This window comes from Agrobacterium sp. ST15.16.055 (assembly GCF_027956555.1).
Taxonomy (GTDB): Bacteria; Pseudomonadota; Alphaproteobacteria; order Rhizobiales; family Rhizobiaceae; genus Agrobacterium; species Agrobacterium salinitolerans.
This window is the reverse complement of record NZ_JAQKGN010000012.1, coordinates 1-115,343: the sequence shown is the minus strand read 5'-3', so window position 1 is coordinate 115,343 and position 115,343 is coordinate 1. Positions and strand designations below refer to the sequence as shown.

Annotated in this window: 98 protein-coding genes and 1 riboswitch (1 of these 99 running past the window's edge); of the genes, 38 read left to right on the top strand and 60 right to left on the bottom strand. The window is 59.6% G+C overall.

Annotated features, from left to right (window positions below):
* Window positions 1-883 carry the end of a glucan ABC transporter ATP-binding protein/ permease gene (locus tag PL599_RS17095; RefSeq protein ID WP_077985439.1) on the top strand. It extends 884 nt beyond the left edge of the window, so the window shows 883 of its 1,767 coding nt (coding positions 885-1,767); the start codon falls outside the window, past its left edge; its stop codon occupies window positions 881-883.
* Between the two features lie 624 nt (window positions 884-1,507).
* Here PL599_RS17095 and PL599_RS17090 read toward each other — a convergent pair.
* Window positions 1,508-10,003, bottom strand: a complete 8,496-nt coding sequence (locus PL599_RS17090; RefSeq protein ID WP_269824804.1) for a GH36-type glycosyl hydrolase domain-containing protein — start codon at window positions 10,001-10,003, stop codon at window positions 1,508-1,510.
* 576 nt (window positions 10,004-10,579) lie between these two features.
* On the opposite strand from PL599_RS17090, the gene PL599_RS17085 reads away from it, so the two are divergent.
* Complete coding sequence (locus tag PL599_RS17085) at window positions 10,580-11,758, top strand: M20 aminoacylase family protein (RefSeq protein ID WP_162520502.1); 1,179 nt, start codon at window positions 10,580-10,582, stop codon at window positions 11,756-11,758.
* A gap of 71 nt (window positions 11,759-11,829) precedes the next feature.
* Here the strand turns inward: PL599_RS17085 and PL599_RS17080 are convergent, their stop codons facing one another.
* The gene (locus PL599_RS17080; RefSeq protein ID WP_003505150.1) at window positions 11,830-11,973 is read right to left on the bottom strand and encodes a hypothetical protein; all 144 of its coding nucleotides are present in this window, start codon (window positions 11,971-11,973) and stop codon (window positions 11,830-11,832) included.
* Between the two features lie 229 nt (window positions 11,974-12,202).
* Between PL599_RS17080 and PL599_RS17075 the strand changes: the two genes are divergently transcribed.
* The gene (locus PL599_RS17075; protein ID WP_269824803.1) at window positions 12,203-13,306 is read left to right on the top strand and encodes an NAD(P)/FAD-dependent oxidoreductase; all 1,104 of its coding nucleotides are present in this window, start codon (window positions 12,203-12,205) and stop codon (window positions 13,304-13,306) included.
* Between the two features lie 8 nt (window positions 13,307-13,314).
* On the opposite strand, the gene PL599_RS17070 is transcribed toward PL599_RS17075, so the two are convergent.
* The 4 genes from PL599_RS17070 to denD all read right to left on the bottom strand — a co-directional run bounded on the left by PL599_RS17070 (window position 13,315) and on the right by denD (window position 18,081).
* Window positions 13,315-14,289, bottom strand: a complete 975-nt coding sequence (locus PL599_RS17070) for a threonine ammonia-lyase (RefSeq protein WP_137412315.1) — start codon at window positions 14,287-14,289, stop codon at window positions 13,315-13,317.
* Between the two features lie 112 nt (window positions 14,290-14,401).
* Window positions 14,402-16,186 carry an IlvD/Edd family dehydratase gene (locus PL599_RS17065; RefSeq protein ID WP_269824802.1) on the bottom strand — a complete coding sequence of 595 codons (1,785 nt, stop codon included), beginning with the start codon at window positions 16,184-16,186 and terminating at the stop codon, window positions 14,402-14,404.
* A 9-nt stretch (window positions 16,187-16,195) separates the two neighbouring features.
* Window positions 16,196-17,098: an NAD(P)-dependent oxidoreductase gene (locus tag PL599_RS17060; RefSeq protein WP_077981318.1), complete on the bottom strand. Its 903-nt coding sequence runs from the start codon at window positions 17,096-17,098 to the stop codon at window positions 16,196-16,198.
* A complete protein-coding gene (gene denD, locus PL599_RS17055) occupies window positions 17,095-18,081 on the bottom strand; it encodes a D-erythronate dehydrogenase (protein ID WP_077981325.1) in 987 nt (328 codons plus the stop codon). Before denD ends, PL599_RS17060 begins: the two co-directional genes overlap by 4 nt.
* 215 nt (window positions 18,082-18,296) lie before the next feature.
* Between denD and PL599_RS17050 the strand changes: the two genes are divergently transcribed.
* The 6 genes from PL599_RS17050 to PL599_RS17025 all read left to right on the top strand — a co-directional run bounded on the left by PL599_RS17050 (window position 18,297) and on the right by PL599_RS17025 (window position 24,820).
* Complete coding sequence (locus PL599_RS17050) at window positions 18,297-19,742, top strand: FAD-binding oxidoreductase (protein ID WP_269824801.1); 1,446 nt, start codon at window positions 18,297-18,299, stop codon at window positions 19,740-19,742.
* A gap of 116 nt (window positions 19,743-19,858) precedes the next feature.
* Window positions 19,859-20,575, top strand: a complete 717-nt coding sequence (locus tag PL599_RS17045; RefSeq protein WP_077981316.1) for a FadR/GntR family transcriptional regulator — start codon at window positions 19,859-19,861, stop codon at window positions 20,573-20,575.
* A gap of 201 nt (window positions 20,576-20,776) precedes the next feature.
* Complete coding sequence (locus tag PL599_RS17040; RefSeq protein WP_137412318.1) at window positions 20,777-21,937, top strand: fumarylacetoacetate hydrolase family protein; 1,161 nt, start codon at window positions 20,777-20,779, stop codon at window positions 21,935-21,937.
* A 21-nt stretch (window positions 21,938-21,958) separates the two neighbouring features.
* Window positions 21,959-22,489, top strand: coding sequence for a TRAP transporter small permease (locus PL599_RS17035; RefSeq protein ID WP_077981314.1), 531 nt, complete (start codon window positions 21,959-21,961; stop codon window positions 22,487-22,489).
* A gap of 4 nt (window positions 22,490-22,493) precedes the next feature.
* Entirely contained in the window at window positions 22,494-23,771 is a 1,278-nt protein-coding gene (locus tag PL599_RS17030; protein WP_077981313.1) for a TRAP transporter large permease, read from the top strand.
* 41 nt (window positions 23,772-23,812) lie between these two features.
* Complete coding sequence (locus PL599_RS17025) at window positions 23,813-24,820, top strand: TRAP transporter substrate-binding protein (RefSeq protein ID WP_137412319.1); 1,008 nt, start codon at window positions 23,813-23,815, stop codon at window positions 24,818-24,820.
* 106 nt (window positions 24,821-24,926) lie between these two features.
* Here the strand turns inward: PL599_RS17025 and acs are convergent, their stop codons facing one another.
* Complete coding sequence (gene acs, locus PL599_RS17020; RefSeq protein ID WP_077981324.1) at window positions 24,927-26,879, bottom strand: acetate--CoA ligase; 1,953 nt, start codon at window positions 26,877-26,879, stop codon at window positions 24,927-24,929.
* Between the two features lie 230 nt (window positions 26,880-27,109).
* Here acs and PL599_RS17015 point away from each other — a divergent pair, with 230 nt between their 5' ends.
* Entirely contained in the window at window positions 27,110-27,811 is a 702-nt protein-coding gene (locus PL599_RS17015) for a DUF1013 domain-containing protein (protein WP_162520501.1), read from the top strand.
* A gap of 59 nt (window positions 27,812-27,870) precedes the next feature.
* On the opposite strand, the gene PL599_RS17010 is transcribed toward PL599_RS17015, so the two are convergent.
* The gene (locus PL599_RS17010; protein WP_269824800.1) at window positions 27,871-28,530 is read right to left on the bottom strand and encodes a YggS family pyridoxal phosphate-dependent enzyme; all 660 of its coding nucleotides are present in this window, start codon (window positions 28,528-28,530) and stop codon (window positions 27,871-27,873) included.
* Between the two features lie 193 nt (window positions 28,531-28,723).
* Here PL599_RS17010 and leuS point away from each other — a divergent pair, with 193 nt between their 5' ends.
* Genes leuS through holA form a run of 3 tightly spaced genes read left to right on the top strand, consistent with a single transcriptional unit; the run spans window position 28,724 to window position 32,941 of the window.
* Window positions 28,724-31,354, top strand: a complete 2,631-nt coding sequence (gene leuS / locus PL599_RS17005) for a leucine--tRNA ligase (protein ID WP_077981309.1) — start codon at window positions 28,724-28,726, stop codon at window positions 31,352-31,354.
* The gene (gene lptE, locus PL599_RS17000; protein WP_162520500.1) at window positions 31,347-31,892 is read left to right on the top strand and encodes an LPS assembly lipoprotein LptE; all 546 of its coding nucleotides are present in this window, start codon (window positions 31,347-31,349) and stop codon (window positions 31,890-31,892) included. Before leuS ends, lptE begins: the two co-directional genes overlap by 8 nt.
* 11 nt (window positions 31,893-31,903) lie before the next feature.
* Entirely contained in the window at window positions 31,904-32,941 is a 1,038-nt protein-coding gene (gene holA / locus PL599_RS16995) for a DNA polymerase III subunit delta (RefSeq protein ID WP_077981307.1), read from the top strand.
* Window positions 32,942-33,015: 74 nt separating this feature from the next.
* On the opposite strand, the gene fdxA is transcribed toward holA, so the two are convergent.
* From fdxA to PL599_RS16975, 4 genes are all read right to left on the bottom strand, one after another.
* On the bottom strand, window positions 33,016-33,354 hold the full coding sequence (gene fdxA / locus PL599_RS16990) for a ferredoxin FdxA (protein WP_035222116.1): 339 nt from the start codon (window positions 33,352-33,354) through the stop codon (window positions 33,016-33,018).
* A gap of 158 nt (window positions 33,355-33,512) precedes the next feature.
* Window positions 33,513-33,929: an RNA-binding S4 domain-containing protein gene (locus PL599_RS16985; protein WP_077981306.1), complete on the bottom strand. Its 417-nt coding sequence runs from the start codon at window positions 33,927-33,929 to the stop codon at window positions 33,513-33,515.
* A 4-nt stretch (window positions 33,930-33,933) separates the two neighbouring features.
* On the bottom strand, window positions 33,934-36,999 hold the full coding sequence (locus tag PL599_RS16980) for a helicase-related protein (RefSeq protein ID WP_077981305.1): 3,066 nt from the start codon (window positions 36,997-36,999) through the stop codon (window positions 33,934-33,936).
* Between the two features lie 456 nt (window positions 37,000-37,455).
* Window positions 37,456-38,730, bottom strand: a complete 1,275-nt coding sequence (locus tag PL599_RS16975) for a ubiquinone biosynthesis hydroxylase (RefSeq protein ID WP_416172504.1) — start codon at window positions 38,728-38,730, stop codon at window positions 37,456-37,458.
* 26 nt (window positions 38,731-38,756) lie between these two features.
* Here PL599_RS16975 and tesB point away from each other — a divergent pair, with 26 nt between their 5' ends.
* The 6 genes from tesB to PL599_RS16945 all read left to right on the top strand — a co-directional run bounded on the left by tesB (window position 38,757) and on the right by PL599_RS16945 (window position 46,204).
* Window positions 38,757-39,641 carry an acyl-CoA thioesterase II gene (gene tesB / locus PL599_RS16970; protein WP_269824799.1) on the top strand — a complete coding sequence of 295 codons (885 nt, stop codon included), beginning with the start codon at window positions 38,757-38,759 and terminating at the stop codon, window positions 39,639-39,641.
* 212 nt (window positions 39,642-39,853) lie between these two features.
* On the top strand, window positions 39,854-40,204 hold the full coding sequence (locus tag PL599_RS16965) for a P-II family nitrogen regulator (RefSeq protein ID WP_004444057.1): 351 nt from the start codon (window positions 39,854-39,856) through the stop codon (window positions 40,202-40,204).
* A gap of 29 nt (window positions 40,205-40,233) precedes the next feature.
* Entirely contained in the window at window positions 40,234-41,580 is a 1,347-nt protein-coding gene (locus tag PL599_RS16960) for an ammonium transporter (RefSeq protein WP_089153197.1), read from the top strand.
* 214 nt (window positions 41,581-41,794) lie between these two features.
* Window positions 41,795-44,461: an FtsK/SpoIIIE family DNA translocase gene (locus tag PL599_RS16955; RefSeq protein ID WP_269824798.1), complete on the top strand. Its 2,667-nt coding sequence runs from the start codon at window positions 41,795-41,797 to the stop codon at window positions 44,459-44,461.
* Between the two features lie 50 nt (window positions 44,462-44,511).
* Entirely contained in the window at window positions 44,512-45,237 is a 726-nt protein-coding gene (locus PL599_RS16950) for an outer membrane lipoprotein carrier protein LolA (protein ID WP_162520498.1), read from the top strand.
* Between the two features lie 163 nt (window positions 45,238-45,400).
* Window positions 45,401-46,204, top strand: a complete 804-nt coding sequence (locus tag PL599_RS16945; RefSeq protein WP_137412327.1) for an exodeoxyribonuclease III — start codon at window positions 45,401-45,403, stop codon at window positions 46,202-46,204.
* 15 nt (window positions 46,205-46,219) lie between these two features.
* On the opposite strand, the gene PL599_RS16940 is transcribed toward PL599_RS16945, so the two are convergent.
* Both PL599_RS16940 and PL599_RS16935 read right to left on the bottom strand, forming a co-directional pair.
* Window positions 46,220-46,675, bottom strand: a complete 456-nt coding sequence (locus tag PL599_RS16940) for a cyclic nucleotide-binding domain-containing protein (protein WP_006310945.1) — start codon at window positions 46,673-46,675, stop codon at window positions 46,220-46,222.
* 139 nt (window positions 46,676-46,814) lie between these two features.
* Window positions 46,815-47,498, bottom strand: a complete 684-nt coding sequence (locus tag PL599_RS16935) for a response regulator transcription factor (RefSeq protein ID WP_077981300.1) — start codon at window positions 47,496-47,498, stop codon at window positions 46,815-46,817.
* A 286-nt stretch (window positions 47,499-47,784) separates the two neighbouring features.
* Between PL599_RS16935 and PL599_RS16930 the strand changes: the two genes are divergently transcribed.
* Window positions 47,785-48,288, top strand: coding sequence for a L,D-transpeptidase family protein (locus PL599_RS16930; protein WP_269824797.1), 504 nt, complete (start codon window positions 47,785-47,787; stop codon window positions 48,286-48,288).
* A gap of 72 nt (window positions 48,289-48,360) precedes the next feature.
* Here PL599_RS16930 and PL599_RS16925 read toward each other — a convergent pair whose 3' ends face one another.
* A complete protein-coding gene (locus PL599_RS16925) occupies window positions 48,361-48,930 on the bottom strand; it encodes a CarD family transcriptional regulator (RefSeq protein WP_003505223.1) in 570 nt (189 codons plus the stop codon).
* Between the two features lie 541 nt (window positions 48,931-49,471).
* Here PL599_RS16925 and PL599_RS16920 point away from each other — a divergent pair.
* Complete coding sequence (locus PL599_RS16920; RefSeq protein WP_271359370.1) at window positions 49,472-54,232, top strand: NAD-glutamate dehydrogenase; 4,761 nt, start codon at window positions 49,472-49,474, stop codon at window positions 54,230-54,232.
* A gap of 106 nt (window positions 54,233-54,338) precedes the next feature.
* Window positions 54,339-55,715 carry an MFS transporter gene (locus PL599_RS16915; RefSeq protein ID WP_269824795.1) on the top strand — a complete coding sequence of 459 codons (1,377 nt, stop codon included), beginning with the start codon at window positions 54,339-54,341 and terminating at the stop codon, window positions 55,713-55,715.
* 56 nt (window positions 55,716-55,771) lie between these two features.
* Here PL599_RS16915 and phaR read toward each other — a convergent pair whose 3' ends face one another.
* On the bottom strand, window positions 55,772-56,347 hold the full coding sequence (gene phaR, locus PL599_RS16910) for a polyhydroxyalkanoate synthesis repressor PhaR (RefSeq protein WP_003520279.1): 576 nt from the start codon (window positions 56,345-56,347) through the stop codon (window positions 55,772-55,774).
* A gap of 243 nt (window positions 56,348-56,590) precedes the next feature.
* Between phaR and PL599_RS16905 the strand changes: the two genes are divergently transcribed.
* From PL599_RS16905 to bfr, 4 genes are all read left to right on the top strand, one after another.
* Window positions 56,591-57,772: an acetyl-CoA C-acetyltransferase gene (locus PL599_RS16905; RefSeq protein WP_137412333.1), complete on the top strand. Its 1,182-nt coding sequence runs from the start codon at window positions 56,591-56,593 to the stop codon at window positions 57,770-57,772.
* A gap of 172 nt (window positions 57,773-57,944) precedes the next feature.
* Window positions 57,945-58,670, top strand: a complete 726-nt coding sequence (gene phbB, locus PL599_RS16900; RefSeq protein ID WP_271359366.1) for an acetoacetyl-CoA reductase — start codon at window positions 57,945-57,947, stop codon at window positions 58,668-58,670.
* A gap of 266 nt (window positions 58,671-58,936) precedes the next feature.
* Window positions 58,937-59,248 (top strand): (2Fe-2S)-binding protein, encoded by a 312-nt coding sequence (locus tag PL599_RS16895; protein ID WP_077983626.1) that lies wholly within the window; start codon window positions 58,937-58,939, stop codon window positions 59,246-59,248.
* Window positions 59,214-59,699, top strand: a complete 486-nt coding sequence (gene bfr, locus PL599_RS16890) for a bacterioferritin (RefSeq protein WP_131829419.1) — start codon at window positions 59,214-59,216, stop codon at window positions 59,697-59,699. Before PL599_RS16895 ends, bfr begins: the two co-directional genes overlap by 35 nt.
* Window positions 59,700-59,741: 42 nt before the next feature.
* Here bfr and PL599_RS16885 read toward each other — a convergent pair whose 3' ends face one another.
* From PL599_RS16885 to rplU, 14 genes are all read right to left on the bottom strand, one after another.
* On the bottom strand, window positions 59,742-60,254 hold the full coding sequence (locus PL599_RS16885; RefSeq protein ID WP_142912916.1) for an RNA pyrophosphohydrolase: 513 nt from the start codon (window positions 60,252-60,254) through the stop codon (window positions 59,742-59,744).
* A gap of 46 nt (window positions 60,255-60,300) precedes the next feature.
* Window positions 60,301-61,500, bottom strand: coding sequence for a divergent polysaccharide deacetylase family protein (locus PL599_RS16880; protein ID WP_269824794.1), 1,200 nt, complete (start codon window positions 61,498-61,500; stop codon window positions 60,301-60,303).
* Between the two features lie 58 nt (window positions 61,501-61,558).
* Window positions 61,559-62,887 (bottom strand): S41 family peptidase, encoded by a 1,329-nt coding sequence (locus tag PL599_RS16875; protein WP_077983630.1) that lies wholly within the window; start codon window positions 62,885-62,887, stop codon window positions 61,559-61,561.
* Complete coding sequence (locus tag PL599_RS16870; RefSeq protein ID WP_269824793.1) at window positions 62,877-64,274, bottom strand: murein hydrolase activator EnvC family protein; 1,398 nt, start codon at window positions 64,272-64,274, stop codon at window positions 62,877-62,879. The genes PL599_RS16875 and PL599_RS16870 overlap by 11 nt, the downstream gene beginning before the upstream one ends.
* A 159-nt stretch (window positions 64,275-64,433) precedes the next feature.
* Window positions 64,434-64,916: a 23S rRNA (pseudouridine(1915)-N(3))-methyltransferase RlmH gene (gene rlmH, locus PL599_RS16865; RefSeq protein WP_077983632.1), complete on the bottom strand. Its 483-nt coding sequence runs from the start codon at window positions 64,914-64,916 to the stop codon at window positions 64,434-64,436.
* Window positions 64,917-65,075: 159 nt separating this feature from the next.
* Window positions 65,076-65,519, bottom strand: coding sequence for a ribosome silencing factor (rsfS, locus tag PL599_RS16860; protein ID WP_035236703.1), 444 nt, complete (start codon window positions 65,517-65,519; stop codon window positions 65,076-65,078).
* A 113-nt stretch (window positions 65,520-65,632) separates the two neighbouring features.
* Window positions 65,633-66,217: a nicotinate-nucleotide adenylyltransferase gene (locus PL599_RS16855; protein WP_416172503.1), complete on the bottom strand. Its 585-nt coding sequence runs from the start codon at window positions 66,215-66,217 to the stop codon at window positions 65,633-65,635.
* Window positions 66,218-66,259: 42 nt separating this feature from the next.
* On the bottom strand, window positions 66,260-67,546 hold the full coding sequence (locus PL599_RS16850) for a glutamate-5-semialdehyde dehydrogenase (RefSeq protein ID WP_269824791.1): 1,287 nt from the start codon (window positions 67,544-67,546) through the stop codon (window positions 66,260-66,262).
* Window positions 67,539-68,708 carry a glutamate 5-kinase gene (proB, locus tag PL599_RS16845; RefSeq protein WP_269824790.1) on the bottom strand — a complete coding sequence of 390 codons (1,170 nt, stop codon included), beginning with the start codon at window positions 68,706-68,708 and terminating at the stop codon, window positions 67,539-67,541. The genes PL599_RS16850 and proB overlap by 8 nt, the downstream gene beginning before the upstream one ends.
* Entirely contained in the window at window positions 68,705-69,775 is a 1,071-nt protein-coding gene (gene obgE, locus PL599_RS16840; protein WP_077983635.1) for a GTPase ObgE, read from the bottom strand. Before obgE ends, proB begins: the two co-directional genes overlap by 4 nt.
* Window positions 69,776-69,943: 168 nt before the next feature.
* Entirely contained in the window at window positions 69,944-70,537 is a 594-nt protein-coding gene (locus tag PL599_RS16835) for a GNAT family N-acetyltransferase (RefSeq protein ID WP_269824789.1), read from the bottom strand.
* Window positions 70,534-71,166: a GNAT family N-acetyltransferase gene (locus PL599_RS16830; protein WP_077983637.1), complete on the bottom strand. Its 633-nt coding sequence runs from the start codon at window positions 71,164-71,166 to the stop codon at window positions 70,534-70,536. The genes PL599_RS16835 and PL599_RS16830 overlap by 4 nt, the downstream gene beginning before the upstream one ends.
* 131 nt (window positions 71,167-71,297) lie before the next feature.
* On the bottom strand, window positions 71,298-71,567 hold the full coding sequence (gene rpmA / locus PL599_RS16825) for a 50S ribosomal protein L27 (protein WP_003492686.1): 270 nt from the start codon (window positions 71,565-71,567) through the stop codon (window positions 71,298-71,300).
* Window positions 71,568-71,607: 40 nt separating this feature from the next.
* Window positions 71,608-71,922, bottom strand: coding sequence for a 50S ribosomal protein L21 (gene rplU, locus PL599_RS16820; RefSeq protein WP_003492690.1), 315 nt, complete (start codon window positions 71,920-71,922; stop codon window positions 71,608-71,610).
* A gap of 329 nt (window positions 71,923-72,251) precedes the next feature.
* Between rplU and PL599_RS16815 the strand changes: the two genes are divergently transcribed.
* On the top strand, window positions 72,252-72,692 hold the full coding sequence (locus PL599_RS16815) for a metallopeptidase family protein (RefSeq protein WP_003492693.1): 441 nt from the start codon (window positions 72,252-72,254) through the stop codon (window positions 72,690-72,692).
* Between the two features lie 18 nt (window positions 72,693-72,710).
* Here the strand turns inward: PL599_RS16815 and PL599_RS16810 are convergent, their stop codons facing one another.
* The 3 genes from PL599_RS16810 to PL599_RS16800 are packed head-to-tail and all read right to left on the bottom strand — an operon-like array spanning window position 72,711 to window position 73,990.
* Window positions 72,711-72,917: a DUF1737 domain-containing protein gene (locus tag PL599_RS16810; RefSeq protein ID WP_063951515.1), complete on the bottom strand. Its 207-nt coding sequence runs from the start codon at window positions 72,915-72,917 to the stop codon at window positions 72,711-72,713.
* Window positions 72,914-73,825, bottom strand: a complete 912-nt coding sequence (locus tag PL599_RS16805; protein WP_170985693.1) for an HpcH/HpaI aldolase/citrate lyase family protein — start codon at window positions 73,823-73,825, stop codon at window positions 72,914-72,916. The genes PL599_RS16810 and PL599_RS16805 overlap by 4 nt, the downstream gene beginning before the upstream one ends.
* A gap of 12 nt (window positions 73,826-73,837) precedes the next feature.
* The gene (locus PL599_RS16800) at window positions 73,838-73,990 is read right to left on the bottom strand and encodes a hypothetical protein (protein ID WP_162520489.1); all 153 of its coding nucleotides are present in this window, start codon (window positions 73,988-73,990) and stop codon (window positions 73,838-73,840) included.
* On the opposite strand from PL599_RS16800, the gene PL599_RS16795 reads away from it, so the two are divergent.
* The 3 genes from PL599_RS16795 (at window position 73,935) to leuB (ending at window position 76,269) form a co-directional block, all read left to right on the top strand.
* On the top strand, window positions 73,935-74,165 hold the full coding sequence (locus PL599_RS16795) for a hypothetical protein (RefSeq protein ID WP_137412341.1): 231 nt from the start codon (window positions 73,935-73,937) through the stop codon (window positions 74,163-74,165). The two genes, PL599_RS16800 and PL599_RS16795, sit on opposite strands and share 56 nt — an antisense overlap.
* Window positions 74,166-74,329: 164 nt before the next feature.
* Window positions 74,330-74,935 carry a 3-isopropylmalate dehydratase small subunit gene (leuD, locus tag PL599_RS16790; RefSeq protein WP_077983639.1) on the top strand — a complete coding sequence of 202 codons (606 nt, stop codon included), beginning with the start codon at window positions 74,330-74,332 and terminating at the stop codon, window positions 74,933-74,935.
* Between the two features lie 221 nt (window positions 74,936-75,156).
* Window positions 75,157-76,269: a 3-isopropylmalate dehydrogenase gene (leuB, locus tag PL599_RS16785; protein ID WP_271359354.1), complete on the top strand. Its 1,113-nt coding sequence runs from the start codon at window positions 75,157-75,159 to the stop codon at window positions 76,267-76,269.
* Here the strand turns inward: leuB and PL599_RS16780 are convergent.
* The 3 genes from PL599_RS16780 to cobA all read right to left on the bottom strand — a co-directional run bounded on the left by PL599_RS16780 (window position 76,250) and on the right by cobA (window position 79,823).
* Window positions 76,250-77,500, bottom strand: a complete 1,251-nt coding sequence (locus tag PL599_RS16780; RefSeq protein ID WP_269824787.1) for a cytochrome-c peroxidase — start codon at window positions 77,498-77,500, stop codon at window positions 76,250-76,252. The genes leuB and PL599_RS16780 overlap by 20 nt on opposite strands.
* A gap of 221 nt (window positions 77,501-77,721) precedes the next feature.
* On the bottom strand, window positions 77,722-79,038 hold the full coding sequence (locus tag PL599_RS16775) for a cobyrinate a,c-diamide synthase (protein ID WP_269824786.1): 1,317 nt from the start codon (window positions 79,036-79,038) through the stop codon (window positions 77,722-77,724).
* The gene (cobA, locus tag PL599_RS16770) at window positions 79,035-79,823 is read right to left on the bottom strand and encodes a uroporphyrinogen-III C-methyltransferase (RefSeq protein ID WP_269824785.1); all 789 of its coding nucleotides are present in this window, start codon (window positions 79,821-79,823) and stop codon (window positions 79,035-79,037) included. Before cobA ends, PL599_RS16775 begins: the two co-directional genes overlap by 4 nt.
* Before the next feature lie 57 nt (window positions 79,824-79,880).
* On the opposite strand from cobA, the gene PL599_RS16765 reads away from it, so the two are divergent.
* On the top strand, window positions 79,881-81,011 hold the full coding sequence (locus PL599_RS16765; RefSeq protein WP_269824784.1) for a cobalt-precorrin-5B (C(1))-methyltransferase: 1,131 nt from the start codon (window positions 79,881-79,883) through the stop codon (window positions 81,009-81,011).
* Here the strand turns inward: PL599_RS16765 and cobM are convergent.
* The 3 genes from cobM to cbiE are packed head-to-tail and all read right to left on the bottom strand — an operon-like array spanning window position 80,966 to window position 83,426.
* On the bottom strand, window positions 80,966-81,739 hold the full coding sequence (gene cobM, locus PL599_RS16760; RefSeq protein WP_077983643.1) for a precorrin-4 C(11)-methyltransferase: 774 nt from the start codon (window positions 81,737-81,739) through the stop codon (window positions 80,966-80,968). The two genes, PL599_RS16765 and cobM, sit on opposite strands and share 46 nt — an antisense overlap.
* Window positions 81,739-82,155: a cobalamin biosynthesis protein gene (locus tag PL599_RS16755; protein ID WP_162520514.1), complete on the bottom strand. Its 417-nt coding sequence runs from the start codon at window positions 82,153-82,155 to the stop codon at window positions 81,739-81,741. The genes cobM and PL599_RS16755 overlap by 1 nt, the downstream gene beginning before the upstream one ends.
* Window positions 82,149-83,426 (bottom strand): precorrin-6y C5,15-methyltransferase (decarboxylating) subunit CbiE, encoded by a 1,278-nt coding sequence (gene cbiE / locus PL599_RS16750; RefSeq protein WP_269824783.1) that lies wholly within the window; start codon window positions 83,424-83,426, stop codon window positions 82,149-82,151. Before cbiE ends, PL599_RS16755 begins: the two co-directional genes overlap by 7 nt.
* Here cbiE and PL599_RS16745 point away from each other — a divergent pair.
* Complete coding sequence (locus PL599_RS16745; protein WP_137412346.1) at window positions 83,425-84,207, top strand: cobalt-precorrin-6A reductase; 783 nt, start codon at window positions 83,425-83,427, stop codon at window positions 84,205-84,207. The genes cbiE and PL599_RS16745 overlap by 2 nt on opposite strands.
* Here the strand turns inward: PL599_RS16745 and PL599_RS16740 are convergent.
* The 7 genes from PL599_RS16740 to PL599_RS16710 are packed head-to-tail and all read right to left on the bottom strand — an operon-like array spanning window position 84,174 to window position 92,492.
* On the bottom strand, window positions 84,174-84,935 hold the full coding sequence (locus tag PL599_RS16740; protein ID WP_142912904.1) for a precorrin-3B C(17)-methyltransferase: 762 nt from the start codon (window positions 84,933-84,935) through the stop codon (window positions 84,174-84,176). The two genes, PL599_RS16745 and PL599_RS16740, sit on opposite strands and share 34 nt — an antisense overlap.
* Window positions 84,932-85,699: a precorrin-2 C(20)-methyltransferase gene (locus PL599_RS16735; protein WP_142912903.1), complete on the bottom strand. Its 768-nt coding sequence runs from the start codon at window positions 85,697-85,699 to the stop codon at window positions 84,932-84,934. Before PL599_RS16735 ends, PL599_RS16740 begins: the two co-directional genes overlap by 4 nt.
* The gene (locus PL599_RS16730) at window positions 85,696-86,328 is read right to left on the bottom strand and encodes a precorrin-8X methylmutase (RefSeq protein WP_137412348.1); all 633 of its coding nucleotides are present in this window, start codon (window positions 86,326-86,328) and stop codon (window positions 85,696-85,698) included. Before PL599_RS16730 ends, PL599_RS16735 begins: the two co-directional genes overlap by 4 nt.
* Complete coding sequence (gene cobG, locus PL599_RS16725; RefSeq protein ID WP_269824820.1) at window positions 86,328-87,680, bottom strand: precorrin-3B synthase; 1,353 nt, start codon at window positions 87,678-87,680, stop codon at window positions 86,328-86,330. The genes PL599_RS16730 and cobG overlap by 1 nt, the downstream gene beginning before the upstream one ends.
* A complete protein-coding gene (cobN, locus tag PL599_RS16720) occupies window positions 87,680-91,030 on the bottom strand; it encodes a cobaltochelatase subunit CobN (RefSeq protein WP_271359353.1) in 3,351 nt (1,116 codons plus the stop codon). Before cobN ends, cobG begins: the two co-directional genes overlap by 1 nt.
* 2 nt (window positions 91,031-91,032) lie before the next feature.
* On the bottom strand, window positions 91,033-92,070 hold the full coding sequence (cobW, locus tag PL599_RS16715) for a cobalamin biosynthesis protein CobW (RefSeq protein ID WP_077983652.1): 1,038 nt from the start codon (window positions 92,068-92,070) through the stop codon (window positions 91,033-91,035).
* Entirely contained in the window at window positions 92,067-92,492 is a 426-nt protein-coding gene (locus tag PL599_RS16710; protein WP_269824781.1) for a DUF1636 family protein, read from the bottom strand. Before PL599_RS16710 ends, cobW begins: the two co-directional genes overlap by 4 nt.
* Window positions 92,493-92,612: 120 nt before the next feature.
* A riboswitch (cobalamin riboswitch) is annotated at window positions 92,613-92,827 on the bottom strand.
* Between the two features lie 133 nt (window positions 92,828-92,960).
* On the opposite strand from PL599_RS16710, the gene cobO reads away from it, so the two are divergent.
* Together cobO and PL599_RS16700 are read left to right on the top strand one after the other, a co-directional pair.
* Window positions 92,961-93,578, top strand: coding sequence for a cob(I)yrinic acid a,c-diamide adenosyltransferase (gene cobO, locus PL599_RS16705; RefSeq protein ID WP_137412352.1), 618 nt, complete (start codon window positions 92,961-92,963; stop codon window positions 93,576-93,578).
* A gap of 1 nt (window position 93,579) precedes the next feature.
* Window positions 93,580-95,037 carry a cobyric acid synthase gene (locus PL599_RS16700; RefSeq protein WP_271359351.1) on the top strand — a complete coding sequence of 486 codons (1,458 nt, stop codon included), beginning with the start codon at window positions 93,580-93,582 and terminating at the stop codon, window positions 95,035-95,037.
* On the opposite strand, the gene cbiB is transcribed toward PL599_RS16700, so the two are convergent.
* Window positions 95,024-95,989, bottom strand: a complete 966-nt coding sequence (cbiB, locus tag PL599_RS16695; protein WP_142912899.1) for an adenosylcobinamide-phosphate synthase CbiB — start codon at window positions 95,987-95,989, stop codon at window positions 95,024-95,026. The genes PL599_RS16700 and cbiB overlap by 14 nt on opposite strands.
* Here cbiB and cobD point away from each other — a divergent pair.
* On the top strand, window positions 95,988-97,034 hold the full coding sequence (cobD, locus tag PL599_RS16690) for a threonine-phosphate decarboxylase CobD (RefSeq protein WP_077983656.1): 1,047 nt from the start codon (window positions 95,988-95,990) through the stop codon (window positions 97,032-97,034). The genes cbiB and cobD overlap by 2 nt on opposite strands.
* Here the strand turns inward: cobD and PL599_RS16685 are convergent.
* From PL599_RS16685 to PL599_RS16645, 9 genes are all read right to left on the bottom strand, one after another.
* On the bottom strand, window positions 97,016-98,293 hold the full coding sequence (locus PL599_RS16685) for an L-fuconate dehydratase (RefSeq protein ID WP_137412356.1): 1,278 nt from the start codon (window positions 98,291-98,293) through the stop codon (window positions 97,016-97,018). The genes cobD and PL599_RS16685 overlap by 19 nt on opposite strands.
* A 36-nt stretch (window positions 98,294-98,329) precedes the next feature.
* On the bottom strand, window positions 98,330-98,659 hold the full coding sequence (locus PL599_RS16680; RefSeq protein ID WP_077983658.1) for an L-rhamnose mutarotase: 330 nt from the start codon (window positions 98,657-98,659) through the stop codon (window positions 98,330-98,332).
* An 11-nt stretch (window positions 98,660-98,670) separates the two neighbouring features.
* Window positions 98,671-99,804 (bottom strand): mannitol dehydrogenase family protein, encoded by a 1,134-nt coding sequence (locus PL599_RS16675; protein ID WP_269824779.1) that lies wholly within the window; start codon window positions 99,802-99,804, stop codon window positions 98,671-98,673.
* Window positions 99,801-100,811: a zinc-binding alcohol dehydrogenase family protein gene (locus PL599_RS16670; protein ID WP_142912897.1), complete on the bottom strand. Its 1,011-nt coding sequence runs from the start codon at window positions 100,809-100,811 to the stop codon at window positions 99,801-99,803. Before PL599_RS16670 ends, PL599_RS16675 begins: the two co-directional genes overlap by 4 nt.
* A 3-nt stretch (window positions 100,812-100,814) precedes the next feature.
* Window positions 100,815-101,636 carry an amidohydrolase family protein gene (locus tag PL599_RS16665; RefSeq protein WP_269824778.1) on the bottom strand — a complete coding sequence of 274 codons (822 nt, stop codon included), beginning with the start codon at window positions 101,634-101,636 and terminating at the stop codon, window positions 100,815-100,817.
* Between the two features lie 4 nt (window positions 101,637-101,640).
* A complete protein-coding gene (locus PL599_RS16660; RefSeq protein WP_269824777.1) occupies window positions 101,641-102,654 on the bottom strand; it encodes an aldo/keto reductase in 1,014 nt (337 codons plus the stop codon).
* 63 nt (window positions 102,655-102,717) lie between these two features.
* Entirely contained in the window at window positions 102,718-103,659 is a 942-nt protein-coding gene (locus PL599_RS16655) for an ABC transporter substrate-binding protein (protein WP_191217164.1), read from the bottom strand.
* A 75-nt stretch (window positions 103,660-103,734) separates the two neighbouring features.
* On the bottom strand, window positions 103,735-104,757 hold the full coding sequence (locus PL599_RS16650) for an ABC transporter permease (RefSeq protein WP_077983716.1): 1,023 nt from the start codon (window positions 104,755-104,757) through the stop codon (window positions 103,735-103,737).
* An 8-nt stretch (window positions 104,758-104,765) separates the two neighbouring features.
* Entirely contained in the window at window positions 104,766-106,331 is a 1,566-nt protein-coding gene (locus tag PL599_RS16645) for a sugar ABC transporter ATP-binding protein (protein WP_269824776.1), read from the bottom strand.
* A gap of 254 nt (window positions 106,332-106,585) precedes the next feature.
* Here PL599_RS16645 and PL599_RS16640 point away from each other — a divergent pair, with 254 nt between their 5' ends.
* Entirely contained in the window at window positions 106,586-107,278 is a 693-nt protein-coding gene (locus PL599_RS16640; protein ID WP_137412360.1) for a FadR/GntR family transcriptional regulator, read from the top strand.
* A gap of 42 nt (window positions 107,279-107,320) precedes the next feature.
* The gene (locus PL599_RS16635; protein WP_020809849.1) at window positions 107,321-108,853 is read left to right on the top strand and encodes a UxaA family hydrolase; all 1,533 of its coding nucleotides are present in this window, start codon (window positions 107,321-107,323) and stop codon (window positions 108,851-108,853) included.
* 87 nt (window positions 108,854-108,940) lie between these two features.
* Here PL599_RS16635 and purH read toward each other — a convergent pair whose 3' ends face one another.
* The 4 genes from purH to htpX form a co-directional block, all read right to left on the bottom strand.
* Entirely contained in the window at window positions 108,941-110,557 is a 1,617-nt protein-coding gene (gene purH, locus PL599_RS16630) for a bifunctional phosphoribosylaminoimidazolecarboxamide formyltransferase/IMP cyclohydrolase (protein WP_142912893.1), read from the bottom strand.
* A 153-nt stretch (window positions 110,558-110,710) separates the two neighbouring features.
* Entirely contained in the window at window positions 110,711-112,378 is a 1,668-nt protein-coding gene (locus PL599_RS16625; protein WP_269824819.1) for a heparinase II/III family protein, read from the bottom strand.
* 125 nt (window positions 112,379-112,503) lie between these two features.
* Window positions 112,504-113,889 (bottom strand): RsmB/NOP family class I SAM-dependent RNA methyltransferase, encoded by a 1,386-nt coding sequence (locus PL599_RS16620; protein WP_269824775.1) that lies wholly within the window; start codon window positions 113,887-113,889, stop codon window positions 112,504-112,506.
* Entirely contained in the window at window positions 113,886-114,851 is a 966-nt protein-coding gene (gene htpX / locus PL599_RS16615; protein WP_269824774.1) for a zinc metalloprotease HtpX, read from the bottom strand. The genes PL599_RS16620 and htpX overlap by 4 nt, the downstream gene beginning before the upstream one ends.
* A 118-nt stretch (window positions 114,852-114,969) precedes the next feature.
* On the opposite strand from htpX, the gene PL599_RS16610 reads away from it, so the two are divergent.
* Window positions 114,970-115,182 carry a DUF1674 domain-containing protein gene (locus tag PL599_RS16610; protein WP_269824818.1) on the top strand — a complete coding sequence of 71 codons (213 nt, stop codon included), beginning with the start codon at window positions 114,970-114,972 and terminating at the stop codon, window positions 115,180-115,182.
* Window positions 115,183-115,343 lie beyond the last annotated feature (161 nt).

Below are 115,343 nucleotides of genomic sequence, written 5' to 3'. Positions count from 1 at the left end.
CGTGACGCAGATTTTCGAAGCCCGCGCCAAGCTCGTGGATTTCTTCGTGCTGGAAGATTCCGTCAAGGAACGGGAAGAACCGGGCGATGCGCGCGAATTGTCGAATGTCTCCGGCACCGTGGAGTTCCGCAACATCAATTTCGGTTTCGCCAACACCAAGCAGGGCGTTCACGACGTTTCGTTCACGGCCAAGGCTGGCGAGACAGTCGCGATCGTCGGGCCGACGGGCGCTGGCAAGACCACGCTCATCAATCTCCTGCAGCGGGTCTACGACCCCGATTCCGGCCAGATACTCATCGATGGAACCGATATTTCGACGGTGACGAAAAATTCGCTCCGCAACTCCATCGCCACGGTGTTTCAGGATGCGGGCCTGCTGAACCGCTCCATTCGCGAAAACATCCGCCTCGGCCGTGAATCGGCCACCGATGCGGAAGTGGTGGAAGCAGCGGCGGCAGCAGCGGCGACGGATTTCATCGACAGCCGCATCAACGGCTATCTGACCCAGGTGGGTGAACGCGGCAACCGCCTGTCCGGCGGCGAGCGCCAGCGCATCGCCATTGCACGCGCCATCCTGAAAAACGCCCCCATTCTGGTTCTCGATGAGGCAACCAGTGCGCTGGACGTGGAAACCGAGGCCCGTGTGAAGGCCGCCGTGGATGCGCTGCGAAAGAATCGCACGACCTTTATCATCGCGCACCGCCTTTCCACGGTCCGCGATGCCGATCTCGTTCTTTTCCTCGATCAGGGCCGGATCATCGAGAAGGGCACCTTCGATGAACTGACCCAGCGCGGCGGTCGCTTCACCTCGCTACTGCGCACCAGCGGCCTGCTAACGGAAGACGAAAACCAGCAACCCCGGCCAAAGGCTATTGCCTCCTAAGGGTCTGGCTGACGGAATGAAGACAGGGCGGACAGCATGTTGTCCGCCCTTTTTCTTTGTGCGCTTCCCGGCGACCCCGCCAGATCACAGGTCGCCTATCAAAGAATTCCGGTCAAGGAACTTGCCAGCCAGAAATCAATCTGCGCGCATGGGAGGACAGTTCCCAGAAAGGCAACGATAGCTGCGAGTTTGATCAGGAAAACTCCAAGCACCACGCCAAGCGTCATTCCGACGCTCGTCTTCCGTGGGCAGCGCGCCAGCCAACACGACAACGTTAACGAAAGAATGGTGAGCAACGCCAACAGCCCAAGTTCTGTGAAAGATGCGCTGAATTCCTGGATAATTCCCCTCCGATCGACCGACTATTTGTGACTGCTGCTTTCTCGAAAGGATTGACGAGACAGTCCGTACCGGACGATCCGGCACCGCGCCATCGAAGCCTTCGCCAATATGAGCCTGTCTCGGCGCTGCAGCACCTTCCAGCCAGTGCTGCGAAGGAAGCCCGGTGCCATACCATGATCCGACCCATAGGCTGAGTCGGAGGTCAGGGTAGCCCCATAAAGATTCAGGCCCCCGCGTTACCACGCGAGCCTGAGTTTATAGGCGAACGGAGACCTGATCGTCTTAGTCGAAGGAAATCACCCGATCATCTGCCGACAGGACCTTGCCATCGACGGAAACGGAAACTGCCGCCGTATCTGCCTTGCGGCTGACGACGATGTCCTTTGCCTTCCCGTCGAGCGTGATCTTCACCGAGAAACCGCTCCAGTCGTCTGGCAGCGACGGCGAAATATGCAGCTCTCCGTTGGTGCGGGTGATGCCGAGAATACCCTCGACGGCCGCACGATAGAGCCAGCCGGCAGAACCCGTGTACCAGCTCCACCCGCCACGGCCGGCGTAGGCGCCTTCACCGTAGACATCCGCAGTCACCACATAGGGTTCGACCCGATAGGTTTCCGACGCCGCCGCATCGAGCGTATGATTGACGGGGTTGAGCAGCTGGAAGCAGTTCCATGCCTCCTGCGCACGACCTTGCTTGGCAAGCGCAAGAACCACCCAAGTCGCCGCATGGGTATATTGTCCGCCGTTTTCGCGCACACCCGGCGGATATCCCTTGATGTAGCCCGGATCATGCGGCGCACGCGAGAAGGGCGGCGTGAACAGCCGGATGATGCCGGTCTTTTCATCGACCAGATGCGACATAACCGCATCCATCGCCTGCTGCGACCGAGCCTCTTCGCCTTCGCCGGAGAGAACGCTCCAGCTCTGGCCGAGCGAATCGATCCGGCATTCCTCGCTTTCGGACGAGCCTAGCGGTGTGCCGTCATCGAAATAGCCGCGCCGGTAATAGCTGCCATCCCAACCCGCTGTTTCCAGCGCATTGCGCAGCCTTTCCCGATGCGACGACCATTTGGCGACGCGGTCAGTATCGCCGCGCTTCTCGGCGATCTCGACGAAGTCTCGCAATGCGCCTGACAGGAACCAGCCGAGCCAGACGCTCGTGCCCTTGCCGCCAACGCCGACACGGTTCATGCCGTCGTTCCAGTCTCCGCCGAGGATCAGCGGCAGGCCGTTCTCCCCGGTACGGTGAATGGCGAGATCAAGCGCTAGCGCCGCATGTTCGTAAAGCGTGACGGACCTGTCGCTCGTCTCCGGCTGGAAGAAAGCATCGTGCTGGCCGGGCATCAATGCCGGGCCCTTCAGGAAGGGAATGCTCTCATCGAGGATGGCGACATCGCCCGTGGCCGAGACATACTGGTTGATGGCATAAGCGAGCCAGACCACATCGTCCGAGATGGTCGTGCGGACACCGGCGCCCGTCAGCGGCAGCCACCAATGCTGCACGTCGCCTTCCGGGAACTGGCGGCCTGCCGCGCGCAGGATTTGCTTGCGGGCGAGATCCGGCTGGTAGAGCAGGAAGGCCAGCGTATCCTGCAACTGGTCACGGAAGCCGAAGGCGCCGCTCGACTGGTAAAAGGCGGTGCGCGCCAGAATGCGGCAGGCGAGCGCCTGATAAGGCAGCCAGTTATTGACCATGTGGTTGAAGCCGGCATCGGGCGTAGCGACCTGCAACTGGCCGGTAAAGCCCGTCCAGAATGCCTTGCTCGCATCCAATACCGTCTGGAAGTCCGCCTGGCGGGCATCCTTCACCAGTGCTTCGGCCTCTTCCGCATTGTCGGCATCGCCGAGAATGAAGGTCATGTGCCTTTCTTCGCCGGGCTTCAGGTGGATTTCCTGCATCAGTGCCGCGCAGGGATCGCCATCGACCTCGGTGGTGCCACTCAGCGCCGCACCGGACACGATGCCCTGCGGCGCCTGTGCCGAACCGAAACGACCGATGAATTCCCGGCGGCTGGTGGTAAAGCCGCTTGCCTCGCTATCGAGTGTCAGAAACGAAGTGCGGGCGCTATAGTCGATGCTGTAGGGGTTCGATGCAAAGATCGCGTTGCTGCTCGCATCATGCCTGCTCAGGATGAACGGCGCGGATTTCTGGCCGTTATTGCCAAGCACCCACTCCACATAGGCATAGACCTTCAGACGGCGGCTTTTCGAACCCTTGTTGCGCACAATGACCTGCGAGAACTTGACCGGTTTTTCACGGTCAACGGTCTGCGTCAGCTCGACTTCGAGCGTATCCGCCACGCCGGTCAGGATCGAATAACCGAGACCATGGCGAGTTTCGAACATGGCTTCAGGATCGCGCGACAAGGCGGCACAGGGCGTATAGAGCTTTCCCGTTTCCACATCGGCGACATAGAAGGCCTCGCCCGGCCGGTTGATAACAGGGTCATTGGTCCAGGGCGTCAACTGGTAGTCACGCGAATTGCGGCTCCAGCTGAAACCGGCGCCTTCGGCCGAAATATGGAAGCCGAAACTCTCGTTCGAGATAACGTTGATCCATGGATGCGGCGTGGACTGCCCGCCATTCAGACGCACCACATATTCCTGGCCGGTTTTGGCAAAGCCGCCGAAACCATTCCAGAAATCGAGATCGCCGGCGTCCTCGACCGGTTCCGCAACCGGGAAGGCCGAGACCGGCAGACGGGCCTGTGCCGCGTCACTCGTGCCATCCGGGCCGCGATGGGCCGCAAACAGCGAGACCGCGCGGTTGATCTGGTCAACGATCTTGCCGTTGCGAACATGCAGCACGACACGCGACGCGGCGAGAAGCGCATTCCATGTTTCCTCGTCCATCAGGTCGCGGCGTACCGAGAAGACATGTGGGCGTCCGCCATCGGCAGGATTGATACGACGCTGCGCCTCGGAGATATGATCGAGCGCATGCTGCATGTCCTGGGCATAGGACGCAGCGCGTTCGTTGACGATGACGAGATCGAAGATCACGCCGCGTGAACGCAGATATTCGTGGGCGCTCAGCGCCTCACGGGCGATATCCATGTCCATGTCGTCATTAATGCGCAGGCTGAAGATCGGGAAATCGCCCGAAATGGCAAGCGGCCACAGAGAGCGCTGCGAGGCGAGGCCTGTTTTCAGCGTTTCCGAATCCGCACGCAGATGCATGTCGGGATAGGTCAGATAACGGCCGAGATGCTGGAAGGCGGCCGCCTGCTGCGAGGTGACACCCACATGGCGCATCTGCACCTGCGTGCGTGTCCAGGCATGCACGAGTTCATGGGCGAAAGCGTCCGGATGACGATAGCGATCGATCGCCTTGTCGACTTCCTCGCGGCTTGGCGCGGCGATCGTCCAGAAGATCACGCTCACCTTCTTGCCGGCCGGCACGCGCACGGTGCGCCGAAGGGAGAGGATCGGATCGAGCGTGAAACCGTCGGTGCTGGAGAGCGTTGCACCGGCATCGAAAGCCGCAGCTTCGCGCAGCGAGCGTCCGCGACCGATGAACTTGGCGCGATCCGTTTCGAATTCCGTCGGGCGCGACGGGCCGGCATTGTCGGCGGCCAGATGCGCAATGACGGTGCCAGGCTCGTTCGGGCTGCGACGGTTGCGCCAGGCGCGGATGACGTCACCGCGGCGGCCGATCTCCGTCTGCACAAACATGCGCGAGAAGAGCGGATGGGCGTTGTCATCATCCTCAGACGCGATGACCGGCTCCATATAGGAGGTCACTTCAATGTAGCGATCCTCGGAACCGACGTTCAGCAGGGTAATGCGACGGCCTTCGGCATCATGCTCAGTGGCGACGATGCATTCGACAACACTCTGCAGATCGCCTGTTGTCTTGTGGAACTCGGCCTTGTCATCGGTAAAGATCGTCTTGGTCTTTTCACCCTCGATGACACGCGGCTCCGCCGTCGCACTCCACCATTGTCCATTGGTGGTATCGCGCAGGAAGATGAAGGTGCCCCATCGATCGTCTGTCGGATCGGCTTTCCAGCGGGAAATCGCCTGTCCGTTCCACTTCGAATAACCGGCACCCGTGGAGGTAAGCATGGTCGAATAATGGCCATTCGAGAGGAACACCACCTCGCGGTCGCGCACCGCCGGATCGGCAATGGAGCGCACTTCCGCACGCAACAGGTCGGCCTGTTCCTTGCCGGGGGTTTCCGGCTCGTATTTGGCGCTCATGACGGGCACTTCGCGCGGCGCCTTTTCCTGCAACAGCAGTTCGGCCGCCTCGATCACCGGATCGGAATGGAAGAGTTCGCGCAGCACGCCGTCGAAAGCGACGTTGGCGACGGCCGCAATCGACATGCCGTGGTGGTGAGCATAATAGTTATAGACCACCGCACAGACCTTGCCGTCCGGTACGCGCGTCGGCGTGAAATCCACCGCATCATGGAAACCATATTGTCCAAGCGCGCCCAGCTTGCGCAGCTTGTCAAGGTTTTCGAGTGCACCGTCGGGATCGTACTGGCTGGCGAGGATCGACGCATAAGGCGCGATCACCGCATTCTGGCCGAGACCACGCTTGAGGCCAAGGGTCGGTACACCGAAGTTGGTGTACTGATAGTTCATGTTGTGATCGCGGGCGTTGAACGCCGCTTCGGAAATGCCCCATGGCGTGCCGAGACGGCGGCCGTGGTTCATCTGTTCCTTGACGATCAGATTGTTGGTCTGGTTGAGAATGCCGCCCTGACGCTCCTGCATGACGAGCGGAGGCATCAGATATTCGAACATCGAACCCGACCACGACACCAACGCGCCCTGCGCACCGATTGGCACGACCTGACGGCCAAGACGATACCAGTGTTCGGTCGGCAGATCGCCCTTGGCAATGGCAAACAGGCTGGTCAGGCGGCATTCGGAAGCCAGAAGGTCGTAGCAGGCCTCGTCGAGCTCCTTGCTTTCGACGCGGTAACCGATCGACAGAAGACGGCGATCCTTGCGGTAAAGGAACGTGAAATCCATCGAGAAGGCGAGGTTGCGGCTGCGGTCGCGCAGCGATGCGAGACGTTGTCGCAGCGGCTCCATGTTGGTGAGGTCGATGGCGCTGTCTGAAATATGCGCCTCGCAGCAATCGACGAGCAATTGCGCCCAGCGCGTCACTTCCGCGCTCTGCGCGGATTTCACCTCGTGATCGACGTTGGTGGCGAGTTTCTGGATATCGCGCGCAAGAACCGCGAGATTGATGACACGGATCGAGGCGAATTCATGCTCGCGCTTGACGGACGCAAGGGCGTTCGAGAAGCCGATGATGCGCTCTTCAAGCCGGCGATGCAGCGGTCGCAGGTTCTTGCGATCGTCCGGCAATGCCTTCAGCGTTTCGCGCAGAATGCCGGCAAGATCACCAATACCGTCCAGATTACCCTGAAGATGCGCGGACGGCGCCTCCGCCCAATCGCGGCAGGCGGACGAAACCGCAATCAGATGGCCGGCGAGGTTGCCGCTATCCACTGCCGAAACATAACGCGGCCCAAGCGTCTGCAAGGTGTCGGTATGATACCAGTTGTAGAGATGACCGCGATACTTCTCCATCTTCTCGACGGTCTGGATCGTGTTCTCGATCCGCTCCAGCGTATCGGCAAAGCTGATCCAGCCGAACTGGCGCGCCGAAATGATGGAAAGCAGATAGACGCCGATATTGGTGGGAGAGGTACGCGAAGCGACAATCGGCTCCGGCGTTTCCTGGAAGTTGTCCGGCGGCAGGTGATTTTCCTGCGCTGTCACGAAGGTCTCGTAATAACGCCAGGTGCGACGCGCGATCTTGCGAAGTTCGAAGGAGACATGCTCCGAAACGAACAATCGGTCTTCGGTTTCAGCAGACTGGCTGACATACCAGGCGACGGCCGGGGACAGAACCCAAAGAAGCGTAAAAGGGATACCGATCAGGAAGGCGTTGTCGCCCGGCAGCGACGCAAACAACAGCCCCAGCATGGCCACGACAGGCGCATGCCACATCTGGCGGTAATAATCGACGATGCCGCCCTGTGCGCTCGACTGCATGCTGGCGGCGGTGCGCCATTCCAGCATCAGCTTGTGGCTGACGAGCAGGCGGTACAGCGAACGTGCAATCGCATCCGTCATCATGCAGGCGGCATCGGCGATGAAGACGATGCGCAGCGCAACCTGTGCGTTGGTGGCGCGGATTTCGGACCAGATGGTGTGGAAATGCGCCTGTGGCACGATATCGGTGGAGCGCGGCACGAGTCCCGACAGCAAGGAAAGCGTGGGCGCGACGAACAGCGAGAAGATCAGCAGAATCTGCCAGATCAGCGCACCGAGCGGATCCATGAAATACCAGCCGAGGATCGAGGCGAAGAACCAGGCGATCGGCGTCAGCGAGCGACGCAGATTGTCGACCATCTTCCAGCGGCCGATGGCGGTAACGCCACGGGCACGGTCAAGGATGAAGGGAAGCAGCTGCCAGTCGCCACGCGCCCAGCGATGCTGGCGCGAGACTTCAACCTCGTAGCGGGTCGGGAAATCCTCGACCAGCTCCACATCGGTCACCAGCGCGCAGCGCGCGAAGGAACCTTCGAGCAGATCGTGGCTGAGGATGGAATTCTCCTCGATCCGGCCCTTCAGCGCCGCTTCGAAGGCGTCCACATCGTAAAGACCCTTGCCGGTGAAAGTGCCTTCGGAAGTCAGGTCTTGATAGACGTCGGAAACGGTGAAGACATAAGGGTCGATACCGCGATTGATCGAGAAGACGCGCTGGAAGACGGAGGCGTCCTTGCCCGTCGTCAGCGAGGGCGTCACACGCGGCTGCAGCAGACCGTAGCCTTCGACAACTCGTCCGGATTCCGGATCGATCCTCGGGCGGTTGATCGGATGGTGCATCTTGCCGACGAGCTTGGTCACCGCATCGCGCATCAGGCGCGTGTCGGCATCCAGCGTCATGACATATTTGACATCGGTCGGCACGATGTTCGCACCGCCAAGGAAAGTCGTATCCTTGTCGCCGCGCAGCAGCATGTTCAGCTCATGCAGCTTGCCGCGCTTTCGCTCCCAGCCCATCCAGCAGCCTTCGGCCGGATTGTAGAGGCGGCGGCGGTGCAGCAGGTAGAAGCGCGTCTTGCCGTCAAAGGCATAACGGCTGTTCAGCGCCGCAAGCTCGCGCTTGGCATAATCGAGAATTTCGAGATCGTCGTCGGACTGTTCATATTGCGCATCACGCCAGTCGCCCACCAGCGAGAAGTAGATCTCGCCATGCGGATTGGCGAGATAATGCACCTCGATATTGCGCATCATCTCGTCGACGCTATCGCGGCTGGTCAGCATGCAGGGCACGGCAACCAATGTGCGGGCATCCTGCGGGATGCCATTCTTGAACTCGTATCCGACAAGCCGGAACGGTTTCACGAAGAAAGTGACGAGCGTGTTGAAGAGGCCGGTTGCGCCTTCGGATGCGGGCAATGCGAACATCAGCAGGAAGGCGGTCACAACATACCAGGGCATACCGGCCTGCGCCAGGAACCAGCCGACGGCGAGCATGGCGAGCGCGGTGATCAGCAGCACCGGCGCCGCAATCGCGAGCCAGTTGAACTTGCGCATGGCCCGGACAATATGCTGCGACACCAGGGGCCGGTACCCCAAAGCCTTTTCGAGTTCGAAGCGGCGCTGGCCCACAAGCACGGAGCCGACATTGACGCGATGGGTTTCATCCGCACCGGCCGGCGTCTCCGAACGCGCCATTTCGACAGCGGCGCGCGCAACCTCGACTTCGGTCTTGGGTGAGCGGCGCGCCAGAAGTTCGATTGTATTGCGGTAGGTGTTGCGTGAACCGAAATCCAGAACCTCGTAGTCGGTCTCTTCGCGCAGGACCTTGTCGATGTGGCTGACTTCCTCGAACCACACCGACCATTCGGTGTCGTCGATTTCACGCAGGCTCTTAACGATGTTGCCCATCGTCACATTGCCGGATGCTAAGCGATTATGTTCCGACATCATGATGTTTTCGGCGTCGGTACCGGCAGCATGAAGACGCTCTTCAAGCCAGGCAACGGCAAAACCTGAGGTCTGCGAGCCGTTCCTCAGACGATAAAGGAACTGCGTCGCGAAAGTCGGGTCGTCGACCAGCGAATCGACCTGCTTGAGAAGCGCTGCCGAGGCTTCCGCATCGTTGAGTCGAATGATTTCATCGACGACTTCATTCGCCTTCTGGCGCATGCGACGCGAACGTTCCACACGGATGGAGATGCGGCGAAGATTTTCGATGAGCACAAAACGGATGATCGACGGCAGAGCCCACAATTCGCCGATCTGCAGCGTCTTTGACGTCTGGTAGCCATCCACCAGCGCCGTCATGTTCTCGCGCGAAACCGTGCTGTGGGTATGGGCGACATAAAGCCAGCCGAGCGCCACAACCCGCGGGACAGTCACCCCGCCAACCGTCATCGTCGGCAGCTGGCGATAGAACTTGCGCGGAAAATCGCGACGGACTTCCTGGATCGCCTCTTCGATGACGTAATGGTTGTCGAGCAGCCATTCCGCCGCCGGCGTTATTGTCGCGCCATTTTCCGCATCGACGGCAGTCGTACGATAGACCCTGAGGATTTCCTTCTCGTTCTCGCGGTGACGCTCGAAGAAATCGAACTCCATGAAGCCGGGAAGGCTGTCGGCGCCATCGCGCGAAAGCGCGGCGCCCGCATCATGCAGTTCCTCGACCGTCATATAGGACGCGCGGATCGAATCGTTGTGATCGATCTGCTTCGTCTCTGAATCACGGGCGGCGGCGGTCGGGGTAATATGAAATGACATCGGGCTCGTATTCTGAACTTTATGGAAACTGGTTCAACTTGACCGGCAATTCGTCCGTGGCGGGAACACACACGAAAATCGGGCCACGCTATATTTATGACTTATCCTGAACCTTCGGTGAACCGGACCAGACGCTGTGCGGAACGGATCGTCAAGCGCATAACATCCGCAGGCACATCATGCTGCAGCGTCATTATTCCGGGATGTGTGCGAAGCTGGAGATCGACGCGGACGGGGCGCTTTCGATGAAGAGAAGAAAGCGGCGTCGTTCGGCCCGGCATTGCCGTTCCGACCGGATTTCGCACCCTCCCCGATGGCGAAAATTGTTCGCGCAACGTCCGATAATCCCCCGTTGACAACCTGAAAGGCAACACGAACCGAGAAGGTCCGCGCCACATCCGAAAGAAGCTAATGCCCCAGGACGTCAATAGTTCCATGCCACCTGTCGCGGCACGATGCAAGCGCTGAATTTCAGCGCGTTTCAGGGCAGGCCACGCCCCTTACGCATGGCTGCATATGCTGCTATGTCATTTGCAAAAGGCGCCGGAAAAACGGCCGAACCCGGGACTTTAAAAAATGACCAGACAGACCGCAAATCTCGTATCCTTTGCCAATCATATGGCGGATGTGGTGGCCATTCGCCGCCACCTGCACCGCAATCCCGAAATCGGCCTTTCGGAGTTCAAGACGTCGGATTTTATTGCCGAACAGTTGGCCGCGCTGGGCTATGAGGTTACGCGGGGGCTGGCCGGAACGGGTGTCGTTGCTACCCTGCGCAATGGCGACAGCACCCGCACGCTCGGCATCCGCGCCGATATCGACGCCCTGCCGATCCACGAGGAAACCGGGGTGGATTATGCGAGCGCCAATCAGGGCGTAATGCACGCCTGCGGCCATGACGGCCACACCGCCATGCTGCTCGGCGCGGCGAAGATCATTGCGGAGCGTAAAAATTTCAACGGAACCCTGCATCTGATTTTCCAGCCCGCGGAAGAGAATTTCGGCGGCGCCCGCATCATGATCGAGGACGGGCTGTTCGAACGTTTTCCCTGCGATGCGGTTTTTGCCCTGCATAACGATCCCGGTGTGCCCTTCGGGCAATTCGTGCTGCGTGACGGGCCGATCCTTGCCGCCGTCGACGAGTGCAAGATTACTGTCAACGGCTACGGCGGCCACGGCGCAGAACCCCAGGATGCAGCCGACCCCATCGTTGCCGGCGCAAGCATCATCATGGCGCTGCAAACCGTGGTGTCACGCAACATCCATCCACAATTATCGGCGGTCGTCACGGTTGGCGCGTTCCATGCCGGTGCTGCCAGCAATGTCATTCCCGAAACGGCGGAAATGCTGCTGACCATCCGCTCCTTCGATCCGGGCGTGCGCGACGAGCTGGAAAAACGCATCCGGGCGATAGCCGAAGGCCAGGCCGCCAGCTACGGCATGAGCGTCACCATCGACTATGAGCGCGGATATAACGCAACGATCAACCACAAGACGGAAACGGACTATGTCGCCGATCTCGCCCGGCGTTTTGCCGGGGCTGACAAGGTGGCGCAGATGCAGCGGCCGTCGATGGGTGCGGAAGACTTCGCCTATATGCTGGAGAAACGGCCCGGCTGTTATTTCTTCCTCGGCACCGCCCGCACCGATAACGACCCGCCGCTGCATCATCCGAAATTCGATTTCAACGACGATATCCTGCCGATCGGAACCGCATTCTGGGTCGATCTGGCGGAAGATTACCTGAAGGCGTGAATGGGCATGAAAAAGGCCGGTCGGAGGAGCGACCGGCCTTCTCAAATTACCTGATGAGAAAATCGGGAGGATCAGGGAACGAGACCGAAGATGACGGCGGCGACAAAAGCCACACAGACGCCGACAAGAGCCGCATGTACCGAATCTTTCCAGTTGCGCGGCGACTGGGGCTGCGAGACAAAGTCTTTTACTTTTCCTGCCTTGGAATAAGACATTGTATACTCCTTGCCTGCTCGGCCCTTCAAAGCGGGCATTGCTTATCTCGCTTGTAAAATAGCTTTATTCCCCACTGTTTCCGTAGAGATAAAATTCCATAAGATTGGCGCATCGGGAAAAATACCGATTGCGACTTGCCCACCGGCAAGCATCAATCTACCCATGGCGCAGGATCAGCGCGGCGGAGGGCATCTCCCCTCAAAACCACTGGCGGGCACGGAAAACACCATGACGGATATCGACGCCATCATCATCGGAGCCGGGGTGATAGGGCTGGCGACAGCGCGCGAACTGGCGATACGTGGCCTTTCCGCCATTATCCTCGAAAGCGGGAAGGAATTCGGCTCGGCCACCTCCTCCCGCAACAGCGAAGTCATTCACGCCGGGCTCTATTATCCAACCGGAAGCCTCAAGGCCCGACTTTGCGTGGAGGGCAAGGAGCGGCTTTACGCCTTCTGCCAAAGCCACGGCGTTTCACATCGCCGCTGTGGCAAGCTCATCGTCGCCACGCGCGATGAAGAGGTGGCCATGCTCGCCGCCCTGCGTGAAAAAGGCATAGCTAACGGCTGCGACGACCTTGAGCTAGTCGATGCGCGACAGGCGCTCCTGCTCGAACCCGCACTCGCCTGCGTCGCAGCCCTGATATCGCCCTCGACCGGTATCATCGACAGCCATGGTTATATGCTGGCGCTCCTTGGAGACGCGCAGGATCACGGCGCTGCCCTTGCCCTGAACGCACCCATCGAAAAGGCAGAAGTGATTCGCGATGGTTTCCGGATTCACGTCGGAGGCGCAGAGCCCACCAGCCTGACATGCCGGCTGCTCGTCAATTCTGCCGGCCTTGTCGCACCGATGGTGGCGAGGAAGATCGAAGGAGTGCCGGACGAAGTGATCCCGCAGGCGCGTTTCGCCAAGGGCAGCTATTTTTCGCTGGCTGGCAAGTCGCCCTTTTCACGGCTGATCTACCCCGCGCCGCACACCCATGGTCTCGGCGTGCATCTCACGCTCGATCTCGCTGGCCAGACCCGTTTCGGGCCGGATGTGGAGTGGGTGGACACAGTCGACTATGCCGTCGATCCCCGCCGCATGGAGGGTTTTGGAGACGCTATAAGGCGCTATTGGCCAGGTCTTCCCGATCACGCGCTGATCCCGGCCTATTCCGGTATCCGGCCAAAGATTTCCGGTCCGGACGAACCGGCCATGGACTTCCGCATAGATGGGGCGGAAACACACGGTCTTGCCGGCCTCGTCAATCTTTTCGGCATAGAAAGCCCCGGACTTACCGCCTCGCTGGCAATTGCCGGGGAGGTCGCAGCACGCTTCGAGGCCTGATCTCAACCTCACCCGAAACGGGACAGCGCGCCGGCCATGATCTGCGGATCGATATTGCCGCCGGAAGCAACTGCGATCACCGTTTCGCTTTCCAGTTCATCGCCATGAAATAGCGCCGCCGCCAGGGCCACCGCGCCGCCGGGTTCAACAACAATCTTCAGCCGGTTGAAAGCGAGAACCGTCGCACGCAGCGCCTCATCTTCGGTCACGACGACGCCTTTTCCGCAAAGCCCCGCCATGATCGGGAAGGTGATATTGCCGGGCTGCGGCGTGACAATCGCGTCGCAGATCGAACCCGAGGTCGTGGCGTTACGCTCGATCCTGCCCGAGGCAAGGGAGCGAGCCACATCGTCGAACCGTTCCGGTTCTGAAGTTCTGACCTTGTAGTTCGGCGCTTTCGCCGAAAGCGCAAGGGAGACGCCGGATGTGAGGCCACCACCACCGCAAGGCACCAGAACCTCCGCCGCATCGATGCCCAGTTCCGCGCCCTGTTCAGCAATCTCCAGTCCTACTGTTCCCTGCCCGGCAATGACCAGCGGTTCGTCATAGGGCCTTATAAGCGTCAGCCCACGCTCGTTCGAAAGGCGATCTCCAATGGCATCGCGATCTTCGTTCGCCCGGTCATAAAGCACGACCTCTGCGCCATAAGCGCGGGTATTTTCGATTTTGATCTTCGGCGCATCCGACGGCATGATGATAACGGCAGGAACATTGTGCAGCTTCGCGGCAAGCGCCACACCCTGCGCATGGTTGCCGGAGGAAAAGGCGATCACGCCCTTGGCGCGCACCTCCGCCGGAAGGCCGGAGACGGCCGACCAGCCGCCGCGAAACTTGAAAGAACCGGTTCGTTGCAGGCATTCAGCCTTCACGAACAGCTTTCGCCCGGCAATTTCGTCCAGAAAAGAGGATGAAAGAAGCGGTGTGCGAACCGCATGGTTGCCGATGCGCCCACGCGCGGCTTCTATCATCGAAATATCTGTCATGTCATGCCCCTGTGATGCGGATTTGCGGGTACATTAAGAGGTCGCACTCAATTGCGAAACCGCTTGGAAAAGAAAAATCCCCGGGCATGGCCGGGGATTTTGTCCTATGCGATCAATGATTGTGCCGGGGCATCTTCTCGGCAATCCGGCGGAAATCTGCGGCACCTTCCAGAACCGCGCCATCCGAAAGCTGGGTTACGGATTTACGATAGATGCGCTGCCACGGTGTCGCATCCGCGGGAACAGCGGGAATGCCGTCAGCCTTGCGCGCTTCCAGCTCCGCCTCCGCCACCAGCGCATTGCACTCGCCTTCATTGAAATCGATGCGGATCACATCGCCGGTGCGCAGCCATGCCAGTCCGCCGCCCGCCGCGCTTTCCGGCGAGGCGTTGAGGATGGACGGGCTGTCCGCCGTTCCCGACTGCCGGCCGTCGCCGATCGTCGGCAGGCTGGTGATACCCTTTTTCAACAACGCATCCGGCGGCTGCATGTTGACGACCTCAGCCGAACCCGGCCAGCCGAGCGGCCCCGCACCGCGAATGACGAGAATAGTGCGCTCATCGATATCAAGGGACGGATCGTTGATACGGGCGTGATAGTCTTCCGAACCGTCGAACACCACACATTTGCCCTCGAAAATTCCCTCGCGGCCCGGCTCGCTCAGATAGCGCTGGCGGAATTCCGCCGAGATAACGCTCGTCTTCATGATGGCGAAATCGAACAGATTGCCCTTGAGAACGAGGAAACCGGCCCTTTCCTTGAGCGGCTTATCGTAAGGCAGGATCACGTCACGGTCGGTGGATTCCCGGCCTTCAAGATTTTCCGCCATGGTTTTGCCGGTTACGGTCGGACAGCCTCCATCGAGCTTGCCTGCGTTGAGAAGCTCCCACATGATGGCGGGCGTGCCGCCGGCGCGGTGATATTTCTCTCCCAGCCATTTACCGGCCGGCTGGACATTGGCAAGGAGCGGAATGTCGTAGCCGTGAACCTGCCAGTCCTCCTCGCGAAGCTCCACGCCCGCATGTTTCGCCATGGCCGCCAGATGTGGCTGGGCATTGGTGGAGCCGCCAATCGCCGAATTGACGCGGATCGCGTTCAAAAACGCCTCGCGCGTCATGATGTCGGAGGGCTTGATGTTCTCGACAACCAGCTCGACGGCACGGCGGCCGGTGCGATAGGCCATCTGGCCGCGTTCACGGTAAGCGGCCGGGATCGCGCCGCAGCCGGTGAGCGACATGCCGAGCGCCTCCGCCATGGCATTCATGGTGGACGCGGTGCCCATGGTGTTGCAATGGCCGACCGAAGGCGCGGATTCGAGCGCCGCCTGCAAGAATTCCTCGCGGGTGATTTCGCCAGCACCGTATTTACGGCGCATGCGCCAGATGACGGTGCCAGAACCGACCAGATCGCCGTCATGATAACCGTCGAGCATCGGCCCGCCGGATAGAACGATGGCTGGAATATCCACCGTGCTTGCCGCCATCAGCGCCGAAGGCGTAGTCTTGTCGCAGCCCGTGGTCAAAACGACGCCGTCGAGCGGATAACCGTAAAGCACCTCCACGAGGCTCAGATAGGCAAGATTGCGGTCGAGCGCCGCTGTCGGGCGCTTGCAGTTTTCGAACATCGGATGGGTCGGAAACTCGATGGGAATGCCGCCCGCGTCACGAATACCGTCCCGCACCCGCTTGACCAGCTCCACGTGGACGCGGTTACAGGGCGTCAGGTCGCTGCCGCTCTGGGCGATGCCGATGACCGGCTTGCCGGAGCGCAGTTCTTCCGGCGTCACGCCGTAATTCATGAAACGCTCCAGATAGAGCGCCGTCATGTCGAGATGGTCGGGATTATCGAACCAGTCCTGCGACCGCAAACGGCGCATCGGTGTCTTGTCGTCGCTCATGAGATCGCTTCAGCCCTGTTCCCGATTGTTCAGTTTTTCGAGGTAAAGCAGGATGCCGCTATGATCGATATCGGCCCCGCCATCACCGACGAAATCATCGAATTCCCGCGTGACTTGCTGGGTGAGCGGCAGGGTGAGAGCGAGATCCTTGGCCGTCGCCAGCACGCCGTTCAGATCCTTGAGCTGGAACTTGGACGGACCGCCCGGCACAAAATTGCGCTTCACCATGCGGTCGCCATGCAGTTCCAGGATCCGGCTTTCGGCAAAACCGCCGCGAATGGCGTTACGGAACCCTTCACGCGATGCGCCGCCCGCTTCCACCAGCATCATCGCCTCGGCAACCGCGCCGATGGTGATGGCGACGATCTGCTGGTTGGCGAGCTTGCACAGTTGGCCGGCACCCGAGGGACCGACATAGGTGAGCCGGCCCATCGGCGCGAAAACATCGGCAAGACCCGAGATCAGCGTCTCGTCCCCACCGGCCATGATGGCGAGCGTACCGGCCGTCGCGCCCGGCACACCGCCGGAAACCGGCGCATCGACGTGATGGATGCCCAACGACTGAAGCCGGGAGGAATGTTCTCGCGCAATCGGCGGCGCAATCGAGCTGCTGTCGATCACGACAGCACCCTTTTTCAGCGCTTCGGCCATGCCGGCCTCGAAAAGCACCTCGCCCACGGCCTTGCCGTCGCTCAGCATGGTGATGACGATATCGGCGCCCCTGGCTGCCTCCGCCGGCGATGCAGCGACGACCGCGCCATCGGCAACAAGCGCCTCGGCCTTATCGGCGCTACGGTTCCAGACGGTGACCGAAAAGCCGGCGCCCAGCAGACGCCGGGCCATCGGCCCGCCCATCAGGCCCGTGCCGATAAAGGCGACAGACCGCTTCTTCTCCTCCCCGCCAGCACTCATTTCAGTGAACCTCCCAGTTCGTCCTCGATATGAACCTGAATGATTTCTTCGAACGAGCTTTCAGCCGTAAAGCCGAGTTCGCGGGCGCGCTTGGCTTCGAAACCGGGGGCCCAGCCTTCACACATGCGCATGATCATCTCATTCGGCTCGCGGCGGATGAGGGCAACGGCCTTTTCGCCGGCGACCTTGCGCAGCGCTTCGATCTGCTCGCCGACGGTGGCGCTGAGGCCTGGCATCGACAGGTTGCGACGCGGGCCGACCTTTTCCACGTCAATCGTTGCGCCATGGATGAGGAAGCCGACGGCGGAACGCGGCGAAGCGTGCCAGTGGCGAATGCTCTCAGGCACCGGCAGCACCGCTTCCTGGCCGACCAGCGGCTCGCGCAGAATATTGGAGAAGAAGCCGGAGGCGGCCGCATTCGGCTTGCCGGGGCGGATGCAGATGGTCGGCAGGCGAATGCCGATACCATCGAAGAAACCGCGACGGCTGTAATCGGAAAGCAGCAGCTCGCAGATCGCTTTCTGCGTGCCGTAGCTGGTCAATGGCGTGGAGTGGAACTCGTCCGGGATCGGATAGGGCAGCGGCGCGCCGAAGACGGCGATAGACGAGGTGAAAACCACGCGCGGCTTGTAACCATCCTTGCCGTTGGCGATGCGGATGGCGTCGAAGAGATAACGCGTGCCGTCGAGGTTGATGCGGTAGCCCTTGTCAAAATCGAGTTCAGCTTCGCCGGAGACGATGGCGGCAAGGTGGAAGATGACGTCCGGCCGGACTTCGACCAGCTTTTCAGCCTCACCCGGTGCGGAGAGGTCGGCCGCGCGTGCATCGACAGCACCAGAAAAGCCGGTAGGCGCTTCAGGCTGGAACACGTCGATAAGCGTGAATTTCTCGACCGGCTTGCCGCCCAGCGATCCATCCTTGACGAGACGCTGCGTCAGCTTGCGGCCAACCATGCCTGCGGCGCCGATGATTGCGATATGCATGTCTTCCTCCTCTTTGTCCCGACCATTCTCCCGAGACCGAAAAAACATCATCGGCCGACCGACCGATAAATTAGCTTGTAAGGTTGTCTGATAACCTTATATGATCGAGTTGAAAATAGTATTTTTTTACAAACTAGAAAAAGCAAGGGCGCCGGCAAAATCAAGGCACGTCCCTTGCCCGGGCACTTTAGGGCGGATTGGACGGAGAGGATGAAATGACGATCGTGAGCGAACACGATATCGAGGAACTGCGGTTCTCGCTGAAGAACAGGCTGGGCGAAGCTTTGCTGCTGACATCGCAAGAGGACATGCTGCGCTATTGCCGCGACTGGCATGGCGACGTCACCAGCTCGGCCGTGGCCGTTATCCGCCCCCGTTCGACGAAGGAAGTTTCCGACACGGTCAGCGCCTGCGCCGAACTCGGCCTCTCCATCATTCCCCAGGGCGGGAATACCGGTCTGGTGCTCGGCGGCATTCCCGATGCCCCCAAGCGTCAGGTCGTATTGAGCCTTGAGCGCATGAACGCCATCCGCACCATCGATAGCGACGATTTTTCCGCCGTCGTGGAAGCCGGCTGCATTCTCTCGGAATTCAAGGATGCGGTTGAGGACAAGGGTATGTTCTTCCCGCTTTCGCTCGGCGCACAGGGCAGCTGCCGCATCGGCGGCAACGTCTCCACCAATGCGGGCGGCATCAATGTCCTGCGCTACGGCATGACCCGCGAACTCGTGCTGGGTCTGGAAGTGGTCCTTCCAGATGGCACCATCTGGAACGGGCTTTCGACGCTGCGCAAGGATAATCGCGGCATCGATCTGAAGCAGCTCTTCATCGGCGCGGAAGGAACGCTCGGCATCGTCACAGCCGTTGCCGTCAAGCTTTACCCTAATCCTGAACATGTCGAGACGGCGCTGCTCGGCCTCGATTCGCTTGATGATGCCATCAAGCTTTACCGCCGCGCCCGCCGCGAATGCTGCGACCTGATGTCCGCCTTCGAATTCATGCCGCCTGTCGCCTTCACGCTGGCGATCGAAGCTATACCCGACCTGAAAATGCCGATTGCCGGCGATTACCCCGCTTACGTGCTGATGGAAATTTCAGGCTCCGGTCTGGTGGACACGGCCGACCTGATGGGCCGCTTCCTTGAGGGTGTGATGGAAGACGGCTTGGTGCTGGACGGCGTGATCGCTTCTTCACGGGCACAGGCGCAATCGCTGTGGCTGTTCCGCGAAGGCATGAACGAAGGGCAGGCGCTGCGCGGCGCACATATGCGCACCGACATTTCCGTGCCCTTGTCGAAACTCGCCGCTTTCGTGGCAGAAGCCGAGGCGGAACTGGCGGAAAAACTGCCGGAGTGCCTGGCGGTTTCCTACGGCCATGTCGGAGACGGCAACGTCCACCTCAACGTGCTTCCGCCGAACGGTTCGACGCCGGAAGAGCGCGAAGCATTTATCTACAAGTCCAAGACACTCGTTAACGAGGTCCTCGACCGCTACATCGGCAGCATCAGCGCCGAACACGGCATCGGCCGCCTGAAACGCTCTGATTTCGAAAGCCGGCTATCTGATGTACAGCGCCGGATGATCACGGGTCTGAAAAACGCCTTCGACCCTGATTTGCGGATGAATCCCGGTTGCCAGATAACCCTGCAACCGGATAGCTAATCGAGGACGGCGAAGGCGGCTGAAAGCGCCGCCTTTGAAAACCCCGCGGACGGCGAAGGAGGAAGTCGCCTACCGCGGGAAAACGAACCAATCGTTTCTGTGGAACGGGAGCAACCATGACGCTGGAGTTCAGTCAGATTCATCGCAACGACCATCTGCCCGGCCGGATCGCTGCGGAGATTGCGCGCGAAATCAATGATTCGAAGCTCGGACCGGGCGACAGGTTGCCAACCGAACATGTTTTGGCAAAAACCTTCGGGGTCAGCCGCTCGGTCATCCGCGAGGCGATCGCGCAATTGCGCAACGAAGGTTTTGTTGAAACCCGGCAGGGCGTTGGCGCATTCGTCACCGATCCCCGGCAAAGACTGTCCATCCGAATCGAGCGATCGCGGCTGAACGATCCGGAAAATTTCCGCGATCTTTTCCAGCTTCGCATGCCACTGGAAATAGAAGCAGCCGGGCTGGCCGCACTGCACCGCAGCCCGCAGCAGTTGACGCGGCTGGCGGCAGCTTTGGAAAAGATGAAAACCGCCGACGATTGGTCGACGGAAGGCGTCGCGGCCGATCTTGACTTCCACCGCATTCTGGCGGAAGCGACTGAGAACGAATATTTCCTGATGTTCCTCGGCTTCATCGCGGAACGCATCAGCTCCGCCATCAATATAGCTTTTTCGCGTGCAGTTTTTGGTGAAATTCTCGAGGTGACGATCGCCGAGCATGTGGCAATCTACGAGGCCGTCGAGAAGGCCGATGCCACAGCTGCCAAGAACGCCATGCGCAAGCACCTGATCGGTGCTGCAAGTCGGGTCAATCTCGAACTCGACATCTTCTGAGCCGCAAATGAGCAGGCCGGAAAAGCTATAGGACAGGTTTACGATTTTCCGGTAATTGAGGCACGGAACACGATAATTTTGTCGGCGTAGCCGCTAGACTCGCAGCAAAAGTCATACTAAGAAGAATGGGATTAGGTTGTCAGACATCCAGACAATAAGACCGCAGGAGGCGGCCTGTGGGGTGCTGAAGGGGAGAACTACATGACCGGAAAAAGGTCCATCGACGCTGCCGCAATTTTGCCTGAAGATTTCGAAAACGCGCTGCTCGTCGGCCGCGTCTGGTCGAAAAGCGAAGACGGCCCCTGCCCTGTCCTGCTGAAGGGCGGCGTGCTTTATGACCTCACTTCGATTTCCCCAACCATGTCCGAACTTCTGGAAAAGACGGATCTGGTGCAGAGGCTCGCCGACACCGGCTCTCTTGTCGCACTCGGCGCGCTGGAAGCGTTTCTGGACGGTTCCGCCGGCGAACTCCTTGCCCCCAACGATATTCAGGCTGTCAAGGCCGCCGGTGTCACTTTCGCCGACAGCATGCTGGAACGCGTGATCGAGGAGCAGGCCAAGGGCGATCCGCTGCGCGCGCAGGAAATTCGCGGACGGCTGGCGCCGGTTCTCGGCGACAATCTCAAGGGACTTGAGGCCGGCTCCGAAAAAGCTGCCGAAGTGAAGAAACTGCTCCAGGAAATGGGCCTCTGGTCACAATATCTGGAAGTGGGCATCGGCCCGGATGCGGAGATATTCTCCAAGGCGCAGGCCATGGCTTCTGTCGGCTGCGGAGCGCTGATCGGCGTTCACCCGAAGTCGCAGTGGAACAACCCGGAGCCGGAAGTGGTGCTCGCCATCACCTCAGACGGCCGCATCGTCGGCGCAACGCTCGGCAACGACGTCAACCTGCGCGACTTCGAAGGTCGTTCCGCCCTGCTGCTCAGCAAGGCGAAGGACAATAACGCATCCTGCGCGATCGGTCCCTTCATCCGCCTGTTCGACGGAAACTTCACCATTGAAGATGTGAAGAGGTCGCAAATCTCGCTTTTGGTCGAGGGCGAAGACGGTTTCACCATGACGGGCGTCAGCCCGATGGAGGCGATCAGCCGCACGCCGGAAAACCTTAGCTCCCAGCTCTTGAACCGTAACCACCAATATCCTGACGGCGCCGTCTTCTTCCTCGGCACGATGTTTGCGCCGGTCAAGGACCGCCATGGCCCAGGCCTCGGCTTCACCCATTCGAAGGGTGACCGTGTCGAAATCTCCACGCCCAAGCTCGGTAAGCTGATCAACTGGGTCACGACGACGGACGAATGCCCGGAATGGACGTTCGGCACCGCGGCCCTGATGCGCAACCTGGCGAAACGAGGGCTGCTCTAGATATTTCTTCGGGAGGGGAAAATGCAGAAGATCATCAATCTCTTTTACCGGATTCTCGAAATCATTCTCGTCCTGCTGCTTGCCGGCATGGCGATCATGGTCTTCGTCAACGTCGTCATGCGTTACACGATGAATTCGGGCATAAACGTCTCGGAAGAATTGTCACGCTTCTTTTTCGTGTGGCTCACCTTCACCGGCGCCGTCGTCGCCTTCAGGGAACATGGTCACATGGGTATCGAAACCATGGTGATGTTCCTGTCGCGCCGCGGCCGCATCCTCTGCATGATTTTATCAAACATTGTCATCCTCACCTGTTCCGCCATCTTCTTCTGGGGGACGTGGAAGCAGTCTGGCATCAATGCCAGCATGCATGCGCCAGTCACCAAGCTATCGATGATCTGGGTCTACGGCATCGGCATGTTCACCGGCGCCCTGATGTTCATCATTGCGCTGGAACGTCTGTACCGGCTCGTTACGGGCCGCGTGACGGAAGACGAAATCGCCCAGTTCGCGGGCGAAAACATGACGATCGAACAGCTTTCGGAGCGCTGATACCATGACACTCCTCGTTTTTGTCGGCTCTCTGCTCGGCGCTATGGCGATTGGCGTTCCCGTCGCTTTCTCGCTGATGTTTTGCGGCGTTGTGCTCATGTGGTATATGGGCATGTTCAATACCCAGATCATCGCTCAGAACATGATCGCCGGCGCGGATACATTCACGCTGCTCGCCATCCCTTTCTTCATTCTGGCCGGTGAACTGATGAACTCTGGCGGCCTCTCCCGCCGCATCATCGATTTTGCGATCGCCTGCGTCGGTCATATCAGGGGCGGTCTCGGGATCGTCGCCATCATGGCTGCCATCATCATGGCCAGCATCTCCGGCTCGGCCGCAGCCGATACCGCGGCGCTTGCCGCAATCCTCATCCCGATGATGGCGAAGGCCGGTTACAACGTGCCGCGCTCGGCAGGTCTCATTGCTTCCGGCGGTATCATCGCTCCGGTCATCCCCCCCTCCATGGCCTTCATTGTTTTCGGCGTTGCCGCCAACGTCTCGATCACCCAGCTCTTCATGGCGGGGATCGTACCGGGCCTGCTGATGGGCCTTTCATTGGTCGCAACCTGGTTGTTCGTCGTCCGCAAGGACAACATAACGCCGCTTCCGAAGACCACGGCCAAGCAACGCATGCGGGCAACAGCACGTGCCGGGTGGGCGCTCGGTATGCCGGTTATCATTCTCGGAGGGATCAAGGCCGGCATCATGACTCCGACAGAAGCCGCTGTCGTGGCCGCTGCCTACGCCCTGTTTGTCGGCATGGTGGTCTACCGCGAACTAAAGCCGAGTGAGCTTCCGCACGTGCTCCTGCGCGCAGCCAAGAGCACCTCGATCATCATGTTCCTGGTCTGCGCCGCACTCGTCTCCGCATGGCTTATCACGGCTGCAAACATTCCGAACGAGGTTGTCGGTTACATCGAACCGCTGATCGACCGTCCGATGTTCTTGATGTTTGCGATCATGGTCCTGATCCTGGTCGTCGGTACTGCGCTCGACCTGACACCCACCATCCTGATCCTGACGCCCGTTCTGATGCCGATCATCAAGCAGGCGGGCATCGACCCAGTCTATTTCGGCGTCCTCTTCATCATGAATACCTGTATCGGTCTCATCACGCCCCCTGTTGGCGTCGTGCTGAACGTTGTCAGCGGCGTCGGTAGGGTTCCGTTGGGCCGCGTCACGGCGGGCGTACTGCCTTTCCTGCTGACACAGGTCGCCGTGCTGTTCCTTCTGGTGATTTTCCCGGACATCGTCCTCGTACCACTGCAGTATCTCCGTTAACCCGCAACCCGCTTCTCGCAAACAATCCAAGGGAGGATATTATGAGAAAGCTTCTTCTGACCACCACGGCAATCGCTTTCGCAGTTGGCACTGCTGCCCCGGCAATGGCCGAATTCAACAGCCGCAACATCCGTGTTTCCAACGGCATCAACCAGGACCATCCGGTCGGCAACGGCATCAAGGCCATGCAGGCCTGCCTCGACGACAAGTCGGGCGGCAAGCTGAAGCTAACCGCATTCTGGGGCGGCGCGCTCGGCGGCGACCTCCAGGCGACCCAGGCCCTGCGCTCCGGCGTTCAGGAAGCGGTCGTAACGTCCTCGTCGCCGCTCGTCGGCCTGATCCCGTCGCTCGGCGTCTTCGACCTGCCGTTCCTGTTCTCCAACGCCAAGGAAGCCGATGCCGTCATGGACGGCGCCTTCGGCGACATGATGAACAAGAAGCTGGAAGAACAGGGCCTCGTAAACCTGGCCTACTGGGAAAACGGTTTCCGCAACCTGTCGAACTCCAAGCGTGCCGTGAACAAGTGGGAAGATTTCTCGGGCCTCAAGGTCCGCGTGATGCAGAACAACATCTTCCTCGACACCTTCCAGAACCTCGGCGCCAATGCAACGCCGATGGCCTTCGGCGAAGTCTTCTCGGCGCTGGAAACCAACGCGATCGACGCGCAGGAAAACCCCTATGTGACGATCGACACCTCCAAGTTCTACGAGGTGCAGAAATACGTCACCGAGACGAACCACGCCTATACGCCGTTCCTCTTCCTCTTCTCCAAGCCGATCTTCGACAGCTACACGCCCGAAGAACAGGCCGCCCTGCGTGAATGCGCGGTCGTCGGCCGCGACGAGGAGCGCAAGGTCATCCGCGAGCTGAACCAGAAGTCGCTGGAAAAGATCAAGGCGGCTGGCCTCGAAGTGAACACGCTGTCTCCTGAAGAACAGGCGCGCATTCGCGAAAAGTCGATGGTTGTCTACGAAAAGCACAAGGCTGAAATCGGCGCCGACATCGTCGACGCCGTTCTGGCGGACCTGAAGAAGATCCGCGGCCAGTAATCCTGACTGAATACAACTAAAAACACCCGGAGGTTCCGCCTCCGGGTGTTTTTGTTTGTGAAAATCGCCAATAGAAAAAAGGCTGCCGGAGCAGCCTTTCAACGGATCACGCCGTACGGTTCTGCCGGTTGGCGATGAGGTCGTCGACAACGGCCGGATCGGCGAGCGTCGACGTATCTCCCAGCGCACCAAAGTCATCCTCGGCGATCTTGCGCAGGATACGCCGCATGATCTTGCCGGAACGGGTTTTCGGCAGGCCCGGCGCGAACTGGATTTTATCCGGTGTCGCAACCGGGCCGATTTCGTTGCGGACGTGCTTCACCAGCTCCTCGCGCAATGAATAATCGCCGTTCTGGCCCGCCATCAGCGTGACATAACAATAAATGCCCTGCCCCTTGATGGGATGCGGATAACCGACAACGGCTGCCTCCGAAACAAGGTGATGCGACACCAGCGCCGATTCCACTTCAGCGGTGCCGAGACGGTGGCCCGACACGTTCAGAACGTCATCCACGCGGCCAGTGATCCAGTAATATCCATCCTCGTCACGACGGCAGCCGTCACCAGTGAAATATTTGCCCTTGTAGGTGGAGAAGTATGTATCGACGAAGCGCTGGTGATCGCCATAGACGGAGCGCGACTGGCCCGGCCAGCTGTCGATGATGCACAGATTGCCGTCCGCCGGTCCTTCCAGCACATTGCCTTCGGCATCGACCAGCTGCGGCTGCACGCCGAAGAACGGCCTTGTGGCCGAGCCGGGTTTCAGATCGGTCGCGCCCGGCAGCGGCGAAATGAGAATGCCGCCGGTTTCCGTCTGCCACCAGGTATCGACGATCGGGCTCTTGTCCTCGCCGACCACATGGTAATACCACTCCCAGGCTTCCGGATTGATCGGCTCGCCGACCGTGCCGAGAAGCCGCAGGCTGCTGCGCGAGGAGCGCTTCACGAACTGGTCGCCCGCCCCCATCAGCGATCTGAGCGCTGTCGGCGCCGTATAGAAGATATTGACCTTGTGCTTGTCGATGACTTCCCAGAAGCGGCCCTGATCCGGGAAGTTCGGAACGCCTTCGAACATCAGCGTCGTCGCGCAATTCGCAAGCGGCCCGTAGACGATATAGGAATGGCCGGTGACCCAGCCGACATCGGCCGTGCACCAGTACACCTCGCCGTCCTTGTAGTCGAAGACATATTCATGCGTCATCGACGTATAGACGAGATAGCCGCCCGTGGTGTGCAGCACGCCCTTCGGCTTGCCGGTGGAGCCAGACGTATAGAGGATGAACAGCGGATCTTCCGCGCGCATCTTCACCGGCGGGCAATCCGGTTTCACGGTAGCGATTTCCTGATGGTACCAGATGTCACGGCCCGGCGCCCAGCCGGTCTTGCCGCCGGTGCGGCGTACCACCAGAACCTTGTTAACGATGACATATTGCTTGGCGGCAATATCGATCGCCTTGTCGGTGTTTTCCTTGAGCGGGATCGGCTTGCCGCCGCGCACGCCTTCATCGCAAGTGATGACGAAGGTCGATTCGCAGTCGACGATACGGCCGGCCAGCGCTTCTGGCGAGAAGCCGCCAAAGACGACGGAGTGCACCGCACCGATGCGCGCGCAGGCGAGCATCGCATAGGCCGCTTCCGGAATCATCGGCATATAGATCGTGACGCGGTCACCCTTCTTGACGCCGTGCTTCTTCAGCACGTTGGCCAGACGGCAGACATAGTCGTAGAGCTGATTATAGGTGATCTTCTTGTCGATATAGGGGTTGTCGCCTTCCCAGATGATCGCCGTGCGCTCGCCATGCGTCTTCAGATGCCGGTCGATACAGTTATAGGAAACGTTGGTCAGGCCATCCTCGAACCACTTGATCGGCACGCGCCCCTTGAACGACGTGTTCTTGACCTTGGTATAAGGCTTGAACCAGTCGATCCGACGGCCGTGCTTGTCCCAGAACTTTTCAGGATCCTCGACGCTCTCCTGGTACCATTTCTGGTAACGCTCATTATCGATGAGCGTGCGGGCTTTCGCCGACTTGAGCACCGGGTAGATTTTGGCAGACATGAACTCCTCCTGGAACCGGGTATGGCTTCTGACGCGGCCCGAGACTCCCACCTCAGGCATGTGTTGAATTCATAGCAGGTCAATTGCGCACGGCAATTAGACAAAGGTCATTTGTTTCGCAAAGAATTGCAATTATGATGCAATCCGGTTATAGAGCGGCAATATCCCGGAAATCAGTGGTTGATACCACGCCCGCGACACCGGCGCGGACGGACAGAAGGACTGTATCTATGGCTCAACAATTGCTCATGCCAAAGGCAACGGCTGTATGGCTGGTTGACAACACCGCGCTGTCGTTCGATCAGATCGCCACGTTCTGCAAACTGCATCCGCTCGAAGTCAAGGCCATTGCCGACGGAGAAGCCGCGCAGGGCATCAAGGGTCTCGATCCGATCGCGACCGGACAGCTCTCCCGTGACGAAATCGCCCGCGCGGAAGGCAATCCGAACCACAAGCTCAAGCTTTCCGAGCCTAAGGTTCGCGTGCCGGAATCCAAGCGCCGCGGCCCACGCTACACCCCGGTTTCCAAGCGTCAGGATCGTCCGAACGCTATTCTCTGGCTCGTTCGCAACCACCCGGAACTGAAGGATGCGCAGATTTCGCGTCTCGTCGGCACCACAAAATCGACGATCGAACAGATTCGCGACCGCACCCACTGGAACTCGGCCAACCTGACGCCGATGGATCCTGTGACGCTCGGCCTCTGCAGCCAGATCGATCTCGACCTCGAGGTCGAACGCGCCTCGCGCGGCCGTCCGCTGCCGACTGCCGAAGAACTGGATAACACGCTGCAGCCGGCAACGGCGACGGAAGGTCTGGACTACAGCTTCCAGCGCGAGGAAGACGAGCAGATCGACGCCGATGCGGTCTTCAAGAAGCTCAGCTCGCTGAAATCCACGCAGAAGGACGAAGACGAGGACGATCACTACTGATCGGACGTCTTTTAGAGTTTAAAAACCCGGCCTCAGCGCCGGGTTTTTAATTTGCAGCCTTATCGCGCACCGAAGATCGCCGAACCCACACGAACACTCGTCGCGCCGAATTCCACGGCAGTTTCGAAATCGCCCGACATGCCCATGGAAAGCTTCTCAAGCCCACATTGTTTGGCAAGCTTCGCCAGAAGCGCAAAATGCGGGCCCGGATTTTCATCCGCCGGCGGAATGCACATCAGTCCTTCGACCTGCAATTTCAGCTCATCCCGACAAAAATCCACGAAAGCTACGGTCTCACGCGGGTCGATACCCGCCTTTTGCGGCTCAAGGCCAGTATTGACCTGCACATAAAAACGAAGGCTGCGACCCTGTTTACGGCATTCTTCGGCAAGCGCGCGGGCGATCTTCTCCCGGTCAACACTTTGCACCACATCAAACAGCGCCACGGCGTCCGCCGCCTTGTTGGACTGTAGCGGGCCAATCAGATGCAACTCGATATCAGGCGTCTTCTGCTTAAGCGCCGGCCACTTGCCCTGCGCTTCCTGCACGCGGTTCTCGCCGAACGCGCGCTCACCGGCATCGATGACCGGCTGGATCGCCTCCGCGTCGAAGGTCTTCGAGACCGCGACGAGGGCAACATCCGCCGCCTTGCGTCCGGATTTTTCCGCAACATCGGCAATGCGCTGCCTGACATCCTCGAGACGTGCTTCGATTTCCATCACAAGACCTTCATTTGAACCATTCGCAACGCTAACTAGCCACCGATTGCCTTGATGCCAAGCGCCTTTAGCACCATTTGAGGCACGCTGGCCAAGATTGAACGTCCGAACGTCCCGCCAAACTTGACGCCCCGGTCGTTTCATGGTGAAGGTCAGCGCACATTTTTCCCCTCGATACCCGGAATTTTAGACAATGGCCATCGAACGTTACAATCCTCGCGACGCCGAGCCGCGCTGGCAGCAAAAATGGAACGAGGACAAGGTTTTCGTCACCGACAACAGCGATCCGCGTGAGAAGTATTACGTTCTAGAGATGTTTCCCTATCCGTCGGGACGCATCCATATGGGCCATGTCCGCAACTACGCGATGGGCGACGTCGTCGCCCGTTACAAGCGCGCCCGCGGTTTCAACGTCCTGCATCCGATGGGTTGGGACGCCTTCGGCATGCCTGCCGAAAATGCGGCCATGCAGAACAAGGTTCATCCCAAGGACTGGACCTACCAGAACATCGCCACCATGCGCGGCCAGCTGAAATCCATGGGCCTGTCCTTGGACTGGACCCGTGAGTTCGCCACCTGCGATGTGGAATATTACCATCGCCAGCAGGCGCTGTTCGTCGACTTCATGGAAAAGGGCCTGGTTTACCGCAAGCAGTCGAAGGTCAACTGGGACCCGGTCGATCACACGGTTCTGGCCAATGAACAGGTCATCGATGGCCGCGGCTGGCGCTCCGGTGCGTTGGTCGAACAGCGCGAACTGACGCAATGGTTCTTCCGCATCACCGATTTTAGCCAGGACCTGCTGGACGAGCTGGATACGCTCGACCAATGGCCGGAAAAAGTGCGCCTGATGCAGAAGAACTGGATCGGCCGTTCCGAGGGCCTGTCGCTGCGCTGGCGGACGGTTGCCGACACGGCGCCGGAAGGTTTCTCCGACATTACCGTCTATACGACACGCCCCGACACACTGTTCGGCGCCTCCTTCCTGGCGATCGCCGCCGACCACCCGCTGGCCAGAGAACTGTCCGCGAACAATCCGGCGATTGCCGAGTTCTGCGACGAATGCCGCCGCCATGGCACCTCGCTCGCAGCGCTCGAGACGGCTGAAAAGAAGGGTATCGATACCGGCGTCAAGGTCGTGCACCCGCTGGACCCCAGCTGGGAACTGCCGGTCTATGTCGCCAACTTCGTGCTGATGGACTATGGCACCGGTGCGATCTTCGGTTGCCCATCCGGTGACCAGCGCGATCTGGATTTCGCCCGCAAATACGGCCTGCCGGTCGTGGCCGTCGTCGCCCCTGAAGGCCCCGATGCCGCAAACTTCACCATCGATGATACCGCCTTCACCGATGACGGCGTGATGATCAATTCGGGCTTCCTGAACGGCATGAAGACGGCTGACGCCTTCGAGGCCGTCGTGCAGAAGCTTTCCACGCAGACGCTCGGCAATACGCCGCAGGCAGAGCGCAAGGTCAATTTCCGCCTGCGCGACTGGGGCATTTCCCGCCAGCGTTATTGGGGTTGCCCGATCCCGGTCATCCATTGCGAAGTCTGCGGTGTGGTCCCGGTTCCGAAAAAGGACCTCCCGGTCAAACTGCCCGATGACGTGACGTTCGACGTGCCCGGCAACCCGCTGGACCGGCACCCCACCTGGCGCCATGTCTCCTGCCCGCAATGCGGTCATGACGCGCGCCGCGAAACCGACACGATGGATACATTCGTCGATTCCAGCTGGTATTACACGCGCTTCACCGCGCCGTGGGAAGACGCGCCGACCGACCCGAAGGTCGCCAATCACTGGCTGCCGGTAGATCAATATATCGGCGGCATCGAGCATGCGATCCTCCATCTGCTCTATTCGCGCTTCTTCACCCGCGCCATGCGCGAAACCGGCCATGTCGGCGTCAAGGAACCCTTCAAGGGCCTGTTCACGCAGGGCATGGTGGTGCACGAGACCTATAGCCGCGGCGAAGGCACGGCGCGCGAATGGGTGCCGCCTGCGGAACTGCGGATCGAGGAAAGCGACGGGGCTCGCCGCGCATTCCTGCTCTCGTCCGGCGAAGAGGTGAAGATCGGCTCCATCGAGAAGATGTCGAAGTCGAAGAAGAACGTGGTTGACCCGGATGACATCATCGCATCCTACGGCGCCGATACCGCACGCTTCTTCGTCCTGTCGGACTCTCCGCCCGATCGTGACGTCATCTGGTCCGAAGCCGGTGTGGAAGGCGCAAACCGGTTCGTCCAGCGCGTCTGGCGCATCATCGGCGAAGCGGCGGAAGAGCTGAGAACCGTCCAGCCGAAGCCTGCGACCGAAGGCGAAGGGCTGGCGGCCTCCAAGGCGGCCCACAAAACGCTGAAAGCTGTGCAGGAGGATCTGGACAAGCTCGCCTTCAACAAGGCCATTGCCCGCATCTATGAACTGGTCAATGCACTCGCCGGTCCCCTTGCGGATGTCGCTGCGGGCGGCAAGTCTAATGACGTCAAGGCGGCAGCGCGTGACGCCGTCGAAATCCTCATCCGCATCATCGCCCCGATGACGCCACATCTGGCGGAAGAATGCTGGTCCGCACTGGGTAACACGGGCCTCGTGGCCCAGACGCCGTGGCCTGCCTTCGTCGCTTCGCTGGTCGAGGAAAACGAAGTCGTCATGCCTGTGCAGGTCAACGGCAAGAAGCGTGGCGAATTGACAATCGCGCGCGATGCGGATCAAGATGCGGTCCGCACGGCCGCCCTTGCGCTGGATGCCGTCAAATCCATTCTTGCCGGTGGCGAGCCCAAGAAAGTCATCGTGGTTCCGCAGAGGATTGTAAACATTGTTGTCTGACGTTTTTTCAAGATGGAGCCGCGCCGCGGCAGCGATTTCCGTCGTGACGATGGCTGGTCTTCTGGCGGGCTGCCAGGTGCGCCCGCTTTATGGGGAAGCTTCCGGCACCAAGGAAAGGCTGGCGGCGGTCAGCGTCTCCGATATCGGCGGCAGGGCCGGGCAGGAAGTCCGCAATCAACTGATCTTTCTAATGGCTGGCGGCGCAGGCCAACCGGCCACGGCTCAATATAACGTCAAGGTTTCCGTAAGCTCGAGCGCTACCTCGACGGAAGTGCAGAATTATGACCTGACGACCCGCTCGAACAATAATTACGATGGTCCTTACCCTGGTCGTGTCGTGATGAGTGGTCAATATGTGCTGACGCGGGTTTCCGACGGTCAGATCCTGCGCTCCGCACGCCGCAGCGTAACGGCGCAGGTGGATTTGCCGCAGCAGGAATTCGCCAAGATCCGGGCAACTCGCGACGCCGAAAACCGTGCGGCCCGGGAACTTGCCGAAATCATCCGCACCGATATCGCCGCCACCCTCGGCCGCTGAGAGCGGCGGCCGTGACGGAGATAAAGTCCCATGAATTTGAGCGCTTCGCCGAAAACCCGGCGGAGCGCTTTCGTGTTTTCGTGCTTTACGGCCCGGATCGCGGTCTCGTGTCGGAACGCGCAGGCGTCATCGCCAAAAAGACCGGTATCGATCCCGATGACGCTTTCGCATCGCTGAAACTGACCGCATCCGATCTACAGGGCGACCCCGGCCGTCTACTCGACGAGGTGAATGCCATCGGCCTTTTCGGCGGCGAAAAACTCGTCTGGGTTAAAGGTGCTTCGTCCGAAAAGGCGCTGGTGGACGCCCTCCAGATTCTGGCGGAAACGCCACCGGAAGCGAGCTTCCTCATCATCGAAGCAGGCGACATCAAGAAGGGTACGGGACTGCGCAAGATCGCCGAACCAGCGCGCTCCATCGCAGCCATCCCCTGCTATGCCGACGATGCGCGCTCGTTGAACACATTGATCGATCAGGAACTCTCAGCCGATAATCTGCGTATTGCGCCGGCCGCACGGCAGAGGCTGATCGAATCCCTTGGCGGCGACCGTATCGCCTCGCGCAACGAAATCCGCAAACTGGCGCTCTATTGCCGTGGAGCCGACGTGGTCGAGGAGGACGATGTACTGGCGATCATCGGAGACGCCAGCACGGTTTCCGCCGACGATGCTGTCGACGCCATTCTGAAAGGCGACAGAAACGCCTTCTTCCACGCAACGCAGAAGATCGTCTCTTCGAAGACCCCGATCTTCCTCGTCCTCCAGGGATGCCTCAGGCAATTCCAGTTGCTCGACCAGATGAGGGCCGAAATGGATGAGAAAAAACTGCAGGCCGGTCAGGTCATGCAGACACTTGGGCGCCACATTCATTTCCGCAGAAAACCCATCATCGAAAGGGCGCTGCGAACATGGCAGCCAGCGGCGATCGCCCGCGAGATGAACCGTCTGCAGGCCGCTATCCTGCAAAGCCGTCAGCGGCAAAGCCTGGAAGAAAGCGTGGCCCTTCTGACATTGCTGTCGACCACGCTGCAATCCGGCCGCAGCGGATGACGCTCAGCAAAAAGCCCTCGCAGCAACAACTCGAGGGCTTTTTAAATCATGGTTTCGCTGTCAGGCCGTAAAAATCAGTCGCCCTGGCCGGGTTCGGCGGAGAAATAGAGATCGAGCTTACCTTCGACGCCGTCCATCTCCTTGGCTTCCGGCATCGGGTCACGCTTGATGGTGATATTAGGCCAGATCGCCGCATATTCGGCATTGAGCTTCAGCCATTTGTCGAGGCCCGGCTCCGTATCGGGCTTGATGGCTTCGGCGGGACATTCCGGTTCGCACACACCGCAATCGATGCATTCATCGGGATTGATCGCGAGGAAATTTTCACCCTCGTAAAAGCAGTCGACGGGGCAGACCTCAACGCAATCGGTATATTTGCAGCGGATGCAATTGTCGGTCACGACATATGTCATGATGAACTCCAGAATATGCAGGCCGGGTCTTTGGGCTTCGGAACACAAGCCGTCGCCCGGAATTCAGACAGGGCAATTTCGCAAGTGACGTAATGCCTTTGCTTACAGATAGCAAGGATAAACAATTCTGAAAAAGGGGTGTGACCCGGAGGTTTATTCTAATCTTTGCTTCCGTCGCTGTCAGACAGAAACCTGTCGAGCGCCCTGCGCTCTTTTTTAGTGGGACGCCCGCTGCCCGGCTGGCGCAACGCCTGCTCAAGAGGCGTCATACTGTCGGAAGGTTCCCGTGGCGGCGTCTCGTCCTCATAGAGAAGTCTGGCTTCCTCATAGGGTCCACGCCGTGTTCCGCCGGACTTGACGACGAGTACCTTGTCCATCCGCTCAAAGCCAATCTCCAGCCTGTCCCCCACCTTCAGCATGTGGCTGGGCTGGCGGATGGCAGCACCGTTGACCTTGACGTGGCCCGACTGAATGTAGCTCTGGGCCAGCGAACGGGATTTGGCCATGCGGGCAAAGAACAGCCACTTGTCCAGACGCTGACGCGTGCTTTCGAGTGGCTGTTCGCTGCTTCCCATGGGCTTACTTCTTCAGCTGCTCCTTGAGAGCAGCGAGCTTTGCGAAAGGCGAATCCGGATCGAGCGGCTTTTCCTTGCGCGGCGGCTTGGCTTCGAAGCGCTGCTGACCCTGCGGCTTACCACCACGGTCATTGCGTTCCGGCCGGTCCTTGCGCTCCCCGCGATCGTGACGATCGTTGTTGCGGTTGTTGCCACGGTCCGGACGGCCACCATCGCGCTTGCGCTCGCCGTCGCCGCTGCGATTGGCACTTGCACCGTCACGATTGTCGCGACGGCCTTCACCGCGACGCTCGCCCTGTTCGCGCGCTCCATCACCACGGCCCTGACCGCGATTGCCGGGACGACGGTTTTCGCCACGCTGATTTTCGTTGCGGCCACCCGGACGCCACAGAAGAACGGGCTTGGGCTCGGCGGCCTCAGCGCTTTCCGGCGCAGCCTCGGCTGCGACAACCTCTTCGCTGGCAGCCACCGGCGCCTCGACAGCTTCGCCTTCGACAGTAGCCGCCGTCTCGGACACCTGTTCTTCGGAAGCCGGCTCGTGTTCCTCGGTCTCGACGCTTTCCTCTTCAGCCGTCGCCGCTTCCGCGGCAGCCGGAGCAGAAGCACCGGCGTGGCTGGCGAGGAAGGCCTGTGCCTCTTCCGCCGTCACCTGATCGGCGCGGTAACCGAGGCCCTTGAGAATTTCTTCCATGTCATCAAGCGTCGCGCCGAGAATGGAAAGCATGGCGGTCGTCGTCGTGAAACGGCGACCGTCATAAGCGCCTTCCGGGCGCGGCTGCTGACCGGGTTTCCACTGCAGCAGCGGGCGGATGAGATCGGCCAGACGCTCGAGAATGTCGATACGCACGGCACGCTTTCCGAGGAAGCGGAAACCGGCGAGCTTGTAGAACATACGCTCGAAGCTGGCATCGGTGACGACCGAAGTACGGCCTGCGGCCAGCACCGGAATGAGATCGCCGTAACCCGGCTTTCCAAGGCCATCATTTTTCAAAGCCCAAAGCAGCGTCACAAGCTCCGCCGGAGCGGGCTTGAGAAGTGCGGGCAGGAAAACGTGATAGGCGCCGAAACGCACGCCATAACGGCGCATGGAGGCGCGCGCGTCCTGATCGAGGGACTTCACGTCCTCGGCGACGTCGCGGCGGAACAGCACGCCAAGATTTTCCACGAGCTGGAACGCCAGACCCTTTGCCAGGCCCTGAAGATCTTCTGCGCGGGAAATATCGTCCAGCGGCTTCAGCACGGTCGCAATCTGGTGATTGACGAAACGCTCGACGCGCGCCAGCGCGTGATCACGGGCATTGCCGTTCAGCTGTTCGTCGGCAAGCAGGATCACCCGCGGCTTCATGATGTTGTCGCCGGCCGAAAGCCGGGCAACCGGCTCGCCCAACCAGCGAACCAGACCATCGGAGCTCAAAGCGAGATCGCCGTTTCCACTGGCATGCAGACGCGCGGCGCGCGCCTCGTATTCGAGCGCGAGCGCTTTTTGCGCCGCAGCCTGCACGGCCTTCTGATCCGGCCCTTCCATTCCCGGCACCGGGGTGAACCGGAACCCGGCCAATTGGCCGACGTGATGTCCTTCTACGAAGACATCACCATTTACACTGATTTCAGCTTCAAGCATCGCATTCTCTCTCAGGCGCCTCATGAGCACAGATGTCCTGCGATCAACAAAGCGTTTCGTCAACCTTTCATGTAGCGCATCGGACAATCGATCCTCGATTTCCCGAGTCTTTTCTTGCCAGTGTGTCGGATCGGCAAGCCATCCTGGGCGGTTCGATACATAAGTCCATGTTCTGATCTGCGCAATCCTCGCAGACAAGGTATCGATCTCCCCATCCGTGCGATCGGCGCGACGCACCTGCTCGGCCATGAAATCCTCGTTCACCGCCCCGCGCTTGACGAGATCGAAATAGAGCGTGGAGATGAGGTCGGCATGCTGTGCGGGGGCGATGCGGCGATAATCGGGCAGCGCGCAGGCCTCCCAGAGTTTTTCCACCCGCACATCCGTCGTGGTCACGTCGATGATTTCAGGGTAACGCGACAGATATTCCAGCGCCTGCTGGTCGATGGCCGGCAGGGCGCGCGAAAGCCCCTGGATCGTCGGCGCGGCGTCAAGGCTCGCGCGCAGATTGGCGATGGAGGAAAAATCGAAATTTTTCGTCCGCCACTGCAGCACCTTCACCGCATCGAACTGATGGGTTTCGATCCGCTCGACCAATTCGTCATCGAACGGATCGACACGCCCCGTCACGCCAAACGTACCGTCGCGAAGATGGCGGCCAGCGCGGCCGGCGATCTGACCGATCTCGCCGGGATTGAGATTACGGAACTGATAACCGTCGAATTTGCGGTCCTGCGCAAAGGCGACATGGTCGACATCGAGGTTGAGTCCCATACCGATGGCGTCCGTAGCGACAAGATATTCGACGTCGCCCGACTGGTAGAGGCCTACCTGCGCATTGCGCGTGCGCGGCGAAAGCGCGCCCAGCACCACAGCCGCGCCGCCGCGCTGGCGGCGCACCAGTTCAGCGATGGCATAAACCTCATCGGCGGAAAAGGCGACGATCGCCGTGCGTTGCGGCAGGCGGGTGATCTTCTTCTGACCCGCATAAAAGAGTTGAGACAGGCGCGGCCGCTCGACCACGGTTATTCCCGGCAGCAGTTTTTCAAGGATAGGGCGCATCGTGCCCGCGCCGAGCAGCAGCGTTTCCTCCCGCCCGCGCAGATGCAGCACCCGGTCGGTGAAGATATGCCCGCGTTCGAGATCGCCCGCCAACTGCACCTCGTCTATCGCAACGAAGGCGGCCGTCGTCTCACGCGGCATGGCTTCCACCGTGCAGACGGAGTATTTGGCTTTGGGAGGCGCGATTTTTTCTTCGCCGGTAATCAGCGCCACATTCGGCGCACCCACTTTTTCAACTAGGCGGGTATAGACCTCCCGCGCCAGAAGACGCAGCGGCAGGCCAATGACACCGCTTCCATGCGCGACCATCCGCTCGATCGCGTAATGGGTCTTGCCGGTATTGGTGGGGCCGAGAACGGCCGTGACACCGCGGCCGCTCAGGATCATGGGGCGAAAATTCAACGTACTATCCGCGAATCGACTTCATCTGCTTGCTTTGCCGCCCGACATTGCTAATGGGCCGCAGGCCTCACACATGGCAACGCCCGCAGCCAAAGGCAATAGGCCTCACCCGCAAAGTGGCGCGGGGCGACCAGTCGACGGAATTTTCCTTTCAGATTCAGCCAGTTGAACAAACAAAAAGAATCCGGCAAAAATGAAATCGATTCGGCTGCGGAACAGTCTGCGAACGAATCGAATACGAATCGCTGACTCGATGGGATTCAGCTTTTGTTCTCCGCAATATCTGGTTGGTCAGAGCGCAGACCATACCAGATTGTGAATCCGGATAAGTCCTTGGCCGGATTCGGCTTTACGGCAAAGCCACCGGGCAGAAAATCCCGGAATCGGCTGTCAAGCGGCAATCCCGGAAAAACCGATCCGAAACATGCATGAGGGACTGGATCAGAGCGCCTCGCCGGCAAGCAGACGCGGCGCATTCGCATCCGTCGTGCCGGCCGCCTGACCGATGAAATAGGATTTGAGACCCGGCAAACGATCCACGACCCCGAGACCGAAATCGCGCATGATACGGATAGGGCCAATATCGTTGGAGAAAAGCCGGTTCAGCACATCCGTCGTCACGCCCATCCGCAACGTGTCGAAGCGCCGCCAGGACTGATAGCGCTCCAAAACGTTGAGTGAGCCGATATCGAGGCCGAGCCGGTCGGCCTCGACCACGGTTTCGGCGAGAGCCGCCACGTCCTTGAAGCCGAGATTGAGGCCCTGCCCGGAAATCGGGTGAATGCCGTGCGCCGCATCGCCCGCAAGCGCGAAACGCGGCGCAACGAAAGAACGCGCCAGCGTCAGCCCCAATGGGAAAGCGCGGCGGGGGCCGACCGGACGAAGAGGACCGAGCTTGTGACCGAACCGGCGTTCCAGCTCTTCCTCGAACACCAGGTCGTCGGAAGCCACCAGCCTGTCGGCATCGGCCGTGCGTTCGGTCCAGACGAGCGAAGAGCGGTTTCCCTTCAGCGGCAGGATGGCGAAGGGCCCCGATGGCAGGAAATGCTCCTCGGCGCAGCCCTCATGCGGCCGCTCATGCTCAACGGTCGTCACGATACCGGACTGATCGTAAGCCCAGTGCACGGTCTTGATTCCGGCCATGTCCCTGAGCGCGGAGCGAACGCCGTCACAGGCAATCAGCAATCGCGCTTCGAGCGTCGATCCGTCGGAGAGGCGAATGGCCGTCGATTGCGGACCCGCGGTAAAATCGGAAACACTGACACTGTGACGGATTTTTATGTCAAGACGCTCGCAAAGGCCTCGCAATGCGCCCACAAGAGCAACGTTCGGAACCATATGGGCAAACGGCCTGCCTTCTTCCACGGCGCCGTCGAAAGTCAGGAACACGGGACGCACCGGATCGGCGGTCTTCGAATCGGTGACGATCATCTTGTGTATTGGCTGGGCTTCCGGCTCGATCTCGTTCCATATGCCGAAAACATCGAGCATCCGGGTGGCCGCTGCTATGATGGCGGATGCACGAACGTCCTTTGCCCAGACATCCTCGGGAGCGGCCTCAACCACCTGCACATCGAGATGCCGGGCCGCCTGCTTGATTGCGACAGCAACGGAAAGACCGACATATCCGCCGCCTGCCACCACTACGTCCAGCATCGCGCTTCTCCTCAAATCTTGTGCACGCATCATCCGGGCACTATAGACCATGTGACGTATTCCTACAGCCGGAGCAGGCCGAAAAAATGTCGCATCCCTCGCAAACGTCAGATCCGATGGCCAATCTCATCGCCACACTCGATCTTGAGAAGCTGGAAGAGAACCTGTTCCGGGGCGAAAGCCCGCAGATCGGCTGGCAGCGGGTTTTCGGCGGCCAGGTCATCGCGCAGGCACTGATTGCCGCGCAAAGGACCGTGGATGACGACCGTTTCGTGCATTCGCTGCATGCCTATTTCATGCGTCCCGGCGATCCGCTGGTGCCTATCGTCTACCAAGTGGAACGCATCCGCGACGGCGCGAGCTTCTGCACACGCCGCGTGGTCGCCATTCAGCATGGCAAAGCCATTTTTTCCATGTCGGCCTCGTTTCAGATTTTCGAGGATGGTTTCGACCATCAGATCAAAATGCCTGACGTGACGCCGCCCGAAAAACTGATGAGCGAAGAGCAGATGCAGGCGGCCTTTCTTGCCAAGGCACCCGCTTCTATCCGCAAATACTGGAGCAACAAGCGGCCGATAGAGATACGGCCGGTTTCCCTGACCCACTATATTTCCAAGGAAAAACTCGAGCCGCAACAGGATATCTGGGTTCGCGCCGTCGGTGATGTGCCGGATGATCCGCGTCTGCAGTCGGCCATTCTCGCTTATCTCTCAGATATGACCCTACTCGACACCTCGCTCTACGCCCATGGAACAACGATCTTCGATCCCTCCATTCAGGTGGCTAGCATCGATCACGCCATGTGGTTCCATCGCCCCTGCCGTCTAGACGACTGGCTGCTTTACACACAGGATAGCCCCAGCGCTTCCGGCGCACGCGGTTTGACCCGTGGCAATATTTTCACCAGACAGGGTGAACTGGTCGCCTCGGTGGCGCAGGAGGGTTTGATCCGCAAAAGGGCAAATGATTAAATAATGTGCTTTTTTCTAAAATCGCACATTTAATAGACGCAAATTTTGGCGACAAATGCTCCTTTTTCAGACGTCTTTCATATAAGTTTTATATTTCAATAGGTTAGATACACACTCAAAACTGGCACGCCCTTTGAATGTATGTCCGCAGTCGCTGTTACTGATCTGCCAGCGGCAGGAGAGTCGGCTCCGTGCCGAGGACAAAACAAAGGATGGGAAACCAGATGAAAATTGTGATGGCCATTATCAAGCCGTTCAAGCTGGATGAAGTGCGCGAAGCGCTCACCGGCGTCGGCATCCAGGGCCTGACCGTGACCGAGGTAAAGGGTTACGGACGCCAGAAGGGGCATACCGAGATTTATCGCGGCACGGAATATGCGGTGAGCTTCCTTCCCAAGCTGAAGATCGAGATCGCAGTTCCATCCGACGTCGTCGACAAGGCCGTTGAGGCGATCGCATCTGCGGCAAAGACCGGGCAGATCGGTGACGGCAAGATCTTCGTTTACTCTATCGAACAGGCCGTGCGCATCCGTACCGGCGAAACCAACACAGAAGCGCTTTGAAGCACGGCTGACAGGGGAGTTTTCTAGCTATGCAACTCAACAAGTTTTCAACGCTCGGCAAGCTGGGCGCCGCAGCGGCGGCCCTGATGGCTCCGGCCATCGCCTTCGCCCAGGACGCCGCGCCGGCAGCAGCCGCAGCGCCCGTTCCGGAAAAAGCCGACACCGCATTCATGTATGTCGCGACGATCCTCGTGCTTTTCATGATCATTCCGGGTCTGGCCCTGTTTTACGGCGGTCTCGTCCGCACCAAGAACATGCTCTCCGTTCTCATGCAGTGCACGGTTGTCGGCGCAGTCATGATGCTCGTCTGGGTCATCTACGGTTACTCCTTCGCCTTTGGCGGCGGCACCGGCCCCTATTTCGGCGGCTTCGGCAAGCTGTTCCTGTCGGGCGTTTCGCTTGACAGCACGTCTGCGACCTTTTCCGAAGGCGTGGTGATCTACGAATACACCTTCATCGCCTTCCAGATGACCTTTGCGGCCATCACGCCGGCGCTGATCGTCGGCGCCTTTGCAGAGCGCGTGAAGTTCTCCGCCGTCATTCTGTTCACCATCCTGTGGGCCACCTTCGTTTATTTCCCGATCGCTCACATGGTCTGGGACGCAAACGGCCTGATCTTCGGCATGGGTGCTCTCGACTTCGCCGGCGGCACCGTCGTTCACATCAATGCCGGTATCGCAGGCCTGATCGGCGCGATCATGGTCGGCAAGCGCACCGGCTTCGGCAAGGACATGATGGCCCCTCACTCCATGACGCTCACTCTCGTCGGTGCAGCCATGCTGTGGTTCGGCTGGTTCGGCTTCAACGCCGGTTCCAACCTCGAAGCATCGGGCGGTGCGGTTCTCGCAACCATGAACACCTTCCTCGCAACTGCGGCCGCCATCGTTTCCTGGTCGCTGGTTGAAAGCTTCACCCGCGGCAAGGCCTCCATGCTTGGCGCCGCCTCGGGCATGATCGCCGGCCTCGTCGCCGTCACCCCCGCCGCCGGCTCCGTCGGCCCGATGGGCGCCATCGTTCTCGGCCTCATCGTCTCACCGATCTGCTACTTCTTCGTCTCCGTGGTGAAGAACAAGTTCGGTTATGACGACACTGCCGACGTCTTCGGCGTCCACGGCATTGGCGGCATCATCGGCGCTCTCGGCACCGGCATCTTCACCTCACCGCTGCTTGGCGGCACGGGCAAGGAAGATTTCTCCATCGCCTCGCAGGTCTGGACGCAGTTCGTCGCCGTCGCCATCACCATCGTCTGGTGCGCCATCGTCTCCGCGATCCTCTACAAAATCGTCGACGTGATCGTCGGTCTGCGGGTTCCGGTCGAAGCTGAACGCGAAGGTCTCGACCTCGCAACCCACGGCGAAGCCGCCTATCATTCCTGATATCCGGGAAAAGGGGTTCTCCATCCCCTCTCCCAAAAGAAGGCCCGCTCCGGCGGGCCTTTTTCTTTGCCATAAATCCGAAGCGCTTCAAAAAACCGCATGGTTAACACGACATTAACCAGCAAGCGGTTAGTTTTCCCTGTCAATCCGGGATCAGGTCTCTTGCCGGATCTTGCCGAAACCACAAAACAACGGGTTCAGGGACATGGGCAGAATGCATTCTCCGACATTCGATGGTCGTCACACGCGCTTCGTGTTGACGGCGTTTTTCGTACGTCAGATCATGGCTCTCGCCGGTTTCGCTCTGCTGGCCACGATTGCACTGGGCATCGCAGCGCTCGCGACATGGAATGTCGCGGATCCGAGCCTTTCCTATGCGACAGGAAACCAGCCCACCAATCTTCTGGGCTATGGCGGTGCGATTTTCGCCGATATCGTGATGCAGTTCCTCGGGCTTTCTGCAATCATCTCCCTCCTGCCCGTCATCGCCTGGGCGATCGCGCTGATCGCCGGCCACAAATTCCACCGCATACCCGCGCGCCTCGTAGCCTGGGTCGCAGGCACCATCGTCTGCGCCGCCTCGCTCGGCTGTTTTCCGGCCCCCGTGACATGGCCGCTGCCGAACGGCATCGGCGGCGTGATCGGAGACATGATCCTGCGTTTTCCCGCCCTTTTCATCGGTGCTTACCCCACCGGCACGATCGCCACGGTACTGGGTGTCATATTTGCGGCGCCTGCCGCATGGCTGATGCTTTTTGCCGCCGGTGTCGTTGGCGGTCTGGATGACGAGCTGGAACGCGAAGAAGCGGCTCCCGTCGCCACCAGCAAGGCCCGCGCAGCCCGTGAGGCCGAGGAGGATGATGAAGACGACGGCGAGGGGTTCTTTGCCAATATGCTCGCCTTCGGCGCGCTGGCGCATTACTGGTATATCACCCAGGCGCGCTTCCGCCGCCTGTTCGGTTTGAAGTCTAAATCCCTGCACGATGAATTCGAGCATCCTTATGACTTCAACGAATATGAATTCGGCACGCTGAACGAACCCTCACGCCTCAAGACCGCGATCAACCGCCTCGACCAGCGCGCGGAACCGTCTTTCGAAGAACGCGCCGCATCGCGTCGCCAGATGTCACCTCCCTCCATCGCGCTCGATCATGACGAGGACATGGATGACGAATCACGCTTCGACGCGGATGGACGCCGGCTGCCGGACGGCATTCTCTCCGACGACGAAACCGACCAGAAATTCACCGCCAGACAGGCGCCTGGTCGCGGGCAGACCAGAATAACCGCCCCTTCCGCACGCCCGAAACCCAGCGAACGCGTGGCGCGCGAAGCCCAAGCCTCCTTCATCGCCGCCGACGGCTTCCAGCTCCCCACCGTCCATCTTCTGGCAGAGCCTAAGAACGTCGTTCGCGACAATATGTTGAGCGAGGAAGTGCTGGAACAGAACGCCCGCCTTCTGGAAGGCGTTCTCGAGGATTTCGGCGTCAAGGGAGAAATCATTCATGTCCGCCCCGGTCCGGTCGTCACGCTCTACGAACTGGAACCGGCACCCGGCATCAAGTCCTCGCGCGTCATCGGCCTTGCCGATGACATCGCCCGCTCCATGAGCGCGATTGCCGCCCGTGTCGCCGTCGTTCCCGGCCGCAACGCCATCGGCATCGAACTGCCGAACCAGACACGCGAAACCGTCTTCCTGCGGGAACTGATCGGCAGCCGCGATTTCGAAAACAGCAAGGCCAAACTCGCCATGGCGCTCGGCAAGACCATCGGCGGTGAACCCGTCATCGCCGATCTTGCCAAGATGCCGCATCTGCTCGTCGCCGGCACCACCGGCTCGGGCAAGTCGGTCGCCATCAACACCATGATCCTGTCGCTGCTTTACCGCATGTCGCCGGAACAGTGCCGCCTGATCATGATCGACCCGAAAATGCTCGAACTGTCGATCTATGACGGCATTCCGCATCTGCTCTCTCCCGTCGTTACCGATCCGAAAAAGGCCGTCGTGGCGCTGAAATGGACAGTGCGCGAGATGGAAGAGCGCTACAAGAAGATGTCGAAGATCGGCGTGCGCAATATCGACGGCTTCAACAGCCGCGTGCAGCAGGCGCTCGACAAGGGCGAAATCCTCACTCGCACGGTGCAGACCGGCTTCGACCGCCAGACCGGCGAGGCGATATACGAGACGGAAGAATTCGATCTGAAGCCCCTGCCTTACATCGTCGTCATCATCGACGAAATGGCCGACCTTATGATGGTCGCCGGCAAGGACATCGAAGGCGCGGTGCAGCGCCTGGCGCAAATGGCGCGCGCCGCCGGCATCCATGTCATTATGGCAACCCAGCGCCCCTCCGTCGACGTCATCACCGGCACGATCAAGGCCAACTTCCCGACCCGAATCTCCTTCCAGGTCACGTCGAAGATCGACAGCCGCACAATCCTCGGAGAGCAGGGCGCCGAACAGCTGCTCGGCATGGGTGACATGCTCTATATGGCAGGCGGCGGGCGCATCCAGCGCGTACACGGTCCCTTCGTTTCCGACAACGAGGTGGAAGAGATCGTCGCCTATCTGAAGACGCAAGGCGCACCGGAATATCTGGAAGCGATTACCGAGGAAGATGACGAGGAAGGCAATGGCGGCGGCCCGGCCGGTGCCGGCAATTTCTCCGATTCCGAAGACCCATACGATCAGGCCGTGGCCGTCGTGCTTCGAGATGGCAAAGCCTCCACCTCCTACGTGCAGCGGCGCCTCGGCATCGGTTACAACCGCGCCGCCTCGCTGATTGAGCGCATGGAGCAGGAAGGCATCATCGGCCCCGCCAACCACGCCGGAAAACGCGAGATCCTCGTGCCGACGGAAGCAGACATCATCGAGCGGTAACGTCCGCAACCAAGCGGGGCGAAGAAGCGTTATTACACGCTTTCAACGTCATGAAGCCGCCGCCTTTTATGGGGACAATCGCTGCGATGAAGGAGAATAGAATGAACGACCTCACCACCGGCGAAACGGCCAACGCAGACACACCGCAAAACGGCGTGACGCGTCGTGGCGTCCTGACGGCATTTTCCATGGCCGCAATCATGGCCAGCCTGTCTCCGCTTGACGCTTTCGCCCAGGCGGCCGGCAATACCGCGACAGCGCAGAAAATCGCCAATCACTTCTCGTCGGTCAAAACCATGATGGGGGAATTCGTCCAGTTCGGCCCGCGCGGGGAACAGACCGGCGGAAAATTCTACATCGAACGCCCCGGCAAACTCCGCTTCAATTATGAAGACCCCTCGCCCATGCGTGTCATCTCCGACGGCAAGAATGTCGTCATCGGCAATATGAAGCTGAAGACGTGGGACCTTTATCCGCTTTCCAAAACGCCCCTCAGCCTGCTTCTTTCCGACAAGATCGATCTCAGTAACCAGAAGGTTCGGAACGTGAAGGAAGAATCCGACCTGACCACCATCGTACTGGGCGACAAGAGCGTCTTCGGTGATTCCACTATTACCCTGATGTTCGATCCGAAGACCTTCGATCTGAGGCAATGGACCACGACCGATGCCCAGAACAAGGACACGACCGTCATGATCTTCAACGTCCAGACCGGCGTGAACCTTGATGAGCGTGTCTTCAGCATCAATTACGAGGAAGTCCGCAGAGGCGGCTGACACATAAAAGCCGGTGGAAATTTTTCGAGAGGCGGCCCTGCGGTCGCCTTTTTCATTTTACCGCTAAAATACATTCCCGTTTTCGTCACGATGTTATAAGCCTGCGCCCCGGAAACTTGTCCCCGAACCGTGCGGTTTGCGGCAATAAAAGCGGAGCGGATGCATGTCGTTTTCGATAACCACCTGGAACATCAACTCGGTCAGGCTCAGAATGCCGATCGTTGAGCAGTTTCTGGTACGCTACAAACCGGACATTCTCTGCCTGCAGGAAACGAAATGCCCGAATGGCGAGTTTCCGATGAAGCCGCTGAAGGCGCTCGGTTATGAGCATGTCATCATCCATGGCCAGAAGGGCTATCACGGTGTCGCCATCGCCTCGAGGATCCCGCTGACCGAAGATCACCGACAGGACTATTGCGGTATCGGCGACGCACGCCACATTTCCGCAATTTTTGAGGTCGGATCGCGTCGCGTGCGGCTGCATAATTTCTACGTTCCTGCTGGCGGCGACGAGCCGGATCGGTCGATCAACCCGAAATTCGGCCACAAGCTCGATTTCATCGAGGAAATGAAGGCACTGCGCGCCGATGGCGTGCCCGGCACCTCCTCCATTCTCGTCGGCGACCTCAACATCGCGCCGCTCGAAAATGACGTCTGGTCGCACAAGCAGCTTTTGAAGATCGTCAGCCATACACCCGTCGAAACCGAAGGCATGCTGGATATCATGAGGAAGGGCAACTGGCTCGATCTGATGCGCCTGAATGTGCCGGAGACGGAAAAGATCTATACGTGGTGGAGCTACCGCGCCAAGGATTGGGAAGCTGCCGACCGCGGTCGCCGTCTCGACCATATCTGGTCCTCACAGGATCTCGGTTCCTCGCTTGAAAAAATCGAGATATTGCGTGAAGCCCGTGGCTGGAACCGACCATCGGACCACGTCCCCGTCACGGCCCATTTCCGCTTCTGAACGATAGAGTTTGCGTCACACGAAGCGGTTCTGCAAACGGGCCGCACCCGCCGCCAGCGCCGCGATATTGTCGCGAATGCGCGCCGACACGATATCGGCAACCTCCGGAAACTCCTCCACCAGCCGGTGAAAGAGGATGCGCGTTATCCGGATGACTTCGGAATCTTCCACTGCAATGGCGGTGAACTTCCTTTCACAGAGGGTAAAAAGCGCCAACTCCGAAAGCAACGCACCCTTGCCAGGCGTCGCCTGCAACAGGGGTTTGCCATCTCTTCCAGCCGTGAAAAGTTCGAAATGACCCGATGTCACGGCAAAGGCGCATTCTGCCGGCGAATGTTCCCGGAACAATGTCTGCCCTGCCGACACCCGGCGGCGTTCCGCACCGAAGGCGATGAGCCGCAACTGATCGTCACTGAACCCAGCAAATAACGGCACTTGCCCCAGCAGAATAATATCGTCCGTCAAGGCCATGTCGATCACTACTCCGGAAAGCTGCCTGCATCACTATAGCGGTTTTCCAATATCGGTCCTCAAAATACAAGACGTTGAAACGCCACGCATCTTTTCAGAAGGCGCGGCGTGAGTTTTGCAGCGATGACAGAGCCTCGTCTCAGGGAACGATCTTGTAACCACCGTTCTCGGTCACCAGGATTTCGGCGTTGGAGGGATCCCGTTCGATCTTCTGGCGCAGACGATAGACATGCGTTTCGAGCGTATGCGTCGTCACACCGGAATTGTAACCCCAGACCTCTTCCAGCAGCACATCGCGCGTTACCACCGTGCTGCCGGCGCGGTAGAGATAACGGATGATGGCCGCTTCCTTTTCCGTCAGACGAATTTTCTTGCCGTCTTCAGTCGTCAGCAGCTTCTGGCTAGGCTTGAACTGATAGGGACCGACGGTGAAAACCGCGTCCTCGCTCTGTTCATACTGGCGCAGTTGGGCCCGGATGCGCGCAAGCAGCACGGCGAAGCGGAACGGCTTCGTCACGTAATCATTGGCGCCTGCTTCCAGCCCGAGAATCGTATCGGAATCGGTGTCGTGCCCGGTGAGCATGATGATCGGTGCCTTGAAGCCGCCCTTGCGCAACAGCTTTACCGCCTCGCGGCCGTCCATGTCCGGAAGGCCGACATCCATGATCAAAAGATCGACCTGGGCGGTCTTGGCGGTCTGAATGGCCTGTGCGGCATTGGCGCCGTTGAGCAGCGAGAATTCCTCATAGGGAGACAATTGCTCGGTCAGCGTCTCCCGAAGATCGTCGTCGTCGTCCACCAGAAGGATAGTGCGAGCCGTCATTCGGATTCTCAGCCTTTCTTACTTTAGCGCATCGGCCCAAAAATCAGGCTCGATTTTCGAGAAGCACGATACGTAGTTTAAAAGAGTTAGAGCGTCGCTTACGCATCCCAAAAGAGGCCCGGCGCTCTAATTATCAGCCAATTCAGCGGTTTGCCGATGAAAGGTCAACCCATTGCCATGATATAACGAAGTGCTATGACTTCACGTTAAATAACCTGCAAAGCAAAATCTCGTGAAAAACATGAGCACACAGCCCGTAAGACAACGTAAACGCGCATCGACGCTCATGGTTCGGCCAGCTCCCTCGAAAATCAGTCGCGCCATAGTCCAACTCGGGCACCTCAACTTTCCCGCAGCGATCGGCCGCAACGGCCGCACCGCATTGAAACGCGAAGGAGATGGAAAGTCTCCCATCTCCACCATCGGCCTGATGCACGGGTTTTACCGCGGCGACCGCCTTACCGGCATCGTCACGGCATTGCCGATGCAGCGAACACGCAAGTCCATGCTGTGGTGCGACGAGCCCCGCAGCCCGAATTACAACCGGCTGGTTAACGCGCCCTTCGCCCCGAGCCATGAAGAGATGATGCGAAACGACAGCCTCTACGACGTCTGCCTGGTACTCGACTGGAACATCACCTCGAGAAGCCGCAACCGCGGCTCGGCGATCTTCATGCATCTTATCAGACCGGGATATGAGCCGACCGCAGGCTGTGTCGCCCTCCATACCCGTGATATGCGGCGCATCCTGCCGCATCTGCGCAAAGGCACGAAAATCCGCATCCTGTGAATTTCAGACCGCAACCGGGCAACAAAAAACCCGCCATCAAGGCGGGTTTTTTTAGAGGGAAAAAGCCGGTTATTAAGCGGCTTCGTCCTGAGAATCGTCCTCTTCGACGGTCTTGCCGCGCTTGGGGCCCTTGGCAAGGTTGACTTCCACCAGGCGAACAGCCTCGGTTTCAGACATCTTGTTGACGGCGGCGATTTCGCGCGCCATGCGGTCGAGAGCAGCTTCATAAAGCTGACGCTCGGAATAAGACTGCTCCGGCTGGTTTTCCGCACGATAGAGATCGCGCACGACTTCCGCAATCGCGATGAGATCGCCGGAATTGATCTTTGCATCATATTCCTGCGCGCGGCGCGACCACATGGTCCGCTTCACACGCGCCTTGCCCTGCACCACTTTCAGCGCCCGCTCGACAAAATCGCCTTCGGAAAGCTTGCGCATGCCGATGCTGACGGCTTTGGCGACAGGAACTTTAAGACGCATCTTGTCTTTTTCGAAATCAATGACAAAAAGCTCAAGCTTCATGCCGGCGACTTCTTGTTCCTCGATGGCAGAAATGGTACCGACACCATGAGCGGGATACACAATCGCTTCACCGGTCTTGAAACCGTGATGTGCTGGAGATTTCTTCTGCTGGGTCGTCATTCGTTCTAAAAACTCCCTGTTACATACCCGGGGATGCCGGGGTTGGGTCGGTCAGGCCCTGATGAGACGGGGGAACCGTCAGGTGACTCCGCACTGGTCCAGCCGTGCACGCAAAAACACACCTTCCCGTCTTGCGGGGTTCGATAACGTAAACGCTCGATATGTCACGGAAACCGCGTGCAAAAGAGGTGTTGCTTTCGTGGTGTTTTTGGGCACACAAATGCCACGCTGTGGATCAGTGTCGTTGGTGTACCACAAAAATAGGTGCAAATCAATAATTTGCTTCAACCGTGGCCGCAACATCACATGGCGGCCCGAGAACCGCCTAAAAATTAGCCGCAAAAATACTGTCGTCTGCTTCTAAACCGAGCCTTACGACAAAAGAAGCAAAAAAATTTCACTTACCGGGTGAAGAAACACGATAGCCTCTTAAACTCTTCGTAATTCCACGCCAATATCCGATTCGACTGAAAAGGCAAAATCCGCAAATTGGCGATGCTTTTTTATATTAAAGTGTGATTTTTGGAGGAATCCACGTCAAATGGGCTACAGAAACAATCCAAAACGCGAAAAACAGATCGAAAAAGCGCGCCAGCAGGCAATTGCCGAAAATGTCCAATTTCTTGATCCGGGTATTCTTTATGGAAGGGCAAGTACCGACGATATAGAATATTATTCCGCAGAGATGCTGGCTGCGAGCGCCGCTCACAGTTTCGAGGCGCTTTCACACTGGACCGGAGACGCTCCTCATATCAGCATTTCCCAGGTGGAGGGCGTTTCACCGCGGGATATTCCGGTAACGGTCCTGACCATTATCGGCCGCAATATGCCTTTCCTGTACGATTCTGTCATGGGCGAGGTCACCAGCACCTATCGCGGTCTTTACCTCGCGGTGCACCCGATCCTGGTGCCCGACGAAAGCGCGCAGGCGGGCTATCGTCTTGCGGAACCCGAGGATGATCCCGCTGAAAACGTCAGCCTCATCCAGCTGCATATCGCCCCACTCACACCGCAGGCCGCAGCGGCGCTGGAAGAACGGCTGCGTTTCGTGCTGACGCAAGTCCAGTTTGCCTATCGCGACTGGCGGCCGATGCTGGCGAAACTCGATGAGGCGCTGGATGAATTGTCCAAGCGCGGTTCGTCACGGCGCAAGACCGAGCGTGCGGAAGCCGTCGAGTTCCTCAACTGGCTTCGCAACGACAATTTCACCTTTCTCGGCATGCGTGACTACACTTATTCCGGCAAGGGAAAGAACGCGAAGATCGAGCGCGGTGACGGCATCGGTCTCGGCAGCCTCAGCGATCCGGATGTACGCGTGCTGCGCCTCGGCAAGAACGCCGTGACGACGACGCCAGAAATCCTCGCCTTCCTCGACGGCCCGGATTTCCTCATCGTCACCAAGGCCAACGTGAAGTCCATCGTGCATCGTCGCGCCTATATGGACTATATCGGCATCAAGCGCTTCGACGAGGACGGCAATGTCATCGGCGAACTGCGCATCGTCGGCCTCTTCACCGCCACCGCCTATACGCGCTCGGTCAAGCAGATACCGCTGCTGCGCGCCAAGGTCGCGGAAGTCGAGCGGCATTTCGGCTTCGACCCGAACAGCCACTCCGGCCGCATCCTGCAGAATACGCTCGAGGCCTATCCGCGTGACGATCTCTTCCAGATCGAGACCGATCTTCTGATCCGCTTCGTCGAGCAGATCATGGAACTGAGCGACCGGCCGCGCGTGCGCGTGCTTGCGCGTATCGACCGTTTCGACCGTTTCGTTTCCGCCATCATCTTCGTTCCGCGCGAGGAGTATAATTCCTATGTACGCGAGAAGATCGGGGACTATCTGAGCAGGGTCTATGACGGGCATATTTCCGCCTATTACCCCGCCTTCCCTGAAGGCGCCGTCGCCCGCGTCCACTTCATCGTCGGCCGCACGGAAGGCAAGACGCCGCGCATCGCCCAGGACAAGCTCGAAGACGCCGTCAGCGACATTGCAGCGCGCTGGATAGACCATTTCGTCGCCCTCTCCGAGCCGGGCGCACCGGTGCTGGAGGTCGATCAGGCCTATCAGGAAGCCTACACGCCGGAAGAAGCGATCGGTGACATGCCGGATATTCTGGGCGCCGCAAAGGGCGAACCGGTCCGCATCGAATTTTACCAGCAAGAAGGTCAATCGGCGGAAACGCTGTCGCTGAAGATTTTCCACCGCGACGGCCATCTGCCGCTTTCGCGCCGCGTGCCTTTGCTCGAAAATCTCGGTTTCAACGTCATCAGTGAGCGCACCTTCGATATCGGCGTTGTTTCGGACGGCAACAAGCGTGACATCGTGCTGCACGACATGGAACTGTCCGTCGCCAAGGGGACGACGCTCGATCTGGCGCATTATGGAGAGAAACTCGAAGAAGCGTTCCTAGCCGCCTTCTCCGGCAAGGTCGACAATGACAACTTCAACCGCCTGATCCTCGCCTGCGGCCTGACCGTGCGCGAAGTCTCCGTGCTGCGCGCCTATGCGCGTTATCTCCGCCAGACCGGCATCGTCTATTCACAGGAGCATATTTCCGAAACGCTCTATAAGTATCCGGCGATTTCCCGCAATATTTTCGCGCTGTTCAAGGCCGGCTTCGATCCGTCCGTCGACGAAAAGAAACGGCTGAAGAAACTCGCCGAAATACACAAGGCAATCGAAGCGGCGTTGAGCGGCGTTCCCAATCTCGATGAGGACCGCACGCTCAGGCGTTACGTCAACGCCATCGATGCGACGCTGCGCACCAATTACTTCCAGAAAAATGCCGATGGCACGCCGCGTGACCTGTTGGCATTCAAGTTCGATCCCAAGCATCTGGACGGCCTGCCCGACCCACGGCCTTTCCGCGAAATCTTCGTCTACGGAACAGAAGTCGAAGGCGTGCATCTGCGTTTCGGCAAGGTCGCGCGCGGCGGTCTGCGCTGGTCGGATCGCGGTCAGGATTACCGCACGGAAGTGCTCGGTCTCGTCAAGGCGCAACAGGTCAAGAATGCGGTGATCGTTCCGGTCGGCGCCAAGGGCGGCTTCTTCCCGAAGAACCTGCCGGCCGGCGGCTCCCGCGACGAAGTCTTCAATGCCGGCCGCGAGGCCTACAAGACCTATATCCGCACCCTGCTGTCCATCACCGACAATATCGTCGACGATGCTATCGTGCCGCCAGCCGACACGCTGCGCCTCGACGGTGACGACCCCTATTTCGTCGTCGCCGCCGACAAGGGAACGGCGACCTTCTCCGATACGGCGAACGGTCTTGCCCATGAGGCCGGTTTCTGGCTGGACGACGCCTTCGCATCGGGCGGTTCGGCCGGTTACGACCACAAGAAGATGGGTATTACCGCCCGGGGCGCCTGGGAAACGGTAAAGCGCCATTTCCGCGAAATGGATACCGACATCCAGACCACGCCCTTCACCGTGGCCGGCGTTGGCGACATGTCCGGCGACGTTTTCGGCAACGGCATGCTGCTGTCGGAAAAGATCAGGCTGATCGCGGCCTTCGATCACCGCGATATCTTCATCGATCCCGACCCGGATACCGACAGATCCTTTACTGAGCGCAAGCGGCTTTTCGAACTGCCGCGTTCCAGCTGGCAGGATTATGACCGTTCGGCCCTCTCGGTCGGCGCGATGATCATCTCGCGAGCCGAAAAATCGGTGACACTGACGCCGGAAGCCGTGGCCGCCATCGGCCTCGACAAATCAGTCGCCACACCCTTCGAGATCATGACCGCCATCCTGAAAGCGCCAACCGATCTTCTGTGGTTCGGCGGCATCGGCACCTACATCAAGGCGGCCGTGGAAACCAATGCCGAGGTGGGTGACAGGGCGAACGACCCCATCCGCGTCAACGCAACTGAGCTGCGCGCCAAGGTCATAGGAGAAGGCGCCAATCTCGGCATCACCCAGAAGGGGCGCATCGCCTATGCGCTTTCGGGCGGGCGATGCAATTCCGACGCGATCGACAATTCGGCCGGCGTGAACTCCTCAGACGTCGAGGTCAACATCAAGATCGCGCTTGCCTCCGCCGTTAACAGCGGTCGCCTGACGATGCCGAAACGCAACCAGCTTCTCGCCTCCATGACGCCGGAGGTGGCGCAGCTGGTGCTGCGCAACAACTACCTGCAATCGCTGGCGATTTCACTGACGGAGCGGCTGGGGCTCGCCAACCGCGAAGAACTCGGCCGCCTGATGAGCGCGCTGGAGGCGACCGGACAACTGAACCGCAAGGTCGAGACCCTGCCGGACAATGCCGAATTCAGCGAAAGATACGCCACCGGCAAACCGCTGACCCGGCCGGAAATTGGCGTGCTCCTCTCCTATGCCAAGCTCACTTTGTTCGATGCATTGGTGGCAAGCCCGCTTCCGGACGAACCCTATCTCCAGCATCTGCTGGTCGATTATTTCCCGGCCAAGATGCAGAAGAATTATGCGGACGACATCAAGGCGCATCGTCTGCATCGCGAAATCGTCGCGACCGCGCTCGCCAATGCCGTCGTCAATCGCGGCGGCCCGGGCTTTGTGCAGAAACTTGCCGATGCGAGCGGCCTTCTGGCGGCCGACGTCGTCAAGGCGGCGGTGATCGTCGAGGATGGTTTCGGTCTCAAACGCCTGTGGAGCGAAGTGGACGCGCTGGACGGCAAGGTCGGAGGGGAAGTCCAGAACGGGCTTTATGCCATGATCACGCGCATTTTCTCCGACGCGAGCAGGCTTTACCTGCAAACCGGGAGCGCAGGTGCGGCCGCGGGTGACATGGCGACCGAAATCGAGCGACTGAAAACCGCAATCAAGACGCTGTCGCCGGCAGCGGCGAAGTATCGCCGCGAACTTGGCGTGACGGAAATCGATGGCGTTCCTTCCGGTCTTCTGGAGGAACTCGATACGCTTTCCCTGCTCGTCTATGTGCCAGAGATCATGCGCATCGCCGAAAGCGCTGGCACAACGCTCGCCCGCGCTGCCGAAAGCTATGCCACCGTCTCCTCGACCTTCCGTGTCGCGCGCCTCTTGGATGCAAGTCAGCGCATCACCCCGGCGGATCATTATGAGAGCCTGGCTCTCCTGCGCAGCCAGGACCAGATTTCCTCGTCGCGACGCCGGATTGTTATCTCCGCACTAACAGAATATGCCAAGGAGAAGGATCCGGTCCAGGCCTGGTATGCGGCGGACCGCGTGCGGGTCAACCGCATCGTCTCCGAACTCGGCGCACTCAGCGACAGCGGTGATACCAACCTTGCCCGTCTGACGGTCGCGGCCGGGCTGCTTGGCGATATCGTTCAGGCACGCTGATCGGCAGCCTCAAAAAACGCCATCCGGGTCCTCCCGGATGGCGCCAGACAAGACGGATGCACCCGCATCGCGCATTTTATTTCCCGATTTTCCGATAGGACGATGAATGACTGTCCCTTCCCCAAATGCGGAAACAGTGGTTGCCAAACGCGGCATCTGGGGCTGGGTGATGTTCGACTGGGCGGCGCAGCCGTTTTTCACGGTCGTCACAACCTTCGTTTTCGGGCCTTATTTCGTCGCACGGCTTACCGATGATCCGATTTCGGCGCAGGCGACATGGAGCAACATGGCGACGGTGTCGTCGATCATCATCGCCCTCTTCTCCCCCATTCTCGGCTCCATCGCCGACCAGTCCGGCGCACGCAAGCCCTGGATCGCCTTTTTTGCCGTCATCAAGATTGTCAGTCTCTTTTTCCTCTGGTTTGCCGCGCCCGGTTCGCCGCTCATCCTTCCAATCGTCTGTATGATCCTCGCTTCCATCGCAGCGGAATTTTCCATCGTCTTCAACGATTCCATGATGCCGCGCCTGACCAACCCGCAAAATGTCGGGCGCATTTCCAATCTCGCCTGGGGACTTGGTTATCTCGGCGGTATGGTGGTGCTGATTGCCGTGGTGACGCTTCTCGCCGCCAATCCACAGACCGGCGTGACCATCGCCGGTATCAAGCCCCTTTTCGGCCTCGATCCTGCAACCGGCGAGGACGCCAGAATAACCGGCCCGCTCGCCGCACTCTGGTATCTCATTTTCATTCTACCGATGTTTCTTCTCACTCCCGATGCTGAAAAAGGTCTGCCCTTTGCCGCCGCAATCCGCTCGGGATTGGGGGAACTGAAGATCACGCTGCGCGAACTGCGATACCGCCCGATGCTGTTGCGGTTTTTGATTGCGCGCATGCTCTATCAGGATGGCGTCAATGGCGTTCTTATTCTGGGCGGGGCCTTCGCCGCCGGCATGTTCGGCTGGGCGACGATGGAAATCGGCCTCTTCGGCATCCTGCTCAATGTCGTCGCCATCGCCGGCTGCTTTGCCGCCGGACGTGTCGACCAGAAACTCGGGTCGCGCATCACCATCCTCATCAGCCTCGTGCTCCTGTTGCTGGCCACGCTCGGAATCGTCTCGACGGAAAAGGGCTCGACGCTGTTTGGCTGGATACAATTATCCACAGCGGACAATGGCGGCATCTTCGCGACAGGCGCGGAAAAGGCCTATCTGCTCTATGGCGTTTTGATCGGCCTCGCCTTCGGCCCCGTCCAGGCATCGTCCCGCTCTTATCTCGCCCGAAATATCATCGTGGCAGAAGCGGGCCGTTATTTCGGCATCTACGCGCTTTCCGGACGCGCCACCAGTTTCATGGCGACACTGTCATTTTCCATAGCAACCTACATAAGCGGCTCCGCCCATATCGGCATGGCCACGCTCATCGTATTTCTGGGGGCAGGTTTCCTGCTCCTGTTGCGCGTACCGGAAAGAACGGCAGGCTAAGAGCCAGAAGCAAAAGCCGATACGGTTTGCTCAAACCGGTCATCGGCCCGACAGGATCAAAGCTGATCGAGCTTTTGCTGCAATGCGCGCAACTGCGCCTTCAACTCATCGATTTCGGATGCATTCGGCTTGCGGGTTTCCTTGGGCGCCTGCGGCATTGCGAAAGGTGTGAAACCCTGCATCGCCTGCCGGAACAGTTCCGTATTGCGGCGGATCTGCTCTTCCATCATTTGCAGCGGCGCCTGAAAATTGCGGGCAAGCGAACCATCGCCGAAAGCCTTGGCCATATGCTCCTGCATCTGGCTCTGCTGATCGGAGAAGGTCTTCATAGAATGTTCGAGAAATGTCGGCACGACCATCTGCATCTGGTCGCCGTAATAAGAGATCAATTGCCGCAGAAACGCCGTCGGCAGCAAGGTATTGCCGGTTTTGGCTTCCTGTTCGACGATGATCTGCGTCAGCACCGCATGCGTGATGTCTTCGGACGACTTGGCATCCTGAACCTTGAAGTCCTCGCCGCGCTTGACCATCTGCGCCAGATCATCGAGCGTCACATAGGTGCTGGTGCCGGTATTGTAGAGCCGCCGGTTGGCGTATTTTTTAATGATTGTTTCGCCGTCGTGTTTCGCCATGCCCGCCTCCTCGCGATGATGGTATTTTCTTGTTTTTTGGTGTTATTGCTCTTCCCAGCGCAAAGTGTATGCGCAAAACGAGCCCTCTGACAAATGTTTTGTGCATCGCAACAGTTTGTTTTTTGCGCAGCAATTTTCCGCAAGATTTCGGCGTGATTTAGCAACATCTTTTAAAGCAACTTTCGCCATTTGACTTGTATTGAAAGCTTTGCCAGTCTCCGCCCGCAAGTGAGGAGAAAACTGATGACCCTGCCTTCAATCGTGATTGCCAGCGCCGCGCGCACAGCCGTCGGCTCCTTCAATGGCCACTTCGCCAATACGCCAGCCCATGAGCTCGGGGCGTCCGTCATCAGCGCCGTGCTGGAGCGCGCCGGTGTCGCGGCAAACGAAATCGATGAAGTCATTCTCGGTCAGGTCCTGACGGCGGGCGAGGGGCAGAACCCGGCGCGGCAGGCTGCCATGAAGGCCGGCATACCACAGGAAGCGACCGCCTTCGGCCTCAATCAGCTTTGCGGCTCCGGTCTGCGCGCCGTGGCCCTCGGCATGCAGCAGATCGTCACCGGCGACGCGAACATCGTCATTGCCGGCGGCCAGGAATCCATGTCCATGGCGCCCCATTGCGCGCACTTGCGCGGCGGCGTGAAGATGGGCGATTTCAAGATGATCGACACCATGCTGAAAGATGGCCTCACCGACGCCTTTTACGGTTATCACATGGGCATCACCGCCGAAAACATCGCCCGCCAATGGCAGCTTTCCCGTGATGAGCAGGACCAGTTCGCAGTCGCATCGCAAAACAAGGCCGAAGCCGCGCAAAGCGCCGGCCGTTTTGCAGAGGAGATCGTGGCTTTCACGGTGAAGGGCCGTAAAGCCGATATCGTCATCGATACGGATGAGCATATCCGCGCTGGAGCTTCGCTGGAAACCATGGCCAAGCTGCGCCCCGCCTTCGACAAGGAAGGTACGGTCACGGCCGGCAACGCCTCCGGTCTGAACGATGGCGCAGCCGCTACACTTCTGATGTCGGAACAGGAAGCGGCAAAGCGTGGCATCAAGCCGCTGGCGCGTATTGCCTCCTGGGCGACGGCCGGTGTCGATCCGCAGATCATGGGCACCGGCCCCATCCCTGCGTCGCGCAAAGCGCTGGCCAAGGCCGGTTGGTCGATCAACGATATCGGCCTTGTCGAAGCCAACGAGGCCTTTGCCGCCCAATCCTGCGCGGTCGTGCGCGAACTGGGCCTTAACCCTGACATCGTCAACGTCAATGGCGGAGCGATTGCCATCGGCCATCCGATCGGCGCTTCGGGCGCGCGCGTCCTGAACACCCTGATTTTCGAAATGCGCCGCCGCAACGTGTCGAAGGGTCTCGCAACGCTCTGCATCGGCGGCGGCATGGGTGTCGCCATGTGCATCGAGGCACTCTGAAAACCCTTGCACGGCCTGCCAAAAAGCAATTCCGGTTCAGCGCGCAATAGGGTAGAAGCGGCCTCCCATTGGCCGCATTTCTGTGGCCGGTGAGCACGACGAACAAGTTCTGCAAGATATGGAAGCATCCTCGCATATGCAGGCGCTTCAGTGACAGGTCATGGAGGCCGATATGAGCCGGGTTGCGTTGATTTCCGGCGGGACGAGCGGCATAGGCGCCGCAATTGCCCGTGCCCTGCAGGCGGCCGGCTACCGGGTGGCCGTCAATTACGCCTTCACGACGGACAGGGCGGAAGCATTCCAGAAAGAAACCGGCATCCCCGCTTTTCAATGGGACGTGCGCGACTATGACGCCTGCGTCAATGGCATAGCCAGGGTAGAAGAGACCTTCGGTCCCGTCGAGGTGCTCGTCAACAATGCCGGCATCACCCGCGATGCGATGTTCCATAAAATGTCGCCGCAGCAGTGGCGAGAGGTGATCGACACCAACCTCACCGGCGTCTTCAACATGACGCACCCCGTCTGGCCGGGCATGCGCGACCGCGGCTTCGGCCGCATCGTCAACATCTCCTCCATCAATGGCCAGAAAGGTCAGGCGGGACAGGCCAATTATTCCGCCTCCAAAGCGGGCGACATCGGCTTCACCAAGGCGCTCGCCCAGGAAGGCGCCAGCCGAAACATCACCGTCAACGCCATCTGCCCCGGCTATATCGGCACGGAGATGGTAAGAGCGATACCGGAAAAGGTTCTGGCTGAGCGGATCGTGCCGCAAATTCCCGTTGGACGGTTGGGCGAACCGGAAGAAATCTCGCGCTGCGTTCTGTTTCTGGTGTCGGACGAAGCGGGCTTCATCACCGGCTCCACCATGACCGCCAATGGCGGGCAATATTTCGCCTGAGATCAGCTGCCCTTCCCTCTAATGGCAGTTCAGTCAGTAAACTTTTCGTGATAATAATGCTGCTCGATCTGCCACGCACAAAAACTTGACCAGGAAATACTGGAAAGTATAAATCGCTAAACTAATGAAAATACGATAGTTTTCGTTTAGTTTAGAATGAGTCTAGAAGTGTAGCATCGATTCAAAAATAGGTTTTTCTTGACAGTAGGTGTCCTGTTTTGGTTTAAGAACGAAAACAACGTGTTGCGTCATACAGGCAGTCCATCATGCTGGTTTGCAGCTGCAATTACATTACCGATCACGATATCCGGGACGTCATCAACGAGCTCCTCGATGAGGACTGTTGGCAATTGATCGTTCCTGCAAAAGTGTATCACGCCATGGAAAAACGCGGTCGCTGCTGCGGCTGTTTTCCAACCGTTGTTGACCTGATCATCAAGACCACTGAAGAATATCACGCCCGTCGCCACTCGACTGAGGCCGATGTTTTTGATTTTATGTCCCGCCTGAAGAGATTCCATGAAGACAACAGGAGAGCGGACATTGAAAGGCGACAAAAAAGTCATCGAGCGGCTTAACGAGGCCCTTTTCCTCGAACTCGGTGCGGTGAACCAATATTGGCTGCACTACCGGCTGCTGAACGACTGGGGCTACACCAAGCTCGCAAAGAAGGAGCGTGCCGAATCCATCGAAGAGATGCAGCACGCTGACAAGATCATTGATCGTATCATCTTCCTCGAAGGTCATCCCAACCTTCAGACGCTGGCGCCGCTGCGGATTGGCCAGAACGTGAAGGAAGTGCTTGAAGCCGATCTGGCTGGCGAATACGACGCCCGGACCTCCTACAAGAAATCGCGTGACATCTGTTCCGAGGCCGGAGACTATGTCTCCATGAAGCTGTTTGAGGCCCTGCTGATCGACGAGGAAGGCCATATCGACTTTCTCGAAACCCAGCTCGAACTGCTCGGCAAGATCGGCGAGGAAAAATACGGCCAGCTCAACGCCGATTCCGCCAACGAAGCAGAATAAGCACTGGCGACAAAACAGAAAAGGCGGCCAAGGCCGCCTTTTTTATTTGCCCGAAAGGTGCTGGAACTCCGCCACAACCTGTTCGTATACCGCACGCTTGAACGGTACGATGAGTTCCGGCAGGCTTTCCATCGGCTTCCAGGCCCATGCGTCGAATTCAGCCGTATGTCCGGTCGGCGGCGGATCGATCTGGATCTCGCTTTCGTCGCCTTCGAAACGGAACGCAAACCAGCGCTGCGCTTGCCCGCGATATTTGCCCTTGAGACCGATACCGATCAGTTCGGGTGGCAGGTCATAGTGAATCCAGTCGCTCGCCTCCGCAAGCAGGCTCACCGTTTTCATGCCTGTTTCTTCGTAGAGTTCGCGAATCGCGGCCGTCAAAGGCCGCTCACCATCATCGATGCCGCCCTGCGGCATTTGCCACAGATGCGGTGAGCCGTCATATTCAGAATTGCCTTCCTTGATGCGCCTGCCGGCCCAGACAAGGCCCTCGGCGTTCAGAACCATAATTCCCGCACAGGGACGGTAAGGCAAATCTTCTGCTTTGATTGTCATGGGAAACCCGCACTGTCTGAGCGCCAGAAATGGCCGCACGCAAGGTTTACTGCCCTGCCTGCCCGGAAACAAGCGCAGAAACACCGACAATCTCGATGCCGCGCCCGCCAGCCTCACGTGACCATTTCGAGATCGCCGCAACGCTTTCATCAAAAGCCGAAGCTACGCCGATCGCCTGGCCGTTACGCCGTGCAATTCGCTCCAGTTCATCCAGCTTGCGTAGAATGGCAGCTTCGGTGACTTCGCCATCAAGCAGAATATCGGCAAAACCCTGTGGGGCGGAAATCGCCTTGGCAATACCGCCACTCAGCGATTGCGCTGAAGAGCCATCATCCAGAAACAGCAGGCCACGCTTGCCGATGTCGCGCATGACAGGCTCCAGCGCCGCCTGCTCGGCAAGGAAACGCCCGCCGAGATAATTCATGACGCCGGTGTAATTCGTGATCTTCGCCATGGAGCGATGCAGCCGGTCGATGTTGACCTTGGCGGGATCACCCGCCAGCAGCGTGTCAGGGCCGGGATTGGTGCCTGGATAACCGAAAGGCTCAAGCGGTATCTGCAGAAGGATTTCATGCCCCTGTCGGCGCGCTTCCTGCATCCAGCGCTGCAAGCTGTTGCCGCTGGCGGCAAAGCCGAGCGTCACCTCCGGCGGCAGCTCGCGGATCGCTTTTTGCGACCCCGTCTGGCTGAGACCGAGCCCGCCGACCACAATCGCCACCCGGGTGCCGCGTGCGCCAGACCAAGGCCGTGCATATTGCTCCATCGGCCGCAAACCGTCCGCGCCGATGACCGGTAATTTTCCGAATGCGGTTTCTTCCAGCAGTTCCTCATTGGGTCGCATCGCCATGCGCGGATCCTGGCCATAGGTTTGGCCGCTCATCAGCACCGGCCCTTCCCCCTCACGCGAGCGGGGAGAGTAAACCGATACGACATTGCCATCAGGCATCGTCTCGCGACTGATCTTGGCGCCCGAGCGACCGCCTTGCGGCTGGAGACCGGCGGCATCGCCGGGAGCCGTTACATCGGCCGGTGCGATTTCAGTTTTTTTTTCGGCAAGCTGACGCTGTGCCTCCGGGCCACTCGCCGTCTTCTGCAAATTGCCGGGCGAAAGCGCCGTATAGACGGACAAGCCGCCGACTGAGGAAACCGCAAGCACCGACAAAGCCACAATGACGGAAAAGCGCCGGTTGATACCGGCGCTTTTTTTCTGACGGCCCAGAAGCGGTTTTCGCAGGTCCGAAGGCAATGAACGATCCGTCCAAACGGTTGGGCAAGACAACGCGCCGGCTGACCGGCGAACTATCTTACTGCTTGTTGACCACAGCCTTTTCCGGATTCGGCGGGAAAGACGGATCCGTCTTCGTGCCGCGCAACAGGTCCAGAGCATAGTTGAGCTGGATGTCGTCCTTGGCTTCCGGCGGAACATAAGCGGAGGAACCCGAACCTTCATCGGTTTCGCTCTGCCCCTTGATGTGGCCTGAAAGACCGGATTCACCTTCGGTGGTCACCTTGCCCTGCAGCTCAGGCGGCAATGGCTGCTCCACCTTGATGTCAGGCTCAATGCCCGTACCCTGGATCGATTTACCCGACGGCGTGTAATAAAGCGCCGTGGTCAGGCGCAGCGCACCTGCCTCGCCGAGCGGAATGATCGTCTGAACCGAGCCCTTACCGAAGGAGCGCGTACCGACCACGGTTGCGCGACGCAAATCCTGCAGCGCACCCGCGACGATTTCCGAAGCCGAAGCCGAACCGCCGTTGACGAGCACGATCACCGGCTTGCCATCGGTCAGATCGCCTGCTGTCGCATTGAAGCGACGCGTCTCATCGGGATTACGGCCACGGGTCGAAACGACTTCGCCGCGCTCGAGGAACGCATCGGAAACATTGATCGCCTGATCGAGCAGACCACCCGGGTTGAGGCGCAGGTCGAGAACATAGCCCTTCAGCTTGTCGGCCGGCACTTCAGCCTTGATCTTCTTGATCGCCTTTTCGAGGTCGTCATAGGTCTTCTCGGTAAAGGAGATGACGCGCAGATAACCGACATTGTCGCCCTCTACACGGGACTTGACGGCCCGAACGGCAATGACATCGCGCATGACGGTGAATTCGAGCGGCTTGTCGGCGCCTTGACGGATGATCGTCAGCTTGATTGGCGTCTTGACCGCGCCGCGCATCTTTTCGACCGCCTGTTCCAGCTTCAGGCCACGAACCGGCGTACCGTCGATTTCCGAAATGAAGTCGCCGGCCAGGATGCCTGCGCGGGAAGCCGGCGTATCGTCGATCGGCGTGATGACCTTGACGAGCTCGTTCTCCATGGTCACTTCGATGCCGAGGCCGCCGAATTCACCCTTGGTCTGGGTGCGCATGTCGTTGGCATCCTTGGCATTCATGAAGCTAGAATGCGGATCGAGCGAGCTCAACATGCCGTTGATTGCGTTTTCAACCAGCTTCTCGTCATCCGGCGGCGTCACATATTGTGCGCGGACGCGCTCGAACACGTCGCCGAAAATCGACAGTTCCTTATAGGTCGAAGGCCCGGCCGCCTGTGCCGGCATGCTCGCCGAATAAATCACGCTCATCGCCGTGGCGCCCATAAGCCCACCGATAAGGAGAAGCGAAACCTTACGAATCATTGTGCGCCCTTCCGGTCTTTTTTGCGGTCCACCACGGCTGAGAATCAACCGGCACACCATCTTTCCTGAACTCAATGTAGAGCGTTGGCCTGTCGGTTTCCAGCGCCAATGCTGCTGCACTTGCTACTCTTTTTGCACCCATGGAAGCGATGGGCTCTCCGGAGAACACGAACATTCCCTGCCGCGTCCTCACATTGTCCATGCCCGTCATCACCACATGATATCCATTGCCCGTATTGAGGATGATCATCCGGCCATAACTGCGAAAATCTCCGGCAAACACCACGAAGCCGTCTGCAGGCGCCGTCACGATCGCTTCCGGTCCGCTCGCGACAACAATTCCCTTGGAAAAGTGGCCCGTTCCATCCGCATCGCCGAAGCGCCGCAGCACATCGCCGGTAACCGGCAGCTCCAGCTTTCCCTTCAAACTCGCGAAGGGATATGCGGGCGCAATACGGTTTTTATCGGGCATTCCAGCCTCGGCCGCGGCCCGTTCCTTTTCGCGTTCCGCCTCCGAAAGACGGGCCAGGCGCTGCTCTTCCGCCCGCGCCTTTTCCATCGCCTCACGCACCGAGGTAATCTCGCCTTCAAGCGAACTGACCAGCCCCTCAAGACTCGTCGCCTTGCTTGCAAGCTCCTCAGATCGCTTGCGTTCCGCCTCCAGCTCCGCCGCCGTCTGGGTGTTCTTGCGATCGTTTTCGGCAATCAGCAGGTCGAGGCGTTTTTCCTCTTCCAGACTTGCCGTCATCATACCCGTAAGATCGTCCTTTTCGCGAGCGATTGCCTGCCGGACATCGGTCAATTCTTTGAGAGCGGCGACCAGCTTGTCGGTTTCACCGCGAATGCCGGGCACGACGGCGCCGAGAAGAATGGCGCTTCGCACGGACGCAAGCGCATCCTCCGGCGAGACGAGAAGGGCGGGCGGCGGGTTTCTGCCCATCCGCTGTAGCGCGGCCAGAACCTCCGCCAGCACGCCGCGTCTTTCCCGAAGCGACGCCTTGACGCCGTCCTCGCGCACCGAAAGCTTGGCCAGACGATCTTCGCCGTCGCTGATCTTGGCTTCCAGCGCCTTGCGCCGGGCGGCCGATGCGATCAACTCTTCCCGGATGCGTGCGCTGTCCTGATTGAGGGAAGCGATACTTTCCTCAAGCTTCCTTGTCTTGTTTTCCGAAAGACCGATGCTGTCGACCAGTTCCTCCAGATCCTGCCGGTTCTGGTCGCGGCGCTTCTCCAACGTCTGTAGCGCATCCGGCGACGTATCGTCGCCTGCGGCCGGAACCGCGCCCGCATCGTCTCGCGAATAGGTCGGACCGATCCCCATCACGAAAGCAGCAATAACCGCGCCCGCAAGGGCAGCGTGCCGTTTTCGTTGAGGCCTGTTGTCCATGTGAACTTTCTTTGATGCCGAAGCAGAAGCGCCAATATTAGGGATTTTGCCGCGATCTTCCAAGAGGCCCTGGAAAGGCCGCCGGCAAAGCCGTGAGCTATCAGCGGTGTCCGGGAGCTTCATGTTGAAATTGAGACATTTATCCGAATCGAAATCCGATCAAACGCGATGATAAGGATGACCGGAGAGAATCGTGACGGCGCGGTAAAGCTGTTCGGCAATCAGGATACGAACGATCTGATGCGGCCATGTCAGCTTGCCGAGATTGAGAACGACCGTCGCCTTGTCGTAAAGCGCAGGATCGAGCCCGTCTGCCCCGCCGATGGCGATAACGAGGTCACGCTTGCCGCTATCGCGCAAATCGCCAAAAAACGAAGCAAAGGCGGGACTGTCCAGCGCCTTTCCGCGCTCGTCCAGCAAGACGAGGGCGGCACCGTCGGCCAGATGTTTTTCCAGCATCGCGGCTTCTTCGCGCTTGCGGGTCTCCGCATTCGATGCCCGGCTTTCCGCAACCTCGATCACCCGCGAAAACTCCAGCCCGATCGCCGGGCCGGTCTTTGCCAGGCGCTCGATATAACGGGCAGCAAGATCCTTTTCGGGGCCGGATTTCAGCCGTCCCACCGCAAAAATTGAAATCCGCATCGCAAACCTGCATTCGTCGTGACCCAACAGGGTCACGCTCTTAACAGCATAGCCTGCGGATTCCTATGCGGCCGGTCTGATTTCCGGCCAGAGGCACCGTTTCCGAAGTCAGATATGATCTTCGGCAAAAGCGATGCACTCGCTCAAAGGCTCACCGCATCAATGCAGCGTCTCTTCCGGCATGTCCGGCGTCGCCCACATTTTTTCAATGTTGTAGAAGGCGCGGATTTCCGGGCGGAACACGTGAACGATGATGTCGCCGGTATCGATCAGCACCCAGTCTCCGGTCTCGAGACCTTCGACGCGGGCGTTTCCGAACCCTTCATCCTTCATGTCCTTGAGAAGATGCTCGCAAATCGCCGAAACATGCCTGTTCGACCGCCCGGAGACCACGACCATGTAGTCCGCAAGCGCCGATTTTCCGGCAATGTTGAGAGAGACGATATCTTCAGCCTTGGAGTCCTCGAGGCTCGCGAGGACGGTTTCGAGGGCATGGCCGGCGGCATCGGCGCCACTGTCCTGGCCCTTCGGGATAGCAACAAATGCTCTTCCCTTGGCGTGTACTGTTGTCAGAGGTTTTCCTTTCCAAGAATGACAAAACAGGTACTGGCGACGCGATTCTCTGCGTCACACAATAAAGGTGGCATCAAAGCATTAACTTTTCAAGATATGGAGCCATCCACACCCGGCACATACATCATTTGTGATCGAAGTCGTCATTTACGACCGCTACGCAACGCCGTGGAGCTGAGCGTCGAACGCGGCCCATGAATGAAAACCCAGGCAGGCGCCGCTTTTTTCCACAAAACGCCGGCATCGTCCTCATCCACCCGTGCATGGCTGAAGGCCTGCGCCATGGTGGAGGAGAGATAAGAGAGCGTGGAGCCTGGCCGATCAATCACGGCAATCGGGAATGTCTCGGCGATCCGTCGCCATTTCTGCCAGCGATGGAAGCTTTTCAGATTGTCCGCTCCCATGATCCAGACAAAACGGACATGCGGATTTTTCGCCTTCACCTTGGCGAGCGTATTGGCCGTATAGCTCATCCCCAGTGATTTTTCGAAGGCCGTGACCTTGATGCGCGGATCGTGGATCAGCTTTTCGCAAGCGGCGATGCGATCTTCCAGAGATGCCAGCTCCGAGCGGCTTTTCAGCGGGTTGCCCGGTGTGACGATCCACCAGAGTTGATCGAGACCGAGCCTGCGCAGCGCAATCTCGGCCACAAGCGCGTGACCCGCATGCGGCGGATTGAAAGAACCACCGAACAGGCCAACGACCATGCCGCGCTCCACATGCGGCATGGTGAGATAACGTCTGTCGAGGCGCTTATCGGCCGGCAAATATCACGTCCGTGTCTGGCCGGTGCCATGCACACGGTATTTGAACGATGTGAGCTGCTCGACGCCGACAGGACCGCGTGCATGCATCTTACCGGTGGCGATACCAATTTCCGCACCCATGCCGAATTCGCCGCCATCGGCAAACTGCGTGGAGGCATTATGCAGCAGAATGGCCGAATCGAGTTCGTTGAAGAACCGCGCGACCACCTCAGGGTCCTCAGCGATCACAGCCTCGGTGTGGTTGGACGAATAGGTGCCTATATGCTCGATCGCGCCCGAAATACCCTCCACCACGGCGACCGAAATGATCGCATCGAGATATTCGGTGCGCCAGTCCTCTTCCGTTGCCGGTGTAAGACCCGCCACCACATCGCGAACGGCCTGCGAACCGCGCACTTCGCAGCCAGCTTCGATCAGGGCTTTGACGAGCGGCGTAAGATGCGTGGAAATGGCAGCGGCGTCCACCAGCAATGTCTCTGCCGCGCCGCAAATGCCGGTGCGGCGCATCTTGGCATTGACGACGATACGTTTTGCCATGTCGAGATCGGCGGATTTGTCGATGTAGACATGACAAATACCTTCCAGATGGGCAAAGACCGGCACACGGGCTTCCGACTGTACCCGCGCCACGAGACTTTTGCCGCCGCGCGGCACGATAACGTCAACCGTGCCGTTCAATCCGCTCAAAAGCGCGCCGACAGCGGCGCGGTCAGTCACCGGCACCAGCTGAATGGCATGCTCGGGAAGACCGGCGATCTTCAGCCCTTCCACGAGGCAGGCATGGATAGCACGCGATGAATGTTGCGAATCCGAGCCGCCGCGCAGGATGACGGCATTGCCCGCCTTAAGGCACAATGCGCCGGCATCCGCCGTCACATTCGGACGGCTTTCGTAGATCACGCCGATGACGCCGAGCGGCGTGCGCACGCGCTCGATCTTCAGCCCATTGGGACGATCCCAGGCGGCGATGACTTCACCGACTGGATCGGGCAGCGCCGCAACCGAACGGATGCCTTCGGCAATACCGGCGATCCTTGCATCGTTGAGGGTCAACCTGTCCACGAAGGAAGCGGCAAGGCCTGCGCTTTCCGCCGCAGCCAAATCTTTCCTGTTGGCGGCAAGGATCGCATCTCTGGATGCCTCGATGGCGGAGGCCATGGCAAGCAGCGCGCGGTTCTTCTGGTCTGCGCCGGCAATGGACAACGGTCGCGAAGCAGCTTTCGCCTGAGCGCCGATGGTGATCATCAGCGCGTCAATATCATGGCTTTGCTTCACGGCCTGTTCAGGCATGGACCTCATCCTTCTCTGCATTTTTAACTTTGACGGCAGCGCCCGTCATGACCAGATCGTCACGATGAATCATGGCCGCTCGCCCGACATAACCGAGGATCGCCTCGATTTCGTTGGACTTGTGGCCGATGATGAGGCGCGCTTCCTCTGCATCGTAACCCGCAAGACCACGAGCGACTTCACGGCCCTCCGCACCGATAATGGCGATTGCATCACCACGGCCGAAATTGCCCTTCACCAGTCGCACACCCGCCGGAAGCAGGCTTTTGCCGGCATAGAGAGCCTTTTCCGCACCGGCATCCACATGGATTTCGCCGGCCGGCTGCAATTGCCCGGCAATCCAGGTCTTGCGCGCCGTCACCGGCGTGCCCGAAGGCGCAAACCATGAGGAGCGCGCGCCATTTTCAATGGCCTTCAGCGGATTGAGCGTCTTGCCCGAAGCGATGATCATGCCGCACCCGGCAGCTGTCGCGATCTTGCCCGCGTCGATCTTGGTGCGCATGCCGCCGCGTGAAAGCTCGGATGCCGCGCCACCCGCCATGGCTTCGATTTCGGGCGTGATATCGGCAATCGTCTCGAGAAATTCCGCATCGGGATCGAGATGCGGAGGTGCCGTATAGAGCCCGTCAATATCCGACAATAGCACCAGAAGATCGGCACCCGTCATGGTCGCCACACGCGCCGCCAGACGGTCATTGTCGCCATAGCGAATTTCGGTGGTCGCAACCGTGTCGTTTTCATTGATGATCGGGATGGCGCCAATCTTCAGCAACTGGTTGATGGTGGCACGCGCATTGAGATAACGGCGTCGCTCTTCGGTGTCGGAAAGCGTCAAGAGAATCTGACCGGCAACGATCTCATGCCACGACAGGCTTTCCGACCATGCCCGCGCCAGCGCAATCTGGCCGACAGCCGCCGCCGCCTGGCTTTCTTCCAGCTTCAATGCACCGGAGGGCAGGCCAAGCACGGTGCGGCCAAGCGCGATGGCGCCCGACGACACGACCTGCACATCTGCGCCATTTTTCTTCAGCGCGGCGATATCCTCGCAAATGGCGTCGAGCCAATCTTTTTTGAGACCGGTCTTCCGATCCACCAGAAGCGCCGACCCAATCTTGATGACGATCCGGTGATGGCTCGCCAGCGGCTTGCGCGTCAGGCTCATAGGCGGTCGTCCTCTTCCTCGGCCTCGCTGTCCTCATGCGGCATTGACCGGTCCGGCAGAGCGGTTTCGCCGCCATTGCTCGCCGAAACGATGATGTCGCGAAGGGCGCGCAGCGCTTCCGTCATCCCGATATGGGCGGCAGCGGAGAGAAGGAGCGGGGGACGGCCGCAGGCCTTCTCCAGTTCCTTGGCCTTCTTTTTCAGCTCTTTTTCATCCAGCACGTCGATCTGCGACAGCGCCACGATTTCCGGCTTGTCAGTCAGCCCGCCGCCATAGGCGTCCAGCTCAGCCTTGACCGTCTTATAGGCCTTGCCGACCTTTTCTTCCTGTGCAGAGACGAGGTGCAGAAGCACGCGGGTACGCTCCACATGGCCGAGGAAACGGTCACCGATGCCCACACCCTCATGCGCGCCTTCGATGAGGCCCGGAATATCGGCCAGCACGAATTCACGGCCATCGATGGTCGCGACGCCCAGGTTTGGGTGAAGAGTGGTGAAGGGATAGTTGGCGATCTTCGGCCGCGCACGGGTGACCGTCGCAAGGAACGTGGATTTACCCGCATTGGGCAGACCGACGAGACCGGCATCGGCGATCAGTTTCAGGCGAAGCCAAACTGTCTTTTCCTCGCCTGCGAGGCCGGGATTGGCATGGGTGGGAGCCTGATTGGTGGACGACTTGAAATAGGCATTGCCGAAACCGCCATTGCCGCCGGCGGCAAGACGAAAGCGTTGGCCTTCTTTCGTCAGATCGACGATCAGCGTCTCATTGTCTTCCTCGAAGATCTGCGTACCGACCGGCACCCTCAGCACCACATCTGCGCCCTTGGCACCGGTGCGGGTCTTACCCATGCCGTGCTGTCCGATAGAGGCCTTGAAATGCTGCTGAAAGCGGAAGTCGATCAGCGTGTTGAGGCCGTTGACCACCTCAACCCAGACATCGCCGCCGCGTCCGCCATCGCCGCCGTCAGGGCCGCCGAACTCGATGAATTTTTCGCGCCGGAAGGAAACGGCGCCCGCGCCGCCGTCACCGGACTTGATATAGACTTTTGCTTCATCGAGAAATTTCATCGGACTGCCGTTCTATCGGTTTGCGGACGCAACAATCTTGCCGTTGCGTCGAACAAAAATATCGTCGTTTCGAATACAAGCGCTTCTTCACGAGGTCAAAGACTATCGTGCGGGAAGCCCATGCGCGAGACAAGACCGGTTTGGATCAAACCGGCCTTGCAATACTCCTCAGGTACGATGCGGCTGAATAAAATCCTCAGCCGTAATCATCGTACCAATATGTGCCACCATGGCGGCGCGCGCCGTGGCGTATATCTGGTGGCAACCGGTCACCCGGAAGCCGAGTTTTTCCTGCACGCGTAGCGAAGCGGGGTTATCCGCAAACACACCGGAATGAAGGGTCACCCCCGGCATGCGGCGGAAGAACCGCTCCACCACACCGGCCACCGCCTCGGTCATGTAACCCTTGCCCCAATAGAAGCGGTTCAGCCAGTAACCGAGGTGCCACTCGCCATGCCGCAATTCCACCGAGACGACACCGATCAGAGTATCGTCGCCGCAGGTAATGGCGAAATCCCAGTCGGGCAGCGTGCCGGACGTCCGCAACACCAACCATTCCAGCGCATCCTGCTTGTGGTACGGCGCGGGAACGCGGGCCAGCATCTTCGTCACGGCGAAATCGCCAAGCGATTCCGCAATGCTGCCGGCATCGGAAAGCCGTTGCGGTCGCAGCACCAGACGCCGCGTCTCGATGACGGGGCAGGGGCCGGGCGGAGCCACCGTCACGGCAGTCCGTCGTCGGGTCAGTTCGAGCGCACTCATCCCATGTCCCCCCAGCTCTTCAGCGAAACCCAGGTCTTGCGGTCCAGCCTGTACCATTCCACCGGCACCATGCCGCCAAGCGCCAGCGAACCGACCATGCCGGAACCCTGGAACTGGAAACCGCATTTCTGGATGACGCGGCGCGAGCCAATGTTGGTGACCCGGCAACGGGCGTCGATCTGGTCGATTTCACGGGTGCGGAAGGCCATGTCGATCAGCGCATGCGCCGCTTCGGTCATGTAACCGTGGTTCCAGTAGGGTTCCCCCAGCCAGTAACCGATCTCCAGCGTCTTTTCGTCTTCCTGGGGTTCGAGCGCGCAGCAGCCCAGAAACTCGCCATTGTCCATGCGGGTAATCGCATAGACGCACTTGCCAATCTCGCCAGCTTTGGAGCGTCGCACGAAGTCCGCGGCGTCTTTGGCCGTGTAAGGGTGCGGCATACGCGACACCATGGTCGCGATATTGGCATTGTTGGCAAGATGGGCAAGGGCGTCGATGTCTTCTTCGTGAGGCTTGCGTAAGACCAGCCTCTGCGACAGTAAAACGGGGCAATCGCTCCTCGACCGATCGGGCCTCGGCCGCTCTTCGGGTGACCGTGATTGGTCAACCCTCAACAATTCAGCTTGCATGGTTCAGTCCCTCCATGAGGTTAAAGAAAAAGGGGAGTTGGGTGGTGCCCCATCTCCCCTGTTTTCTTGACTGAACCTGATACGTCTCAGCCGGGTCGATGGGACACCGGCTGCATATGACGCTTACCGGCTTATTCTGCGGCTTCCGCTTTCGGGGCCACGGATACGAATACGCGGCCATTGGCCTTCGTACGGAAGTTCACGTTACCTGCGGTCAGTGCGAAAATCGTGTGGTCCTTGCCGATGCCAACATTGGCGCCCGGATGCCACTGCGTGCCGCGCTGGCGCAGAATAATGTTGCCTGGAATGACAGCTTCGCCGCCGAACTTCTTTACGCCAAGGCGCTTGGATTCGGAATCGCGACCGTTACGCGAGGAACCGCCAGCTTTCTTGTGTGCCATTGGAGTTCTCCTTTAAACCTTGTTTCCCGTGTCGCGCCGATCAGGCAGCAACGATGTCCGTGATGCGGACGACAGTGTGATGCTGACGATGGCCGCGCGAACGCTTGGAGTTCTGACGACGACGCTTCTTGAAGGCGATGACCTTCTTGCCGCGGTTGTGTTCGACAACTTCAGCCTTGACGATGGCACCCTTGACGAAGGGAGCACCGAACTTGGCGTCGGCACCTTCGCCGACCACGAGAACTTCGGTGAATTCTACAGTTGCGCCTGCCTCTGCTTCCAGCTTTTCGATGGTCAGCACGGCGTCGGCCGCTACGCGGTACTGCTTACCGCCGGTCTTGATGACTGCGAACATTTTTTATCCTTTCATGTTCGTTCCGGCTCTGCCCGCAAATGCAAGCTGGCCGTCTTTTTATCAGTCGGAGTAGCGGAAATCCGTCAGGGCTGATGCCCCTTTGAATGTCTGCCGGTGAAACCGCCATTTGAAAGGCGGAATAAACAGAAGGCGCACTACGCCATCAATTTGGGTGCCGATTACGCGAGACGCCGGTTTATGTCAAGATGAAGACGGCCTGAAAAGTAACTGTAACGCCAAGAATTTCATGCTTTTTCGGCAGGTGCGGCAGTCAGGTCTCGAAATTTGTTCAGCAAGTGTTTATATGGGCCTTCCAACAAGGAGCAGAAATGGCCCGCATAGACCAGACCGACGATTGGCGGGACCGCCACGCGCCGACACTTTCCGCCTTTGAGTCGCTGGCGATCGAGGCATATGGCCACCTGCCGGAAGAATTTCGCGCACTGACCAAGGATCTCATCATCGAGATCGCGGATTTTCCGACCGACGATGTGTTCGAGGACATGGCGCTCGAAACGCCCTTCGATCTTCTCGGATTGTTCGAGGGTCGCGGCATCTCCGAACGTTTCACGATGGAAACGGGCGAGATGGTGAACCGCATCACGCTTTATCGCCGCCCCATTCTCGATTATTGGGCCGAGAACGAGGAGACGCTGGGCGATATCATCACCCATGTCCTCATTCACGAAATCGGCCACCATTTCGGCCTGTCGGACGACGACATGGAGCGGATTGAAGAAAGCGCCGACGAGGCCGCCGCCGAACGCTGATCGGGGCGGCTGCCGCAGCTATTGCTCGCCGAGCTTCATGTCTGGATGGTATTCCTTGCCCTCGACGACCTTGGTCACGGCCTGTCCGCAATGCATGACGCCGGCTGCAGCGTTAAAGGCGTAGCTTGGCGAACCCGCCAGTTCCCAGCCCTTGTTCAGAGCTTCGGTAACGCGATGACAAAATTTGGCGTCGTCGGGACCGGTGATGAAACGATAGACCTTCACGTCTCTTTTTCCTTTCTTGCCGCGATGATATCGGCCATGGCGACCAGCCTCTCGGCTTCCGCCACATGCAGCCGCTCGATCATGCGTCCATTCATGTTGATGACGTTCAATTCCACAGATTCGGGTTTTGCGAAAGCGGCAATGATCTCGCGGGCTTCCGCAACCGCTGCCTCGTCCGGGGCGAAGCGCCGGTTGGCCGGCTCGATCTGTGCCGGGTGGATCAGCATCTTGCCATCGAACCCCATGGCGCGACCCTGCTCACATTCGGCTTCGAAAGCGGGGATATCGCGGAAATCGTTCGAGACGCTGTCGATGACATCCAGACCATAGGCACGGGCGGCAAGCACCACCTGCATCATCCAGGGTACGAGATAAGTGCGTCCGGGAAGGGCCGGCACCCGCGTTTCCTTGCGCAGGTCGTTGAGCCCGATGACAAAAGCCGAAAGCCTCGCATCCGGCGTATGGGCCGCGTCAGCAATCGAGGCGGCATTCAGGACACCAAGCGGCGTTTCGATCATCGCCCAGATTTTCAGGTGCTCCGGCACATCCGCCTCGGCCAGAAGATCGGCCACATCGTGAATATCGGCCGGCTGCTCCACCTTCGGCAAAAGAATTGCATCCGGCCGGCAGGAAAGCACAAGCTGCAAATCCGCCTTACCGTCGGGCGTGGAAAGCGGGTTGATGCGGATAATGATCTCGCCCGCTGCAAAGGGCGCTTGCGAAAACAGCTTTTGCAGATTGTCCCGCGCCTCGTCCTTCATCCCGGGCGCGACCGAATCCTCCAGATCGAGGATCACTCCGTCACAATCGAGATCGCCGATTTTTTCCAGTGCCCGGACATTGATGGCCGGCACGGAGAGCAACGAACGACGTGGTCTCATAAGAATATTTTCTGAAAAACTGACCATGCCGCACTTGTGTCAAGCTTTTGTGACATCTGCAAGCTGACAATCCACCGAATCCTCTTGCAAGCCGGAAGAAGAAGGCCCACATTCGTCTGGAAAGAAAGGTTGAATCATGCAAGGCATCCGTTCATTTTTCATCGCCGCCTCCGGTATCGCAATTTTGGCCATGGCGGCTCTTTTCACGGCGTCGCTCACGGTGGCTTTCATCGGCGTACTCGCCGTTCTCAGTGCAGCCCGAATTTTGTCGGCGCGCCTGAAGCCAGCTCCCATTCCGGTCAAGACCCGCAACCAGCGCGACATGCGCGTCTGGAACGACGGCAAGGGCACAATCATCGATCTCTGAGATCGTGTAATCCGGTCAGGATGCGACAACGCCCAACGGGCGTACCGAAGAATGCGGATTTGCGCTTCTAAAGCGCCTGGTTTTGCAGTATTTCCCCAGAGAAAATATCCGGCAGGCTTTTGTCAGTGCCGGATTTTGTTCAAGGGAAACACGGGAAGCGACAGATGGAAAAATTCACCAAGCTGACGGGCGTCGCCGCGCCCATGCCGGTCGTCAATATCGACACCGACATGATCATTCCGAAAGATTATCTGAAAACCATCAAGCGCACCGGTCTCGGCAAGGGGCTTTTCGCTGAATCCCGTTACCTCGAAGACGGTTCGCCCAATCCCGATTTTGTGCTGAACAAGCCCGCGTACCAGAACGCCCAGATTCTCGTTGCCGGTGACAATTTCGGCTGCGGCTCGTCACGCGAACATGCGCCATGGGCGCTTCTCGATTTCGGCATCCGCTGCGTGATCTCCACCAGCTTCGCCGATATCTTCTACAATAACTGTTTCAAGAACGGCATCCTGCCTGTCGTCGTCAGCCCCGAGAACCTCGAAAAGCTGCTGGACGACGCCTCGCGCGGCTCGAACGCCGTTCTCTCCATCGATCTGGAGCGCCAGGAAATCAGCGGCCCCGATGGCGGCACGATTTCCTTCGAGATCGACGAATTCAAGCGGCACTGCATGCTGAACGGTCTCGACGATATCGGCCTGACTCTGGAACATGCCGGTGCCATTGACACGTTCGAAAAGGCAAACGCCTCGGTCCGCCCCTGGGCCTGACCACATTTCCGCTCTTCAAAAAAGCCGATCCCGTACCAAACCGTACCGGATCGGCTTTTGCTTTGCTTGAAAAGCCCTTGAGGCGGAGATAAGAAGCCCTCGATCCCGTCCGGCTGCAATACGACTTGGCATGCGCAGGACGGAACGAGTTTGACGCCGCGCTCGCCGCCATCGAAAACCCTTCGTGATGTTTTCCGGCGCGCCGCCCAAGGAGGGTTCTCATGACAGTCCGTTCGCTTTTCCTGCTGCCCGGTGATGGTATCGGCCCTGAGGCCATGGCCGAGGTCCGCAAGCTGATCGAATATATGAACAGCGCGCACAATGCCGGCTTCACCGTTTCGGAAGGCCTCGTCGGCGGTTCGGCCCATGACGCCCATGGCGTGGCCATTTCCGATGCGGATATGGAAAAGGCGCTTGCCGCCGATGCGATCCTGTTCGGCGCCGTCGGTGGCCCGAACTGGGATGGCGTTCCCTATGAGCACCGTCCGGAAGCGGGTCTGCTGCGCCTGCGCAAGGACCTCGAACTTTTTGCCAATCTGCGCCCGGCCATCTGCTACCCCGCACTTGCCGCCGCTTCCTCGCTGAAGCCGGAACTGGTCGAAGGTCTCGATATCCTTATCGTTCGCGAATTGACGGGTGGCGTTTATTTCGGTGAGCCGAAGCAGATCATCGATCTCGGCAACGGCCAGAAGCGCGGCATCGACACACAGATCTACGACACTTTCGAGATCGAGCGTATCGCCAGCGTCGCCTTCGAACTGGCCCGCACCCGCGATAACCGCGTCTGCTCGATGGAAAAGCGCAACGTCATGAAATCCGGCGTGTTGTGGAACCAGGTGGTCACCGAAACCCACGCGGCGAAATACAAGGACGTTCAGCTGGAGCATATGCTGGCCGATGCCGGCGGCATGCAGCTGGTGCGCAAGCCCAAGCAGTTCGACGTGATCGTCACCGACAACCTCTTCGGCGACATGCTGTCTGACGTCGCCGCCATGCTCACCGGCTCGCTCGGCATGCTGCCGTCCGCTTCGCTCGGCGCGCCTGACGCCAAGACCGGCAAGCGCAAGGCCATGTATGAGCCGGTCCACGGCTCGGCCCCTGACATTGCCGGCAAGGGCATCGCGAACCCCATCGCCATGATCGCGTCCTTCGCCATGTGCCTGCGTTATTCGTTCAACATGGTGGATGAGGCAACGAAGCTCGAAACAGCGATCGCAAACGTGCTCGACAAGGGCATCCGCACCGCCGACATCATGGCGGAGGGCAGCCGCCAGGTCGGTACCTCCGAAATGGGCGACGCGGTTCTTGCCGAATTCAAGGCGCTTTCGGCGTAACGCCTGACGAATCCGGCTGGGCAGTCGGCGCGTTCGTCTGCCCATCTTCCTTCGGCAAAAGATGCTCATATCTTTTGTCAGTCAGAGTCTTCAGAAAGGCGACGATGGCGTCCACACGCTTGTCGTCCAGCGCCGGCGCGGATGTCAGTTCCGCCATGGCGATATTTTCAGGCACTTCCGGCGCATCCCACGTCTTGCCCGTTTCCGGATTGATCTGGCGGCTCGGCTTCTTACTTTTATATTTCACGTAAAACAGCACCACCGTGCGCAAATCCTTGAACACGCCATTATGCATGTAAGGACCGGTGACGGCGACATTGCGCAGCGTTGGCACCTTGAACTTGCCACGCTGGGCGGCATCGCCGGCAACGGCCGGGTTCTGCGCCAGCCCGAGATCGACAGCATCCGGCTTCGAGCCGTTCACAGCCCTGACGGAGGTATTGGCGGGAACCCCGATGTTGAAATATTTGTGGTTGGTGAAGAGGCCGTCTTCCAGACCCTTGGCGCCACGGATTTCATGGCACGTATTGCAATTGGTGAATTGCGTCGAGGAGATCAGGACCCGGCCCAGCTCTTCCTGATCGGTCAGCTTCTCCTCGCCGCGAAGGAAGCGGTCATATTTGGAATCGAAGGTGGAGAACTCGTCCGAGCGCTCGAAGCTCGCAAGCGCCTTGGTCATTGCGGCATAGGCGATCTCGTCGCTCTCAAAAACATCCTTGCCGAACTGCGTGCCGAAAGCCGCGACATAATCCGGGTTTTCCCTGAGCCGTTTGACGACCGAGGCCTTGTCCGGCATGCCCATTTCGAGGGGGTTGAGCGGCGGACCGCCCGCCTGATCTTCAAGCAGGGAGGCGCGGCCATCCCAGAACTGCCCGCCGACATACTCTCCCGCCGCATTCCTGCCGAAGGGCGGCGTAAACCTAGCATAAGCTGCAGTCGGCGCGTTGCGGTCGCCCAGCGAAATGCCGTCATCGCCGACAGATACGTCCCGCCCGACCTTGTCGCTCTCCCGCGCATCGGAAAAACCGGCAGCCTGCATATGGCAAGTGGAACAGGCCATGGTGCGGTTCATCGAAAGGTTGGGATCGTCGAATAGCGCCGCACCGAGCTTTTCCAGCGTTGCGTAATCTTCACCGCCGTGGGCAGCCATACCATCGACACCGGGGCCCAAGAGGGCCAGCAGAATGGATGCGGCACAAGCAGCGGAGACAAAAAATCCGGGTTTCATCATCGATAGGCACGCTCGATATAAATGCGCGAGGGCAGGTTCGGACCGGGACGTATGAAGCGGCTTTCGATCCGGCTGGCTTCACCGAACATGGATCACGGCAGACACCTCCGCTCTTCCATGCCCTATAAAGAAATCTATAGCACTTTCCTGTGGGCCAAGCCTACAAACTTTCGCAGCTTTGTCCACTTTGCCGCAGGTCCACGGACAACACCCGGAAACGATCAACCGCCTTTGGCGATGGCGTGGAAAAAAGTCCCCGAGACAAGACCTCTCCGGCCGCCCGATGGCCCGAGCGGACGACCCTGCCCGTCAGCAATCTGGGCGAAGGGCTCATCGCGGCCGGGATCGGTAACCCGCGCATAATGGAATTCATGGCCGCGCAGAACATCCCCCGCCGTGCCGAGCGGTCCGCTTGCGGCGATTGTCGCCTGCCGATAGCCGAGATTCATTTTGCGCGCCGCAAAGCTGGTGGCATGCGACAGAAGTCCGGTCATGGCATGGGTCACACCATCCGCATCTTCCAGCGCCTCGCCGAGCACCATGTAGCCGCCGCACTCGCCATGAACAGGCTTTGTCGCAGCAAAGCGGGCAAGGCCTGTCTTGAAACCAGCCGCATCCGCAAGTTTTCCGGCGAAAAGCTCGGGATATCCGCCCGGCAGCCAGCAGATATCGCAGCTTTCGTCAGGCGCCTCATCCGCGAGCGGCGAGAAGGGCACTATCTCGGCCCCGGCTGCCTGCCAATGCTTCCTGAGATGCGGATAAAGGAAAGTGAACGCCGCATCCTCCGCCAGCGCAATGCGCTGGCCGGGCGGTGCAATCGCCGTATCTACAGAGCCAGAAGGCACATTCACCGGCGCGGCGAGAAAAAGCAGGGCGTCTAGATCGATGGATTTTTCCATCACATCCGCTAGCCGTTCGATATGCGCATCGATTTCGGGATGTTCGCTGGCCTGCACCAGCCCCAGATGCCGTTCGGGCAGGATGAGCGAAGGATCACGCTGTATGCAGCCGGCAACGGGAAGGCCGATTTTTTCGATGGCTTCCGTGCACAGCGTCCGGTGTCTTTCACTGCCCGCCCTATTCAGCACCGCCGCCGCCATGGTAACGGCCGGATCGTAGTGGGCAAAACCATGGGCGACGGCAGCAGCCGTCTGCGACTGGCCGGACACATCCAGCACCAGCAACACGGGAATGCCGAACAGCCGCGCCAGATCCGCCGCCGAACCCGTGCGATTCTCCGCAACCGGAATACCGTCGAACAACCCCATGGCGCTTTCGATCAGAACAAGTTCCGCGCCATCGGCCTGCTGCGAAAACAGATGCCGCAGCAAGTCCGGCCGCATGGCCCAGCTATCCAGATTAAGGCCTGATGTGCCGGTGGCGAAGGCATGGAAACCGGGATCGATATAATCCGGCCCCGTCTTGATGCCGCGCACCTTGATACCCCGTCGAGCAAAGGCTCGGAGCAGGCCGATAGTCACGCTGGTCTTGCCGGAGCCCGAGCGCGGCGCGCCGATAATGATCGCCCGCGCTGTCATGAGCCGGAAACTCCAAGTCGCGCCCGCATCGATACAATCTCGCCGATAACAATTAAAGCCGGCGCTTCGAAATTTTGCCTGATTGCATCGTCAGCTATACTTTCCAAAGTGCCGATGAAAATCCGCTCCTGCGCCGTCGTCGCAGACGTGATGACGGCGACCGGCGTTTCGCCGGAACGGCCGCCCTGCATCAAAACACCGGCGATCGTGCCGATGTTCTTCAGCCCCATGTAAACGACGATGGGTTCGCGTGTTTTCGCCAGCGCCAGCCAGTCAAGATCCTCTTCGGTGCCCGCCGCGTGGCCCGTGGCCAGCGTTACGGCGCGGCTGATGCCACGCATGGTGGCGGGGATGCGGGCGGAAGCAAGCGCGGTGAACGACGAGGTCATGCCCGGCAATATGCGAAACGGAATACCAGCATGGACAAGCGCCTCTGCCTCTTCCCCGCCACGCCCGAAGATAAAGGGATCACCGCCCTTCAGCCGCAGCACCTTTTTGCCTTGGCCGGCGAAATCGATCAGCGAAGCGGTAATGTCATCCTGCGTTGCGGAGGGCTTGCCACCCCTTTTGCCCGCAAAAACAATCTCTGCCTGCGGACCAAGCGCAACGACATCGTCGCTCACCAGCGCATCGCGCACGATGATATCGGCCTGAGACAGCGCGAGCGCCACTTCCAGCGTCAGATAACGCACGTCGCCCGGACCGGCCCCCGCGAGCCAGACGTGACCGGCCTCAAAGACCGGACCTTTTGCGGCGATGCTGTTTAAAATCTGCGGTATCGACATTTTTTTGGCTGCTTTTTAACGATGACGGAAAAAGCCGTCCCGGCTATAGAAATTTATATGGATACGGATGGAAAGACCCTTCGCCGCGGCTGGACCACGGGCACCTGCGCGGCGGCCGCCACGAAGGCGGCCTGCGCTGCCCTTTTGACCGGCGAATTTCCTTACCCTGTCGAGGTCGAACTTCCAAGCGGCGCGAGGCCCGCATTTTCCCTCGCCATCGAGGACAAGGGTGATAATTTCGCCCGCGCCGGTGTCGTCAAGGATGCGGGTGACGATCCCGACGTCACCCATGGCGCGCTGATCGAAAGCACGGTCAGACGAGGTCAACCGGGAAGCGGTATCATCTTCAAGGCCGGGAAGGGCGTGGGCACCATCACCCGGCCGGGCCTGCCCCTGCCGCCGGGAGAACCCGCCATCAATCCCGTGCCGCGCAAGATGATCGAAACGGCCATTCGCGAGGTGGCCGGAGAAAGTACCGATTTCGAGGTCGAGATTTCCGTCCGCGATGGCGAGAAACTGGCGGAAAGAACCCTGAACGGCAGGCTCGGCATCGTCGGCGGTATTTCTATCCTCGGCACCACCGGCATCGTCATTCCGTTTTCCTGCTCGGCGTGGATTCATTCGATCTGGCGCGGCATCGATGTGGCGCGCGCCACCGGCTGCACCCATGTGCTGGGCGCTACCGGCAACACCTCCGAAAAAGCCGGGCAGGCGCTTTACGATCTTCCGGAAACCGCGCTTATCGACATGGGCGATTTCATCGGCGGCATGCTGAAATACCTGCGCAGCCATCCGGTCGAGCGGGTGACGATCGCGGGCGGCGTCGCCAAGATGACTAAGCTCGCCCAGGGAATGCTCGACGTGCACTCCAAAAAGGGATTGGCCGATCTCGATGCGCTGGCGGCATTGGCGCGGGAAGCCGGAGGAAATGAAAATCTCGCCATTGCCATCCGTCAGGCCAACATGGTCGCGCACGCCTTTGAGCTGGCCGAAAGCGCCAAGATAGATCTCGGTGCGGTCGTTGCTGAAAAAGCCTGGGTAACCGCAGCGGCAGCGCTGAAGATGCCGGCCATTGCGCTCGATATTCTGGTGTTCGATCGTCAGGGCGCGCTCAAGGGCCGCACCGCCTCCACGCCGTCGCATCAGCCTTTCGCGTCTTCCTTCGGAGACCGGAACCGCCGAACATAGTCGGTGCTATAAAGCGCGCTTTCACGAAAATCAGTCGAGGCAAGCCCACGTCCGACGAAGATCAGGGCCGTCCGCTCCACCGGTTCGGCTGCGAGCTTGTCCTCAATGTCGAACAGCGTTCCTCTGATAACCCGCTCATCCGGCCAGGACGCGCGAACGACGATGGCGACCGGGCAATCCGAACCGTAAAGCGGCGTCAGCTCTTCCACCACCTTGCCGATGGCATGAATGGCGAGATGGACGGCGAGCGTTGCGCCCGTCGCACCGAAAGCCTTCAGCGTCTCACCCTCCGGCATCTTCGATGCGCGCCCGGAAATGCGGGTCAGCACAAGGCTCTGCGCCACTTCCGGCACAGTCAGTTCCCGCTGCAAAGTGGCGGCGGCGGCGGCAAAGGACGGCACGCCCGGGGTGACGGTATAATCCAGACCCAGCCGCTCCAGACGGCGAATCTGCTCGCCCATGGCGCTCCAGACGGAAAGGTCGCCGGAATGCAGCCGCGCCACATCCTTTCCGGCCTCCGCTGCGGCCACAAATTCCGCCTCGATCTCATCCAATGAAAGCGCGGCCGTATCGACGATGCGGGCGCCCGGAGGACAATATTCAATGAGCGCTTTCGGAACCAGCGAGCCGGCATAAAGGCACACCGGGCAGGCGGCGACAAGATCGCGCCCGCGCACCGTAATGAGATCGGCGGCGCCCGGACCGGCGCCAATGAAATGAACCGTCATTATTGTTCTCCATGTTCGATGGCGCTGCTGCTTTTCTGCGGGGCGTCGTCAGTCGTTGCGATGGCCACCGTGACATCGTCAACCACAAGACGCGGCGCAACCAGCCTTGCATTCTCTCCGGCGGCGGCAAGCGCCGCCGCTTCGCTCACACTTGGCGAGCCGGCATGATCAAGGCTCGCCTGTGAAAATGTCATTGTTTTCGAAGCAACCGCCTCGAGCCGTTCCTGCGATACGATTTCAAGCGACAGCGACAGGCTTTTCGCCGCTTCCAAAAGACCGGCTTCACCGGCTTTGAGCGGCGCGGTCGCCAGGCATTCCGCCGTCACGTCAAAAGCACGTTCTGCGGCACGCACGGCGGCAATGACAGCAGCGGGACCCGTGCCTCTGCGACAACCTATGCCAGCCACGGTCACCATGGCTTGGTCCAGCTCCATTGCGTCACCGGCATTGCCGGACGCCAGCCCGACATGGAACCGACAGCCGCCACCCGCGACACATCCAGACGGATCATCGATCCGCCGTGCCGCGCATGGGCGGCAAGCAGAATGGCCTCCATTTCCAGCGTCACCGCATTGGCGACCAGCCGCCCGCCGGGTTTCAGGGCCTCCATAGCCCCCTCAAGCACACCGTCTTCACTGCCGCCGCCGCCAATGAAAATCGCATCCGGCTTGGCCAAGCCTTCGAAAGCCGCAGGGGCCGCGCCGATCATGACCTCAAGCGCCGGAACACCGAAAGCTTCGGCATTGCGAGCGATACGCTCCGCCCTTTCCGGGTGTTGTTCTATGGCGATGGCGCGGAGCGAGTGGTGCGACAGCATCCACTCTATGCCGATCGAACCCGAACCGGCACCGACATCCCACAGCAACTCGCCCCGCCGTGGGCCAAGAGAGGAAAGTGTCACGGCGCGGATTTCACGTTTGGTGATCTGCCCGTCATGTTCGAACAGGCTGTCATCAAGCCCACATGTGAAAGGCAGAACGCGGGCGCCATCGGCCGCGACGACGTCAATCCCCACCACATTCAGCGGGTCGATGTCTTCAAACGAGAAATCGGCCGCCCTGACCTGCCGCCGCCTCTCCCGCTTTCCGCCCAGGGCTTCGAGCAAAATGAATTCCGACTGGCCTAAACCGAGATCAGACAGCAGATTTGCAATCAAAGCCGGCGCATGCGCGTCAGACGTCAGGGCGATGATGCGCGCACCCCCATGGAGATGCGGGCGCAGAAGATCGACGGAACGGCCATGCAACGACACGCACTCGGTTGATTGCAGCGCCCAGCCAAGCCGCGAGGCGGCAAGCGAAAAGGCGGAGGGCGAGGGATGACAAACTGTCTCGTCCGCCTCGATTTGCCGCAAAAGCGTGACGCCGACGCCGTAAAAAAACGGATCGCCTGACGCCAGCACACAAACGCGCCTGCCACGCAGCGCCACGACATCGCTCATCTCGGTGTCAAAGGGCACCGGCCAGCGCTGGGCGTCACCGCGAATGGCCGCGGCCGCCAACTCCAGATGGCGTTTGCCGCCAAAAACCACTTCGGCCGCTTCAATTGCCTCAATTGCCTTGCTGCCCAGCCCTTGCAGCCCGTCCTCACCTATGCCGACGATGGAGAGCCACGGCTTTTCTTTCTTTTCGGTGGAAGCCTCATTTTTTGTGGAAGCCTGGCCCGTTCCGGAATATTCAGACGTCATGACACGCTCCATACTCATCCTTGGCGGCACGGCGGATGCCCGGATACTGGCGGGCAGGCTGGCGCAGGAATCCTGCGACCGTATTCTCCTCTCCATGGCCGGCAGGACGCTCTCGCCGGTGGAACAGCCAGTGCCGATGCGTAGTGGCGGCTTCGGTGGAGCTAGCGGTCTTGCGGATTTCATTCGCACCGGGGATTTCGATATTCTCGTGGACGCCACCCATCCCTATGCGGCGAAAATTTCCGCCAATGCCATTGAGGCGGCGCGGCTCGCCAGAGTTCCGCTGGTCGTCCTTTCGCGTCCTGCCTGGCAGCGCCAGCCGGGTGACAGGTGGCATGATGTCGACACTGTCGAACAGGCTGTCGCCGCGCTCGGCAGCGAAGGCAGACGCGTGTTTCTGGCTTTGGGACGGCAGGAGCTTCTTCCTTTCGAAACCGCGCCCCAGCACAACTATCTCATCCGCAGCGTCGACCCGGTGGAGCCGCCACTGAAACTGCCGCATGCGCGCTATATTACCGCACGCGGCCCCTTTGCGCTGGACGACGAAATCCGCATGCTGGACGAAAACCGCATCGAGACGGTGGTCTCGAAAAACTCCGGTGGCAGCGCGAGCTATGGTAAGATCGAAGCGGCGCGACGGCTCGGCCTTCCGGTCATCATGATCGACCGGCCGCGACAGCAAAACGACGCGCCCCTGAATGACGTGACGGTGCCGGACATTGCCGCTGCGCTCACCGCCATTCGCCATCAGCTCTCTCTTCTCGAAAAACGCGGCGAATAAACCAGCGGTTCCTTGCCGGAACGTTCAATCAGACGGGTTTCAACCGAGCCGACGATGATGCAGGTAGCCATATCCGCCATATCGCTCGAAGCTTCCGAAAGAGGCACAACCCGGATACGCTCATCCGTCCGGCCTGCCGCGCGACCGAAGATCACCGGCACCGAACCGGGCAAATGCGCCCGCAACAGATCAAAAGCGGTCCCGAGCTGGTGCGGCCGTGCCCTGCTGACGGGATTATAGAACGCCATTACAAAGCCTGCTTCTGCCGCCGCGATCAGCCGTTTTTCAATGATGCCCCAGGGTTTCAGATTATCCGATAGCGAAATGGCGCAGAAATCATGGCCAAGCGGCGCGCCGGCTCTCGCAGCGACCGCCAGCATGGCTGTCACACCCGGCACGAAGGAGAAATCGATATCGCGCCATTCGGCGGGGCCGCTTTCGATCGCCTCGCAAACTGCCGCCGCCATGGCGAAAACGCCGGGATCGCCGCCGGACACCACGCACACCTTGCCGCCGGAAGCTGCAAGCCGCAGAGCCTGCTCGGCGCGGGAAATCTCCTCGCGATTGTCCGAAGCGTGGCGACGCTGGTCCGGCCGAAGCGACAGCCGGTCAATGTAAGGGAAATAACCGAAAAAATCGTCCGAAGCTTCAACGGCAGCGAGCGCTTCCGGCGTTATCTGGGCCTGACTGCCCGGGCCAAGACCGACGACGACGAGCCTGCCCGTCATGACTTTTCACCAGCCAAGGGTCTTGTTTTCCAGCCAGGAACCAGAACCAGCGAAAAATATGGAGCAGGCGACGCATCGCGATCGACAAGCCGCACCGCATGGCTGTTGGCCATGGTGCCGCGCTCGACATAAAGCGCGTCTTCAAGCTTGCCAGCCTTTTCCAGCGCCCGGCGGATTTTCGGCAGGTTGCGCCCGACCTTCATGATGACCGCCCCATCCGTCCCGGAAAGGCGGTCCGTCAAAACATCTTCTCCAAGTGTACCGGGAAGCACGCTTAAAATATCGTCGCCTTGCACCAGCGGCAGGCCAGCCATGGACCAGCATCCCGACATGGCGGTGATGCCAGCCACGACCTCGGCGGGATAAGACGGCGCCAACCGCAGATGCAGGTGCATATAGGAGCCATAAAACAGCGGATCGCCTTCGGAGAGCACGGCAACATTTCGCCCAGCCTCGAGATGCACGGCAATATCCTTCGCCGACTGATCGAAAAAACCCGCGATGGCATCTTTGTATTCATCGCCGTTTTTGTCGCTTTCGACGGTTACCGGGTAAACCAGCGGCATTTCCAGCGTGCCCGGACGAATGAAGGCTTCGACAATACCGCGACCGTTGCCGCTGCTTCCCTTCTTGCAGAAGAAGGCGAGAACATCGGCACTTTCGATGGCACGCACGGCTTTCAGCGTCAAAAGCTCCGGATCGCCGGGACCGGTGCCGACGCCAACAAGCTTGCCCTTGGGATGTTCAAGGAGTGCCGCGCTCAAAGGCCCGCCCTCGCAACCGCGTTGATCGCAGCGGCGGTCATGGCCGAGCCGCCGAGACGCCCCTTGACGATGGCGTAGGGAATAGCGAGCGAACTTGCCTCCAGGGCGTCTTTCGATTCCGCCGCACCCACAAAGCCAACGGGCATGCCAATGATGGCCGCCGGGCGGGCATCGCCTTTTTCCAGTATTTCGAGGAGATAGAACAAGGCGGTTGGTGCATTGCCGATCGCGACAAGCGCGCCATCCAGCTTGTCCGCCCACAGATCAAGGGCGGCGGCGGACCGTGTGTTGCCTATCCGTTTCGCAATATCGGGCGTGCGAGCATCGCGAAGGGTGCAGATAACCTCATTGCCGGCCGGAAGGCGCGCGCGCGTCACGCCATGCGCCACCATCTCAGCATCGCAGAGGATAGGCTTGCCAGCGAGGAGGGCGGAACGCGCAGCGCCAACGAAATCGGGCGAAAAGCGGAAGTGGCTTGCCGCCTCCACCTGGCCACAGGCATGGATCATACGAATGGCGATATCTGCCTGTTCATCGCTGAAGGCGGACAGATCCGCTTCTTCACGGATGATGGCGAAGGAGCGTTCATAGATCGCATTGCCATCGCGAATATAGTCATAGTCGGTCATCAGTCATCCTGTCGAAGCGCCGCGCCGATTACTCCCGTGCCCAGACGGACAAGAAAGGTGGCAGCGTTTTCTCCGGGCTTATGTTCTTTTTCGTAAAGACGGGCAAGCCGCGAAAGCGCCGTCCTGCGATGCTGAAAAGGTAAAATGCCATTGGGCGCGTCGCCGGCGCGGCCCGAAATAGAAAATGCCAGGCCTTCAGCGGTGCCGGAAAACGTCAGAAGCGCCGGTCCTGGATGGGCACATCCCTTGCCACAGCCGGAAATATGAAGCGTGAAAGAGCCATCCAGCAGGGAAGGGCATTCTTCAGCCGCAAAGGCGGCCAACTCATGGGTGGCAAAGAAGGCCGACCCACAACGTGGCGCGCCCGAGCACACGGCAACGGAAGAGCGCGCGTCCCCGAAAGCAGTGATAACACCCGTCTCGCCCGCCACCGCAAGCAAATCGCGGCAGACCGCAGAAGGACCGAATAATAGCAGGCTATGGTTTGGCGATGGCCGCAACGTTTCGATACCGAGCGCATCGGCCTGCTCGCAGAGCTTCGCCAGATCGGAAGCCGGGAGTTGCCCGAAAGCAGGTGCGATGCCGACAGCAAAGCAATCCTCTCCCGTCGTCATCAGCCCCAATGGCAGAGACGTGTCCGTAAGTTCATCGGCAATCTCTCCAGCCAGCAGACGATCTCCGCAGATCGACCTCGTCGTTGCAACATCCAGATCGCGGCCGCGGGCAAGCGGTCCTTGAGCAGCCAGATGGACGAGCAGAGAGACAACTATATCCGGCGCCGCGTGCGTCTCTATCAACCCTGCCCTAAGCGCCTTCGGCTGCGGCCCGCCAAGCATCAATTGCCAAAGGGTTCTGCCACCCAGAGACGCCGCCTTCAGGCGAATATCGGCCAGCAAACCATCCAGAGACAGGCGACCGCCACCATCAATGACGACCGACATCTTGGCGGCGAGTTTTTCATGAAGTCGAAGCCTGCCGGCTTCTCGCCGAATTGCTGCGGCAAGCGGGCGGGCATCGGCAATTTCCGTATCATCCCGACCGGCGAGAGGCGAGGTCTCTATCGCAAGTCCGTGACGAAGCGGCAGGTCCAGCGCCAGTACCTCCTTCTCCAGCGCAATCGCACTGTCGGGCGTCAGACCGCGAAACTGCACCCCGCCGCGGGCGGTGATGTCGATCAATCCGTTGCCATGCCGCTCAGCAAGATGGCAAAGCGCCACCATCTCGCGCGGCGATATATCAGCCTCAAAAGCAATTCGCGACAAAAACCCGTCGCCTGTCCGCATGGGGGCGGAAAGGGCGGGGCAGACGCCACGGCGGCCAAACGGCTGAACGGTTTCGGCGGCAACGGCCATCACGCCTTTCTCCTTTCGGAAAACGGCAGGATCAGCATTTCCAGTTCGGCATCAACCGCGTTGCGGCGGCTATGCCACAACCCGCGACGGCGCGCGGATAAAAAGCGTTCGGCCATCACCCGCGCCGCTGTCGGGTTTTCCCGCAGAAGAAAGTCGCGCACGGCCTCGTCGCCCAAATAGGCGTCGTAGAGGCATTCGATCAGAGATGAGGACACGACATGCGTCGTCTCCGCAAATCCGATCAGGCGGTCAACGGTTTCAAGCAGTTCCGCGGCACCGCGCGGCCCATGCCGCATCTGGCCGGCGATGAAGCGCGGGTTGACGGCGCGTGCCCGCACCACACGCGTCAGCGCCTGCGAGATCGTCCGCGCACGCGGGCGGGCCGGATCGGTCGTATCCAAGGCAACGATATCGGCAATATCCCCGAGCGCAGCCTTCGCAGCGGAAAAACCGCCAATGAAGGCGACATCAGACGAACCGTCGAGCAAATCCCGACCGGGATCATCGCCGGTATGAACGAGAAGATCGGCCCGGCGCACAAGTTCGGTAAAGCCGGCATCCTCAACGATGTCGAGTCCATCGGCGCCGCCAAAAGCATGGTTTGCAGCCTCGAGATATGCCCGCCCCAGCTCCTCGCGTTCCTCCCAGGTACCGCCCGCCAGCTTTTCCTCGATACCCGCGCCATAGGTGCCGGGCGCAGAACCGAAGATGCGCGCCGGGATATGCCCGAGCGCTGCGGCCTCCTCCGCAAGCGGATTGTCGCCCGGCGCTTCATCCCTGCGCGCGACGGCTTTGGTGGCGGCGTCGAGAAGCGCGATCAGCGCCGGAAACATGTCGCGGAACAGCCCGGAGATGCGGAACGTCACATCAACACGCGGTCGCCCGAGGCTGGCGGGCGGCAAAACCTCGATACCGGTGACACGACCGGTAGCGGGGTCATGCATCGGCCTTGTCCCCATCAGATGCAGCGCCTGCGCCACATCCTCACCGCCATTGCGCAGGCTGGCGCTGCCCCAGAAATCGAAGACCAGGTGCTTCGGCCAGTCGCCATGGCTCTGTAGATGATGGCGCAATACTTCTTCAGCTGCCATTTTGCCGAGTTCAAATGCCGTCGGCGTCGGCATGGTACGGGGATCGGCGGCATAAAGGTTGCGACCAGTGGGCAGCACATCGAGCCGCCCGCGCGCAGGTGCGCCGGAAGGGCCGGGAACGATATGCAGGCCATTGAGCGCGGCAATCAGGGCGGCTTTTTCCGATTTGGCGCTTTCAAGCCTCAGAAGGTCGGTCTCACCCTCGGCACTGCGGCCAAAAACATGCTGGCCGTCCTTGATCGCAAAATCCTTGAGGTCGCAGAGAAAAGCATCGATGCGCGACAGCGCCGCATCTGGATCATCTTTCTCCACCACGCCCGCTTCCGCCGCAAGCCCGGTCTCCAGCGCCTTTTCAACGATCAGTTTCGCCAGCCGGTCACGCCGGCGGCGATCCAACCCATCCGCCTGCGCATATTCATCGACCAGTTGCTCCAGCGCCGACTGCTCCGGCGAAAGCCCGGCATTCACGAGTACTGGCGGAACATGGCCGATGGTCACGGCCGCGATGCGCCGCTTGGCGACCGCCGCCTCGCCCGGATTGGAAACGATGAACGGATAGACCACCGGCAGTGAGCCGGTGACAATTTCGGGAAAACAATTGCAGGAAAGCGCTACCGTCTTTCCGGGCAGCCATTCCAGCGTTCCATGCGCGCCCACATGCACGATGGCATGCGCACCCGCAATCCGCTGCATCCATGCGCCGAAGGCAACAAGCGCGTGACGTGGCGGCAGGGCGGGGTCGTGGTAGTCCACCCGACGATCCTCATTGCGGCCCCGGTCCGGCGCGAGCGCCACGAACACTTCGCCGAAACGTGCGGCGCGGAACCGGAACGCGCCATCGACGAATGCGTCGTCATCGATTGCCGCGCCCCATGTCGCGTTCACGGATGCGGCAGATGCCGACGGCAAGGCGGAGAAAAAAAACTCGTAGGTGGAAAGATCAATTGCCGCTTCCTGTTGTTCGACGCAGGCGAGCAACGCCCGCGCAGTCTCAGGAATATCCTCGACCGTATAGCCTGCCCCGGCGAGATCCTGCATCATTTCGAGAACGCTTTGCGGCACATCGAGACCGACGGCATAACCGGTTCGCCCGGGCGCCGCACCGGGATAGTCCGGCATCAGAATAACGATCCGCCGATCCCGTGGAGCGGCATTCCGCAGCCGCAGGAAAGCGGCGATGCGATTTGCAGCCTGCTCGATGCGATCAGCCTCGGGTACATTGAGCAAACTCGCGCCGCCATCCACACGCGCCTGTTTGAATGAGATCGCACCGACGAGAATCCGGCCATCCAGCTCCGGCAGGACGACATGCATGGCGAGATCGGAAGGATTGAGACCGCGCGCATTTTCCGCCCATCCGTCCCTCCGCGTCGTCGCCATCACCACCTGAAACACCGGAACGCCCATCCGGTCAAACAAGGTTGCCCCGTCATCATCAGTCTGACTGGCGAAGGCGGTGGCGGCAATGATGGCGGCGGGCTTCAGATCGGGCAGCGCCGTTTCGAGGAAACGGATCGCCTCGCCATCCTTCAGACCACTGACAAAAATCGGCAATGGCGCAAAGCCGCGCTGCGAGAGCGCCTTAAAAAGCGCGTCCACCGGTGCGGCATCTGCCGCCAGAAGCATGGAGCGGTAAAACAGAATGGGCAGAACGGGCACACCTTCGGGAAAACCCGCGCAGGCTTCCGCCCTATCCACAACGCCCCTGCCGGGCCGGTAGAAACCGGCTTTTGGTAGCGGCTCGGCTTCGATATCCGGCCATGCCTCGGCCCTTGCAAGAGCGGCGAGACCAAGGGCAAGCCGATCCATATTCTCTTGCCCACCCTCACGGAAGAAGGAGAGGACCGAGGCCAAAATCCGCCGATCGACGGTCGAGGCCGCTTCCAGTTTCTCGTCCCTTTCGCTGCACTCACCCGGCAAAAGCAGAAGCTTGATGCCACGCCCGTGCGCAAGAATGGAAAGCTGATCGACGCCGTAACGCCAGCGTTCCGCGCCGCCGAGAATCCGGATAAGAATAACCTTGGCATGTTCCGCCGTCTTTTCGACCCAGAGATCGACCGACATGGGATGCCGAAGCTCGGAGAGGTTGGCGGCTGACAGGGAGGGGAGCGCCCCCCCTGTTCGCCGCCAGGCCTGTTCCAGCCCGGCAAGATCGCTTGCCGAAAAAGACAGTATCACCACATCAGACCGGGGCTGGTTGAGATCAACCGGCTCGATCAGATCGTCCAGAGACGAGGATGTGGTAGCGAGGATGTGCATCGTTAGGCGGCCAGCATCTGTTCGATCTTTTCGCGGTTGATGCCCTTTTCGCCGATGACGACGAGGCGGCTGCGGCGTTCCTCACCCGCAGCCCAGGGCCGGTCGTAATAATGGTTGACTCGGCTGCCGACAGCCTGCACCTGCAGGCGCATCGGCTTCGCGGCAATTTCGATGAAGCCCTTGATGCGCAGGACATTTTCGGCAGCAGCCGTCTTGGCGATACGGGCCGCCAGCGCTTCCGGATCGGTAACAGTCGGCAGATCGATGACGAAGCTGTCGAAATCGTCATGCTCGTGGTCGAGTTCGCCATCGTGGTGGGTGCGGCGGTTTTCGATATCCTCTTCCACCGCAAGGCCAAGACCGATCAGCACGGCGGGGTCGATGGCGCCATTGGAGGCCACAACGATCTTTGCCGCCTTCGGCAGATGTTCGAGAACATGCGCCTTGGCCTTGTCCAGACCGGCGTCATCCAGCAGATCGGCCTTGGTCAGCACGATAAGATCGGCACAGGCGACCTGATCCTCGAAAACCTCTTCGACCGGGTCATCGTGATCGAGCGCCTCGTCATTTGCCCGTTGGGTGGCGAGCGCTTCCATGTCGTGCGCCACCTGACCCTCGGCAAGGGCGGCGCCATCCACTACGGCTACGACGGCGTCCACCGTCACACGGCTCTTGATCGCCGGCCATTGGAAGGCCTGCACCAAGGGCTTCGGCAGGGCAAGGCCCGAGGTCTCGATGAGGATATGTTCCACCTTCGGCTGGCGGCTCAGAATCTGTTCGATGGCGGGCTGGAAATCATCCGCCACCGTGCAGCAGATGCAGCCATTAGCCAGTTCGACGATGTTTTCTTCCGGGCAGCTTTCAATACCGCAACCTTTGAGAATCTCGCCATCGATGCCAATATCGCCGAATTCGTTGACGATGATCGCCAGCCGCTTGCCGTCCAGCTTTTCGAGAAGACCGCGCAGCAGCGTGGTTTTGCCGGCCCCCAGAAAGCCGGTAACGATGGTGCAGGGAACGCGGTCCAGAAGGGTGCTCATGATCTCTCCTCGGTAAAATCGAATGGGGGAATGCGCGCCACCATGCCGCGCTTTAAGGGTTCGGGGCGGCCGCGCCAGGGCATCAGACCATCGGGGGCGGCCGCCAGCAGCTGCGCACCGGTCAGCAAATCTTCCGCATCACCGGTCGTCAGCCCGCCGAAGACATAGGACCAGCCATTGGCGCTGCGCAGCACGGCGCTAAGCCCGCGCTTGCAATTGGCGAGGCAGTTGACGGAGCGAACGGTGACACCGGTTTCCTGCGCCTTTGCGATGACGGCATCGGCGAGACGTAAACCGGGGCGCGGTTCGGCATTGGGATCGGTTTCATCGCGGCAGCTTCTGCAAACGAAGACGGTCACGCCGGACGCTGTTTCGTTCTGCGTGTTTCCGCCTGCACATGAAGATGTCGCTGAAATATCCAAACCGTATCGTTTCCCGCGCCTTACAAAAAATCTCGGGGGTGCGGATGCCGAATACGGCATGCGGACAGACGCAAGCCGGGTGTTCGATCTAACCGACTGACCGGAGCACCCCGCCCGGCAGACGTTTTTCCTGAAACGGCAGGTCTCCTGGCTCGCGGCTTTACATCCTGACACCGCCTTCCCGAACCCGTTAAGGCGTCCAGTGGCTTTACGGTGCGGGCTTACCGCTTACAGTTGCGGGGGCAGCCACGGAATGACCCGGTAATCGGGTTGGAACCGTGTTCCCTCTTAGCTTTTCCCGTTGCCGGGAAAAGACCGTCAGTCCGTTACCCTTAGGCTGAACGGGCGTGGGGGTCAATGCCGCGACCCTGTGGCCCGCACATTGCCGGGTGCGGCAAATTGGGTATAGTCGCCGCTCCGAATGGCGGGGCACCGGGTCCCACGCCGCTGGATGAAAAGGAAAACGCGATGACACGTGACATCAGCGACAGCGAAGCCGAACGTCACCGGCAGAAAATGGTCAACCGCAAAACGGTGCAGGACGCCGAGGTTGCGGAAAAGACCATCGAAAAAGGTCTGCTGATGATCAATACCGGCCCGGGCAAGGGCAAATCCACCGCCGCTTTCGGCCTTGCCCTGCGCATGCTCGGCACTGGGCGGCGGGTCGGCGTGGTGCAATTCATCAAGGGTGCATGGTCGACGGGAGAACAGCAGGCGCTGAATTTGTTCGGCGACAGGGTGGTGTGGCGCACCATGGGCGAAGGGTTCACCTGGGACACGCAGGATTTGAAGCGCGACGTCGCGGCGGCGGCAAAGGCCTGGGAAGAAGCCAAGGTCCTGATGGCCGACGAGACCGTCGGCCTGCTGATCCTCGATGAGCTGAACATCGCGCTCCGTTACGATTACCTGCCACTGGAGGAGGTGGTCGAAACGCTATCCAGCCGAAGGCCCGATCTGCACGTCATCGTTACCGGCCGCAACGCCAAGCAACCGCTCATCGACGCGGCCGATATGGTGACGGAAATGACCCTCGTGAAACATCACTTCAAGGCCGGCGTAAAAGCGCAGGCGGGGATAGAATTCTGACATGGCTGCACGCGTGCTGATGTTTCAGGGAACCGGCTCGGATGTCGGTAAATCGCTGATGGTGGCAGGCCTTGCCCGTGCCTTCACCCGGCGCGGCCTGTCCGTCATGCCGTTCAAGCCGCAGAACATGTCAAACAATGCGGCCGTGACCGCCGATGGCGGCGAGATCGGCCGCGCACAGGCGCTGCAGGCACGGGCGGCGGGCGTGCCGCTTTCCGTGCACATGAACCCGGTGCTCCTGAAGCCGCAGAGCGAGACCGGCGCACAGGTGGTGGTGCAGGGCAAGATCGCCGGCAATGCCAGGGCGGCCGATTATCAGCACATGAAGGCCGGGCTGATGCCGCGCGTGCTCGAAAGCTTCAACCGCCTGAAACAACGGGCCGATCTGGTGCTGGTGGAAGGGGCGGGCAGCGCCTCCGAAATCAACCTGCGTACCAATGACATCGCCAATATGGGTTTTGCCAGAGCTGCGGACGCGCCTGTGATCCTGATCGGCGATATCGACCGGGGCGGCGTCATCGCCAGCCTCGTCGGCACGAAAGCCGTACTCGAAGCTGAAGACGCGGCGATGATCGAAGGTTTCATCGTCAATCGCTTTCGCGGTGATCCGGCCCTGTTTTCAGACGGCATGCGGATAATTAGGGAACAGACCGGCTGGGCTTCTATCGGGCTTCTGCCACATTTCTCAGATGCCGCCAAACTGCCGGCGGAAGATGCGCTGGGGCTCTCCGGCCCCGCCCAACAGAAGCCTGGCGCAAAGATCCGCATCGCCGTGCCGATCCTGCCGCATATTTCCAATTTCGACGATCTCGATCCGCTGGATATGGAACCGGATGTCGAACTGATCCGCGTGCGGCCGGGCGAAACCATTCCGGCCGATTGCCGGCTGGTGCTGCTTTGCGGATCGAAAGCCACCATCGCCGATCTTGCCGTGCTGAAAGATGCGGGCCTAGACATCGATATAAAGGCGCATATGCGGCGCGGCGGCTACGTTCTCGGCCTTTGCGGCGGATACCAGATGCTCGGAAAAACCGTTGCCGATCCTGACGGCATCGAGGGATCGCCCACAACTGTCGATGGGCTCGGTCTGCTTGATGTCGACACGGTTTTGACGGGCGACAAAAGGCTGGTTTCCGTTCAAGGCGTGAGCTTTGATGGTATTGGTTTATCCGGCTACGAAATGCATGTCGGGGAAACCACGGGAGCAGCGGGCAATCTGGCGTTTTCGACGATCGACGGGCATAGCGATGGAAGCATTTCACCCGACGGTCGCGTCTTCGGCACCTATATTCACGGCCTCTTCGCGGATAACAGCCAGCGGAGCGCGTGGCTGGAACGTCTCGGCGGGCAGGGCACGGAGCTGAACTATGATGAGCAGGTGCATACGGTTCTCGACCGTCTCGCTGCACATATGGAACAGCACCTCGATCTCGACCGTCTGCTTGCTATAGCGCGATAAGGATCGCCAGAAGTCCGAACAGGCCGATCAATAGCAGGTCGGCAATCCGCACAAGCCGCAGCGCCCTGCGAATATCGCCGGCAACCAGCGCCGCCCTGCCACCTTCACCCATGAAACGCGCCTCGATCATCTGACCGCCATAGGAGCGCGGCCCTGCGAGCGCAAAGCCGAGAGCACCGGCCAACGCCGCCTCCGGCCAGCCAGCGTTGGGAGAACGGTGATGATGGGCATCGCGACGTATCGCAGCCATAGCCCTGCCGGGTGATGCGCCCTTAACAAAAAACGCGGCAACCACGAAAAGACCGCCGCTCAACCGTGAGGCCGGCAGATTGACCAGATCGTCCAGCCGGGCGGAGGCCCAGCCGAAGGCCTCATGGCGGGGTGAGCGATGGCCGATCATGCTGTCAGCCGTATTGATCGCCTTGTAAGCCGCGCCGCCCGGCAGGCCCAGGATGCCGAGCCAGAAGGCGGGAGCGACGATGCCGTCGGAAAAATTTTCGGCCAGACTTTCAACCGCCGCCCGGCAGATCGCCGCTTCGTCCAGCTTTTGAGGATCCCGCCCGACGATCATCGATACCGCCTTGCGGCCGCCTTTCACACCCTCACGCTCCAGAGCAATGGCGACAGCCTCCACATGCTGCTCAAGACTTTTCTGCGCCGGAAGCGAAGCTCCCAGCACAGCAACCAGTAAAATGCCGAAGGGCAGAAAAAGCAGGGTGGATTGCGCAAACCACGCAACAAGCAGCGTCAGCCCGACGAAAACGAGGAGAGCCGCGACACCGGCTCCCTTGCGCTGTGAAAATGACGCACTCTCCCGGTTCCATTTTTTGTCCAGCAGCGCGATAAGCGAACCGATCCAGGTGACGGGATGGCCGATGCGTTTGAACAGCCATTCCGGATAGCCGGTCAGGCGTTCGATCACGAGCGACAGGAAAGCGAGAGCAAAAAACATGGGCGAAACAGTACCAGAAAAGGCGAAAGCTGCGATCCGTCACGGTGGCAATCTCGGCAGGGCGCGTCTGCTGTTTCCTGAAGCGCCTGAACCGTGGATCGACCTTTCGACTGGGATCAATCCGCACTCCTACCCGCATTCGCCGATCCCCGCCAGCGCATTCGCCCGCCTGCCGGAACCGGACGCCGCCGAAGAATTGAAAAGTCTGGCGGCAACGCATTTCAATGCGCCTTCCGCCCGGCATGTAGCGCTTTCCCCCGGCACGCAGATGCTGATGCCATTACTGGCTCAGATCGCTATCGCCCGCGGGGCAAAAAGCGGCGCCGTCCTTTCCCCCGCCTATGCGGAACATGCCCGAACCGCACGCATGGCCGGACTGGCTGTGACCGAGGCGGAAAACATCAGCGCGATGTCGGCTCATGACTATGGCGTCGTGGTCAATCCCAATAATCCCGATGGCCGCATCACGGATCGCACCGCCTTGTTGTCGCTGGCCGCCGCCATGCGCCGCAAGGGTGGGCTGCTCGTCGTGGACGAAGCCTTCATCGAGACAGGAGGTGCCGAAAGCCTCGCAAATGCCGCCTGTCAGGATGCACTGGTCATCCTGCGCTCTTTCGGTAAATTTTACGGCATGGCAGGCGTTCGGCTGGGTTTCGCGATTGCGCAGCCCGATATCGCTGCTGAACTGGAGGCAAGGCTCGGCCCCTGGGCGGTTTCCGGCCCGGCGCTGCATATCGCGACGCAGGCTCTGGCGGACGGGGAATGGCAATCGTCCATGCGTCTGCACCTTGCCGAAGACGCCCGGCGCATGAACGCCATGCTGGAAAAAGCGGGGCTGGCAATTGCCGGCGGCACGTCGCTGTTTACTCTGGTGCGGGATCCCCGCACCACAAACCTGTCCAGCCATCTTGGCCGACACGGCATTCTGGTCCGCATTTTTGATGAGAGGCCGAACGACATGCGTTTCGGCCTTCCCGGTAGCGAAACGGAGTGGCAGCGCTTTGAGGAGGCGCTGTCATCCTTTGACTATTCCTCGAAGGTGTAGGTCTCAATCGACTCCGGCTTCATTTCGATGGAGAAGCCCGGCAATTTCGGCGGCATGTAAGCGGCGTTTCTGATATCGCAGGGTTCGATGAAATGCTCGTGCAGGTGGTCGACATATTCGATCACGCGGCCTTCCTTCGTGCCAGATACCACGAGATAGTCGATCATCGACAGATGCTGCACATATTCGCAGAGGCCGACGCCACCGGCATGCGGCCAGACCGGCAGATTGTATTTGGCGGCGATCAGCAGCACCGCCAGCACCTCGTTCAGACCGCCCATGCGGCAGCTGTCGATCTGCACCACATCGATGGCGCCCTCGGCGATGAACTGCTTGAACATGATACGGTTCTGACACATTTCACCCGTCGCCACCTTAACCGGACCGATGGCCGCGCGGATCTTGCGATGGCCGGCGACGTCGTCCGGGCTCGTCGGCTCTTCAATGAAGAAGGGGTTGCAGAAGGCAAGCTTGTTGACCCACTCGATGGCCTGATCGACTTCCCAGACCTGATTGGCATCAATCATCAGGTAACGGTCGGGACCGATCACCTCACGGGCAATGGTAAGACGGCGAATATCGTCTTCCAGATCGCGGCCAACCTTCATCTTCACATGGTTGAATCCGGCATCGATGGCTTCCTGGCAAAGACGACGCAGCTTGGCGTCGTCGTAACCCAGCCAGCCGGCCGACGTGGTGTAGCAGGCATACCCTTCGTTCTTCAGCGTCTCGATACGTTCCTTCTTGCCGCTTTCGGCTTTTTTGAGGATCGCAAGCGCTTCGTCCCGGGTCAGCACGTCGGTCAGATAGCGGTAATCGACGATATCGGCAATTTCTTCCGGGCTCATATCGGCAACGAGCTGCCACACCGGCTTGCCGGCCTTCTTGGCCAGCAAATCCCATACCGCATTCACAACGGCGCCGGTGGCGAGATGCATCGCGCCCTTGTCCGGGCCGATCCAGCGCAACTGGCTGTCGCTCGTCAGATGTCGCCAATATTTGCCGGGGTTCTCGGTGACGGTGGCAAGATCGGTGCCAACCACCAGATGACGCATCGCTTCGATGGCCATGCAGCAGATGTCATTGCCGCGACCGATGGTGAAGGTCAGCCCGTGGCCTTTAAGACCCGGCTCATCGGTATCGAGAATGACATAAGCCGCCGAATAATCCGGGTCGGGGTTCATCGCGTCCGAGCCGTCGAGACTTTGGGACGTCGGAAAACGCAGGTCGAAAACACGCAGATCAGTAATTTTGGTCATGGCCGTTCACTCGCGGTCAGTGTCAAAGGAAATCGTTTAGTCGAGGTGGAAGGTTTCTTCCATCATCGCCCACCACTCGCCTTCCTTGCGGCTTTCGAGCGGTTGCTGACAGGGAATGGTGAAAGACCACCACTCCTGGTTCTTCGGGCTTGCAGCCATCTTCGCCATGTCGGCGCTGATATCGCTGCCGTGATATTCCCAATAGCCGAAGAGCAGATTTTCCGGCTCGCGCAGGAAGATCGTATAATTGCGGATATTGCAGTCGCTGATGAGCGCCAGAATTTCAGGCCAGACGGCGGCATGCAGCCTTTTATATTCCGCGATCATTTCCGGTTTGACGCCTATGACCATGCCCATGCGCTGCATGAAAAACTCCGTTATTGCTTGATGGTGGCGAGCGCCGCGCGCAACTTCGACTGTGGCAGGCTCAATCCCAGCCGTTCCGCTGCGGCAACGACCGGAGCGAAGCGGCGGCGCTTCTTTTCATCGTGGTTGCCGGCGATATCGGCCAGCCGATGCGCGAGAAAGGGATTGCGCAAACGCGCCCGCAGCACGCCAATATAGGCCTGCGCCTCTTCTCCCATGCCTTCAGCGGCAAAGACCGGCAGAACCTCGTCCCGCCAAAGCGTCTCCAGATCCGCAACGAGAATATCGTCGACCATTGCCTGACGCACGGTTTCATCCTTGCCTCGCCCATCCTGCAACCAGCGCTCCGCCAGATAGGAATGACCGAGATTGAGCAGGAAAAGCTTCAGCTTTTCATAATGATCGAGATCATCGGTCAACACCACGGCGGGGTGCGTGCAGGGAAGGACAAGCCCGTCCTGCTTCTCGATTGCCCAGAGTGCATAGGGCTCCGCGACGGCACCCACCGGGTCGATAGGCTCGGAGACGATGCGATCCACGAGACTATTGGCGAAACGGCACTTCTCATTCAGATAAAAGGCAAAACCCGCCGGCAATTGCCATTCATCTGCAAGCCGGCGAATGACCTGTTTCAGCTTTTCGCCATTACGTGGCACGAGCTCACAAGGGAAGATGGAGACCGGTGCTTCCGGATTGCTCTGAAAACGCTCCAGCAGCAACATGCAGAGTTTGGCCGGAAAGCTTTTCGGTACGATCGTGAAATCGTCAGCAAGCCCGGCATTATCAGCCGAATCCAGCTCATAACCGCGATCGCCCGTATTGGACAGAATGACCTCGGCCTCGCAGGCAAGGCGGCGCACTTCGGCCCAGTCGGTCGCAGCCGTCAATGCCCGCGCGACAGCCCCGCCCCGAATTTCCTCATCCACTTCCTGCCCATCGCGGATGCCGCAAATACGCACGGGGTAGGGCGCCCCGCCGTTCAGCGCCGTAACACGCTTCAGGCTCTCCGCGTTGCCGGTCGTCTGTACAATCGCGATGCGCCCCAGAGCCTCGCCCTTGTCCAGCGCCTGCGAAACAAAGAGATCCGCATGCGCCAGAAGAAAGCGGCTGGTGCCGAATTGCAGGATGGGCGTATCGGGCGTCATGCGACCTCCACCATGCCCTTGATAACTCCGGCCTTCGGATCGGTCAGGCCGGCGAATCGTGAGGGCACATCGGCAAGCGTCATGCGATGGGTGATCAGTGCTTCCGGTACCTTGCCCTCCCGCAGCGCCTGCAGGACGCGCTCGAAATCCTCAGGCGTAGCATTGCGACTGCCGAGCAGCGTCGTTTCCCTCTTGTGGAACTCCGGATCGTTAAAGCTGATATCGCTGGCGACGATGGAGACCAGCACATAGGAACCGCCATGGCCGACAAAGGAAAAGCCGCGTTCCATGGCTTTCGGATTGCCGGTCGCGTCGAAGACCGCATCGAAAAAATCGCCGCCGGTAATGTTGGAGAGGCAATCCCTGTCGCCCTCGCCGAGCGCCACCGTGTGTACGACCCCGAGATGCTCTCTGCAGAAATCCAGCCGGTCGCTGCGCCCATCGATCATGGTCACTTCGCCGCCATCGAGAACCGCGAAAACCGCAACCGCCATGCCGATCGGGCCGGCGCCGACGATCAGAACCTTCTGCCCCTTCTCGACTGCGCCACGGCGCACCGCATGCGCACCGATAGCCAGAAATTCGGTCATCGCCGCCTGATCGAGGCTCAACCCCTCCGCCTTCAGCACGAATTGTTGCGGCACGCTCAGATATTCGACCATGCCGCCATCGCGATGAACGCCCAGCACACCAATATTGCGGCAGCAATTGCTCTTGCCCTTCAGGCAGGCGCTGCATTTGCCGCAAGAGATATAGGGAATGACGGTGACCACGTCGCCTGCGGACAGATGGCTGCCTTCCGGCGCCTCTTCCACCGTGCCGGAAAGCTCATGGCCCATGATGCGCGGATAAGAGAGATAAGGCTGGTTGCCCGTGAAGATGTGCAGATCCGTGCCGCAAACCCCGATGCGGCGAATACGCACCAGCACTTCGCCTTCGCCACGCACTGGTGTCGGCAGTTCCTTGGAAACGAGTTGACCTGGGGTTTCGCAGAAAATCGCCAGCATGTATCACCTGTGGGAAAGGGAATAAAAACGAACGGCGTTACCGCCAAAGACTGCCGCATGGTCCTTTGCCGGCACGATATCGCGGCAGAAATCCAGCCACACCTGATAGTCGCCCGCCAGCCGCAACACCGGCCAATCACTGCCGAAAATCACGCGGTTGCCGCCAAAGAGTTCCAGAATGGTCTCGGCATAAGGCCGTATCGCTTCCGGCCGCTGATCGCCGCGCTCGGTCAGCAGACCGGAAAGCTTGCAATGGACATTCGGAAGAGCCGCCAGAGCGGCCATATCCTTGCGCCAGTCGCTGTAGTGTCCGGCGGCAATCAGCGGCTTCGCGCCATGATCGATGACGATCGGCAATTGCGGATGGCGGCGAGCAAAGGCGAGGAGATGCGGCAGATTGGGCGGCAGGACCAGCGCATCGAACGCCAGACCGTGCTCTACCAGCGTCGCCACGGCGGGATCGAGTGCCGGATCATCGATCCAGGCGACATCCTCGATGCTCTGCAACATCGGACGCACACCCTTGAACGCCGGATGTTTTGCCCGACGGGCGATTTCACTCGCCGCATCGGCGGACTTCATATCCACCCAGCCGACAACGCCCCTGATGAAATCGGTCTTTTCCGCCAGTTCCAGCATGAAATCCGTGTCGGCCGCCGTCTCCATCGTCTGAACCAGCACGGTGCCGGAAACTCCGGCGGCGGCCAGCAAAGGCGACAGGTCGGCGGGGAGAAAATCCCGGTAGATGGCGGCGAGCGACGGCGGCGGCCACTGCCCGGCGCGATCCTTCATCAGCCAGAAATGCTGGTGGGCGTCGATGAGCATCGCCTCAGGCCTTTCCGCCCGGTACGGGCGCACCTTCGGCGACCAGGCCGCGCCTTTGCAGTTCGGACCAGAATTCATCCGGGATCGACTGCTCGAACCACTCTATATTGGAGGCGAGTTGCTGCGCATTGCGCGCACCCGAAACGACCGTGACCGATGCCGGATGGGCAAGCGGAAATTGCAGTGCGGCCGCCTGCAGCGATACGCCGAGTTCCTCGCAAACACCCTGCAGCGCATCGACACGCGTAAGAATATCGGCAGGTGCGTCGGCATAATTGAATTTGCGGTTGCCGGCCAGAATGCCGGAATTGAATGCACCGGCGACAACGATGGCGACACCGCTTTCAGCGCAACGGTTCATGAAAGCAAGGCTCTGCTGCTCCAGCAGCGTATAACGGCCGGCAAGCATGGCGACGTCTATATCGAAGACATCCATGGCGTCGCTGACGATTTCCCACTCATTGACACCAAGGCCGACGGCCCCCGTCGATCCCTCCTCGCGCAGCTTGCCAAGCGCCCGGAAGCCGCCGCCGGTGGTCAACTGCTCCCAGTAGTGCTGATGCTTTTCGCCATGGGTGAAGGAGCCTATATCATGCACATAAAGAATATCCGGCTTCAGAACGCCTAGCCGTTGCTGGCTTGCCTCGAAGGAGCGCAGAATACCGTCATAGGAATAATCATAGACCGGGCGGAACGGCAGGGGCGTTATATAGGCATCCTCCTCCGGACCGACGGTCTCGTCCGGCACCATCACACGGCCGACCTTGGTGCTCAGCGTGTATTCGTTCCGGTCATGCTCCGTCACCATGGTGCCGAGGCGGCGCTCCGACCGCGTATAGCCGTAGAACGGCGCGGTATCAAAATAACGCATGCCGCTTTCCCATGCCTTGTCGAACGCGCCCTTGGATTCCTCATAGGGCGTGACGCGGTAGAGATTGCCCATCTGGGCGCAACCGAGGCCCATGACGGTGACGTCGACGGCGCGGCGCGGCAATTTACGTGTATCGGAGACTTTCATCGCAGGGACTTTCCAGCTCGTCTTTGGAAGGACGCGCCGCCGCAAGGCGGCGCGCCGTCAGCATTAGTAAAGCACGTTCTTGGCTTCAGGCTTCTCGATATTGTCCTTGGTGACAACAACAACGCCGGTATCGACGAACTTCTCAACCTTTTCCTTGTTGATGAGCTTGGTCACGGTTTCCACGCCCTTTTCACCCATCTGGTAGGAACCCTGAACCACGATGCCGGCAAGCGTGCCGTCCTTGACGAAGCTCTGCAAATCCTGGTTACCGTCAAAGCCGATGGCGATGACCTTGCCGGCCTTGCCGGACTGGGCAAGCGCGCGGCCGACACCGATGGCCGTCGGCTCATTGGCGCCGAAAATGCCCTTCAGGTCGGAATTGGCGGCCAGCACGTCGGTGGTCTGGTTCAGCGCGGTCGCCATCTGCGACTGCGAATAGAACGGACCAACGATCTGAAGCTTCGAGTGCATCTGGATGTAGTCGGTAAAACCGCCGACACGGCCGATTTCGGAACCGGCACCGGCGACATAGGACATGACGGCAATCTTGCCTTCCGTGCCAACCTTGTCGATCAGCGCCTGGGCCGCCAGTTCGCCGGCCTTCTTGTTATCGGTTGCCAGGAACGACTGGTAATATTGCTCCGAACCCTTGGCGAGCTGCGAGTCGATCAAAACGACGGGAATACGGGCTTCCCAGGCCTTCTTGACGGCCGGCACTAGCGCGTCCGGGTCGGAAGGTGCCAGGACAATGCCCGCGACCTTACGATTGATGGCGTTTTCGACCATGTTGACCTGGTCGGCAATGGCGGACTCGGCAGCCGGACCCTGGAATGTCATGGTATTGCCGGAAGAGTTCTTCATCGCCGCATCAGCACCCTTCTGAACATTCTGCCAGAAGGTGGAGTTGACGGTCTTGACGATGACGGCGATCTCACCGGCCTGCACGGTGGAAACGCTCCACAGCGCGATTGCGGATGTCAGAAGGGCAGTCGCAATTTTCTTCATTTCTTCCTCCGTGATGTCGGCATACCGGGCCTCCCCTGCCGATCTTTTTTGCGGAAAGGGTCCGCAGCCCTTTGGTCAGCGGCGGTTGCGCAGCTGGTCGATCCAGACGGTGACCAGAATGACGAGGCCGATGATGATCTGTTGCGTGAAGGCGGACACGCCATTCATATTGAGACCGTTGCGCAGGATGCCGATGACGAAGGCGCCAATGGCCGTGCCGGAAATGGTGCCGACGCCGCCGATCAGCGATGTGCCGCCGATAACGGCGCTGGCGATTGCGTCCAGCTCATACATCACACCTTCGTTTGGCTGGGCGGTAACGAGACGCGACATCAGCACGCAGCCCGTGAGCCCGGCGAGCGTGCCGGACAGGATGTAGGTGAAATTGGTGACACGGGCGACATTGACGCCGGAAAGGCGCGCGGCTTCGGCGTTGGAACCGACAGCGTAAATGTGACGGCCAAGGATCGAGCGGTTGAGCATGAAGGAAACCGCAAGCGCAATCACCACCATCAGGATGACGGGGTAGGGGATACCGGGAAACACCACATTCGGAAAGCCGTCGTCACCGATAGTGACGATGCGAAAGAGGGCGCCGTTGCCAAGTTCGCCAAAGGATTCGCCGAGGCCCGAAACGGCACGCGCGCCGGTGATTTGCAGGGCCACGCCGCGGGCGATCAACATCATGCCTAAGGTGGCGATGAAGGGCGGCAGCTTGAAACGGGTGACCAGAAGACCGTTAATGAAGCCGCAGAGCGATCCCGTCAGAATGCCGAGCAACATGCCGACCGGCACCGGCATACCGAGTTCCTTCACCGCAAGAGCGGCGACGACACCGGCGAGCGCCAGCACCGAACCGACCGAAAGATCGATACCACCGGTGATGATGACGCAGGTAGCCCCGATGCCGAGCAGCGCGATGGACGTGACCTGCAAGGCAATCGTCATGCCGTTATTGACGGTGAAGAAGGCGCTGCTGGTGGCGGAGAACACCGCGACGAGGGCGAACAGGCTGCCGAGCGCGGCAAACTTCTGGATGATGTCCTTCTGGCGATCGCTGACAGCGAAGCCCTTTTTGGGTTCTGCAATATTGGCCATGTCGTTCCTCACTGCGCGGCCCGGCCGTAACCGGACGCATACCGCATGATTTCTTCCTGATTGGTCTTGGCGGTTTCTAGCACGCCCGTAATTCGGCCCTGATGGAAAACGGCGATACGATCCGTCAGCCCAAGAATTTCCGGCAGTTCCGAACTGATGAGAATGACGCCGATACCCTGCGCGGCGAGCTCGTCCATGATCTTGTAGATCGCGAATTTCGCGCCGACATCGATACCGCGCGTCGGCTCGTCGAAGAACAACACGCGCGACTGCCGGAACAACCATTTGCCGATGATGATTTTCTGCTGGTTGCCGCCGGAAAGCAGTCGCACCGTCTGCCCGATGGAGGGAGTACGGATATTCAGGAGATCGACGTAGCGCTTTGCTACATCGTCATGCCTCTTGAAGTCGATGAGCCCGAAACGGTTGGAAACCTCGCCGAGATTGGCAAGCGTCGTATTGGCCGCCACTGACATCTTGATGGCGAGGCCATCGCTTTTGCGATCTTCCGAGAGATAGGCGATGCCTTCTTCGATGGCGTCCTGCGGTGAGCCGATCGAAAGCTCGCGCCCGTTGAAAACGATCCTGCCCGCATCGAGCGGATCGGCGCCGAAGACAGCCCGGGCGACTTCGGTGCGGCCGGCACCCATCAACCCGGCAAAACCGAGGATTTCACCACGGCGCAGCGAAAAACCGACGTCGTGGAACACGCCGCTGCGCGTCAGGCCCTCCACGGAAAAAATAACGTCTTCCGTGGGGCGCGATGTCCGCTCGGGGAATTTGTCTTCCAGCGAACGCCCCACCATGCGCGTGACAATGTCATCAACGGTGATCGAGGCAAAATCGTCGGTTGAAATATAACGTCCGTCGCGCAGAACCGTCACACGATCGACGATTTCGGCCATTTCATCGAGACGATGGGAAATATAAACGATCCCGACACCGGATGCCTTGAGATCGCGGATGACCTTGAACAGGAGCCGGGTCTCCTGCTCGGTCAGCGAAGAGGTCGGCTCATCCATGATGAGCACTTCAGCGTCAAGAGAAAGCGCCTTGGCGATTTCCACCATCTGACACTGAGCGACCGAAAGGCCGCGGACAATCTGGTCCGGATCGATATCCACACCCAGCCGGTCGAGACAACGCTTGGCATCGAGACGCAGCTTCTTGCGGTCGACGAGGAAACCACGACGTGGTTCGCGCGCAAGATAGATGTTTTCAGCGACGGAAAGATGCGGAACGAGGTTGAGTTCCTGGTGGATGATGGCGATGCCGGCGGCTTCGGATTCCAGCGGCGATGCATATTGCACCTTCGCACCTTTATGAAGGATGGTGCCGTCGCTCGGCTGATAGACGCCGCTGACGATCTTCATCAGCGTCGATTTTCCCGCGCCATTTTCGCCGCAGACGGCATGCACCTCGCCTGCGCGCAGATCGAAATGCACGTTCGAAAGTGCTTTGACGCCGGGAAATTCCTTGCTGATATTATCGAGGCGCAGGAGCACCGCGCGCTGTCCGTGCGCCATCTGTTCGGACGAAAAATCGCCCCGAATTGTCGATGCGCCTTGCGACATCTGGAAACCTCCACCCTGTTCCCCGCTCCACCGGGGGCCTTTAACAGGGCAAATGGTTAGGCCGGTTTTTTATAATGGTCAAGCCAATTAGGTTAAAAATTGGAGGCTGGCTTTAGAGGCAACGGATAGCCATCGTGAGAAACTTTAAAATAGTATCGTATTTTCAGTATATTGAGTAATTTCTTGCGTATTGCTACACTTGGCGTTACGGTAAGGCCAAATACAAGCATCACGAAGGCTTCAGCAAAAAACACATGAGTGGTCAGGCCAAAATAGCGGAACCGCGCAGGCTGTATCAACAGATTGCGGATCAGATACGCGAACTCATCGACATGGGTGAATTCCTGCCTGGGACGCGGCTTCCCGCCGAACGGGAACTGGCACAGAAACTCGGCGTGTCGAGACCGTCATTGCGGGAGGCGCTGATTGCGCTTGAAATCGATAACACCGTTGAAATTCGCATGGGTTCCGGCGTCTATGTATCGGCCGAAGCGCTGCAGACGACCCATCATACCAAATCGCTGGGTGACAGCCCCTCCGAACTGATGCAGGCGCGCGCCGCTCTGGAGGGTGCCACCATCGTGTTGGCGGCAAGCCGGATGACCGATGAGACAATCGCGACCCTCCACCAGATACTCAATACCATGCAGCGGGAAATCGAAGCCGGCCGCAAGCCTCTGGATCAGGATCGACTGTTTCACGTCACCATCGCCGAGCAATCCGGTAACAGCGTTTTGGCCCGAATGGTGGCGAACCTCTTCGACGAGCGCCACAGCCCCATTTCGGCCCAGCTTCGCGTGAAATTTGAAGACCGCGATACCTGGACCCAAGCCCTTCAGGAGCACGAGGCCATTCTGGCGGCGCTTGAACTGAAAGACCCGCTGCTGGCGCAGGCCGCCATGCATACGCATCTGGAAGGTTCGAAGAGACGCTGGGTCGAAAATTGATCTAGAAACATAGCAGGCAATATAACGGGAGGAGGATAACCCGTGAGTGAGAATTCCGAGGCAACCATTTTGCTGAACGCCAACGACAATGTCGCGGTGGCACGTCGGTCCATTCCGGCCGGCGGCGCGACGGGCAGGGGCGATCTGGCGGCGCTCGAGCTGATCGGGCGCGGGCACAAGGTGGCCCTGAAGTTCATCAAATCGGGCGATGAGGTGCTGAAATACGGACAGGTCATTGGTATCGCCACCCAGGATATTGAGCCCGGCCGGCACGTGCACCTGCACAATCTCGCCATGGTGCCTTCCGAACACGCACATCAGTTCAGTGTTGATATCGAAGAAAAGGGCATGGTGCCGGAAGCCGAACGCCGGACGTTTAGGGGTTATGACCGCGGTCTCGGTGGTGTTGGAACGAGAAACTATATCGGCGTCATCGCTTCGGTGAACTGTTCCGCCACGGTGTCGCGTTACATCGCGGATTATTTCAACAAGCAGGGCGGCCTTGATGGTTTCGACAATGTCGATGGCGTCGTGGCGCTGACCCATGGCGGCGGCTGTGCGCTGAATACGAAATCGGAAGGTTACCGCCTGCTGATCCGCACCATTCAGGGTTATGCCCGCCACCCGAATTTCGGCGGCATTCTGCTGATCGGCCTCGGTTGTGAAACCAACCAGATCGCGCCCATTCTCGAACATTACAAGATGGAAGAGGGTGAGCGGCTGCGCACCATGACGATCCAGCAGCATGGCGGCACCCGCAAGACAATCGATGCGGCGATCGCCGAGATCAAGGCCATGCTGCCTATGGTCAATGCCGCCCGCCGCACGGAACAACCGCTTTCCAAGCTGAAGGTGGCGCTGGAATGCGGCGGTTCGGATGGTTATTCCGGCATTTCCGCCAACCCGGCTCTGGGTTACGCCTCCGACCTCATCGTCCGTAACGGCGGCACCACAGTCCTCTCGGAGACGCCGGAGATTTACGGCGCCGAGCATCTCCTGACGAAGCGCGCCGTCACCCCTGCCGTCGCCGAGAAGCTCCTACAGCGTATAGACTGGTGGCGTGATTATACCGCCCGCAATGGCGACGAACTCAATAACAACCCCTCCCACGGTAACAAGCTTGGCGGCCTGACCACGATTCTGGAAAAATCGCTGGGCGCGGTCGCCAAGGGCGGCTCCATGCCGCTGAAGGCGGTTTATGAGTTTGCTGAAACCGTGACGGAACAGGGTTTCGTCTTCATGGATACACCCGGCTATGACCCCGTTGCCGTCACCGGCCAGGTCGCGGGCGGCTGCAACGTCATCTGTTTCACCACCGGTCGCGGCTCGGTTTCCGGTTTCAAGCCGTCGCCGTGCATCAAGATCGCCACCAATTCCGAAATGTATGAACACATGAAGGAAGACATGGATATCAATTGCGGTGAGATCGTCACCGGCGCTGAAACCATCGAAGAATCCGGCAAACGAATTTTCGAGCATATTCTGGCGGTAGCGTCCGGCGACAAGACCGTCAGCGAAATATACGACTACGGCGATAATGAATTTGTGCCGTGGCAGGTTGGAGCCGTGACCTGAACACTGCGGCGCCAAGACTGTCCCACGTGAAACAAAAGGCCCGGAAATCAATTTCCGGGCCTTCTTTATTCCTGATTATTTCCGCGCTTAATGGCGGAAGTGGCGCATGCCGGTAAAGACCATTGCCACATTATGCTCATTCGCAGCGTCAATCACTTCCTGATCGCGCATGGAGCCGCCCGGCTGGATGACAGCGGTAGCGCCAGCAGCAATCGCGGCGAGCAAACCATCGGCAAAGGGATAAAATGCTTCCGAAGCGACGGCGGAGCCGCGCGTCAACGGCTCGGCAAGACCAAGAGCCTTGGCGGCATCTTCCGCCTTCTGGGCAGCGATACGCGCGGAATCCACACGGCTCATCTGGCCTGCGCCGATACCCGCGGTCTGCCCGTCCTTGGCGTAAATGACGGCATTGGACTTCACATGCTTGGCGATCTTGAAGGCAAACTTCATGTCTTCAAGTTCCTGCGGTGTCGGCGCTCGCTTGGTGACGACCTTGAGGTCCAGATCCTCGACCATGCCATTGTCGCGGCTCTGCACCAGCAGGCCGCCCGAGACGGTCTTCGCAGTGAGGCCAGCCGCGCGCGGATCAGGCAAACCGCCAGCGGCAAGAAGGCGCAGGTTCGGCTTGCGGGCGATGATGGACTTGGCTTCTTCGGTGACATCAGGCGCGATGATGACTTCGGTGAAGAGCTTGACGATCTCTTCCGCCGTTTCCGCATCGAGCGTGCGGTTCAGGGCAATCACGCCACCAAAAGCGGAAACGGAATCGCATGCCAGCGCCCGCCGGTAAGCTTCGGCAAGTGTCGGCCCCGTCGCCACGCCGCAGGGATTGGCGTGCTTGATGATAGCGACTGCCGGCGTATTTTCCGGCAAGAATTCCGCCACGAGCTCGTAAGCTGCATCGGTGTCATTGATGTTGTTGTAGGAAAGCTGCTTGCCCTGAAGAAGCGTCGCGGTCGCAACGCCAGGACGCTTTTCGCCGGTGAGGTAAAAACCAGCGCTCTGGTGCGGGTTTTCGCCATACCGCATCTTTTCCTTCAGCGCGCCGCCGATAGCGCGGTAATCCGGCGTTTCGATTGCAAGCGCCTCTGCGAACCAGTTGGAAATCACCGCATCATAGGCAGCGGTGCGGGCATAAGCCTTGGCGGCAAATCGCTGGCGCAGCGTATAGGACGTCTGGCCGTCATCGGCCTGCAGGGCCTCAACCAGATCGGGATAGTCAGACGGATCGGTAACCACAGTGACATAGGCGTGGTTCTTGGCGGAAGCGCGGATCATGGCCGGGCCGCCAATATCGATGTTTTCCACCGTCGTCGGATAATCGCCGCCCTTGGCGCGAACTTCTTCGAAGGGATAGAGATTGATGACCGATAGATCGATCGCCTCGATGCCGTGCGCCTTCATCGCCTCGACATGATCGGCATCATCCCGGATCGCCAGCAAGCCGCCATGAACGCTGGGATGCAGCGTCTTCACGCGACCATCCATGATCTCGGGAAAATTCGTGACGTCTGAGACATCCGTAACCGGCAGGCCTGCCTCAGCAATGGCCTTTGCCGTACCGCCGGTCGAAAGCAGCTTGACGCCAAGCTTGGAAAGCACCGTCGCCAATTCGATAATGTCCGTCTTGTCAGACACGGAGAGAAGCGCCGTGCGGATTTTTACCTTATCGGGGGCGGGAATTTTCTTGGACACGACGGCCATCAGGCATACTCCGTTTAACGGGGAGGACAGGCTGGAATGGAATTGATCCAGCAATTGCCGCCGCGTTAACACAGCTTACCGGATTAATAAACAGCGGGGATGCCGAACGATGACAACTATGGTGGTTTTTGACCGGCATCGCCGGAAATTTGCCTAGGCTTGGCGTTCGATCAGCCAGCGGATTTCCCGCGTATTCGCAAGATTGAAGGGGAGTTCAATCTGCTGCGACGGGCGCATACCGGATGCGTCGGCCATGAAGACGTCTTCGGTGACGAAAAGTTCCAGCCCGGGTGCGGAAAACAGCCAGACGATTCCATCCGCTGCCTCCAGATAGACCGACTCCTCATCCCGCTGATGTAGCTGAATGTGGGGATGAATATGGAAACGTGAAACCGCTGTGACCGACTGCGATTGCGCTTTCGCCGCATTTTCGTCGCGCCGCAGCAGATCCCGACCCTTTATCTTGGTACCGGCCGCATTCAGTTCTATTTCCCGCTCATGGTAACAACCGAAATTCTGCAAATAACCGTCATGTGATGCCCAGAGAACATCATTACCGTTAGCATCCGCCCCGCGCCTGCTGTCGACGTGACTAACGCCTGACACCATAATCGGACCAAGCAGCCGCGAGCGCGACAGTCTACAGGATGAGGTATCCGCAAGCGTGACGGTGGAATGCGCCGCCGTGGAACGGCTGGCGCGCTGATATTCCGGCGCGGCGTTACGTGGAAAGCCGGAATTGACGATGAAGCGGTTCTTGCCGCAGGACATTTCGAAAGACAGGCAACCCGAATGAGCACTCCGTGAAAGCTCCGCCGAGCCGGGATACCCTGTATCGACGATGATGACCGTATCGTCCGTCGCAAGCCGGTGATAGTTCACATCCGGCAGGACCTTTGAAGGCCGGCCGGCCGTTTCATCATAGCGCAATACGGAAACAAGCTCATTGGCGAGCGTGGCCGTGGCGCCGTTGAACAGCGCGAGATCGCCGCCCTGATGCCGGAAGAACCGGATCGCCGGGAACATGCGGTCTATCGCCGGCACCAGACCTGACGGCAGATCATGGCCGAGATTGATATAACTTTGCCGAAGCGGCAGGAGATCGAGCAACAGATCCAGCATGACGCGTGGATTACGGGAAACATGTCCGCCATCGGGCAGAATCTGGCGTTCCATTTCCTGAGCCAGCTTCATTCCATTCCGCGTGATCCGTGAAAGGCGCGTTGGCATGGCAATGGAAGCCATGGCCAATGCAATCCTGATCCTCAGCCGCGCTTCGCCATCGGGCGCGTGTCTGACAATTCTTTCGAGATACCGCACATGAAAGGCGAGGCTTTTCAGAAACCGGCGATAGAAGCCGGCATCGGCCTCGTATAAAACGACGGGAGAGTGCGAAAGCCAGGCAATGAGCCTTTGTGCGGCGATTTCCGGTGACCAAGCAATACCTGCAAGCCGTTTGCCATGAAGCACCATCCACTCCGCAACAATGCGGCGCGCTCGTTTGCAGGCCTCGCTCGATTTATCGGAGCGAATATGCCGTAGCCAACTAAATGCATGCAGCCGTTCTTCAAAGACCACCGAGGGATATTCCATCTGAAATGGCGAAGCTCCGCCGGTTTCGACGACACGCCCGGCCAGCGCGATGCGGCCCCGCAACAGTTCCTCGGCGAAATAGGGATCGATGGCTCTAAGATCGGTCGGCGCCGCCACCAGACCGTCTGGCGCACGAGTGGCAAATCGCGACATATGCAGGCGCAAAGGAGTGAGTCCGACACACAGATGACGATACGCCATCCGCGACAGAAGACCGGCGGCATTCATGCTGCCTGCAAAGGACCCTAACAAGCTGTGTTTCCCGTTTCACATGTTTTGTTTTTATCAGTGAACCGCGACGACCGGAACGTTTTCGATAAATATCTAATGATTCGCGAGAGCTTGGCTTTTTTCTACTTCTTACGCAAGACACTGCTAAAAAACCCATCGACGCCGCCGAACATATCCGGCGTTGTGCGAAGATCGCCATCGGGACTGATGGCCGCTTCCATTCCGGGCCAATCCTCGCGGCGGACGGCAACACGCTCCACGTCGGGATTTTCCGCCAGAACCTCGGCAATCATCGCTTCTCCTTCAGAAGGATCCAGCGAGCAATTGGAGAAGACAACGAGACCGCCCGGTCCAACAAGGGTCAGCGCATACCGCAGCATCTGGCCCTGAAGGGCAGCGAGTTTGGCAATATCGTTCTCATCCTTGGTCCAGCAGACATCGGGATGTTTGCGAAGTGTCCCGGTGGAAGAACAGGGCGCATCGAGGAGGACCGCGTCAAAGAGCTGTTCCGGCTGATACTTCAGCATATTGGCCTCCACCGTTTCGGCACGGAGACCAAGCCGGTCGAGGTTTTCCCTGAGGCGACGAAGACGGTTTCCGGACTGATCCAGCGCCGTCACCTTGGCGCCCGCCAGCGCAAGCTGCGCGGTCTTGCCGCCCGGGGCCGCACAGAGATCGGCAACACGTTTGCCCGCAATGTTACCCATAAGCCGGACCGGCATGCTGGCGGCAAGATCCTGCACCCACCATGCACCCTCGGCGAAGCCTTCGAGCGAGGGGATCTGCCCCTCGAATTCACCCAGACGCACGCTGCCGTTCGGCATCAGCGTACCGCCCAGTTTTTCCGCCCACAGAGCGGGATCAACCTTGATCGTGAGATCGATGGAGGAAGGCGTCAGCTGCGCTTGCGAGATCCTCTGAGCCGCCTCAATTCCGTAAGCCGAAACAAGCCGCTCGTAGAACCAGTCCGGCAGCACGGGAACGTCGGCGACAGCCTTTTCGATCTCCATCTTTTCACGACCGAGCCGTCGAAGAACAGCGTTCACCAGTTTGACGAAACGCCGGTTGCGCGGATCGCGGTGAGCCTGCTCCACGGCGAGATCGACAGCGGAATGATCCGGCACATCGAGGTAAAGCATCTGCGCCGCACCGACGACAAGAACGTGATGCAGCGATCGCGCGCCCTGCGGCAGCGGACCATCGAGCAGCATCGACAAAGCCGTTTCAATCCGGGGGAGGTGGCGAAGCGCGCTGTTGACGATGGCCCTCACCAGCGCCCGGTCGGCAAGCGACAGGGCTCGATAGACGGGATTGCCGTTCTCGCTATCGAGCATCCCATCCAGCGAGGTCTTTTTTTCCAGAACGGCGGCCAGAATGCGAGTGGCGGCAATGCGCGCGGCGAGACCCGGCTTATCCTGGAAAGACGAAGGGCCGTCTTCACGGCCCTTCCCATTAGCCGGTCTCGGTTTTCTGGACCGCGCCGGCTTATTCTGAATATCGGATGTCAAGACCACGGCCCCTTGCGCTCGTTTTCATTGCCTCGTCCCCAGCCTGTTTTGGGAACGGAGCTTGATTTGCGCAGAGGTCTATCACCCGATGGCGGCGGCGTCGATCCTCGCGGGGAAAACTCCTGCGCCATGGCGTGCAGTGCGGCCACGCGATTTTCCGTATTCGGATGCGTGGAGAAGAGATTGTCCATGCGCTCGCCGGAAAGCGGATTGATGATGAACATATGCGCCGTTGCCGGGTTACGCTCGGCATCGTCATTGTGGATACGCTGCGCCATGCCCGAAATCTTCTGCAATGCGGAAGCAAGCCAGAGCGGGTTGCCGCAGATTTCCGCGCCGCGCCGGTCGGCGGAATATTCCCGTGTGCGGCTGATCGCCATCTGCACCAGCATCGCGGCCAGCGGCGCCACGATCATCGCCACCAGCACGCCGATAAAGCCGAGCGGATTACTGTTGTTCTCCCGGTTGCCGCCGAAGAAGAAGGCAAAATTGCCGAGCATGGATATGGCGCCCGCCAGCGTGGCGGTGATTGTCATGGTCAGCGTATCCCGGTTCTGCACATGCGCAAGCTCATGCGCCATGACACCGGCCACTTCCTCCGGTGTCAGACGCTCCAGCAATCCTGTCGAAGCGGCAACGGCGGCGTTCTGCGGATTACGCCCGGTCGCGAAGGCGTTGGGTTGCGGGCTATCGTAAATATAGACCTTCGGCATCGGCAGACCGGCATTTTGCGACAGGTCGCGGATCATGTGAAAAAATTCGGGCGCATTCGCCTCGTCGATCTCACGCGCATGATAGGCGGAGAGAACCATCTTGTCAGAGTTCCAGTAGGAAAAAATATTCATACCGGCTGCGATGACCAGGGCAATCATCATGCCGCCCTTGCCGCCGATCAGAAAACCGACACCCATGAACAATGCGGTCATGAAGGCCAGAAGCATTGCCGTGCGCATCATGTTCATCCGTTTAACTCTCCTTGTCACTCACCGGGAATATTCCGGGGTTTATAAAGCCCCTCGGATTATATATCATCTGGTAAACGGCAAACGTATTTCAATATCCCGTCATAGGGAGGATTTCATGCAGAATGCGAATAATGACAACGCCACAGACAGTGGCGCGGAAGGTATAAAGCGACTTTCGCCGGCGGCGCAGCGAGCGTTGAAAGAAGCGGAAGAACGGCGCAGGCAACAGGCCGATCTCAAGTTGCCGCCGGAAACCGGCGGCCGCGGCGGTGCAGAACCCGTGCGTTTCGGCGATTACGAAATAAAAGGCCGGGCCATCGATTTTTGAGCCCATTAATAAAAATACCCGCCAAAGGCGGGTATTCAGACCGCTGACAAACCCGTCGATATTTTCGGCGGGTTTTTTCTTTTTCGGGATGATGACGTTTTGTTGTCGTCTTTTGCGGGTGAACGGGAGATAAGATGAGCCTCGTTTCCTCATCCCCAGGC

Coding starts and splice junctions, on each gene's coding strand:
- PL599_RS17090 (WP_269824804.1), bottom strand. CDS start 10,003: ATGTCATTTCATATTACCCCGACCGCCGCCGCCCGTGATTCAGAGACG.
- PL599_RS17085 (WP_162520502.1), top strand. CDS start 10,580: ATGACCAGACAGACCGCAAATCTCGTATCCTTTGCCAATCATATGGCG.
- PL599_RS17080 (WP_003505150.1), bottom strand. CDS start 11,973: ATGTCTTATTCCAAGGCAGGAAAAGTAAAAGACTTTGTCTCGCAGCCC.
- PL599_RS17075 (WP_269824803.1), top strand. CDS start 12,203: ATGACGGATATCGACGCCATCATCATCGGAGCCGGGGTGATAGGGCTG.
- PL599_RS17070 (WP_137412315.1), bottom strand. CDS start 14,289: ATGACAGATATTTCGATGATAGAAGCCGCGCGTGGGCGCATCGGCAAC.
- PL599_RS17065 (WP_269824802.1), bottom strand. CDS start 16,186: ATGAGCGACGACAAGACACCGATGCGCCGTTTGCGGTCGCAGGACTGG.
- PL599_RS17060 (WP_077981318.1), bottom strand. CDS start 17,098: ATGAGTGCTGGCGGGGAGGAGAAGAAGCGGTCTGTCGCCTTTATCGGC.
- denD (WP_077981325.1), bottom strand. CDS start 18,081: ATGCATATCGCAATCATCGGCGCCGCAGGCATGGTTGGCCGCAAGCTG.
- PL599_RS17050 (WP_269824801.1), top strand. CDS start 18,297: ATGACGATCGTGAGCGAACACGATATCGAGGAACTGCGGTTCTCGCTG.
- PL599_RS17045 (WP_077981316.1), top strand. CDS start 19,859: ATGACGCTGGAGTTCAGTCAGATTCATCGCAACGACCATCTGCCCGGC.
- PL599_RS17040 (WP_137412318.1), top strand. CDS start 20,777: ATGACCGGAAAAAGGTCCATCGACGCTGCCGCAATTTTGCCTGAAGAT.
- PL599_RS17035 (WP_077981314.1), top strand. CDS start 21,959: ATGCAGAAGATCATCAATCTCTTTTACCGGATTCTCGAAATCATTCTC.
- PL599_RS17030 (WP_077981313.1), top strand. CDS start 22,494: ATGACACTCCTCGTTTTTGTCGGCTCTCTGCTCGGCGCTATGGCGATT.
- PL599_RS17025 (WP_137412319.1), top strand. CDS start 23,813: ATGAGAAAGCTTCTTCTGACCACCACGGCAATCGCTTTCGCAGTTGGC.
- acs (WP_077981324.1), bottom strand. CDS start 26,879: ATGTCTGCCAAAATCTACCCGGTGCTCAAGTCGGCGAAAGCCCGCACG.
- PL599_RS17015 (WP_162520501.1), top strand. CDS start 27,110: ATGGCTCAACAATTGCTCATGCCAAAGGCAACGGCTGTATGGCTGGTT.
- PL599_RS17010 (WP_269824800.1), bottom strand. CDS start 28,530: ATGGAAATCGAAGCACGTCTCGAGGATGTCAGGCAGCGCATTGCCGAT.
- leuS (WP_077981309.1), top strand. CDS start 28,724: ATGGCCATCGAACGTTACAATCCTCGCGACGCCGAGCCGCGCTGGCAG.
- fdxA (WP_035222116.1), bottom strand. CDS start 33,354: ATGACATATGTCGTGACCGACAATTGCATCCGCTGCAAATATACCGAT.
- PL599_RS16985 (WP_077981306.1), bottom strand. CDS start 33,929: ATGGGAAGCAGCGAACAGCCACTCGAAAGCACGCGTCAGCGTCTGGAC.
- PL599_RS16980 (WP_077981305.1), bottom strand. CDS start 36,999: ATGATCCTGAGCGGCCGCGGTGTCACGGCCGTTCTCGGCCCCACCAAT.
- tesB (WP_269824799.1), top strand. CDS start 38,757: ATGTCGCATCCCTCGCAAACGTCAGATCCGATGGCCAATCTCATCGCC.
- PL599_RS16965 (WP_004444057.1), top strand. CDS start 39,854: ATGGGAAACCAGATGAAAATTGTGATGGCCATTATCAAGCCGTTCAAG.
- PL599_RS16960 (WP_089153197.1), top strand. CDS start 40,234: ATGCAACTCAACAAGTTTTCAACGCTCGGCAAGCTGGGCGCCGCAGCG.
- PL599_RS16955 (WP_269824798.1), top strand. CDS start 41,795: ATGCATTCTCCGACATTCGATGGTCGTCACACGCGCTTCGTGTTGACG.
- PL599_RS16950 (WP_162520498.1), top strand. CDS start 44,512: ATGAAGCCGCCGCCTTTTATGGGGACAATCGCTGCGATGAAGGAGAAT.
- PL599_RS16945 (WP_137412327.1), top strand. CDS start 45,401: ATGTCGTTTTCGATAACCACCTGGAACATCAACTCGGTCAGGCTCAGA.
- PL599_RS16940 (WP_006310945.1), bottom strand. CDS start 46,675: ATGGCCTTGACGGACGATATTATTCTGCTGGGGCAAGTGCCGTTATTT.
- PL599_RS16935 (WP_077981300.1), bottom strand. CDS start 47,498: ATGACGGCTCGCACTATCCTTCTGGTGGACGACGACGACGATCTTCGG.
- PL599_RS16930 (WP_269824797.1), top strand. CDS start 47,785: ATGGTTCGGCCAGCTCCCTCGAAAATCAGTCGCGCCATAGTCCAACTC.
- PL599_RS16925 (WP_003505223.1), bottom strand. CDS start 48,930: ATGACGACCCAGCAGAAGAAATCTCCAGCACATCACGGTTTCAAGACC.
- PL599_RS16920 (WP_271359370.1), top strand. CDS start 49,472: ATGGGCTACAGAAACAATCCAAAACGCGAAAAACAGATCGAAAAAGCG.
- PL599_RS16915 (WP_269824795.1), top strand. CDS start 54,339: ATGACTGTCCCTTCCCCAAATGCGGAAACAGTGGTTGCCAAACGCGGC.
- phaR (WP_003520279.1), bottom strand. CDS start 56,347: ATGGCGAAACACGACGGCGAAACAATCATTAAAAAATACGCCAACCGG.
- PL599_RS16905 (WP_137412333.1), top strand. CDS start 56,591: ATGACCCTGCCTTCAATCGTGATTGCCAGCGCCGCGCGCACAGCCGTC.
- phbB (WP_271359366.1), top strand. CDS start 57,945: ATGAGCCGGGTTGCGTTGATTTCCGGCGGGACGAGCGGCATAGGCGCC.
- PL599_RS16895 (WP_077983626.1), top strand. CDS start 58,937: ATGCTGGTTTGCAGCTGCAATTACATTACCGATCACGATATCCGGGAC.
- PL599_RS16885 (WP_142912916.1), bottom strand. CDS start 60,254: ATGACAATCAAAGCAGAAGATTTGCCTTACCGTCCCTGTGCGGGAATT.
- PL599_RS16875 (WP_077983630.1), bottom strand. CDS start 62,887: ATGATTCGTAAGGTTTCGCTTCTCCTTATCGGTGGGCTTATGGGCGCC.
- PL599_RS16870 (WP_269824793.1), bottom strand. CDS start 64,274: ATGGACAACAGGCCTCAACGAAAACGGCACGCTGCCCTTGCGGGCGCG.
- rlmH (WP_077983632.1), bottom strand. CDS start 64,916: ATGCGGATTTCAATTTTTGCGGTGGGACGGCTGAAATCCGGCCCCGAA.
- PL599_RS16855 (WP_416172503.1), bottom strand. CDS start 66,217: ATGCCGCATGTGGAGCGCGGCATGGTCGTTGGCCTGTTCGGTGGTTCT.
- PL599_RS16850 (WP_269824791.1), bottom strand. CDS start 67,546: ATGCCTGAACAGGCCGTGAAGCAAAGCCATGATATTGACGCGCTGATG.
- proB (WP_269824790.1), bottom strand. CDS start 68,708: ATGAGCCTGACGCGCAAGCCGCTGGCGAGCCATCACCGGATCGTCATC.
- obgE (WP_077983635.1), bottom strand. CDS start 69,775: ATGAAATTTCTCGATGAAGCAAAAGTCTATATCAAGTCCGGTGACGGC.
- PL599_RS16835 (WP_269824789.1), bottom strand. CDS start 70,537: ATGAGTGCGCTCGAACTGACCCGACGACGGACTGCCGTGACGGTGGCT.
- PL599_RS16830 (WP_077983637.1), bottom strand. CDS start 71,166: ATGCAAGCTGAATTGTTGAGGGTTGACCAATCACGGTCACCCGAAGAG.
- rpmA (WP_003492686.1), bottom strand. CDS start 71,567: ATGGCACACAAGAAAGCTGGCGGTTCCTCGCGTAACGGTCGCGATTCC.
- rplU (WP_003492690.1), bottom strand. CDS start 71,922: ATGTTCGCAGTCATCAAGACCGGCGGTAAGCAGTACCGCGTAGCGGCC.
- PL599_RS16815 (WP_003492693.1), top strand. CDS start 72,252: ATGGCCCGCATAGACCAGACCGACGATTGGCGGGACCGCCACGCGCCG.
- PL599_RS16805 (WP_170985693.1), bottom strand. CDS start 73,825: ATGGTCAGTTTTTCAGAAAATATTCTTATGAGACCACGTCGTTCGTTG.
- PL599_RS16795 (WP_137412341.1), top strand. CDS start 73,935: ATGCAAGGCATCCGTTCATTTTTCATCGCCGCCTCCGGTATCGCAATT.
- PL599_RS16800 (WP_162520489.1), bottom strand. CDS start 73,990: ATGGCCAAAATTGCGATACCGGAGGCGGCGATGAAAAATGAACGGATG.
- leuD (WP_077983639.1), top strand. CDS start 74,330: ATGGAAAAATTCACCAAGCTGACGGGCGTCGCCGCGCCCATGCCGGTC.
- leuB (WP_271359354.1), top strand. CDS start 75,157: ATGACAGTCCGTTCGCTTTTCCTGCTGCCCGGTGATGGTATCGGCCCT.
- PL599_RS16780 (WP_269824787.1), bottom strand. CDS start 77,500: ATGATGAAACCCGGATTTTTTGTCTCCGCTGCTTGTGCCGCATCCATT.
- PL599_RS16775 (WP_269824786.1), bottom strand. CDS start 79,038: ATGACAGCGCGGGCGATCATTATCGGCGCGCCGCGCTCGGGCTCCGGC.
- cobA (WP_269824785.1), bottom strand. CDS start 79,823: ATGTCGATACCGCAGATTTTAAACAGCATCGCCGCAAAAGGTCCGGTC.
- PL599_RS16765 (WP_269824784.1), top strand. CDS start 79,881: ATGGATACGGATGGAAAGACCCTTCGCCGCGGCTGGACCACGGGCACC.
- cobM (WP_077983643.1), bottom strand. CDS start 81,739: ATGACGGTTCATTTCATTGGCGCCGGTCCGGGCGCCGCCGATCTCATT.
- PL599_RS16755 (WP_162520514.1), bottom strand. CDS start 82,155: ATGGTGACCGTGGCTGGCATAGGTTGTCGCAGAGGCACGGGTCCCGCT.
- PL599_RS16745 (WP_137412346.1), top strand. CDS start 83,425: ATGACACGCTCCATACTCATCCTTGGCGGCACGGCGGATGCCCGGATA.
- cbiE (WP_269824783.1), bottom strand. CDS start 83,426: ATGACGTCTGAATATTCCGGAACGGGCCAGGCTTCCACAAAAAATGAG.
- PL599_RS16740 (WP_142912904.1), bottom strand. CDS start 84,935: ATGACGGGCAGGCTCGTCGTCGTCGGTCTTGGCCCGGGCAGTCAGGCC.
- PL599_RS16730 (WP_137412348.1), bottom strand. CDS start 86,328: ATGACCGACTATGACTATATTCGCGATGGCAATGCGATCTATGAACGC.
- cobG (WP_269824820.1), bottom strand. CDS start 87,680: ATGGCCGTTGCCGCCGAAACCGTTCAGCCGTTTGGCCGCCGTGGCGTC.
- cobN (WP_271359353.1), bottom strand. CDS start 91,030: ATGCACATCCTCGCTACCACATCCTCGTCTCTGGACGATCTGATCGAG.
- cobW (WP_077983652.1), bottom strand. CDS start 92,070: ATGAGCACCCTTCTGGACCGCGTTCCCTGCACCATCGTTACCGGCTTT.
- cobO (WP_137412352.1), top strand. CDS start 92,961: ATGACACGTGACATCAGCGACAGCGAAGCCGAACGTCACCGGCAGAAA.
- PL599_RS16700 (WP_271359351.1), top strand. CDS start 93,580: ATGGCTGCACGCGTGCTGATGTTTCAGGGAACCGGCTCGGATGTCGGT.
- cobD (WP_077983656.1), top strand. CDS start 95,988: ATGGGCGAAACAGTACCAGAAAAGGCGAAAGCTGCGATCCGTCACGGT.
- cbiB (WP_142912899.1), bottom strand. CDS start 95,989: ATGTTTTTTGCTCTCGCTTTCCTGTCGCTCGTGATCGAACGCCTGACC.
- PL599_RS16685 (WP_137412356.1), bottom strand. CDS start 98,293: ATGACCAAAATTACTGATCTGCGTGTTTTCGACCTGCGTTTTCCGACG.
- PL599_RS16680 (WP_077983658.1), bottom strand. CDS start 98,659: ATGCAGCGCATGGGCATGGTCATAGGCGTCAAACCGGAAATGATCGCG.
- PL599_RS16675 (WP_269824779.1), bottom strand. CDS start 99,804: ATGACGCCCGATACGCCCATCCTGCAATTCGGCACCAGCCGCTTTCTT.
- PL599_RS16670 (WP_142912897.1), bottom strand. CDS start 100,811: ATGCTGGCGATTTTCTGCGAAACCCCAGGTCAACTCGTTTCCAAGGAA.
- PL599_RS16665 (WP_269824778.1), bottom strand. CDS start 101,636: ATGCTCATCGACGCCCACCAGCATTTCTGGCTGATGAAGGATCGCGCC.
- PL599_RS16660 (WP_269824777.1), bottom strand. CDS start 102,654: ATGAAAGTCTCCGATACACGTAAATTGCCGCGCCGCGCCGTCGACGTC.
- PL599_RS16655 (WP_191217164.1), bottom strand. CDS start 103,659: ATGAAGAAAATTGCGACTGCCCTTCTGACATCCGCAATCGCGCTGTGG.
- PL599_RS16650 (WP_077983716.1), bottom strand. CDS start 104,757: ATGGCCAATATTGCAGAACCCAAAAAGGGCTTCGCTGTCAGCGATCGC.
- PL599_RS16645 (WP_269824776.1), bottom strand. CDS start 106,331: ATGTCGCAAGGCGCATCGACAATTCGGGGCGATTTTTCGTCCGAACAG.
- PL599_RS16640 (WP_137412360.1), top strand. CDS start 106,586: ATGAGTGGTCAGGCCAAAATAGCGGAACCGCGCAGGCTGTATCAACAG.
- purH (WP_142912893.1), bottom strand. CDS start 110,557: ATGGCCGTCGTGTCCAAGAAAATTCCCGCCCCCGATAAGGTAAAAATC.
- PL599_RS16625 (WP_269824819.1), bottom strand. CDS start 112,378: ATGAATGCCGCCGGTCTTCTGTCGCGGATGGCGTATCGTCATCTGTGT.
- htpX (WP_269824774.1), bottom strand. CDS start 114,851: ATGAACATGATGCGCACGGCAATGCTTCTGGCCTTCATGACCGCATTG.
- PL599_RS16610 (WP_269824818.1), top strand. CDS start 114,970: ATGCAGAATGCGAATAATGACAACGCCACAGACAGTGGCGCGGAAGGT.